The following is a 109,589-nucleotide window of genomic DNA, read 5'->3' as shown; positions in this document are numbered from 1 at the left end:
CCGGCGAGATGAAGCAATAAGAGAACCGCGCCATGATGTCTTTGGCGGTCGACTGGTTGAAATAGGTCGGTATGCGTCGTTGCATGTGAAGCACGACCGAGCGCAGATCGTCCATGCCGTGGGTCTGGTCGGCATGCTCGTGGGTCAGGAAGACAGCATCGATGTGATCGACATTGGTGGAGATCAACTGCTCGCGCAGGTCGGGCGAGGTGTCGACCACGATCCGCGTGGTGCCGTGATTGGAGGTTTCTTCGACCAGCAGCGAGCAGCGGCGACGGCGGTTCTTGGGGTTGTTCGGGTCGCAGGCGCCCCAGCCGAGCGCCGGGCGCGGCACGCCGGCAGAAGAGCCGCAGCCCAGGATCGTCAATGTCAGCGTCATGCGGCTCCCTGGGCTTTCACCTTGGAGAACAGGCGGAAGAAGTTCTCGGTCGTCTGGCGCGAAACCTCATCGAGCGACACGCCGCGTGTTTCCGCCAATACCTTGGCAACCTCCACCACATAGGCCGGCTCATTGCGCTTGCCCCGGAATTTTCCGGGCGCAAGGTACGGCGAGTCCGTTTCGACCAGAATGCGGTCGGCGGGCAGCTCGGCCGCAAGCGTGCGCAGGGCCTCCGACTTCTTGAAGGTCAAGATGCCCGTGAAGCCGATGTGGAGGCCAAGCGAAATCGCCTTCATCGCCAGCTCGCGCCCGCCGGTGTAACAATGCAGCACGGCGCGAAACGATCCCTTGGCCGCCTCTTCCTCGAGAATGCGCGCGCAATCTTCATCCGCTTCGCGAGTATGGATTACGAGCGGCAAGCCTGTCGCGCGTGCGGCTGCGATATGCGCGCGAAAACCCCTCGCCTGCGCTTCCGGTGAGCCGTTGTCGTAGAAGTAATCGAGGCCGGCTTCGCCGAGCGCGACGACCTTGGGATGGTTCGTGAGCGCGATCAGCTCGTCCGGCGAAATGCCGTCTTCCTCGTCGGCGTTGTGCGGATGGGTGCCGACGGAGCAATAGACGTTGTCATAGCGGGCGACGATGGCGAGAAGCTGGTCGAGCTTCCGCACCCGCGTCGAGATCGTGACCATTCGGCCGACCCCGGCCGCGGCCGCGCGAGACACGATCCCGTCGAGATCATCCGAAAAGTCCGGAAAATCCAGATGGCAGTGGCTATCGACCAGCATCGTCAGGACGCCTCAGGCCGCCGGCTCGATGTAGCGCGGGAAGGCCGGTGTCGGCGCAGGCAAGGTCGTGCCCGGCGCAATCCGCTTTTGCCCGCCGAGCGCTGCAAAATTGCGCTCGCCCTCGGGGATGCCGAGGCTGTCAAGCAGCTTCGCGGATGCCGCGGGCATTGCGGGCTGGGCCAGGATCGCGATCTGGCGCACGACTTCGGCGGTGACGTAGAGCACCGTCTTCTGCCGGACGGGATCGGTCTTGGCGAGCGCCCAGGGCGCCTCACCCGCAAAATAGCGATTCGCCTCGGCGACCACGGCCCAAACGGCGTTCAGCCATTGATGGATCTGCTGGCTCGCCATGGCCTCGCGCGCAAGGGTAACCATGCCGTCGGCCTGGGCCAGGATCGCCTTGTCGTTGTCGCTGAACTCGCCGGGCTCCGGCAGCACGCCGGAAAACTGCTTTGCGATCATCGACAGCGAGCGCTGCGCGAGATTGCCGAGATCGTTGGCAAGGTCGGCGTTGATGCGCGCGACGATGGCTTCGTGGTTGTAGTTACCGTCCTGTCCGAACGGCACCTCGCGCAGGAAGAAATAGCGCATCTGGTCGACGCCGTACTGTTCCGCGAGATTGAAGGGATCGACGACGTTGCCGACCGACTTCGACATCTTCTCGCCCCTGTTGAACAGGAAGCCGTGCGCATAGACCCGCTTCGGCAACGGAATGCCGGCGGACATCAGGAACGCCGGCCAGTACACCGCGTGGAAGCGGATGATGTCCTTGCCGATGATATGCACGTCGGCCGGCCAGTAACGCCAATTGCCGTTGCCCTCATCGGGGAAGCCGACACCGGTGATGTAGTTGGTGAGCGCGTCGACCCACACATACATCACGTGCTCTTCGTCGCCGGGCACCTTGACGCCCCAATCGAAGGTGGTGCGCGAGATCGAGAGGTCGCGCAGACCGCCCTTGACGAAGCTCACCACCTCGTTCTTGCGGGAGTCAGGTCCGATGAAATCGGGATGCTCCGCGTACAGCTTGAGCAGCCTGTCCGCATACGCCGAAAGGCGGAAAAAGTAGCTCTTCTCCTCGACCCACTCGACCGGCGTGCCCTGCGGTCCGAGCCGTACGCCGTCGTCGTTGAGACGCGTTTCGTCCTCGGCGTAATAGGCCTCGTCGCGCACCGAGTACCAGCCGGCATAGGTGTCGCTGTAGATGTCGCCGTTCGCCTCCATGCGCCGCCAGATCTCCTGGCTGGAGCGATGGTGCTGTTCCTCCGTGGTGCGGATGAAACGGTCGAACGACACGTTGAGCCGCTCGTCCATCTCCTTGAAGCGGCCGGCATTGCGGGCGGCGAGCGCCGAGGCCGTCATCCCTTCGTTCTGCGCGGTCTGGACCATCTTGAGGCCGTGCTCGTCGGTACCGGTGAGGAAGAACACGTCCTTGCCGTCGAGGCGCGCAAAGCGCGCCAGCACGTCGGTCGCGATCGCCTCATAGGCGTGGCCGATATGCGGATGGCCGTTGGGATAGGCGATCGCGGTCGTGATGTAGAACGCATTGCCGCGCGCAGGCGCCGCCTTGGGAACCGCGTCTTGCGGAGCGGCGACCACTTTCTTCACAGGCGCGCGGGGTGCCTTCGGCTTCGCAGGCGTTGGAACCGGAGCAGGCGCAGGTGCAACCTGGGGCGCACTCACCCTCGCCTTCTTGGCAACCGCCTTGGCTGGCTGCTTGGCTTGCTTGGCCGTTTTCTTGCCAGCCGCTTTCCTCTTGGCAGCTTTCTTGGCAACGACCCGCTTCTTTGCTGCAGTCTTGCTGGCCTTGCGCGCCGTCTTGGTGACGCGCGCCTTGGTCTTCTTCGCCTTGCTGGCGGCGGGCTTTTTGGCTTTTTTCGCAGCCGTGCGCGCGCGGGCCTTCGCAGCCTTCTTGGTCGTCTTCTTGGCTGACGCCTTGCCGCTCTTGCGTTCGACAGTCTTCTTAGCTCGCGTGGCCACCACGAATTCCTTCACAGTTCGAAAATTTGGAAACCAAAGCTCTGGATTCTCGTTCTGATGCGTTTTCTTGACGCGAACCGGTGTCCACTTCGCTGGAAAACGCTCTAGCGCGTTGCGTCCGCAAGCCAGCCGAACACCGAGAAAACCAAGGGCTTTCGCTCCAGATTGTAGGTTTCAGTGTCGCGCGCGGCGCGGACGATCTTTTCCCATACCTCCGCCAGCCGTGCAAGGCGCGGCAGGTTCTGGTTGGCGCTCGCCTCATCGGCATGCAGGCGCTCGGCGATCCAGCGATCGATGCCGTCGATGAAGGCCGCGAGCGCCACCCGGTCGCTGATCGGCAGCGAATCTCCGAGCGTATGCAGCTCGCGCGGATCGACCTGCGGCAGCTTTGCGAGCATCGCCGCGGTACGTTGCTGCAGTTTCAGCGCATCGCCGCCGAGCAGCGTCAATGCGCGTGCGACGCTGCCCTCGGCCGAGTCGGCCGCCTCGCGCAAGGCCGGATCGCCGGCATCGAGATCGGCTGCACCAGCGGCGGCCCGGATCACGTCGTCGGTCGAGAGCGGCCGCAGCCGCAGCTTGCGGCAGCGCGACTGGATCGTCGCCAGCACGCGGGCCGGCGCGTGGCTGACCAGCAGGAACAGCGATCGCTGCGGCGGCTCCTCCAAAATCTTCAGAAGCGCGTTCGCCGCGTTCGGATTGAGCTCGTCGACCGTGTCGACGATGCAGACGCGCCAGCCTTCGGCCGCCGCCGTTGAACCGAAGAACGAAATCGTCTCGCGCGTTTCATCGACCGTGATCACCGTGCGCATCACGCCGCGGTCGTTGGCGGTGCGCTCCAGCGTCAGCAGTCCGCCATGCGAGCTGGCGGCAACCTGGCGCGCGACGGCGTCGTTGGGGTCGACTTCCAGGCTGTCGGCGCGTTGCACCGACGGTGCGCGCGGCTCGCCGTGGGCGAGCACGAAGCGCGCCACGCGATAGGCCAGCGTCGCCTTGCCGATGCCTTGCGGCCCGCCGATCAGCCAAGCATGCGGAATGCGTCCGCTGCGATAGGCATCGAGCAGCGCCGTCTCGGCCTCGCGATGACCAAACAGCCGAAAGGTCTCGCGCGGATGCGGAATGGCGGTCTCGCTTTCGCTCTTGCGCTGGCTCATGCGGGCGCTGCCGAATTTGTCCTGGCGAGGAGGCGGTCGCGCAGCGCGGCCCACACGCGGCCCGCGACCGTATCGGGGTCGGCGTTGGCGTCGATCAGCACGCAACGTTCGGGCTCGTCCGCCGCAATCTTGCGATAGGCCTCGCGCAGATTGCGGTGGAACTGAAAATTCTCGCCCTCGAACCGGTCGGGCGTTGCAGCGCCGCGGCGGGTCGCGGCGCGCTGCAGGCCGATCTCCACCGGCAGGTCCAGGATGATGGTGAGGTCCGGCTTGAGATCGCCGATCGTCACCCGCTGCATGGCATTGATGATCCCCGCCGGCACGCTGCCAAGGCTGCCCTGATAGGCGCGCGTCGAATCCGAGAAGCGGTCGCACAGGACCCAGATGCCCTGGCTGAGCGCCGGCTGGATCACGGTGCGGACATGATCGTCGCGCGCAGCCGCAAACAGCAGCGTCTCGGCGTCGGGCCCGAGCAGCTTGCCCATGCCCGACAGCACCAGATGCCGCATGATCTCGGCGCCCGGCGAGCCGCCCGGCTCGCGCGTGACGATGGTCCTGAGCTTGGTCGCATTGAGCCGGTCGGCGAGCTTCTTGATCTGGGTCGACTTGCCCGACCCCTCGCCGCCTTCAAAGGTGATGAATCGTCCGCGTCCGGACGGCGGCTTCACGGCAATCTCACTCATGGTCAGAGCTTCTCGGCGCCCGCGCGGAACATACCGATCACGAGCTCGCTCGCCCCGTCGATCGCCCGGCGCATGGTTGAGCCGGTGCCGACGGCTTCACCGGCGTACACCGGCGTCTCAACCGCGATATTGCCGCTGCGCCAGACCCGGACGACGCCGACCCTTTGCCCCGCCTCGATCGGCGCCCGCACCGGCCCGCTATAGACGATGCGCGCAATCAGCTTGTCGCTGCCGTTCTTGTGCACCATGACCTTGACCGGCGTCTTGGCCACAAGTTTCACGGAGCGGCTTTCGCCGCCGAACACCTTCGCGTACCCGACCTGCTGGTCGACCGCGATCAGGGTACGGGTCTCGAAATTGCGAAAACCCCATTCCAGCATCTTCTTGGCCTCGGTGGCGCGATCCTCGGCGTCTTCCAGGCCGTTGACGACGACGATCAGCCGCGTGCCGTTCTGCACGGCCGAGCCGGCCATGCCGTAGCCGCCTTCCTTGGTGTAGCCGGTCTTGAGGCCATCGGCGCCTTCGAGCCCGTTAAGCAGCGGATTGCGATTCGGCTGCCGGATCTTGTTCCAGGTGAACTCCTTCTCCCCGAACAATTTGTAGAAGTCCGGATAGGTCAGGATGATGTGGCGCGCGAGCATGCCGATCTCGCGCACCGTCATCTTGTTGGCGGGGTCAGGCAGCCCGTTCGAATTGCCGAAGGTGGATTTCGTCAGGCCCAGTTCGCGGGCCCGCTTGGTCATGAAGTCGGTGGCAAAAATACGCTCATTGCCGGCCATCGCCTCGGCGAGCGCGATGCAAGCGTCGTTGCCGCTCTGGATGATCGCGCCATGCAGGAGATCGTCCACCGACACCTTGCTGTTGATGGCGGCAAACATGGTCGAGCCGCCGGAGGGCGCACCACCCCTGCGCCAGGCGTTCTCGCTGATCCGGTACTCGTCCGTGAGCTTGATGTCGCCCTTCTTGATGGCGTTGAAGACGACCTCGGCGGTCATCATCTTCATCATGCTGGAGGGCGCCCGCAGCTCGTCGGCGTTCTTCTCGAACAGCACGCTGCCGCTCGTGGCCTCGATCAGGATCGCGTTCGGGGCGTCGCCGTCAAAACCGGCGTCTTCCTTCTTGACCCCGCCCTGCACGCTCTGATTGGCGGCGTAGAGCATGCCGCTCCAGCCGAGGCTCGCCGTGACGGCGGCTGCGATGAGCCCGCGCGCGAGCCACCGGGCGGCCTCTCCCGGTTGGAGGATTTGAAGAGCGCGAAATGCCATGGCGTAGCCCTGAGAGCGGCGTTCTAACAGTTGGAACCGGGGCAAACAACACACGGAACGGCGTCGTCACCGGGAGATTGCGCGGCCCGGCCCGGGTGCCTATCGTGACACCTCACGAAATCAGACCAAACCCCTGAAACAAGGCGGAAAAGCGATGTCCCCCTCGCGCATGATCACGGCCAACGGGATCGATCTGTTCGTCCGTGAGGAAGGCCAGGGACCGCTCGTGGTGCTCTGCCACGGCTGGCCGGAACTGTCCTACTCCTGGCGCCACCAGATTCCCGCGATCGCGGCGGCGGGTTTTCATGTCGTTGCGCCCGATATGCGGGGCTTCGGCCAGAGCTCGGCGCCATCAGACGTCTCGGCCTATTCCATCTTCGACACCGTCGGCGACGTCGTCGGCCTGGTGCAGGCGCTCGGCGAAACCAAGGCCATGGTCGTCGGCCATGACTGGGGCGCGCCGGTGGCCTGGCATGCCGCGCTGTTCCGGCCGGACATGTTCACGGCCGTGGCCGGCCTCAGTGTTCCGCCGCCGCTCCGCGGACGCGGCAAGCCCCTCGACCTCTTGCGCCAGAACGGCATCACCAATTTCTACTGGCAGTATTTTCAGACGCCGGGCGCGGCCGAAGCCGAGTTCGAGCGCGACGTCGCTCGTACCATGCGTATCGTGCTCGGCGGGCGCGGCCTTGCCGATCCGAACGGCGCCATGTTCGTGCAAGAGGGAAAAGGATTCCTCGGCCATGCAACCGGCACCGAGCCGCTGCCGGCCTGGCTGCCCGAGGCGGATCTTGCGTACTTCACCGAGAGCTACCGCAAGTCCGGCTTTCGCGGCGGCCTGAACTGGTACCGCAATCTCGATCGCAACTGGGAGCTGACCGCGCCCTGGCAGGACGCCCAGATCCGCCAGCCGTCGCTGTTCATCGCAGGTTCGAAGGATGCCGTCGTTACGGGCCTGATCGGATCGAAGCTCGTCAACAAGCTCGAGCTTGTGCTGCCCAACCTCACGCGCAAGCTGATTATCGAGGGCGCCGGCCATTGGGTCCAGCAGGAGCGGCCCGACGAGGTCAACGCCGCCCTGGTGATGTTCCTGAAAGAGGCGTCGGCTCAGTAGAGCCCGCGGCCGCTCAGGATGCCGGCGGCCTCCGTCGCCCCGCTGGAGACATAGGCGGATGACGGACCGCTGTCGGCCGTGTAGCGGCCGTCCTGATCGTAGGATACCGCGCGCGCATTCTGGAGCGCCCGTCCCCGGCGGCTCGAGGCCGACATTTCCGAGGTCGCGTTGATCGATGCAACGTCGGCGGTCGTGTTGCCGAGGTTATAGGGACGGCCCTCCGGCACGGGAACCTCACCCCGGATCGTCCCGCGCGAGGACGTGAGCTCCGGAACGAACGGTTTTGCCGAGGCGACGCGGACCATTGAGGGCGTCGGCGCGGGAACGCCGGTGCGCAGGGTCGCCATCAACTGGCGGTCATCGGACCCCTCCAGCGGCGCGCGGCCGACATATTCGACCCGGACTTTAGCGACGCCATTGCCTTTGAATTCAAGCAGTTCAGCGGCCTTGTTCGAGACGTCGATGAGGCGGTTGCCGTGGTACGGGCCGCGGTCATTGACACGGACGACCAGCGACTTGCCGTTCGAGAGGTTGGTGACCCGGGCGTAGGACGGCATCGGCAGGGTCGGATGCGCCGCGGTCAGCGACGTCATGTCGAAGACCTCGCCATTGGCGGTCAGGCGGCCGTGAAAATCGTCGCCGTACCAGGAGGCCATGCCCTCGGCGCGGTAGTTGGCATCCTCCTCCGGGACATAGGTCTTGCCGGCCACCACATAGGGCTTGCCGACGCGATAGGTGCCGCCGCCTTTCGGCACGGGGTCGCCCCAGGCCACCACCCGCGGGCTCGACGACACCCCGTATTTCGGATCGACGCGGCTCGCGAACTTGCCCGACGAGGCGCAATTGGCGAGCGCGAGACAGGCTGCGGCCATCGCCACGCCACGCGCGGCCCGCACCACCGAATCTGATCGTCGGATCCCCATTCGCCCCAAATACCATTCCACCGGACGTGTGCCCAATTCGAAGGCCCTCTGCCGGCAATTGCCCGATGCGGCCCACCACCGCCCGGAAAGGCGACGATAACGCAACCCGAACACGGCGGAAATGGGGAGCGCGGCGTGATCGCGCCGAGATGGTAAACCAGACCTTCGCAGCCTCCTCGTTGATCTACGGAGGCACCGGCGCTTGCAGCCGCGATTGCTGTCCCGGTCTCGCACAAGCTGTTGCCCCAAAACATCACTCCCCCCCGATTGTCAGCGAAGCCACTGGAATCCTTTTGACTGTGCAAGGCTGCCCGCGTTTTCTCGCACGTGCAGGGGCGCAACGCGGTTTGCGAAAGTATTGGGATGATCGAGACGGTTTCAGCATTGATGGGCCTGGTAAGCGCGGGGATCTTCCTGGCTCATGCCTTTGAAGGATACCGCACGAGAGCCTGAAGCCCTCGCGCGGGACGACACGCATCACCTCTTTCAACTGAGCGCGTTCGGAAAGCTTTAATCGATCCGATCGAGCATCGAAGACGAGAGCGGCAGGTGTTCCTATGCGCAATCATGACCTGGTGTCCGACGGCTTTCTCGTATTGACCGCAAGCGGCCTGGTGCTGCTTTGCTCCAGCCTGATGGCTCTGGCGTTCGCCTGAACGCCCCTTTTCCGACTCTCAAATTCGGCTGTTGCGTTGCAACGCAAGTCGTGTGGGCCAAGTCATCTGGGCAGTGTCCGCCCGTCTCCCATTTAGTTGATTGAATGTCCCGCCCTCGTGCCTCGACCTAATGGAAGAGGCATTCACCAATGAGGGTGACGCACATGCTCGCCGAAAAGTTCTTCCTGGTCCTGGAAGCGCTGATCAAGGGCCGCACCTATCCCGACGGAAGTCCGCGCGTGGTCTCGACCTCGCCCCACGTCCCGGTGAAGCTGCCGACCGAGAAATAGCGCTCACCGCACGCCCAGCAGCGAACGGCGAAAACCGCTGCTTTTGGCTTCGTTCAGGCAGACGAAGCTGCCGTCGAACCCTTGGGCGTAGAGCTTCTGGCCCTTCCGGTAATAGACGCCCTTCCTGAAATCCAGCCACACCACCTTGTCGCCGGGACAATAACGTTGCGCCTGGTCCTCGTAGCGAAACGGCGTCAGCGGCAGCGCCGCGAGATCGCCGAGGCCGAGGCCGAGCAGCAGGGCCGTCGCGCCCGCAAGCCGAAAAGTCCGCAACATCGCCCCCTCACCGCTGCCTGCATCCGCCGGCGAAGCCTTTGCCCGCCGGGATGGCAGTATGCCGCGCAACCCGCGCGACGCCAACGCGAGGCGGTGTCTTCCGTCAGCCATCTTGTCGGGGTAGATGGGTGCCCGGTCAAATTGAAGAGTGGATCTCGCCCGCATGTCGGCTGAGCACGAAACGACGAGCCCGTCCCGCCTTCCCCGCCCCCCGCGGATGCGCGCGCTGCCGATGATCATCTTCGGCTCGCGCTGGCTTCAGCTTCCGCTCTATCTCGGCCTGATCGTCGCGCAATGCGTCTACATCGCGCTTTTCATCAAGGAGCTCTGGCACCTCTCCTGGCACGCGCTCGATTTCAGCGAGCAGCAGATCATGATGAGCGTGCTGGCGCTCATCGACGTCGTGATGATCTCCAACCTGCTCGTGATGGTGATCGTCGGCGGCTACGAGACATTCGTCTCCCGCCTCGACCTGCAAGGCCATCCCGATGAGCCGGAATGGCTCGGCCACGTCAATGCGAGCGTGCTCAAGATCAAGCTCGCGATGGCGATCATCGGCATCTCCTCCATCGCGTTGCTGCGCACCTTCATCGAGGCCGGCAATCTCGGCTCGGGCCGCGCCGGCTATACCGAGCAGGGCGTGATGTGGCAGGTTCTGATCCACCTCACCTTCATCGTCTCGGCGATCGGCATCGCCTGTGTCGACCGGCTGAGCGACCGCGAAGCGCGCAACCACGCAGACTGAGCCGGGCCGCGCCCCTACCTGTCCGCCTCGAGCTGTTGCAGGGCCTGGTGCTGAAACTCCTGCAGCTTCCGCGCAACCTCCTCGGTGGACACGTCCTTGCCGGCGAGGTCGGCGGCTACCTTGCGCACGATGTCGTCGCTGGTCCGGCTCTCCAGATTGGTCGTCACCAGCTGGGTCGCGTAGGTCGCCGCGGCACCTCCGCCGAGCCCGAGTTGGGCGGCGGCCCACATCCCGAGCAGCTTGGTCGACCGTGCCATGACCTTGAACATCAGCTCTTCGTCATGAGCGAATTTGGCTTCAAATCCCTGCTCGCGCTTGTCGAATGTCGTCATCGGTCGAGCTCCCTTCCAAAGGGATGATGGCTGCCAGACGTGCCGAAATCCTAACCGGAGCCGCCCTGTCGCGAAAGGCTCCCTTGCTCCAGGGCCGTCGGCTCGAACCGAAGCTTATCATTCGCCAAGACGAATCGCGCCTGCTTTGTGCGTTCCTCGTGAGACCGCGCATGGAGCCGCCAAAACTGTCGTTGAGGTTGTCGTTGAGGCTGTCGCTGAGGCTGTTCTGGGGCGACGGCGGGCTGTGAGCCGGCTCTGACGGACCGGGCCCCGTCAAAACATCGAAAACAACCCCATGCAAAGTAGCGGGTGACGGCCGGCAGGATGGCTTGCGCCTTTTCCGAATTTATCTTGACGCGTCGGGCAAATCGGGGGCATAATGCCATTATCGCAACTGGCATCGGGAGCGTCGCCGGTGCGGTCGCCGCATGGCTTGCCGCGAAGCATCACAGCGATCCGAGAAACTGCCAGACCAGCAGCAGAACCACGATCACCAGGACGGTGTAGACGATCATTCGGCCGGTCCGCTTCATAGGCTTGGCTCCATGACGGCTGCGACCGCTGGGCGATCGAGGCGAATTCCATCACGCGTGCGCTCTCGGATATCGAGCCGCGCTTCGTCCGCTCCGCCTGCGGCAAGCGTGGCGTCGACGTGCGGCCGGACTAGTCCGGCTATGGAATATCGATGAAGCTCACCGCCGAACGTTCGCCGGGGTTACCTGGCTAATGGTCACCTAATCCAGTATTGCCGGCAGTCTGCCAACTCAACTTTTTTGCGGGTCGGCTCCGTTCCGCGCGCGGCCGAGTTGGTCAAGCCACCTTTCAAGTTCGTTCTTTTCGGCAAAAATCCTCGCGGCGAGAGCTTTGTCGATCTCCGTATGGAGAGCCCACAACTCTTCGATGGACATCGCCTCAAAACGATCTCGGTCCATGACTCTCGCGACCACCCGGACGCCTAAAACGGTCTCGGCATTGGGTGGACCGGTGCCGAGACCGCAAGGTTCGCTTGGACGCTAGGGCTCTGGCGCCAAGCCTTCTCAGCATATGCATTATTTGACACCGCTTCCATTTAATTTATTTAATTAGGTTAATTTGGCAAACGAGCCAAAATCGAACCAAAATCCCTATTTTCCCTGCACGCGCACGACAGGGCCATTCTCCAATGCATCGAAGGAAGCCCGCCATTCCCGGCGGGCTCAAGTGCAGGGAGGAAGCGCCATGAGAGACGCATCCGAAATTTACGGCGATTCCGGCCGATGCCGTGTACCGCGATCGACACAGTGGATGACAAAACCAAAATTATGCGCACCAAATGAGTGGGGGCTGGGGGCGGCCTTTCGACGAGCCGATCGACGCCAGCGGGCACAAGCTCGTCACACTGCGCGACGCGGGCGAGTATATCGCGGCGCTACCGAAGGCCGTTCACGACCGGCCCGAGTGGCAAGCGGCGATGGAAGCATTGATCTTGGTGGTCGAGCTCGGCGGCCCGACGATGTTCGCGCGGATCGGCATCATGCGAGCCTTGAACCACGGCAAGTCGCCGCCAAATGCTGAACCACGACGTAAGAAAGCCAAAGCGTATTGGGTGATCCGATGACGGTCTTTGTCTACATCAACACGAGCAAACAGGTCGGGGATGCGGACCACATCAAGGTGTTCGCAAATGTGGACGCTGCTGAAAGATGGTTTGAGGAGAACGATCCTGAAGGCGTCGCCTTCGAATATGACGTGATCGAAGAATGACGAAAGGAAGGCCCGCCAGCGTGAACAGGCGGACCCTGTTTTTACCGCCTCAGCTGGCGGGCGTGGTTCCCTCTGGTGCTGGTTAGGACCTTTAGGGCACGGCAAGCGTTGACGCGATAGCACCGGGGCAGGACCCGCGAACCCCGGAGTTCGGATCATGAGCACGATCCCTGCGGACCTCGAAAGAAAGTTCGAACAACGGTGGGCCGCCAGATTGGCGCAGCCCATTCCACCGGCTCCATTTGCGCGCCCCGCCTGTCCAAGGTGCAAGGCCCAGATGATGCTCGTCAGCATCGAGCCAAAGAGCCCAGGCGTGGACTTGCACATGTTTCGATGCGCTGTCTGCAATCACGCGCTTACGACGTTCGCAACGCATGAAGATCCAGTGCATTCCAAGGCCCTTGGCCGCTGGCTTCAAGGCGACTTGCACCCAACGAAGTAACGCCGGCTGCAAGTCGTGACAGAAGGCGAGATGCCGCAGCTGCCGGGAGGTTTCAGGGTCGAGCTCGACAAGGACGGTTGGCGGCACTGACTCGCGCGAAGCGGCGATGGCCTCCGTGAATCTGCCGCTCTAGCTGATCTTCACTAATCCGCAGGCCGGGTATGGCATGACCATGTCCGATGACTGGACCAAGCGAGCAACGAACATCCTTCGAGAACTTCATGCTGCCGAGACGGAGCTAATCGGCAAAGGAGTCATCCTGACCGACGGTAAGGCGGGGACGGTTGATCACGTCTTCCTTGACGAGGTGCACGGGCTCCGGATCTCGATTGGTGGCCACGACGGCAAGTGGCCGATTTCGACTGTGAAGCTTCTAGACTCCGGTTTCACCAGATAGCGCAGGCAGTGTCAGGCCACGGCAACGTGCGGCCTTTCGATGATCCGATCGAAGTGCCGGCGCAAGCTCGTCACTTTGCGCGATGCCGGCCACGTCACAGCAGTGCTGCCAAAGCGCGAGCACGACGCACCTGAATGGCAAGCAGTGAAGGAAGGCGGGCCGACGATGTTCGCAAGGATCGGCATCATGCGAGCGCTCACCGCGGCAGGCCCAATCCAGATGATCTAGCGCCGCGTCGGAAGTCTGTGAAAAAATACAAGGTAGCCTGATACGAGGCGAAAGCGTTCCAGGAACTCGGCGGCTTATTTTCCAGGAACGGGCTCGGAGAACCAAATGTTGTTGTGGCATGGAGGATATTGCCATGCTTGTGTTTTGGTTACCGATCATAATCTTCGAGGCGATGCTGGAGCTGGATAAGAGCCGCACGACCGATGCAAGAGTGCGCTCGAGTATGATGTGATAGGCCCGCCAGTCTGCGTTTTCCGAATCGGCGATCCGCGATCTTTTCCCCCGTTTTGCTTGCGGAGGGCTGATATGCTTGGCCGTCTCTGACGAGAAGGCCGTCGACATCACCAGTCAAATTCCATACCAGTTTTATGGGCGGAAGCCCGCACGGTGAAGGGTTCCCGGCGCCCCATCCCCTCGCGGGGGCGCTTTGGGGGGCGCTGTTGCTCCAGCTCGGGCGGCACACTCCTTGCTAATCGAGCCCAAAGGTTCTGTTCCGTGCGTGGAGTCGTACAGCGATGAAACAGAAAGTTCGGGTTCCAAAACGCCGAAAGCCTAGTTTGGCACACGCGGCGTCCGATCTGGTGACACTGCTTGAAGCGATCGAGGATCTTGAGGAACTGCGAGAGAGGGTCCGGCTCGCCGAGGCCGGCCGGGTCCTACACTAAGGCGGATTCGATCAGCGCTCGACGACCCGCGAATTATAGTGTCAGGTAACGTAGGTGGGCCTTACATCTTTTTTTTCGCTCTAAGCGGCGCGATCGTTGCCACCTACGCGCGTCAGGCGAAGAACCGCGACCTTGAGGCGCCGGATTCCGAGTTTTCGGGACGGTCGCTAAAGAAAGAGAGCTCGACGGTCTCTTGCCGTTCCGCTTGCGGGGGATCATTCTAAGGCTGGGTTGATCGAAGCGGCTCTCGCGCCACCAGCGCCCTAGCGACCAGAGCCAATAGTGCCAGTGCCCGACGGGGCCAGCGCCGACAGTGCCTGCGTCCTAGCGGCCAGAGAAAGCGAGCATCGACCTCCGCGCCCCACGCCGCGCAAGCGCTGGCGTGGCGGTGGGGGCGCGGTTGGGGCAACGCCCAATGCGCAGGAGGTTGCCATGCGCCTTAATTCCTACCGGGACGAAAGTCGCTCCAGACACTTCGACTTGATCGGCCACAACTGGTCAATTGACCTGATCACCGCAACGGCTGCTGGCATCCTAGTGGTGGGCTTCGCCGGCGCCATCGCAGCCCTGCTGGTTTGATAAGGCCCTTGGTCTGTGCTCCTGGGCACGTGGACGCACGGATTTCAGCCGCTGGCCTGTTGGTGACCTCGCACTTGCACGAAATGTCTGCGTCGCATCAAGAGCGGCGATACGTTCGATAATCGGACGCTATCGTGGTGTCCATCTGCCAGCTGCCGACCTGACCGATTGCGAAGTGCCCTGCCCCTTCGCATCGGACGTAGTCTCAAGTTTAGGCAGATTTACTCGTAGATCGTCACCGTAGCTACTCACGCGAGCACCGTAGTTTTCGGCCAGCTCACGCAGCGCGCCGGCCTTGCCCGGCACCCCTGCTCTGCTCCGCCGGAGCCGCTCTAGTCCCTCCTCGATCACTCGGAGGCCCTCCCCGCGCGGGCGATCTCAATACGAGCCGGCATGTTGTCCCGGCCTGCGCAAGGCAGCGTCGAACGGGTTGATCTTCGCCGCCAGCGCCTCGGCCTCGCGCCGGAGCACCTGGACCACAGTCGGCAAACGCTCGGCATTCAGCCGCTCGACGGTGGTGCCGATGCTGATCGCGGCGAGCGGCCGCCGGTCGCGGTCAAGGATCGCAACGGCAACACCGGCCATGCCCGGCAGGAGCCCCGTCCCGCGCGCGGCGCAGCCGCTTTCCCGCACGCGTTCGATTTCGTTGCGGAAGAACACTTCGTCAAACGGGCCAAAATTGAGGAGACGCGGCAGGTTGAAGCGGATCACCTCCTCGCGTTCCGCTTCCGGCAGGTAGGCGAGGATTGCCATGCTGCCCTGCCCGACCCCGAGGATCACCTTGCCCCCGATATCGCCCGTGAAGGAGCGGATCGGCACCGGTCCCTCACAGCGATCGAGACAGACCGCATCATATCCGCTGCGCACCAGCAGGAAGACCGTGTCGCCTAACGAAGCCGACAGCCGCAATAGCGCAGGACGGCAAACCTCGCGCAGATTGCCAGGATTCCCGGCGCGGGCGGCGAGCGAAAAGAACTCGATGCCGAGCCGATAATACTTGTTGCGCGCATCCTGCTCCACGAGACCTTCATCGATCAGCATGCGGAACAACCTGTGCGCCGAAGCCGGGGTCACGCCGGCCGTCGCAGCCGCATTCGTAAGCCGCATCCCCTCGCCGCCGCTCGCAGCCAGCGCGCGCAGCAAGGCCACGGCGCGCGGCAGGCTCCCAGAAGGTCCTTCGCTGGAAACATCATCCATCAGATGAAAATACTCCCCAGCACGATGGCGCTCTCATTACACATAGCGGAAAAACGGCGCGAGGTGTTTGCGTATATTGGAATATGGCATTGACACAACGCGGAGCAAAGACCTGAATAGCAAGTCACGTCCTCGCTCCGGCAGTCCAGCCCCATGCGCGAACAGGTCTTGCGTGTCGAAGATCTCCGAGTCGAATTTCGCATTCGTGCGGAATGGTACCCGGCCGTCGACGGCATCTCCTTCGCGCTCGATCGCAACGAGACGCTCGCTCTGGTCGGCGAATCCGGCTGCGGAAAATCGGTCACCGCGCTCTCCATCATGGGTCTCGTGCCAGAACCGCAAGGTCGCGTGTCGGCGGGCCGTATCGTCCTCGACGGAACCGATCTGCGAACGATCGATGAGACGAAGTTCGAAGCTCTGCGCGGCGACCGCATGACGATGATCTTCCAGGAACCGATGACGAGCCTGAACCCGGTGATGAGCATTGGGACGCAGGTTGCCGAGGCGTTGCGCGTCCATCGCGGGATGTCGCGAGGGGATGCGGAGGCGAAGGCGCTCGCCGTTCTCGAAGAGGTGAAGATTCCGTCCGCCAAGCACCGCTTCCACGATTATCCGCATCAATTCTCAGGCGGCATGCGCCAGCGCGTGATGATCGCGATGGCTCTCGCGTGCGAACCGACGCTGCTGCTCGCCGACGAGCCGACCACCGCGCTCGATGTGACCATCCAGGCGCAGGTGCTCGGGCTGCTGGCTGACCTGAAGGGTCGGCACGGCATGGCCATGCTGTTCATCACGCATAATCTCGGCGTCGTCGCCCAGATCGCCGATCGCGTCGCGGTGATGTATGCGGGCCAGATTGTCGAGGAAGCGCCCGTGCACGAGATTTTCACGCGGCCCGCGCACCCCTATACGCGCGCGCTGTTCTCGGCGATTCCGCGCATGGACCGCGCAGAGCAGATGCTCGCCGCCATTCTGGGCCGCGTGCCCCCGCTTACCGACATGCCCAAGGGGTGCCGCTTCGCGCCGCGCTGCCCCTTGCGCCGCGAAGGGTGCGAGGCACCGCAGGTTCTGGCGGCCGCTGCCCCGCAGCATCTCGCCCGCTGTCATATCGCAACCAACACGTTCGCCAAGGAGCTTGCCCGTGCTTGAAGCATCTGGCCGGGTCGTGATGGTCTCCGGTGCGTCGCGCGGCATCGGCCGCGCCGTGGTGGAGCGCCTGTTGGCTGGCGGCTATCGCGTCTCCGCTGGCGTGCGCGATTCCCGTGGACTGGTCGAATCCGACGGGCTGATGCTGCAGCGTTACGATGCGGAGTCCTTGCCTTCGGCGGAAGCATGGATAGCGGCGACGATCGACCGTTTCGGCCGGCTCGACGGCCTCATCAACGCTGCCGCAATCAATCCGGAAGCCGATCTGACCGATCCCGACGAGACGGCGCTCGACGCCATGATGCTGATCAACGTCAAGGCGCCGATGCGGCTCATTCGACTTGCGCTGCCACACCTTGCCAAGAACGGCGAAGGACGCGTGATCAACGTCGCCTCGATGTCGGGCAAGCGCGTCCGCAATCCCAATGCCGGTTATGCAATGAGCAAGTTTGCGCTCATCGCGCTGACCCACGCGGTGCGGCAATATGGGTGGGACCACGGCATCCGCGCGACCGCGATCTGCCCGAGCTTCGTCGCGACCGACATGACCGCACATGTCACCAAATGGCCGCGCGAAAAGATGAGCGATCCGCGTGACATCGCCGAACTGATCGCGACCGTCCTGCGGCTGCCCAACACCGCAACCATCGCCGAGCTGCTGGTCAATTGCCGGCTGGAGGACATGCTATGAGATTGCAACGCCTGGCGGAGACGGGCCGGCCCGCCGTGTCATTCATGCTCGACGGTGCGCCCGTGGCCGCGCTCGAAGGCGACAGCCTGCTTACGGCCATTCTGGCCCAGAACGGCGGTTATTTGCGCGCGAGCGAGTTCGGCGACGGGCCGCGAGCCGGTTTCTGCCTGATGGGGGCATGCCAGGATTGCTGGGTGAACGTCGAGGGGGGCGGCCGCGTCCGCGCCTGCACCACCCCGATCGAAGAGGGCATGCGCGTGTCGCGCGGGATGGTGCGGCCATGAGCATCGTCATCGTCGGCGCAGGTCCGGCCGGCACCCGCGCAGCCGAGATTCTCGTCGGCGCGGGCCTGCGCCCAATCGTGATCGACGAAGCGCCGGAGAACGGCGGACGCATCTATCAACGCCAGCCAAACGGATTCCACCGTACCGCGCGCACCCTTTACGGCTTCGAGGCCAACAAGGCGCGCGCCATCCACGACAGCTTCGACCGGCTGCGCACGTCGATCGACTTCCAACCGCGAACGCTCGCGTGGAACTTGCGGCCGGGCGTGCTCGACACGATCTGCGACGGCAAGGCGCGGGCCGTGCCCTTCGCGCAGACGATCCTTTGCACAGGCGCGATGGATCGGGTGATCCCGCTGCCGGGCTGGACACTGCCCGGGGTCTTCACGCTCGGTGGATCCCAGATCTCACTGAAGGCGCAGGGCTGCGCCATCGGTGCGCGCGTCGCCTTTCTCGGGACCGGCCCCCTGCTCTATCTCGTGGCGTATCAATATGCCCGCGCCGGCGCCCAAGTTGCGGCCGTGCTCGACACGACACCCTTCGCCACCAAGGCAGCCCAAGCGTTCGGACTGATGCGCGGCGGCGCAACTTTCGCCAAGGGCCTCTATTACATCGGCTGGCTGCGCACGCACGGCATTCCCATCTTCGAAGGCGTGACGCCGCTCGCGATCGGAGGCGACGGCCAGGTCGAATCTCTGAGCTGGCGTCATGCGCGCGGCAATACGCACCAGGTGGCAGTCGATGCCGTCGCACTCGGCTTTGGGCTGAAGCCGGAGGCGCAGCTCGCCGACCTCGCCGGTGTGCCGTTCGACTTCGATCCCGTGCAGCACAATTGGGTGCCGCGCATGGATCCGAGCGGACAAACATCCGTCGACGGCGTGTTCCTTGCCGGCGACGGCAGCGGCATTCGGGGTGCCGACCTGGCCGAGGCAGCTGGTGCGCGTGCCGCCTGGTCCGTGCTGGCAGCGCGCGGCCTGGCGGTTGACGCCCGCGCCGTGGCGAGCCTCGATACAACGCTGGCAGCCGGCGCCGCCTTCCGCGCCGCGTTGGAGCGCGCATTTCCATTTCCGGCAAAGCTCGCCGCCGCCATGGCAGACGATACGATCCTTTGCCGCTGCGAAGCAATCACAGCGGGCGAATTGCGCGCGGCCGCGAATGAGGCTCTTGCGACACTTCCGCCACCGGAGGTCAATCGCGCCAAGGCGCTCACGCGGATCGGCATGGGGCGCTGCCAGGGTCGCGTCTGCGGCGCAGCCGCAGCCGAGATACTGGCATCGACATTGTCCTGCCCGGTCGAGCAGGTCGGCCGCCTGCGCGGACAGCCACCGGTGAAGCCGATCCCCATTCTTCCCGCGGAGGCCGCATGAGCACGATCGCGACCGACGTCCTGATCGTGGGGGGCGGTGGTGCAGGCTGCTCCACGGCCCTGCATCTCGCAAAGCGCCGCGCACGATGCATCCTGCTCGAGCGCGGCCAGATCGGTGGACAAGCCAGCGGCGTCAACTACGGCGGCGTGCGCCAGCAGGGCCGGCATCCGGCGGAACTGCCCCTCGCCCGACGCTCCCGCGACATCTGGGCCAGGCTGCCGCAGCTCATCGGCACCGACTGCGAATTCGAGGTGACCGGACACCTGAAGCTGGCGCGCGACCAGGCTGAGGAAGCCGACCTTATCGCCTATCTCGACGTCGCCAAGGCCAACGGACTTCCGTTGATCATGATTGGCGGCAACGCCATCCATCAGCAATATCCCTGGCTCGGCCCTGACGTCGTGGCCGGCTCGTTCGCGCCCGACGATGGCGCCGCGAACCCGCGCCTGTTGAGCCCCGCTCTGGCGCGCGCCGCGCGCGATGCCGGCGCCGATATCCGCGAGTTCACGCCGGTCGGCAAGCTCGCCCATGACGGCACTCATTTCATCGTGACATCGGGCGAGCACGAATTTCGCGCCCGATATCTCGTCAACACGGCCGGCTATTGGGGCGGCGCAGTTGCCAAGGCCTTCGGTGAGCCGGTTCCGGTGTCACCGCTCAATCCCAACATGCTCGTGACCGAACCCTTGCCCTACTTCATCAAGCCCAATCTGGGCGTCGTCGGCGGTGACGTCTATCTGCGTCAGATCCGCCGCGGCAACGTGATATTTGGCGGCGGCCGCGGGGAATCCGATCCGGAGATTCCGCGTTCGCGGCCATTGCCGGCACCAAGCTATGCAGTCATGGCGAAGGCACTCCAGCTCGTGCCGCAGCTTGCAGGCGTGCAGGTGATCCGCAGTTGGACCGGCATCGACGGCGAAATGCCAGACGACATTCCTGTCATCGGGCCGAGTCGCACGACGCCCGGCCTGCTTCATGCATTCGGATTCTCCGGCCATGGCTTCCAGCTCGGCCCGGCCATCGGCGCCATCATGAGCGAGCTCGTGCTCGACGGACGGACGGACGTCCCGCTCGAGCCGTTCCGGATCGATCGTTTTGCAGTGCATCAATCATTCAACAAGCAGGGACAGAGACATGACGCTTCGCATCACGCTTAGTGCGGCACTTGCCGCCGCCGCCCTCCTTGCGATACCCGCTTCGGCAGCGCCAAAGACCGATCTGAGGGTCGGCATGGCCGCCCAGGATGTCGGCCAGCTCGATCCTCATCGCGCGGTCAGCACGATCGACCGCACCGTGGTGGCCTGGATCTACAATGGCCTCGTGCGCTTCAAACCGGGGACGATGGATCCCAAGCAGATCGAGCCGGATCTCGCGGAAAAATGGGAATCGAGTTCCGACAAGCTCGACTGGACTTTCCATCTCCGTCACGGCGTCAAGTTTCACGGCGACTTTGGCGAGCTGACCGCCGACGACGTCGTCTTCAGCCTGAAGAGGGCGAGCGACGCCAAGACGTCAGCCTTCTCCGCCGATTTCGCCGCGTTCAAGACCATCGAGGCAACGGATCCCTACACGGTCCACATCGTCCTGGCCCGGCAAGTGCCGAGCCTGCTCGGGCTGGTCACCAACTATTCCGGTGGCTACATCGTCAGCCGCAAGGCAGTCGAGAAATACGGCGCGGACTTCACGCGCAACCCCGTCGGCACGGGGCCTTTCGCGTTTGTCTCCGACACCCCGAACCAGTCGCTCGAGCTTGCAGCCTTCGACGGCTATTTCAGGGGCAAGCCAAAGCTCGAACACGTGAGCTATCGCTACATTCCCTCCGATTCCTCACGCGACCTCGCCTTCCAGAACGGTGAAATCGATCTCATCTACGGCAAGCAGGACCAGGCGTGGATCAACCGCATCCGCGCCTTGCCGAACTCGGTCGTCGACGTGTTCGAGCCCGGCGAGCTCGCCAATCTCAATCTCAACATCACGGCCAAGCCGCTCGACGACCTCCGTGTGCGGCAGGCGATCGCCTATGCCGTCAACCGGCCCGAGCTCGTGAAGTGGCAGGGCGCCGACACCGCGCGTCCCGGCCAGAGCGTGATTCCGGCCGGCTATCTCGGTTCCTCCGGGGATGTCGGTCTCGTCAATACGGACATCGCCAAGGCCAAGGCACTGCTCAAGGATGCCGGCTATCCCGACGGCGTGACGATCAAGATCATCCACACGCAGTTGCCGCAGATGCTGGGCAGCATGCAGGTCGTGCAGGCGCAGCTGCGCAAGGCCGGCATCACTCTCGACATCCAGGTCGTCGATCACGCCACCTTCCATCAGCAGATTCGCAAGGATCTGAGCCCGATCGTCTATTATGCGGCAGCGCGCTTTCCCGTGGCGGATATCTACCTGACCCAGTTCTTCCATTCGGCCAGCATCGTCGGAAAGCCGACGGCGGTCACCAATTTCAGCCACTGCGACGTGGCGGACAAGGAGATCGACGCCGCCAAGACCGAGACCGATACCGAGAAGCAGGTCGGACTCTGGGTCGAGGCCCAGAAGAAGATCGTCGCGGCCGTCTGCGCCGTTCCGCTGGGCGAAGCCTTGCAGATCTGGGCGCACCGCACCGACCTCGACTACGGCTACGAGCTGAAGGCGTCGCTGTCGCTCGGTCCGCTCCTGACCGAAGCCACGCATTTCAAATGAGGCAGGCACGACCTAACCACGGGATCGCCCGGTGATCGGCTTCATCATCCGAAGACTGCTGGCGTCGATACCGACCCTGCTCGCGGTATTGACGCTCGTCTTCCTGCTGGTGCGCGTGGTTCCGGGCGATCCCGCGATCGCTATCCTGGGCGATCGCGCAACGCCCGAAACGCTTGCTGCCCTGCGCGCCGAGCTCGGTCTCGATCGCTGGATCGGCGCGCAATATCTCGAGTTCCTCGGTCATGCCTTGCGCGGCGACCTCGGCACCAGCATGGTCACCCATCGGGCGGTCTGGACGGAAATTTCCGAAGCCTTGCCGCACACCATCGTGTTGACCCTGGCAGCCATGGTGATCGGCTGTCTGATCGGAATTCCCGCCGGGGTGTGGGCGGCTCTGCATCGGAACGGTGCGATCGACGTGCTGACGCGCCTTCTGTCGTTGCTCGGGCTGTCCTTCCCCGTCTTTGTTTCCGGCATTTTTCTCCTGATCGTCTTCGCGTTGCAGCTGCACCTTTTCCCGGTGATCGGCAATCCACGCCCCGGCGACTGGATCGACGGCCTGCACAAGCTCGTCCTACCCGCGATAACCCTTGGCATCGTGATGGCGGCTTATGTCGTTCGCGTCACGCGCAGCTCAATGCTTCAGGTCCTCGGCGAGGATTACATCCGCACCGCGCGCGCGAAAGGCGTTCCACGACGCAGCATCATCTGGCGCCATGGCTTGTCCAACGCCCTGATCCCCGTGGTCACCGTGGTAGGCCTCTATGTCGGCATCCTCATCGGCAATTCGGTGCTCACCGAAATCGTATTCAACCGTCCCGGCCTTGGCAAAGTGATCGTCAGCGCGCTGACCCAGCGCGACTACACCATGCTGCAGGGCATGATGGTGATCTATTGTTTCCTGATCGTCGTCGTGAACCTGATCACCGACATCAGCTATGGCCTCATCGATCCGAGGGTTAAGCAATGACCGATGTGGCTGTTTCCGCACCACCTTCGCCACGGCGTGCAATGATCGGCCGGCTCTTGAGCGATCCTACGACAGTCGCCGGCGTCGTGCTCTGCTCGATCGTCCTGGCCGGCGCGCTGCTGGCGCCATGGCTCTCCCCTCACGATCCCCTCGAACAGAACATACTCGATCGCCTGGCGGGACCGGGGTCCGACTATCTGCTCGGCACCGACCAATTCGGGCGTGACGTGCTGTCACGGCTGCTTTGGGGCGCGCGGGTATCTCTGCTGGTATCCTTTCTTTCCATCGCCAGTGCCGTCGTTATCGGTGGGGCGATCGGTATGATCAGCGGCTATATCGGCGGCCGCTTCGATCTCGTGACCATGCAGGTGATGGACGTCCTGCTGTCGTTTCCCAGCCTGATCCTGGGCATGATCATGGTGGCACTGCTCGGTTCGAGTATCACAAATCTCGTCATTGCCATTGCGCTCACGGCGATAGCCCCGTTTGCGCGCATCGCGCGCGCACCGGTCCTGGTGCTCAAGGAGCGTGCGTTCATCGAGGCCGGCCGCGCGCTCGGCTTCTCGCATCTGCGCATACTGCTCGTGCATGTCCTGCCCAACATCGTCACCGACCTCCTGGTCATGGGCACGCTCTGGATGGCGACCGCGGTCCGCACCGAGGCCTCCCTTTCCTTCATCGGGCTCGGCGTCAAGCCGCCGACGCCGACCTGGGGCGGCATGATGCGGGATGGATTTGAGAACATCCTCGATTCGGCATGGCTGTGCATCTGGCCGGGCCTGGCCATTCTTGTCCTGGTTTTGGGACTGAACCTCGTCGGTGATGGCCTTTGTGACGTCACCGATCCCAAGGCGACCCAATGACCGCGTCCGAATTGCTTGAGGTCTGCGACCTCGCCAAGCATTTCACGGTGACCAAAGGCTTCACTCGCCCGGTCACGACGACAGTCCGCGCCGTCGACGGCGTCAGCTTCGCAGTCGCGCGCGGCGAGGCGTTCGGGCTGGTCGGCGAATCCGGCTGTGGCAAATCCACCGCGGCGCGCGCCGTCCTGCGTCTGATTCCGCCGGATGCCGGCCTCGTGCGCTTCGCTGGCATCGACGTGACCGACGCACACGGATCCGCGCTGCAGCGGCTGCGTCGTCGCATGCAGATCGTTTTCCAGGACCCCTATTCGTCGCTCAATCCGCGGCGCACGATCGGCCAGGCCTTGACAGAGCCGCTTGCCGTGCATGGTCTTGCCCGCGGCCGGGCCGCGCGCGACCGCGCAATCGCGTTGCTGGAGGAAGTCGGCCTGCCGCCGTCCGCCTATGACCGCCACCCGCATGAATTTTCCGGCGGGCAGCGTCAACGTGTCGGAATCGCCCGTGCACTATCTGTCGAACCCGAGCTCATCGTTGCCGACGAGCCGGTTTCCGCGCTCGACGTTTCCGTGCAGGCACAGGTGCTGTTGCTGCTGAAGGATCTGCAGGCGCGGCGCGGCCTGACATTCGTGTTCGTCAGCCACGACCTCGGTGTTGTCAGGTGGTTCTGCTCGCGCGTCGCGGTCATGTATCTCGGACGCATCGTCGAGAGCGGCCCGGTGGCACGCGTTTTCGGCGCACCGCGCCATCCCTATACACGTATGCTGCGTGATGCCTCGCCCATTCCCGACCCGGCGATACGAGGTCAGATGCCACGCATCCTCGGTGAAATCCCTTCAGCCGCCAATCCGCCCGCAGGATGCCACTTTCACCCCCGTTGCCCCCGCGCATCCGATTTGTGCCGCACTGTGTATCCGGAATGGCGGGCTGATGGTGACGGTGGTGTCGCCTGTCACCAGCCAGAGAACTGATTGGTCGTGGTCACCGCTAACGCACGTTCATCCTCCAACACCGAGACATCGCATGGGCTCGCTCCGTGGTCCGCGGCGATGCAAGATCGTAGCTTGTCACCGTAGTTGCTGGAAGTGATCGCTCCCCAAACTCAGATAGCTATAGAGTTTTCAATATCATAACGTGACTGGTTCGGAGGAGCGGATAGGCTGGCGGAAGGGGTGGGATTCGAACCCACGGTACCCTTGCGGGCACGCCGGTTTTCAAGACCGGTGCCTTAAACCACTCGGCCACCCTTCCGTTTCTGGAATTTCAGTCGCTTAACGCAGGCGGCGTGAGAAGGCAACGCGAAGTTAACTGTCAAAGGCCTGTGGCCGTTCGTCCGGAGCTTTGTCAGGCCCGCGTCAGGTTGCCGACTTACGCTTGCCCTGCCCTTGCCTCGCGCAATTCCTGAATCGGCGGCGCCTCCCAGGGAGCCGCTGGTGACGAGGCCCGGTTGGATTTGCCTCCGTTCCGGGCCTCGTCTTTAGCTCAACTCAGTAGCCGCAGCTAGCGCAGCGCGGCGCGACCGGCTGGTAATAGGAATAGCCCGGCGAGACCATCTCGACGCGCTGGCGCGTGGCGTATTGCGGCGGGATGCGCTCGTATTGCACGCCCTCGGGCGCGACCATCACGGTCTGCGGCACCATCACGGTGCGGTACTGCGCCGGCGTGCGATGCGCGACCACCGAGCCGGGCGACACCATGACGGTCTCGTCGACGGTGCGGTACTGCGGCGGCACGTATTGCTGCTGGTAGCAGGTCACGCACGGCGCCGGCTGGTAGCAGTTGTAGCAAGCGGACGCCGCAGACGTCATGGAGAGCGCGGCGAGCGCCGTGGTGAAAGCAATCGCGATCGTACGAGACATGTTGGTGGTGCCCCAGTTGCCTGAAATGATTTTTTGGATCCGAAGGTCGGCCGGGCGCAGTATACGTCGCAAAATCCGAACGCGCGGAAGTTCGTTGCGGCATCCTTAACGCGAGCGCACAATCTCGTTCGGCGCGCAAGAACTCGTTGACCATGCAGCAAACAAAAGGCCGCCTCTTCGGCGGCCCTTTGAAGTCTGTTGCCTCAGATGAAAAGACTACGTCGAGTATCCAGCCCCGGGGATAAAAACACCTACCGATCCAAACCTGCTACCCGGCCTGATCATGCTACGCCGCGCTGGCAAATGTTTCTATCGCAAAATGCGGTTCCACCGCCGGAACCGCAGATGTTCCGGTAAACCGAATCAGGCATCCCCAGCAGCTCAGTTCGTCCGCCGCTTCACCTCTCGCACCGCGCCGCGCGCGGCGCTGGTGGTGAGTGCGGCATAGGCCTGCAGCGCGGTCGAGACGTTGCGCGTGCGGTTGGTCGGCTGCCAGGCGGCATCGCCCTTCGCCTCTTCCGCCGCGCGGCGTTTTGCCAGCTCTTCGTCCGACACTTCGAGGCTGATGCTGCGGTTCGGGATGTCGATCGCGATGCGATCGCCGGTCCGCACGAGACCGATATTGCCGCCTTCGGCCGCTTCCGGAGACAGGTGTCCGATCGACAGGCCCGACGAGCCGCCGGAGAAGCGGCCGTCGGTAACGAGCGCGCAAGCTTTGCCGAGGCCCATCGATTTCAGATAGCTGGTCGGATAGAGCATCTCCTGCATGCCGGGGCCTCCTCGCGGGCCTTCATAGATGATGACGACGATTTCGCCGGCTATGACCTTGCCGCCCAAGATGCCCTCGACGGCGGCGTCCTGGCTTTCGAACACGCGCGCGGGACCTGCGAACTTCAGGATCGAGGCGTCGACGCCGGCGGTCTTCACGATGCAGCCGTCCTGCGCGAGGTTGCCGTAGAGCACGGCAAGTCCGCCGTCCTTGCTGAAGGCGTGGTCGAGATCGCGCACCACGCCCTTCTCGCGATCAAGATCGAGCTCGTCGTAGCGGCGCTCCTGGCTGAAGGCGACCTGGGTCGGAATGCCGCCGGGCGACGCACGATAGAAGGTGCGCACGGCCTCGCTCCTGGAGCGCTTGACGTCCCAGCGCTCCAGCGCGTCCTTCATCGTCGGTGCGTGCACGGTCGAGACCTTCGTGTCGATCAGGCCGGCGCGATCGAGCTCGCCCAAAATGCCCATGATGCCGCCGGCGCGGTGCACGTCCTCGACATGGACGTCGGCAACCGACGGCGCGACCTTGCAGAGCACGGGCACGCGGCGCGACAGGCGGTCGATGTCGCGCATGGTGAACGCGACCTGCCCCTCATGGGCCGCCGCAAGCAGATGCAGCACCGTGTTGGTCGAGCCGCCCATCGCGATATCCAGCGTCATCGCGTTCTCGAACGCCGTGAAGTTCGCGATGTTGCGCGGCAGCACCGAGGCGTCGTCCTGCTCGTAGTAGCGCCGCACGATGTCGACGATGGTGTGACCGGCCTCGACGAACAGACGCTTGCGATCGGCATGCGTCGCCACGACCGAGCCATTGCCGGGCAGCGCGAGGCCCAGCGCCTCCGTGAGGCAGTTCATCGAATTGGCCGTGAACATGCCCGAGCACGAGCCGCAGGTCGGGCACGCCGAACGCTCGATCACCTTGACGTCCTCGTCGCTTACCTTGGAGTCGGCGGCGGCGACCATCGCGTCGATCAGGTCGACCGCGTGGGTCTTGCCGTGCAGCTTGACCTTGCCGGCTTCCATCGGCCCGCCCGAGACGAACACGGCGGGGATGTTGAGCCGCAGCGCCGCCATCAGCATGCCGGGGGTGATCTTGTCGCAATTGGAGATGCAGACCAGGCCGTCGGCACAATGGGCGTTGGCCATGTATTCGACGCTGTCGGCGATCAGCTCGCGCGACGGCAGGCTGTAGAGCATGCCGTCATGGCCCATGGCGATGCCGTCATCGACCGCGATGGTGTTGAACTCCTTGGCCACGCCGCCGGCCTGCTCGATCTCGCGGGCCACGAGCTGGCCGAGGTCCTTCAGGTGGACATGGCCGGGGACGAACTGGGTGAAGGAGTTGACCACCGCGATGATCGGCTTGCCAAAGTCCCCGTCCTTCATGCCCGTCGCGCGCCAGAGGCCGCGCGCGCCCGCCATGTTGCGGCCGTGGGTGGTGGTGCGGGAGCGATAGGCTGGCATGTTTCCGTCCTTGTGCTTGAAGGGGCGGGGTTATTTCCGCCGCAAACCTTTCTGGCCGGATACCGCAGGGGTCCCGCCAGCGCAACGGGAACTTGGCCGAAATGGGTCAAACGGACGCATTCGCAGGGGTCCCCTGCTCCCGGCGCGGGCTCAAGCGCGATGATCAATTACAGCGTTGGATCAAGCCGAACGCACAGTCCGCTCGAGAGGCCCTCACGACCCGGCGCGGATCCGGCGTGACTAGACGCAGTTCAACGGCATCGTCGCGCACACGCGTCGTTCAAAACGTTCCTGTCCGTAGTGTCGCGGATAGAATTCCTATCAGACTTCACGTACCACCCGCGCGTCGATCGGCGGCGCTTCAAGGCATCACCTTCTGATCGCGCACCATGGGCTCGGGGGATCTCATGGGGCTGGGAATAGTGGGCTGGGGCAATATGGGGCGGGGGTAGAAGTCGCGAGGTCCGGACTCCTAGGCACTCCGGACCTCGCACTTTTCTAGACGCAAGCGACATCGCGCCGCCGGCTGGCTGAGCCGCGCGGCGCGATGTCTTTTGGAGACCGCGATTGGCTTGATACCGTCGCCTGCACCTGGGAAACGCAGACCTAACGCTTCGGCTTGGGCAGTACCATTCGGCCCCGCGAGGCAATATCGCCCCATCTGGCGGACCAAACGACCTCCGAGGCGGGGGATCGCTCCGCTCGCTCGCCCCGCGTTCCCTGCAGCGCGAACAAGGCTCCTTGAGGATCGACGCAGCGTGCTATCCAGCAGCCATCAGGCAATTCGATTGGCCCCTGGAGGACGCGCCCCCCTCCGGCATTCACCTGCCCCGTGGCCACGCCGATGTCATCGACATTGATGTAGTACAGCCAACACGGCTGCGTCACGCTTGGCAGCTTGGTGAGCATGCCGCCGATCGTCTGCCCGCCGACCGAAAACAATTGATACAAGTCCGCTGGACCGGTCTCGGCAGAAGCCTCCCGCCAGCCAAACAGCCTGCCGTAGAAATCGAAGATATCTCTCCGGTTCGACGCCAGCAGTTCGTGCCAGCCCACGCGCCCCGGCCCGTCCAGGCCAATCGGCTTTCGATCCCGATGTGCCGGTACCGTGACAAGCGCGAAGGTCGCTCCTTGGGGATCGGCCACGACCGCAATCCGGCCAATATTGCTGTCAGTCGGCGGCACAAGGACAGCCCCTCCGAGGCGCTTGATCTGCGCCGCTGCCGCTTCGATGTCATCGACGGCGACGTAGCCGACCCATCTCGGGGTGGCCCCCAATTGCAACGCCTCTTCCGGCAGCTCCATGAATCCGCCGATCGGCGTATCGCCGGCCGACACCTCAGTATAGGCCAGCGACGAAGTCGACGTATCCTTCGCGCCCCAGCCAACAACCCTGAGATAGAAGTCGCGTGCCGCGGCAACGTTCGTCGTCAGGAGCTCGTACCAGGCAAACCGTCCGAGCTGATCGGCCACGATCATGCCTCCAACCGACGACGATTGCGGCACTGCACGGAGCGACATTCTTCGCCGTGCGCGCCATGGTGGCGAGCCGTCGAAGCGATCTGCGAGGGTCTGACGCCGAATCCGTTCATGAACATGAATTCAATCTGAACGAGAAATCGCCTTTTGGAGTGCAGGCGAATCTTGCCTGCGTGAACTCCCCGGCGTAGGATTTATTTATCCGGGGCGAAGCGTTCGGAGGATGCGACCATGCCGCATATGAAGCAAGCTTCCAAGAAAAAGCGAGTAGCTAAGGCCGCCGTACCGGCATTGGGAGCGGCTGGTTTGACTTTTTCGCTGGCCGGAACTGCGTCGGCAGCGGCTGTCCCGACGAGCGACGTTCAGCAGAGAACGAACTTTTCTCCTGGACAGGCGATCACACTCGACGAAGAAGAAATCGCCGACGTCAGCCTCGCCACCTTCCATCTCTTTGACAAGGAAGCCGTGGGCGACCGCGTGCAGGTCGCTTGGCGCGGATGCGGCGGTTGTCGCGGATGCAGAGGTTGTCGGGCCTGCCGGGGCTGCCGATGTGGCGTCGGTTGCCGATGCGCGGGCTGTGCTGTGGTGGGATGCGCCGTCGTCTCATGCGCAGGTTGCTGCGCATCATGGGGCCGCTGCCGCTGGTGCTAGGCCACGCTTTCTGATCGTGTTTCGACGACACCGAGATGAGGTTGGCCGGGTGCGAGATCGACCCGGCCAATTTCTCGTTATCGTTTCCAAGGTGGCAAGCAACAGGGCCCGCGCGCTGACCTGATGACAACGAATCGCAAGACCCGCGTTGCGCGGCAGGCCAGCAAGGACATTCTGCGATTTGCACCGAACTTCACTGCCTATGTCCTGCCTCCCGGTGCAGTCTGCCTCTATTCCGAGAACCGCAAGTTCTTCCTGCACGGCGAGCTCTACTGTGCGCTGGCCACCGCGATCGGGCAGCATGGCAGGGCCAGGCAAGAGATCGTTCGCCAACTTTCGAAGCGCTTCCCGGCCGACAAGATCGATGAAGCGATCAAGCGGCTGCTCGATCGCCGATATGTCGTTGCGCGAGCGTCGCAGGCATTTGATGACGCCGTCGCCGGATACTGGGCGAGCCTCGGCCTGTCGCCGGAACTCGCGGAACAGAATCTTCGCAATTGCCCCGTGCGCATCGTGTCGATCGATGTGAAAGGCGCGAGGGAATTGACCGCGGCGCTGAGCAGACTCGGCGTTCAAATCGCCAAGCGCTCACCGAAGCTCACGATCACACTGGTGAACGATTATCTCGATCGGCGGCTGGCCGAGATGAACGAGGAGCACGTGGCCGACAAGACGCCATGGCTGCTGGTGCAACCGTCCGGTGTATTCCCGCTGGTGGGGCCTGTGTTCGGATCTGGCGAGACGGCCTGCTGGACCTGCCTGTTCGACCGCATGATACGCAATCGGGAGATCAGGGGGTTTCTTGACCGGGTACCGGCGCGTGCGGTCGCCGTATCCCCACTGGTCAACGAGAGCGTCGGACGGACCGCAATCCATTTCGCAGCCATCGAGATCGCCAAGGCAATCGCCTCGGGCTTTCGCACCGATTTGCGCGATCACATCGCAAGCTTCGACCTGACCGGCGCCGCCATCGCCAAGCACTACGTCGCGCGTCGGCCGCAATGTCCCAGCTGCGGCAGCAAGAAGCTCACCAATCCACGCAGGGCCCCGACGCCGGTCGAGATTGCCGAAGGCAAGAAGCTCGTCATGACCAGTGGCGGATATCGCACCGTGACGTCTCGGGCGACGGTGTCGCGCTTCCGCAAGCATGTCAGTCCGCTGACCGGCGTGGTGACGCGACTCGAGCGGATCGAGGCCGATCTGCCGATGAACACCAATTACTTCGCTCAACACAATTTTTCGGCGCCGGCCCACAGCATCGACCAGCTCAGGTCGGGTTTGAGCGGCGGCAGTTTCGGCAAGGGCTCGACCGCCGAACAGGGCGAGGCGAGCGCGCTGATGGAGTCGATTGAACGCTATTCCGGCATTTTCCAGGGCGATGAGATCAGGACGACGCGGCGCTTCGCCGATTTCGCGCCCGGCGATGCCCTTCTCCCAAATGACGTCCAGTTCTTCAGCGAAAATCAGTTCAAGACCAGGTTTCTCCAGCAGCCGGATGATTCACATCCGGTTCCTGAGCCGTTCGATCCCGCGGCCAGGACCGAGTGGTCCCCGGTCTGGTCATTGCGCGACAAGCGCTTCAAGTATCTTCCGACCGGCCTGCTCTACTTTTTCTATGGCGGCTTCCATACCGATTCCAACGGCTGCGCGGCCGGCAACACCCGTGATGAAGCCATCGTTCAAGGCTTCCTCGAACTGGTCGAACGCGATTCCTATGCGATCTGGTGGTACAACCGCCTGCACCGCGCCGAACTCGACCTCAACCAGTTCGACGATTCCTATGTCCGGGATATGCAGACCCAGTTCGCCGATGCCGGACGCCGGCTCTGGGTGCTCGACATCACGAGCGATCTCGGCATTCCCACCTACGTCGCGATCATGCACTGGATGCAGAACGGCCACGAGAATATCGAGTTCGGATCCGGCGCGCATTTCGATCGACGCATTGCACTGCTGCGCTCCCTCACCGAACTGACGCAGTTCATGGCCGTCGGAATGATGGACGGCGCGAGCGGTGAGAAGGCGTCGCTTGACGGTGTCAAGCCGCTGCGGCTGGAGGAATACCCGTTCCTCGTCCCGAGCGACAAGCCGATCATTCCCCCCGCGCCAGGGATCACGCTTCACGGCAACACGCGCGACCAGGTCAATGCGTGCGTCGAGATTGCAACGCAAGCCGGCTACGATTTCCTCGTGCTCGACCAGACGCGACCCGACGTCGAGGTCCCCGTCGTCAGGGTGCTCGTTCCCGGCCTGCGGCACTTCTATCGACGCTTCGCGCCGGGCAGGCTTTACGATGTACCAGTGAAGCTCGGCTTGTTGGATCGCCCACGGCTGGAAAGCGAACTCACTCCGTTCCTTCCACACACCTGACGGCAGGTCTTTCGTGCGCGCGCCCCGGAAAAAGCCAACCAAGACAATCGTGCCAGTCCTTGCCGTCAGGCTGAACGGCTTTTTTTCCCTTCAAATCCAGGCGGATGGAGGCATTGCTGCCGCGGTGGACGACTATTCGGTCAACCTTGGGTATTACAGCGCGGTCGCGATGGACCGGGCGCAAGATCTGACCACCGGCTTGCAGCTTGCGTTCCTTGCCGGCAAGAGCACTGTGGCCAGGGAAGTCGACGTCCTCGTACGCCGGCTGGCGCGACACGGGCTTCTTGAATATCGCCTCTTCTCCCCGCGCGGCGCGCAGGACCTCGTGGTCATCGAGCCCCAGATCCCGGAGTACTGGCCGCAACGCGCAAGGCTTGGCAACGCCGATACCGTGGTGTTGTCGCGCTTTGCCTATCTGCGCCGACGCGGCAACGACATGGTGCTGGAATCGCCGCGTGCCGGCGCGCTGTTCCGGATCTGCGATCCCGCCATCGCCGCCACCCTCGCCGAGCTGTCGCGCCCGCAGAAGATCAGCGGGCTACGCCGTCACACGGGCCGCTTCAACCTCGAATTGCTCGAGCTGCTCCTGGATAGCCAGATCCTGTTCAAGCTCGATGCCAAGATGGGCGATGGCCTGCGGGTGAACGAAGGCGACGGCAATCTGGTGCTCTGGGATTTCCACGATCTGGTATTTCACACCCGGAGCACGGAAGGCCGGCAAGCCAATCCGCTTGGCGGTGCCTTCGCCTACGCGGACGTTGTTTCACCGCTGCCTGCGGTGCGTCCGTCCTGGTCGGGCAAGAAGATCGACCTGGAGACATTCTCCACCCGGGAGCCGACCTCCGCATTCGCAAAGCTGCTGCACGAACGCCACTCAACCCGCGATTTCGACGACGAGCATCCGATTACACTCGCCGAACTTGCACGGTTTCTCGACATGACGGCCCGCGTCCTGTCGCAATGGACGAGCGGCGGGGATTTTGGCGCCGGTCCGGAACTCGCTTACAGCACGAGGCCCTATCCGGCGGCGGGCAGTGCCTACGAGCTGGAATTGTACCTGACGGTTGCGAACTGCGAGGGGCTTGCGCAGGGGCTCTACCACTACGACGCAGGCGGTCACGCACTGGTCGCAATCGGCGATGCTTCCGCCCAGCACCTCCAGGCACTTTCGGCGGCGGCTCAGTTTGCGATGGACGCAGCCGGCCCGGCGCAGGTCCTGATCACGATCGCCGCGCGCTTTGGCAGGATCTCCTGGAAATACAGCGCCATCGCCTATTCGCTGATCCTGAAGGACGTCGGCACGTTGATCCAGACATTCTACCTGGCAGCGACCGATATGGGCCTTGGCGGCTGCGCGATCGGCAGCATCAACATCGATCTGTTTGCGAAGATGACGGGGATCGAATTCCATGTCGAAGGCCCGGTCGGTCAATTCGCGCTCGGGCGCGGCAGGAAAGCGGAAGCTCCAGGTTAGAGCGTCCCCGTCGCGCGGCTACATCGGATCCTTCAACGTCAGCTTCGCCGTGAACGTCACGCTGGTCTTGCCGACCAGCGCCATGCCGTCGACTTCGGCACCGCCGGCCGAATAGTCGCCGGAGAACCCGCAGGTCACCTCCCTGCCCCCGAATGCCAGGGACTTGCCGACCGCTTCGGTGTGCTGGTTGACCGTCATCTCGCCGCGCCACTTGCCGTTCCTGAAGGTGTAGTGGCCGGTGTAGTAGAAAAAGCTGTCGCCGCCCATGATCCGGCCGTCGGACAGCACGACCACGCCTTTGGCCTGGCCGCGCTTGCCCTCGCGCATCTCGATCTCGAAGATGTAGAGGCCGTTGACGACCTTGTTCTTGTCGTCCGCGTCCGGCCCGTCCCCGGCCGACATCAGCCCGTCTCCCTCAACAGGTTCGCTCGCTCATTTCGGCACGTTGCGCTCGAGGTCCTCGAGCCAGGCGACCGCGCTCGCATCCGACGGCGCGCGCCAATCGCCGCGCGGCGACAGCGAACCGCCCGACGAAACTTTCGGACCGTTCGGCATCGCCGAGCGCTTGAACTGGCTGAAAGCGAAGAAGCGGCGCAAAAACACCTCGAGCCAGTGGCGGATATCGGCGAGCGCATAGGCGCGGCGTCGGTCGTTCGGGAACGCCGGCGGCCACTCGCCGCCTGCAACGTCGCGCCAGGCATGCAGCGCCATGAAGGCGATCTTGGACGGACGCATCCCGTAGCGCAGCGTGTAGAACAGGTTGAAGTCCTGGAGCTCGTAGGGCCCGATCGCGGCCTCCGTGCTCTGCGGCTTCTCGCCGGGCTTGGCCGGAACGAGCTCAGGCGAAATCTCGGCGACCAGAATCGATCCCAGCGTCCGGTTGACGTCGTCGCCGAACTGTTTCGATGCGATCACCCAGCGGATCAGGTGCTGGATCAGCGTTTTTGGCACGCCGGCATTGACGTTGTAGTGCGCCATCTGGTCGCCGACGCCATAGGTGCACCAGCCGAGCGCGAGCTCCGACAGGTCGCCGGTGCCGATCACGATGCCGCCGTGATGATTGGCCAGGCGGAACAAATAGTCGGTGCGCAGGCCCGCCTGCACGTTCTCGAAGGTGATGTCGTAGACCGCCTCGCCCTTGCCGAAGGGATGGCCGATGTCCTTGAGCATCTGCGTGGCGGTGGTGCGGATGTCGAGCTCCTGCGAGGTCGTCTCGAGCGACTTCATCAGGGCCAGCGCATAGGTCTTGCTCTCGCTGCCGGTGGCAAAGCCCGGCATCGTGTAAGCGAGGATGTTGCTGCGCGGCAGACCGAGCAGATCGACCGCCTTGGCAGCGACGATCAAGGCGTGGGTGGAGTCTAGCCCGCCCGACACGCCGATCACGACGCGCTTCACGCCGGTTGCGCGCATGCGCTGCACGAGGCCGGCGACCTGGATGTTGTAGGCCTCGTAGCAGTCCTGCTCCAACAGGTGCTCATCGCTCGGCACGAAGGGAAAGCGCTCGACCTTGCGCAAGAATCCGATGTCGGCGAGCGGCGGCTTTAGCGCAAAAGTCACCTTGCGGAACATCGGTTCGCGCTGCCGGCGATTGTCGTCGAACGTGCCCATCAAGGCGCGCTCCTGCCGCAACAAATCGAGATCGATATCGGCGAGCGTCATCTGCCCGCCCTGCCGGAAACGCTCGCCCTCGGCCAAGAGCGCGCCGTTCTCGTAGATCGAGGTCTGGCCGTCCCAGGCGAGGTCGGTCGTGGACTCGCCCGCGCCCGCGGCCGCATAGACGTAGGCCGCCAGGCACCGCGCCGACGTCGACTGGCAGAGCAGCGCACGCGAGCGGGCGCGGCCGATCGTGATCGGGCTTCCCGACAGGTTGATCAGCACGGTCGCACCGGCCAGCGCGAGCTCGGAGGCCGGCGTCACCGGGATCCACATATCCTCGCAGATCTCGACGCCGATCGTGAGACCGGCGACGTCCTCGGCCTCGAACAGCAGGTCCGTTCCGAACGGCGCGTGGAGCGCGCCGATCGCGATCGTCTCGCTGACGATTCCGGCGCCAGAGGCAAAGTGGCGCCCCTCGTAGAATTCGCGATAGCTCGGCAAATAGGTCTTGGGCACGACGCCGAGAATGCGGCCACGATGGATCGCGACGGCGCAATTGTAGATGCGGGCGCCGAAGCGCAGCGGCGCACCGACGATCAGCACTGTCATCAATGCGCTCGACGCCTCGACGATCGTGGCGAGCCCCCGCTCCACGGCATCGAGCAGCGGATCCTGCTTGACGAGATCTTCGATCGCGTAGCCCGACAGGCACAGTTCGGGGAAGACGGCGACCGCCACCGACTGATCGTGGCAGGCACTGGCCGCGGTCAGCACGGCCTGCGCATTGGCCGAGGGATCGGCCACGTGCGAGGTCGTCACGCAGGCCGCCACGCGCGCAAATCCATGACGGTAGATCGAGTGGAAGCTCATCAAACCCAGGGCCTTTTATTCGACTGATAGGACCGACTTCGGCCGGTTCCCGTTGCGACCCATTCTTAGCCGATTGATGTGGGTCAATGCACCCTATTCGCCGTCATGCATAATGAATTTGCTAAACATCCTCCCTACTCTGTTCTGGCCGCCGCGACCGAAATGTCCGGCGGCCTCTTTTTCGGTGGAGAGTCGATCGTTGGCGAGTATTTGCCCCTACCGCGTGCGTTCGGCCCGCAGTGTTTCGAATAGGGCCACGATCTCCTCCACCTGATGGCTGGCAAGTCGGGGATTGGGCATGTTCCGGTTCGGCCCGATAAAGCGATGGCCTGACGTCAGGAGCTGCCTGAGCGCATCAGTGGAGAACGACGGGCTCCTTGCCAGATCGGGGAAACTTGGCGCCGGAAAGCGCGAGTCCGGCTGATCGTTCGGCCTGTCGGACACCAGGTGGCAATTGCCGCAGATCGAATGCGCGAGCCCGCGCGCCTCCGCGATCTGGTCGACGAAGAGCTGATCGGTGAAGGGCGACGAGGTTGGCACCTGGAGGGTGATGAAGCCGCGCCCTTCGGCGCGGTGGCAGGCATTGCAGGCGTTGGTCAGCTCGCCATAGGCCTTTGTGAATCTCGGGACGTCCCGGGCATCAATGGCGCTGCGCAATGCCTGCACGGCGCTCCGATCGACGCCCGCGGCCGGCGACGTCGTACGCTGCAGCCCGGCTTCGATCTGGTCGAGCTCGTAAGCTGCAAGCGGCCAGTTGCTGAGACGCCCGGCGGACCACAATTTGATGTGCTGGAACTGCATGGCGACCATCAGGTCCGACAGTGCCTTGCCGTCGCGCGGCTCGGCCTGTCCCGCCGCCCGCGACAGCGAAACGATGACCAGCGCTAATGCGATGAGAAGCACTCGCAGTCTCATGGCGCCTCCGCACGCAGTCTACGGCGGCGGATGGCCCCAAGGACTTGACGCTGATCAAGAGCGACCGCGCGAAGCCAATGATTGCTCAGGCCCTACGCGCCAGCACGCCCGGCAGCTCGGCTTGCAGCCATTCCGCGATCCGCGGCCACGCATGGGCGTGCGTCTTCGCGCCCATGAACAGGCCGAGATGATCGCTCGGCTCGGAGGCCGCGGCGATCAAGGCCGGCGGCGTGCCGACGAGGTGGGCGGTCGCCAGCGCCTGGACCGCCGGCACCACCTCGTCGTCGAGGCCCGCCAGCAGGAAGACCGGCGCTTTCACGTCCTTCAAATCGACCTTTCGGCCGAGCGCCGTGAATTCGCCGGCTGCGATCCGGTTCTCGCGAAAGATCCAGTTCACGATCTGGAGATAGTAGGTGCCGGGCAGGTTCAACGTCTCTGCGTTCCACTGGTCGAAGCGCGCCAGCAGTTCCGGCCCGCCCGTGTCCGACAAGCTCCGTTGCAACGCTACCTCGATGTCATGCGGGCTCAACCTGCGCGACCAGAATTGCAGCATCTCCTCGCCGCTGACATTGCCACCGCCGCGCGCCACGAGCTGGTCGTACACGGCTTCCGGCGCGTTGCGCGCGAGCCGCGACAACGATGAGTCGATCGAGAGGTCAACGGGGGCGCCGGCCAGCACCAGCCGGCGCACCTTCGCTGGAAAGCGCGCCGCATAGAGCAGCGACAGCCAGCCGCCCTGGCAGAGGCCGACGAGATCGACGGGCGCGCCGATCTCGTCGATCGCGACGTTGAGATCGCCGAGATAGCTGTCGATCGAGAGATAGCGCATCTCGGGCGAAGCGGAGCGCCAGTCCGCGAGATAGACGCGATCGACGCCGGCGCCCTGCAGCGACTGCACGACGCTGTGTCCGGGCGCGAAATCGGCGATCACGGCCCGGTGCAGCGCATAGGGCGCGCAAATCAGGGCGGGCTGGCCGGATCGGCGCGTCGAACAATCGCGCAGGCGCATCGTCGGCAATTCCAGCGCGACGGTGTTGGCCGTGGTCCAGGCGAGCGTCGATTCGCCCGGCTCCGGGGCGCCGCGATCGAACCACGACAGCCAGGACTCCATCGCCAGCCTGGCCGCCTCGAACGGCCACGAGAGCGGATCGTTGGAGCGGCCCGATCCCGTCGGCGGCGTCGGATTGTCGGTCTGTCCTGCCAAACCTTGCCTCAATCGTTCACAACAGTGCTTCAAAGCCGACCACGGCAATGCCGAGCGCCTTGAAGCTCTTGTGGGTCGCCGCGATAGAGCCGTCGAGGTCGATGCCGCGGCAGGCATCCTCGACAACGACAACCTCGAGTCCGGCCTTGCGGGCGTCCTCAGCCGAATAGCGGACGCAAAAATCGAGCGCGAGGCCGGCAACGAATACCGTCTTCAACTCGCGCTCGTGCAGATATCCGAGCAGCCCCGTCGGCGTCTTGCGGTCGTTCTCATAGAACGCGGAATAGGAATCGATGCCGCGGCGAAATCCCTTGCGCACCACCAGGCTCGGCCCGACGATGTCGAGGTCGCGATGGAATTCGGCCCCGGCCGATCCCTGCACGCAATGCGTTGGCCACAGCACCTGGGTGCCATAGTCCAGCTCGACCGTCTCGAACGGCCGCCTCGCGGCGTGGTTGGCGGCAAAGGACACGTGATCGCGGGGGTGCCAGTCCTGCGTCAGCACCACATTGGCAAATCGCTGCGCGATGCGGTTGATGGCGGGCACGACCTTCTCGCCGCCAGGGACGGCCAGGGCGCCGCCGGTGCAAAAGTCGTTCTGGACGTCGATCGCGAGCAGGACGTCGCGGCCGGAAATCTTCATCCTTGACCCTCAATCCTCGTCTTTTTCCTTGGCCCTCTCTGGCAAAGCCTGACGACCTGCAATGTCGATCTTCCCGTGCCACTTCGCAACCGCCTCCCCGGCAAGACTGGCCGACCCGCCCCGCATGCGTCCTTGTGCTGCATCAATAGGCAACTGAGCGGACGGCCGCGACCGGCCCGCGCAACGGTTCGGCCCCATCGGCGTTGTCGCTGCGGTCGGCGGATTCCCAAGGCATCCCGCCGATGCTATGCGGACTGGATTGCGGTGACGCACACAAGGGGTTCCGTGCAGGCATGAGTGACAGCAGGACGAGAGGTTGCGCCTTGCTCGCCGACATAGGCGGCACCAACGCGCGTTTCGCGATGGTCGAGGACGGCGTCGTCGGACCCGTCACCTATGTGAAGGTCGCGGATTTTCCGACCGTCAAGGATGCGGTCGCGGACGTGCTCTCCCGGAGCGTTCTGTCCGCGCCGGTCAAAACGGCTGTTCTCGCGGTCGCCGGACCGGTCGAGAACAATCGCTGCGTCATGACCAACAGCCCCTGGATCATCGACGGCGCCGAGCTCCAGCCGGCCTTTGCCTTCGACACGGTCCATGTCCTCAACGATTTCGAGGTGCTGGCCTGGTCGCTGCCGGCCTTGCAGCCGGCCGACCTGCTTCCGCTCGGCGGCAAGGCCGGCGTGTCAGGGGCGCCGATGCTGGTGCTTGGCCCGGGAACGGGCTTTGGCGCCTCGTGCCTCGTCGAGCGCAACGGCGCCCGCATCGCCGTGATCACCGAGGCCGGTCACGCCACCCTGCCCCCGGAAACGGAGCGCGAGGAGCAGGTGGTCGATCGCATGCGGAAGCGCCTTGGCTTCGTCTGCATCGAACGGGGAGCACTGTCGGGCGCCGGCTTGCAGAACCTGTACGAGGCGCTTGCGGAGGTCGAAGGCATTCCCGCGCCGAAACGCGACGCCGCCGGCATCACGACCGCGGCGCTCGACGGGAGCTGCAAGCTCAGCCACGCCGCGCTCGAGATGTTCTGCGGCCTGCTCGGGTCCGTCGCCGGCAATCTGGCCCTGACCTTTTGCGCCCGCGGCGGCGTCTATATCGCCGGCGGTATCGTGCCGCGCTTTCCAAAATTCCTCGCTGCCTCGGACTTTCGCAAGCGATTCGAAGCCAAGGGAAGTTTTGAGGGCTACCTTCGCAACATCCCGACCAGCCTGGTCGTGAAGCCCGATGCGAGCTTTGAGGGCCTGAAAGCTTTTTCCGATCATCACACGGCGTAAGCGACCGGTTGCTGCGACACCGCGCGGCCGCGCAATTCACAACTCATTGCCGCGACCGCATCCCCAAACGTGAGTTCCATCTTGCCTACCGCCACGGGTTGAGGAAGAATTCTTCCGTCGTGGCGTTGCGTGCGGGGGCGTTGCATGCGTAAACCAGATATCGGATTTGACTATCATCGTTATCACCAGCTCCTGACCGAAGCTGACGATGACGACAAGCGCATGGCCTTGATCGAGCTCCTGATCGCCGAAAAGGCCAAGGATCGGCTGGCCGCGCAGCGGGCCTCCGACCGTGCCGCAATGACGGCCCAGACCATCGCCAAGGTGCTCGGCACGACGCGCAATTGACGAGCCTCGATCTCGCTGATGGTGCCGCGGTCCGCCCGCGAGTCTCCGCAGCGATTGCGATTCCGTTAAGGCTCTCTGGCAAGCTCGCGTCAAACTTTTTGCTCTAGGAGTTCCCTCACCTGATGCAATTCAGGGGCAACAAAGGGGGGTACTGACATGAGCATGATTTCTCTGGCCGCGATGCCGGCCGCCGCTGAATCTCGTAGCATTGACCAGTCGTTCAAGACGCTGCTGCTGTTCTGCTGCGTCGGCCTGGTTGCGTCCTTCGGCGTGATGGCCGCGGGCGTCGATCTGAGCGCCTTCATCGGCTAAGACGCCGTAACTTATCCATCGAATGGCCGCCCCTCGGGCGGCCATTCGTGTTTGTGGTTCAGCCCGCAAACAGGGTTACTGGTTGCTGAAAGCCTTTCAGCAAATGCTCGCGGCCGCTCCCCCCGACCATGTCGCCGGTACGGTCCTTCACCGCCTGCGTCACCATGATCTCGCCGGATCCGGCCGCGGCCTGCGCGCGCGCCGCGCGGTTCACCACCGTTCCGACCGCGGTCAGATCGCGATGGGTGTTGCCGAACTCGCCAAAATTGGTTTCTCCGCTGTCAACGCCGATCCCGATGCCGAGCTCGTGGCCGCCGGCACCGATGGCGCGGGCAAGCTCCTCGCGCCGGCGGCTGAAGCGCGCCTGGATGTCACGGGCGGCGAGCAGCGCCTGCACCGCATGATCGGAATGCTTCACCGGAAAATTGAAGATCGCAAACACGGCATCGCCGATCGTCTTGTTCAGGAGACCGTCATAGCGCCAGATCGCCGCTGCGCAGTCATCATAGAAGGCATCGAGCAGCGACGTCAGTTCCGCCTGTGCAAGCGTCTGGGTCAACGCCGTGTAGCCGCGCAAATCCGCAAACACGATGGTCGCGTCGATGGTGACGGCGCGGGCCTTCATCACCCGTGAAAACGCCATCTCGCAGATGGTGCAGGTGTTCGGGTTCATCCGGCTCGGTCTGATACCGAACAGGCGGAACGGCGCCGACAACGGCCCGCGCAAGGGGATCGGCACACTCAGGTTCTGCCAACAACCCAGGCAGATGGTGGCGGGCTCCGAAGTCATGGGCAGGCGCCTTGGCTAATCCAATCCCGACATCGGCAAGCTAGCACTATCGGTGTCGGCGGCGCAGGAAATTCGTCCGCGCCGGGGAGTCAGCGCCCGCCCTGCCCGTCGATGAAAGCGAGGCCGATCCGGTTCTTCTGGATCCAGATCACCCGGCAGTCGTGAACGGACGAATCCTTCGCCAGGACCAGCCGGAAGCGTTGCGGGACGAAGGCGGGATTGTCGACGTCGATAGCGGCTCCTGCCGGCGAGATGTTGCGAACCACGCAGCTCATCACCGAGCCGCCGGATGACACATAGGCCAGCTCTTCGATTTCGACGCGCGGGTACTTTCGCTTGTCGTCCATCCGCCTTTTGCCTCGTTCCCTTGAACGATAGTCAGAATGCCTAAACGAATTGCACACGCCCGGCGTTGCACCGGGTCAATCCATTGTGCGATGCGGCGCGCCTTGCACTGCAACGACGGGCAAGCTCACCACGCGTAGCGGACGACGCCCTTGCCGGCATAGGAGCGCGTGACGATCCGATTGAAGCACCTCAGCAAACGCGTGCTGCTGGCGCTTGGCGAGCTCATCGATGCGAAGACGTATCCGCTCATCCGCGGGTCGGCTGTCGCCCGGATGCTGCGTGTAGAATCACCACGGGTTCCCGACAAGGTCGCAAGTCGGCCATAAGTCAGGCGCGATCCGGTCCGCTTTTCTTCAACTTCGCGTGACGAATTGGGCGGGCCGCGCCGCTGCGGCAGGATAGCCGGGCGCCGAGCCTTCCACCTACCCCAGGGCAAGGTGGCCCGGCTATTCGCGGCGCGGCTCGCCGATGCCAATGCGCCGGACCGATTCAGCCGGACGAGTCGCGCGGGACGCGCGCGATCGTCCGATTCGCCTTGTCCGCTAAAGCATGATCCGGAAAAGTGCGCAGCGGTTTTCCCGCGCGACAAACGCGGAACGCGTTTGCGCGGAGATCATGCTCAAACAAAGAACTAAAGCGCGATGACGATTCAACCTAAAGCCATCGCGCTTTAGTCGAGCCCGCGCTCGTGGCTGAGCCGCACCATCTCCTGGATGAAGACCTGCTTCTGCTTGTCGTCCAGGCTCGAAAACAGCGGCTCGGCGGCGTCGGCGACGTTGCGCTGATCGGCGGCGCGGTCGATCAGGAACTGCGCCTCGTTGCGCATCTGCTCGATGATGTCGTCGGGCGGATCGCGCTTGGCGCGCGCCACCCGCAGGTTGAGCCGCTCTGCACCATTATGGCCGAGGTAGTGCATGGCGCTGGAGAAGCCGTACCAGTGCTTCTCCTGGTCGGGCGTGAGGTTCAGCTCGGTCTTGATACGCTCGATATAGGCGTCGCTGTTGGCAACGAGTTGCTCGGCCGTGACCTGGGGCGCGCCGTTCTGGGTCAGCACGGTGACGTCCTTGTCCTTGCCGCCCTTGGCAGCCTTGCTGGAGTCCTTGGCGCCCTTCCCGGACTTGTCCTTGGTGCCGTCCTTGGCGCTCTTGGAATCCCCGCTCTTGGAATCCCCGCTCTTGGCGTCCGCGTTCTTGCCGCCCTTGCTCGCGTCCTTGGCATCCTTGCTGGCGTCCTTGCCCGCCGGCGCCTGGTTGTTGTTGCCGACCCCCAGCACACCGGTGAACACACCGACCACGCCGCCGATGGCACCGCCGAGCACGCCGCCGACGGGGCCGGCCGCCTTGTTGCCGGCCGCCGCGCCGTCCTGCACGCCCTTGACCAGGCCTTGCGCGTTGGCAACGGCGGCGGCGCCCAACAATAGCGCCACCATTGACCCGAGCGCGAACCATCGTCGCAGGCGAAGCGGCGAGCGCTGCGTCGGGTTGATCATTCTCGTCTCCATCTTCGATCTGCTTGGTCTGATTGGATTGTCTGCTGGCAGGAGTCTGCCTGGTTGGAACTCTAGCGTTGCCGCCGCGCCCAGGTCTAGGCGCGTGTCCAGGCACGCGCGAACCTGTCCACGCCTGAAAAGCGTTTCAGGCGAAGCGGTTATGAAGGCTTATTCGAAACTGCGGCGTAATTGCGTAGGGATCGTCGGCCCGGCTGTCGCACCCACCGTGTGCGTCGCAAAAGGATGTGCTTCGGTTCACCGCTGCTGAATCGCTGCACACAACGTTAGTTCTAGATGCGCGCGTTTTGGATTTCTCGACAGACGCAATCAATTCTGCTCTGATCGCGCTACCAATTCTCCGCGCCTCACGTGACCGGCTGCGCGAGGCGATGGCACGAAAAAGCAAGAACCGGCACGAAAAACAAGAACCAGGGAACGGTACCAAAGAAGAGCAAACAATAAACAACCAGAGCGAGGAAACGAGATGTCACGCAAGAAACTGACGCGACGACAATTTGTTGCCGCAACTGCGATGTCCTCCGCGGCGCTGATCACCGCGCCCTATGTGCGCGGCGCCTATGCCGCCGGCAAGCTCTCGATCGGCTTCTGGGACCATTGGGTACCCGACGCCAACAAGACCTCCACCGATCTCGTCAACGAATGGGCAGCGAAGGAGAAGGTCGAGGTTTCCATCGACTACATCACCAGCAACAACAAGAAGATCGAGTTGACCGTCGCGGCCGAAGCGCAGGCGAAGTCCGGTCACGATATTCTTCAGATGTACACCTGGTGGCCGCACGCCTACTCCGAACAGCTCGAGCCGGTGAACGACGTCGTGGAGCCGGCGATCAAGCAGAACGGTGAAGTGAACGGCACCGTGAAATATCTCGGACAGGCTGCGGGAAAATGGCTTGCAGTACCCGCTACCCCAGGGAGCCAGATCAAGGGGCCCTGCACGCGCATCGATCTGATGAAGAAATACGCGGGCATCGACGTCCAGGAAATGTACCCTGCGGGCGCGCCGCCGAAGGCCGACAATTGGACGATGGAGACATTCCTGAAGGCCGCGGAAGCCTGCCAGAAGGGCGGCTTTCCCTTCGGCATCGGCCTCGGCGAAACCACCGACAGCGTCGACACGGCGGGCGCGATCTTCCAGTCGTTCGGCGCCGAACTCGTCAACGCCAAGGGCGAGCCCACAGTGAAGACCGATCAGGTCCGTCAGGCACTCGAATATTACAAGAAGCTGATCGCCTTCCTGCCACCGGACGCGCCATCCTGGGACGACGCCTCGAATAACAAATGGCTGATCTCCGGCCGCGGCGCCCTCATCATGAATCCGCCGAGCGCCTGGGCGGTGGCCAAGCGCGACGCACCGCAGGTCGCCGAGCAATGCTGGACGCACGGCTTTCCGGCCGGCCCGAAAGGCCGCTTTGCGCCCTATCTACCGTACTATTGGGGCCTCTGGAACTTCTCCAAGAACAAGGAAGCGGCCAAGAGCCTGCTCACCCATTTGTCGCAGGCGTCGTCGATCGAGAAGTTCGTCTCTGCCAGCGGCGGCTACGACCTGCCCGCCTATGCGAACATGACGACGTTGAAGACGTGGGCCGAGGTAGAGCCGCCGAAAGGAACGCTCTATCACTATCCCAACCCCTACAATCATCAGACGCTGTCGATTGCGGCCTCTCCTGCACCGCCAAAGATCGCCCAGCAGATCTACGCACAGGCGATCCTGACCAAGATGGCGCTCCGCTTTGCGCAGGGAGAGAAGATGGAGACCACGCTCGCCTGGGCCGAGGGCGAGTGCGAAGGCTTCATGCGAACCTGAACCGGGATGTGTCACGGCGGTTCACGCCTCCGGCGTGAGCCGCCAGGACAATCCGCCGTTCGATGTATGATCCGATGAGCCGACCGAGCGGCCGGCTTCGCGAACAGACATTCTGCAAGGAAGGTTCGGTCATGGCTGAGGTCGTCGTTCAGCATAGTCGCGCCGCTCGCACAACGAGGGCACGCAAAGGCGGGAGCCTGCACAATGCGTTGAGGCGAAAATCGACCGTGGCGTTTTTCCTGACGCTGCCGCTGATCCTGCTGATCGCGTTGCTCGTGCTCTACCCTGCCCTTTACTCGGTTCACCTGTCGACGCTGAACAAGTCGATGCAGAAGTTCGTCGGCTTCGGCAATTTCACCTTCCTGTTCAAGCGCGAAACGTTCTGGATGGTGGTGAAGCAATCCTGCATCTTCGCGATAACGGCCGTCATCTTCAAAGCGCTGATCGGCTTCATCGTCGCGCACTTCGTTCACAACATTCCCGCCAAGGGGCAGCGCAAATGGCGCGGCATGCTGCTGGTGCCCTGGGTCATCCCGCCGGCAATGAGCACGCTGGCCTGGCTCTGGCTGTTCGACCCCTCCTACAGTGCGTTCAACTACACGCTCTCCTTCTTCGGCATCGGTCCCATTCCCTGGCTTGGCGACGCCGCCTGGGCGCGCTTCTCCGTCATTCTCGTCAATGTCTGGTATGGCGCGCCGTTCTTCATGATCATGTACCTGGCGGCGCTGAAATCGGTGCCCGATCAGCTCTACGAGGCGGCCGCGATCGACGGCGCCAATTGGTGGCAGCGCATCTGGTACGTGACGCTGCCGATGATGCGCAACATCATTGCGATCACGACGCTGTTCTCGCTGATCGTCACCTTCGCCAATTTCGACATCGTGCGCATCCTGACCTCGGGTGGCCCGCTCGACCAGACCCAGATCTTTGCAACCTACGCATTCCGGGTCGGCATCGAGAGCAGCGACATTCCGCTCGGCGCCAGCGTCTCGCTATTCATGGTCCCAATCCTCGCCGTCGCGGCCATCTTCATCCTGCGCGACGTCTCCAAACGCGGGAATGAAGCCTGATGAGCACGGTCGCAATCGACAAGGCTGGCCCCCGGCGCAACGTCAAATACGGCAGCATGAGCCGAGACCGCGCGTGGGCGCTGCGCTGGTCCTATTTCTTCCTGGTGCTGTTTGCGATCTTTTCGCTGACGCCGCCGCTCTACATGCTGATCACCTCGCTGAAGACTAGCGCGGAAATCTCGGCGGCCACCAACCCGTGGTGGGTTTTCCATCCGACGCTAGCAAACTACGTCGAGTTGCTGACATCCAACCAATTCCTCCGTTTCTTCTGGAATTCGGCCATGGTGTCGATCGTGGTGGTGATCGTCACCATGGTGATCAGCATCCCTGCTGCATTTGCGCTGGCGCGGATGAAGTTCTGGGGCTCGGCGACGCTGGCGACCGGCGTCTTCCTGACCTACCTGGTCCCGGACAGCCTGCTGTTCATCCCGCTCTTCAAGGTGTTCGCGACCGTTCAGGAGTGGACGGGGATCCCGCTTCTCAACAGATGGTATGTGCTGCTGTTCATCTATCCGACGCTGACGGTTCCGTTCTGCACCTGGATCATGATCGGCTACTTTGCCTCGATCCCCAAGGAGCTGGACGAGGCCGCCATCATCGACGGCGCGTCCTGGCTCCAGACGCTGACGCGGATTTTCATTCCGGTCGCCCTGCCGGGGCTTATCGCCGCGACCATCTTCGCTTTCACCGTGTCCTGGGCGCAGTTCCTCTATCCCCTGGTGTTCACGACATCAGTGGACCAGTTCGTTCTCCCCGTGGGGATCACCACCACCCTGATCAAGGGCGACGTCTTCAACTGGGGACAGATCATGAGCGGCGCCCTGCTCGGCGCAGCACCACCGCTGATTATCTACGCCTTCCTGATGGACTATTACATTGCCGGCCTGACCGCCGGCGCGACAAAGGGTTGATTCTCATGGCTGACGTTGCGTTACGGAAGGTGGTCAAGCGCTACGACGACGTCGAGGCGGTGCGCGGCATCGACCTCGATATCGCCGACCATGAGTTCATCGTGCTGGTCGGCCCGTCCGGCTGCGGCAAGTCGACGACGCTGCGCATGATCGCAGGGCTCGAGGACATCAGCGACGGCGATATCCTGATCGGCGGCGACGTCGTCAACGACGTGCCGCCCAAGGATCGCGACATCGCGATGGTGTTCCAGAACTACGCGCTCTACCCGCACATGACGGTCGCCGAGAACATGTCGTTCGGCCTCAGGCTGAAGCACTATCCGAAGGCTGAGATCAAGGCGCGGGTGACGGAGGCCGCGCGCCTGCTCGACATCACCGACCTGATCGACCGCAAGCCGAAGCAGCTCTCCGGCGGCCAGCGCCAGCGCGTGGCGATGGGCCGCGCCATCGTGCGCAACCCAAAAGTCTTCCTGTTCGACGAGCCGCTGTCCAATCTCGACGCAAAGCTGCGCGTGCAGATGCGGATCGAGATCAAGAAGGTGCACCAGAAGGTGCGCACCACGACGGTCTACGTCACCCACGACCAGGTCGAGGCGATGACGCTGGCGGACCGCGTCGTGGTCATGAACAAGGGCTGCATCGAGCAGATCGGCACGCCCAACGAGCTCTACCACAAGCCGGCGACGCGCTTCGTCGCGGGCTTCATCGGCTCACCGGCGATGAATTTCATCCCGTGCCGGCTCGAGGACACCGGCGGCAAGCTCAATCTGCGCCTGACCGACCGCATCTCGTTTGCGCTGCCGCCCTCGCGCGCGGCCCGCTACAACGCGCTCGCCCGCACCGACAGACTGCTGCTCGGAATCCGGCCCGAGCACATCACCGAGTCGCACGCGCATCTAGAGCCCGGCGTCGAGACATTCGACACCATGCTCGATGTCACCGAGCCGATGGGCATGGAGACGCTGGTCTACTTTGGGCTCGACGGGGCGCCCGTCTGCGGCCGGGTCAATCCCAATGCCGGCGCCAGGGACGGAGCACCCATGCGTTTGGCGATGGACCTCAACAATATGCACCTGCTAAACGAGGCGACCGGCATCGTGTTGTAGAGGCCGGACAAGACACTTCGATCAGGCAGGGGATTATGGCAACCAACAAGAAGAAGATTTTCGTCACGCAGACTTTGTCGCGAGGCGCACGCGCCCTTCTCACCCAGCGGGATGATATCGAGCTCGTCGAATTCCCCAATCTGATCTCGACGCCTGATTTCCAGACCATGCTGAGGGAGCACGCGCCCGTCCATGGTGTGGCCCTCGGGGCCACCAGGTTCGGCGAGCCCGAGCTCGAGGCATCCAGGGACATGAAGGTGGTGACGCGGATCGGCGTCGGCTACGACGCGGTCGACGTTACGGCCCTGTCCCGCCGCAAGGTGCCGCTGCTGGTTGCGGGCACCGCGAACTCGCCCTCAGTGGCCGAGCAGGCGCTGTTCATGATGCTCACCCTCGCCAAGCGCGCGCAGGAGATGCATGCCTGCGTCACCGACGGCAAATGGGCCGACCGGCTCGGCATGCTGCCCTTCGACCTCTACGGCAAGACCGTGCTGATCATCGGCTTCGGCCGCATCGGCTCGCGCACGGCCAAGCGCTGCCTGGCGATGGAAATGAACGTGCTGGTGTTCGATCCCTACAAGAGCGCGGATGACATCAGGGCGGCCGGCTGCGAGGTGGTCAGCGACCTCGACGCAGCGCTGCCCCGCGCCGATTTCGTCACCCTCCACTGCCCGAAGACGCCGGAGACGGTCGGCCTGTTCAATGCCGCGCGGATCGGGTCGATGAAGCCGACCGCCTATCTCGTCAACACCGCACGCGGCGGCATCGTCGACGAGAAGGCGCTGCACGCAGCGCTGGTGTCCGGCAAGATCGCCGGCGCCGGCCTCGACGTGTTCGAGCAGGAGCCGCCGCCGGTCGGGCACGCCCTGTTCGCGCTGCCCAACGTGATCACCGCGCCGCATGTCGCCGGCGTCACCGTCGAGGCCGTCGATCGCATGAGCGAGCAGACCGCGCGCAATATCCTGAGCGTGCTCGACGGCGATCCGATCCGGGTCAACGTGATCAATCAGGACGTGCTGGGCTGATGCCGCGCCGGAGGTCGCGGGCGCCCATCCGCCCGCCGCCTCGGTAAGGACAGGAACCGTCCCATTTTGGTGCAAATCGGGCCCAAACTCAGCCTTAATCCAAAGCGCGTAATGTAGGGAACCGCGGCGGCAGTGGGACAGATTTGCCGGCCGCGGGCCTCGCGGAGGATGGACCCTTGTCAAATATCGACCCGACCGATCACACGCTGGCGACGATCGCCAGCATTCTCGAACGCCCGGAGCCCGCTCGCGACGCCGAGGAACCTGCGATCGACGTGCAGGCCATTTTGGCCGAACCGGTGCCACCGCCGCTGCCCTCATTCGACGAGCCGGAGCAGTCATTCGACGAACCGCCTCTGGTCGACGACGAGCAGATCCTGGTCGACGAGCAGCCGCTGGTGCCCGAGCAGGCCGATGCCGACGGCTACAGCAAGGTCGGCCCCGGTCCGATGGCGGCGCTGCGCTTCAAATGGAGTGTGCAGCGCGGTGACGACGGCCAGTATTACGTGCACGAGACCATCGGCGACTACTCCACCCCGGTCGTCAGTGGCCCCATGACAAGCGAAGCCGCCGTCAGGCTGGTCGACGAGCGCGAGGCCGAGGCGCAGCACCGCTTCGAGGTCTTGCGCAACGAGATCGCCGGCCGCACCGGGCTTGCGCAGTTCGTGCAGAGGGGCGAGGCCTAGAGCGCGCATGGCGCTTTAGGCTCTAATTCTTGAGCATGATCTCCGCGCAAACGCGTTCCGCGTTTGTCGCGAGGGAAAACCGCGTCACACTTTTCCGGATCATGCTCTAGCGCCTGCCCAGAAAGTCCCGCTTCACGAGGTCGACGCCGGCGTGCCGCAGGATGTCGTAGGCCGTCGTGACGTGAAAGAAGAATTGCGGGACGCTGAAGGTCAGCAGCAGCGACCGCCCGGTGAAGGGCAGCTCGACCCCGCTCTTCAAGCGGAACGCGACGTCCTTGTCGGCGGCCGCGTCGATCTCCGCGCGCGGCAAGCCTTCGATGAAGGCGATTGCAGCCGCGATGCGCGATTTCAGCTCGGCCAGATCAGGCTTCGAATCGGAAAAGGCGAGCGGTTCGCGCCCGGCCAGCAAGGCTGAGCCGACCACCGCGTGGCGCATGGCCTCGCCGACCTGCTGCGCCAGATCGTACATGTTCGGATAGAGCCGCATCCCGAGCAGCACGGCCGGATCGATCTTGCGTGCCTCGGCGTAGGCTCCGGCCTGGTCGAGCAGCCCGGACAGATTGTGCAGGAACGGCACGAACAGCCCGGCCGACGCCTCGTGGAGCGATATCGTCAAATCTCCAATTCCTTCTCGCCTGCGGCGGACAACTGGTCTAAATCCGCATCGCGAGAGCAAGATGACAGTTCAGACAGGGGTGGAAAAGAGATGATCGTTCGAAAATTGGTTGGCCTGGCTGCCGCCCTGTTGGTGAGTTTTGCGGCCCACGCGCAGCAGGCGGCCCCCGCTTCCCGCCTCGACGACATCATGAAGCGCGGCACGCTGCGCGTCGGCATGACCGGCGACTACAAGCCGTTCACCTATCTCGACAAGGCGACCCAGACCTTCGCCGGCTTCGACGTCGACATGGCGGAAGCGCTCGGCAAGGCGCTCGGCGTCAAGGTCGAATACGTCCCGACCGCCTGGCCGAAGCTGATGAAGGATTTTGAGGCCGATCAGTTCGACATCGCCATGGGCGGCGTCTCCATCACCTTCGACCGCCAGAAGAAAGGCCTGTTCTCCACGCCGATCATGCGCGAGGGCAAGACGCCGATCGCGCGCTGCGCCGACGTCGGCAAGTACCAGACGCTCGCCGACATCGACAAGAAGGGCACGCGCGTCATCGTCAATCCCGGCGGCACCAACGAGCGCTTCGCCCGCGCCAACATCAAGGACGCCGAGATCAACGTCTTCCCCGACAACACCGTGATCTTCGACGAGATCGCCAAGGGCAATGCCGACCTGATGATGACGGACGCCTCGGAGACCCGCTTCCAGCAGAAACAGCATCCGGGCGTGCTCTGCGCGGTGCATCCGGATAAGCCGTTCGACTTTTCGGAGAAAGCCTATTGGCTGCAGCGCGATGTCGCGTTGAAAGCCTTCGTCGACCAGTGGCTCCATGTCTCGATGGAGGACGGCAGTTTCAAGAAGATCTACAGCGCCTGGTTCGACTAGGCCCAGGTTCAAACTAAAGCGCGATGAGATTTGTCATCGCGCTTTTGGTTTCTTGTTTGAGCATGATCCCCGCGCAAACGCGTTCCGCGCTTGTTGGGTCCGGATCAGGCTTTAGACCACGCCTGGAACAGGAAACGCCCGGCACATCTGGACGCACTCCGACCTGAGGCGCGCGACGACCGCATCGTCTCCGTTCGCTTGCAGAGCCGCCGCGATGAACTCGCCGATACGACGCATTTCGGGCTCTCCCATGCCACGCGTGGTCGCCGCCGGTGTCCCGAGGCGAATACCGCTCGGCCTGAGCGGCGGGCGCGGATCGTCCGGAATAATCTGCTTGTTCGTGGTGATCGCGATGGCATCGAGCACGTCCTCGGCTGCGCGCCCGTCCAGTCCGACGGATGCTGCCGTATCGACGACCATCATGTGATTGTCTGTCCCGCCCGTGACCAGCTTCATGCCGCGCTCCATCAGCGCGCCCGCAAGAACCTGCGCGTTGCGCAAAACCTGCCGCGCGTAAACCTGGAACTCCGCCGTAGCCGCCTTCTTGAGCGTCACGGCAATCCCCGCCACGACATTCATGTGGGGGCCGCCCTGCAAGCCGGGAAAGACGGACGCATCGATCCGACCGGCATGTTCCTTCCGGCACAGGATGATCCCGCCACGGGGACCGCGCAGTGTCTTGTGGGATGTCGTCGTCATGACGTCGAAGCCGGCATCAAGCGGGTTGCGCATGGCATCAGCGGCGACCAGTCCGCCATAGTGGCTCACGTCAGCCATCGTGAGCGCGCCGACTTCGTCGGCAATACTCTTGAACGCCGCATAGTCCAGGTCGCGCGGATAGGAGCTGTAGCCGCACAACACCATCTTCGGACGCGCTTGCTGCGCAATCGCGCGCAATTCGTCGAAATCTATCACGCCGCCGTTTGACGAGGCCGTCTTGTAGCGAACGAAGTTGAACAGACGCCCCATGTGGGACACCGGCGCGCCGTGAGTGAGGTGGCCACCATGGGACAGGTCCATGGCGAGAATGGTGTCGCCGGGATTCAACAGGCCGAGATAGACAGCTTGATTCATCGGCGATCCCGATAGAGGCTGAACGTTGGCGTGCCCGGCACGAAACAGCGAGCAGGCGCGCTGGCGTGCGAGGTTCTCGATTTCGTCCGTGAACAGCTGGCCGCCGTAGTACCGGCGTCCCGGATATCCCTCGGAGTATTTATTGGTGAAGACCGACCCGAGCAGCTCAAGCACCTCCGGGTAGGTGTAATTCTCTGACGGGATCAGTTCGACGCCGTCCTGTTGACGGCGCTCTTCGCCTACAAGGGCTGCGGCGATCTCTTGATCGTTGATGGTCAGTTCGTTGCGAAACGACGGCATGCTCGGGCTCCTCAACACGCTGTTTTTCCAGCAGATGGGTTGCCCAGGCGATCGGCGTCGAAACCTTCGCGCTTCACCGTGGTCGTTTCCACGTTAGTTCGCCAGTCGCGCGACAGGACGAATGAGCACGGAGGCTCTTCGCAAAGCAAGATTTAGCCGACCTGCGGACCACCCGCAACTACCAGTTGGTGCTGCCCCTTGCGAAATCTCGTCGAGCGCTTCCTCAACAAATCAAACAATGTCGTCGCATCGCTACGCGCTCCGACAAGCTCTCGCCCCTGGTCCTGCGCGACATCGCCATGCGTTGGACGAGTGTTGGACGAGCGGTCAAACTCTGGACCGACTTGCATGGCATTGAACCAGGAGCGACTGGAGGACGACTCATAACTTGAAAGTGATCTAGATCACGCTACGCGACGGGGCCGAAGCGTAAGCGTCGATGCGGGACTACCTCAGGAGACGGAAATGAAGAAGCTGTTGGCGTTGGCCGCATTTCTTTTGGCGAGCACGGCCGCACAGGCGCAATACACCATCGAATATGGCGGCCACACCATCCGCATCGACCCCGACCGCGGCACCGTGTCGATCCCCGGCGTCTATGACAATACCGGGCGCGACAAGGCCAAGAAGGCCAAAAACGACGCAAAGAACGACGTAAAGAACGACACCAAATCCGACCCGAGCGCGCAGAAGCAGCAGCCGCCGCAGCAGGCCAGGACCGAGCCGCAGCAGCCCGCCAGCCCGGCCCCCGCCCCAGTCGCAGCGCCGCCCGCGGCCGAACAGGCTGCCACCCCTGCCGTCGCGCCACCGCCGGCTCCGCCCGCCCCGCCAGCTCCACCGCCGACCACGACGGCGAACAATGCGCCGGCCGAAACCGCCGTCCTGCCGCCGCTTCCTCCGCTCCCGGCCGCCGCTCCGGCCGAGCAGCCGGCTGCACCCGCAGTGACACCGCCGCCGGCCCCGACGGTCGCGGCTGCTCCGCCCGCACCCGCGGCCCCGCCGCCCGCGCCGGCACCGGCCCCCGTTCAGGCGGCCGCCGCGCCTGCGCCCGTTGCAGCCCCCGCCCCGACCCGCGACCTCAACTCGCCGCTGGGCATCTGGCTGACCGAGGAGAAGGAAGGCAAGGTCCGCATCGAGCAGTGCGGCAACAATCTCTGCGGCTATTCGGTCGACGCCAAGTCGAACCTGAATGGCGAGCAGGTGCTGATCAACATGAAGCCGACCAAGGACCAGAAATGGACCGGCCGCATCCTCGATCCCAACTCCGGCTCGACCTATGATTCGACGATCGCGATGCGCGGCACGGACCGGTTGCGCGTGCAGGGCTGCGCCTTCGGCGGCATGTTCTGCGGCGGCCAGACCTGGACGCGCGTGAACTGAGACAGTCGCAAGGTACCGACCTCCGCGAAAAGGAGCCCGGCATCACCTGATGCCGGGCTCCTTCGTCTAGGGCCTGCCGTCAGCGCGAGATGTAGCCTGTTGCAAGCGGCTTGAAGCGATAGATCAGATACGGTGTCTTGTTCTCCGCCTTGCCGCCATGGAACATGGCTGCGGCCGAGACCTGGGACGCCGACACGTACATGTAGCCGTCGGGCGACGCCGTGATCCCATCGGGCCAAACCATATCAGGGTCGCTGAGATAGGTGCGGTACTTGCGGTCCGCGCCGACAATGCCGATTGACTTTGTCTCGACGGCGGTGAGGTAGAGATTGCCGGCATAGTCGATCGACAGGCCACCATTGTTCGGCTTGTCCGAGTAGCGTTCGACCTTGCCGCTCAGCTCCTCCGGGCTGAGCTTCTCATCGTTCAGATCGGTGGCCTTGATGCGGTACACCGACCGGCCGCTGAGGGGCGCGAAGTAGACCCATTCGGACCTGACATCCATCGTGATGCCGTCGCAGCCAACCTTGATGATCGAAGGCTTGCCATCCTTGCCGGGCACCGTCAGATCGTTGCCATCGACGGTGATCAGCACATTTTCCGGAACGGTTGACCGATCGCCATCCAGCACGCGCCGCGCGACGCCGCTGTCCATGTCGATGACGATGATCGCCGCATGAGACCCGTCGCCGCCGGGTCCGATGTTTTCGTCGGCGATGTAGAATTTCCGGTTCTTCTGATCGATCACGATGTCCTGCGGTTGCGATCCCTTCACGGTGATCGGTTCCGGCATGTAGTAGATGCGCTCAAGCTTGTTCGTGCGCGTATTCCAGCCGACGAGTTTTGGCGTGATCTGGGTCCGGAAGCCCATGTCGATGATCCACACGACGCCGCTCTCATCGGAGCGCAGGCCCAGCACATTGTCGAGATACTGGTCGGTCCCCTTTCGCGGCGTATTCCACTGGGCATTTGGAAACGGCTCGAACGTCGTCGGCGACGTCAGCCGGGCCACGCGAATGTCCGGGCTGTAGAATGGATGATGGCTGAAGATCAGCTGGTTGTCCGGCGTGAATGCGATGTTGCCGACGGACTGGGGCAGCTTGGCGAAGACCTCCGCCTGGACGTTTCCGTTCTCGGCGTGGGCGGCTCCTGCCAGCACGACCGCTGCGGCCAAACTGGCCAATCGAATCCCTTGTCTCACGTTGCTCGCTCCTTGTTTTCCTCAATAGGATTTTCATGCGCGCCCTGCCGGTCTGCGCCGGCTAATGGCTCGCTGCACTCCTGCAAAGGTTTGGCATCTGCGGCCGATATCGGCCTTTGCGAGCGGCACGTTGCGCGCTAATTTGGATGCTGACAATTACGCACAGTTTCGTCTCCTGGTATCACGGAGTGAACTATGAAGAAGCTCGCGGGCAACACCTATGATTGTGCGGCCGGATGTCCGGTGGAGGCGACGCTCGACCTGATCGACGGCAAATGGAAGGCCGTTATCCTCTATCACCTCCTCGACGACACCGTTCGCTTCAACGAGCTCAAGCGCCGCTTGTCGCGCATCACGCAGCGCATGCTGACGCGACAGCTCCGCGAATTGGAGGCTGCCGGCCTCATTCATCGCCGGATCTATGCCGAGGTCCCGCTACGCGTCGAATACTCGCTGACGGCGCTCGGACGCACGCTCGAGCCCGTCGTTCGCATGCTGTGGACGTGGGGCAAGCAATATCTTTCGACGCGAGAGAGCTCTGTCGTACCGCTGGCGGAGCGCCGCCGCTCAGCCTAAAGCATGATCCGGAAAAGTGCACAGCGGTTTTCCCGCGCGACAAACGCGGAACGCGTTTGCGCGGAGATCATGCTCAAACAAAGAGCTAAAGCGCGACGACGATTCAACCTAAAGCCATCGCGCTTTAGACGATGGCCTCGATCACGTGCGCCTGGATCTTTGCGGAGATCTCGCCCTCCCCGTGTCGCGCGGCAATCACCTTGGCCGCGTGAGCGGTGGCAGCCTCCAGCGCATCGGGGCGCCTCGCCTCGATTTCGTTGCGCAGCGGCGTCCCCTGGCAGTAGCTGATCGCGGCAAGCTGCGCGGAGATGGCGCGATTTTGATCGGTCCGTGTTGCAATCGTCACGCCTGAAAACCCTGCATCCAGCACGTCGCGGCGGATTTGGGCGGTGTCGTGATAGCCGTGCGGCGTGCGCGCGAGGAAACGCGGCGGATCGTCCGGGAAGAACTCGGCCATTGCATCCGTGACGTCCGCCGCAATGACGTTGTCCTCGATCCTGTCCCAGACGTTGAAGATGAAACCGCCGCTCGGCTTCAGCACGCGCCGCGCCTCCCGATAGCCTTTGACGCGGTCCGGAAAGAACATCGCGCCGAACTGACAGCACACGACGTCGAATGAGCCATCCGGAAACGGGAGCGACAGCGCGTCGGCCTGGCGCCAGCTCACGCGCGCATCGGAGCCTTGCCGAAGCTTTGCGTGGTCGAGCATCGGCTGATTGAGATCGGTCGCCACGTAAGTCGCATCATCAGGCAGGAGGGCTGCGACGGCGCGCGTGACCACGCCGCTTCCCGCTGCGGTTTCCAGCACAGCCTTCGGCGATCGTGCGGCGACGCGGCGCGCCATGTCGTCGGCATAGCTCTGGAAGATCAGAGGGACCATGTAGCGGTCGTAATTTTCCGGGACCGAGCCGGCGAACACCTTGTCGGATTCAGGCATCCCTTCGACCTCCGCAAAAGCGCTTTGAGACGCGAGCAGCAGGACATGACGGTGAGGCCTTGTCACGTTGCACTGCACAGCATGCCGTCCAGCGTGCGCGATGTCACGCTCGTGGAACCGGCGTGACAGTCCTCACATCAGCGCCCCCTGCACCATGGCAGGTTCCCGCACGTTCAACCCATAGGGGCGAGCCATGAACTACTTTCGCAAGGCAATTTTGATCACGATCCTCGTCACTGCCCTGCCGGTCGTGCCGGCCTCCGCTGCGACCACCAGCTTCGACGGCGCCTGGAATGTCCGGATCGCATCGTCGAGCGAAAGTTGCGGCAACGGCGCGACCGTCTCGATCGGCATCAGCAACGGTCAGGTCGCCTCCAGCGGCGCAGCGATGTCGGCCTCCGGCCGCGTCGCCGATGCGGGCAGCATCAGCGTCACCCTGAGCAGCGGCATCAAGCGCGCCGTCGGTTTTGGCCGCCTCACGGGCACGTCGGGCTCGGGCACCTGGAAAGGCACCCTGTGCTCAGGCACGTGGACGGCGGAAAAACTCTAGGCGTGGCGACGCGCGCCCGACGCACGGTTGGCAAATCGCGACTCACCGATGGTGCGCAGACATCGCAGGGAACGTCGCTCCGACCGGTGCGTTGGAAAACCGAAGCAAATTCATTCAAGCTTGCCACGCGATGGACGGGCCGAGTGAGACTTGCTGGATAAGACCGCGCCGAGCGGGCGCCGAAGCCGCGAACAGGTTTGAACAATGAGGGTCTGCGGAGCTGTGCGGGCCGGTTTGTTCACCGCATTCATTGCAGCGACCTGGCCCGGCGGACAGGTGCAGACATCCCTCGCGCAAACCCGACCATCAGTGTCCTCCAACGAAGTGGCGAAGGTCTCTCCGCGGAAGGAAAGTGCACCTCGGAAGGATGCTGCAAGGTCTGACCCGCACACGACGGGATTTGTAACCGCCTCGGCGCACAGCACGGAGTTCGCCATAGCTCAGGACATTGCGACGACGCTGGCCAGCGGCCAAGAGAGCGGTCCTCACGGCGAGGTCGCATTGCGGGTGCTGCCAATGGTGGGAAATGGCGGCATTCGCAACCTTATCGACATACTCGGCCTGGCAGGTGCCGACATGGCGATCGCTCCCGTCCTGCTGGCTGATCGTCTCCGGGAATCAGGAAGCCTCGGAGATATCGGCAACAAGCTCGTCTACATTACCCCGCTGTTTGTCGAGGAGTTCCATCTCCTCGCACGTGCCGAGATCCAGAGCCTGTCGGATCTTGCGGGAAAGCGGGTTAATTTCGGCGAAGAAGGCAGTGCTGGCGCTGTCCTCGGCCGCGAGGTGCTCAACAATCTGGAGGTGAAGGTCAGCGAGTCTAACCTGGCTCTGGACGCAGCACTGGAGGGAATGCGGAAGGGGCAAATCTCCGCCGCCTTTTTGGTGTCGGGCAAGCCGGTCAGCTTCCTGGCCCGCTACGCGCAAGACGACGGCCTTCACTTTCTGTCCATCCCCTATTCGAAAGCGATGCTGCAGCATGATTATCTGCCATCGGCTCTCCGCCACGAAGACTACCCAGAGATCATCGGAGTTTCTGATACCGTCGACACCATCGCGATCAAATGCGCGCTTTTCGTTTACAACTGGCCGATCCGCAGCGAGCGGTTTCCGCTTCTGGAACTGTTCGTGCAGACACTATTCTCGCGGTTTCCTGAATTTCTCGGTGACGGTCATCACCCCAAGTGGCGAGAGGTGAATCTGGCCGCGCTGCTTCCTGGTTGGCGGCGATTTCAACCTGCGGAACGCTGGCTCCAGCAGCAATCCGGCGGAGAAGCCGCGCTTCGCAGGGCGTTCGGTCGCTTCCTCGAGCAAAAGCCGATCACTAATCCGCCGGACCGCGAACAATTGTTCCAGGACTTTATGCGCTGGCAACAACGGCAGCAGGGCCGATGACCCAGGCACTGGGAGGTCTTGATGCGAAATTCACTGGTGACCGCAGCCTTGGCTGCGTTGCTTGCGTTGACCGCGGACGTGAAGCAGCCTGCCGCTCAGCTTTTTCCGGCCGAACGTCCGGCTCCGCAGGCGCGCGCTCCACCCGGGGTGCAATCAACCGACAACATTGAGAAAACCAAAGCCGTCACTCGCGCAGACGGCAAACCACACAGAAAGCGCCGCGTCATTCGCCCAGCGCCGAACCAGCGAAGGGTTGCCGAGAAAAAGGGCTACGAGCGGGTCAGCGATCTCGTGAACTTCCCTAAGTTCTTTCCTGGCCTGGGCATCCTCTTTGTGAAGCCGGAAACTCTGCCGCTAGGGCCTTTCCTATGCTTCGATCGCGGGGATCGCCTGGTGGCAACCCTGTATATGGTGCCGACAAAGGATATCGACAATCACAAATCATTGGAAGCGTCGGGCTTCGCTGGAAGGGTTGACCACGTCAGCATCTACTTCAACCCGGGTCACCCCGGAGTGGATTTGCCGCACTACCACGTCATGATCTGGCACGTGAGCAAGAGTGAGGAAACGCGCGTCGCGAAATGACGCGCATCACCCTGAGCAACAGCAATCCCCCGGATCGCCGCCGCGGGCGGCGCCGGCACATCAGGACGCACCGCACTTGACGATGCTTCGATGGCCAAGCGCGCTGCGTTGCATCCGCGGCGCGAGAGTTAGCCGACCGGCGCGGAATATTCCGCGTCAGTCACCGGCTCCAGCCAGGTCGAATAGACGCCATCGAGCGCTTCCTGCATGGCGATGTGGCACATGCTGTTATCAGGCGTGGCGCCATGCCAATGCACTTCGCCCGGCGGAATCCAGACGGTGTCGCCGGGACGGATTTCCCTGATCGGACCGCCCTTGGCCTGGACGCGGCCGACGCCCGAGATCACGTACAGCGTCTGCCCCAGCGGATGATGATGCCAGTTGGTGCGGGCGCCGGGCTCGAACGTCACGCGCGAGCAGTTCAGCCGCGCCGGTGCCGGCGCCATGATCACGGGATCCTGCAACACGGTGCCCGTAAAATTTTCCTTGGGCGCGCGGCGGGTCGGCCGCGTGCCTGCGACTGTGATCTCCATGGGGTCCTCGCTTCCTGTTACTTCTTGCTTGCCGCGTAGCGCGCCTTGGTTTCGGCGTTCATGGGATAGAGCCCCGGCAACACCGCGCCGTTGTTCACCTCGTTGACGATCCACCCTTCCATCCGCTCCTGCTCGACGCCCTCGGCGAGCACGTGGTCGAGCATCGCTTGCGGGATCAGCACGCAGCCGTCCTGGTCCGCCACCACGATGTCGTTCGGAAACACCGCAACGCCGCCGCAGCCAATCGGCTCGCCCCAGCCGACGAAGGTCAGGCCCGCGACCGACGGCGGCGCCGCATAGCCGTCGCACCACACCGGAAGGTTGGTGCCGAGCACGCCCTCGACGTCGCGCACGGCGCCGTCGGTGACGAGCGCGGTGACGCCGCGCTTGACCATGCGCGCGCAGAGAATGTCGCCGAAAATGCCGGCGTCGGTGATGCCCATGGCATCGACCACAGCAATGCAGCCCTCGGGCATCGCCTCGATCGCGGTCCGGGTCGAGATCGGCGCCGACCAGGATTCCGGCGTCGCCAGATCCTCGCGCGCCGGCACGAAGCGCAGCGTGAAGGCCGGCCCGACCAGGCGCGGCAGCCCCGGCTTCAGCGGGCGCGCGCCGCGCATCCAGACGTTACGCAGGCCTTTCTTGAGCAGGACCGTGGTGATGGTGGCGGTGGTGATGCCAGCCAGGGTTTTACGGGCTTCGGGGGACAGCGACATGGCAGGCAACAAGCTCCGGAATAGGCGGTTGAGAGAGCGCGCATCTTGCGAGCCGCGCGCTTGCCGTCAAGGGCCAAAACTGAGGTGCTGCAAGGCAGTTATGCGACGCGATAACAAGGCCTTATCGTCCCGCCTTGGATTAATTTATTGGACTTGCGAACGCATTTACGCGAAGCAAAGGGAGTTCGCGTGGAACAAGGGACTCGCCCCTGAAACTCTGCGACGCTGATTTCGAGAGGCCGATTTCGACAGGTCATGGCCGAAACGTTTTCACCGCCCCGCCTTCTGCCGAGTGGCGACAGCGCCATCACGGTCGAGTACAGCCGCAGCATCGACGACGATGCCAACCAGTCGGTTCTGGCACTGGACCGCGCGCTCACGGACGCCGCCATCGACGGCGTCACCGAGTCCGTTCCGACCTATCGCTCCCTGCTCGTGCACTACGATCCCGGCATGATCGGCTACGAGGCGCTGGGCGAAAAGCTGCTCGAACTCGCAAGCCAGCCGGCACCGCCGACCGCGAAAACGCGGCGCTGGCGCGTTCCCGTGGCCTATGGCGGGGAGCACGGCATCGATCTCGAGGACGTAGCGAAAGCGCTCAACACTACGCCCGACGACATCGTGGCCCGCCATGTCGCCGGCGACTACCGGGTGGCCATGATCGGCTTCACCCCCGGCTGGTCCTATCTCAGTGGTCTGCACAAATCCCTCCAGATGTCGCGCCGGCAGAACCCACGGCTCCTGACGCCGGCCGGGACGATCGCGATCGGCGGCATCCAGACCGGCATCCAGTGCCTCGCCGGCCCCAGCGGGTGGCACCTCCTGGGCCGCACGGCGGTGCGCACCTATCAGCTCCACCGGAATCCGATCTTCCTGACCGAACCCGGTGATCGCGTGACGTTTTTCGCCGTCGACCACAAGACCTTTGCGGAGCAGGATCGCGCCGCCGAGGCCGGCGAGATCATCGCCGAGCAGGTCGTCTCATGAGCCGGCTGATCGTCGCCAGTATCGGGCCCGCAAGCTCCGTCCAGGACGGCGGCCGGCCGGGCTCGCAGCGTTACGGGCTGACGCCGAGCGGCGCGATGGACCGGCTGGCGCTGGCGGCGGCCAATTGCCTCGTCGGCAACGAGTTGTTCGCCGCCGGCATCGAGATCGGCCCGTTCGGCGCCTCCTTCACCGCGCGTGACGGCGCCGTGCGCGTCGCGATATCAGGCGCGCCGCGCAACGCCGACGTGGCCGGACGGCCGGTCGCACTCGAAAGCTCGGTGACGCTGAAGGACGGCGAGACCCTGACGCTCGGCTTCGCGCGCGGCGGCGCCTTCAGCTATCTCGCGATCGAAGGCGCCATCAAGGGCGAGGCCGTGTTCGGCAGCCTCGCGGTGAACGCCCGCGCAGGCCTCGGCAGCCCCTACCCGCGCCCGCTCCAGGCCGGCGACGAATTTTCCGTCGACGCCGCGAGCGGCGCGCCGGAGCGGCGTATCGAACTGCCGAAGGCCGTGAGCGGGCCGATCCGCGTCGTGCTGGGCCCGCAGGACGACGAGTTCGACGACGTCAACAAGGCGCTGTTCCTCAACAGCGACTGGAAGATCTCGGCGACGTCGGATCGGATGGGCTACCGGCTCGAAGGCCCCGCCATCAAGCATCTGCACGGCCACAACATCGTTTCCGACGGCACCGTGAACGGCAGCATCCAGGTGCCCGGCAATGGCGCCCCGATCGTGCTGATGATGGATCGCGGCACGTCCGGCGGCTATCCGAAGATCGCGACCGTCATCACGTCCGATCTCGGCCGCTTCGCGCAGACCTCGGCCGGGACGTCCTTCCGCTTCAAGGCCATCAGCATGGCCGAAGCGCAGGACGAGGCGCGGAAATTTGCAAAGCTGTTGCAGGGCCTGCCGGACCGGGTGCGATCGAGCGACACCGTCGAGCTCAACATCGAAGCCCTGCAGGATGCTAATGTCGCGGGACATGCAGTCAACGCCGTCGACGCCGCGACATGGCACGGCCACGCGGAGCCTTAGGTTATCCCGGCCCAACGACCAGAGGACAGCACCATGAAGACGATCGACCTCAATTGCGACCTCGGCGAAGGATTTGGCGCCTGGCAGATGGGCAATGACGAGGCGATGCTGGAGCTGGCGACGTCGGTCAACGTCGCCTGCGGTTTTCATGCCGGCGACCCCGACATCATGCGCCGGACGGTGGAGCTCGCGAAGGCGCGCGGCGTCGCGATCGGCGCCCACCCCGGCTATCGCGACCTGCACGGGTTTGGCCGTCACCCGATCGTGGGCCTGAAAGCCTCGGAGATCGAGAACCTCGTCGCCTATCAGATCGGCGCACTGCAGGCGATCGCGACCGCGGCCGGCCACAAGGTCACGCATGTGAAGGCGCATGGCGCGCTGTCCAACGTCGCCTGCGAGGACGACATGACGGCGAAAGCGATCGCCGCCGGCATCAGGGCGGTCGACCCCAGCCTGATCTTCGTGGTGCTCGCCAACTCAAAGCTGGTGAAGGCCGGCGAGGACGCCAATCTGCCGATGGTGCACGAGGTCTTTGCCGACCGCGCCTATGAGGACGACGGCAATCTGGTCTCGCGCAAGAAGCCCGGCGCCGTCTTGCACGACGCCAAGGCCATCGCCGACCGCGTGGTGCGCATGGTGCAGGACGGCGCCGTGGTCTCGGTGACCGGCAAGGTCATCAAGATGCGCACCGACACGGTCTGCATCCACGGCGATACGCCCGGCGCCGTCGAGATCGCGCGCAACTTGCGCGACGCGCTAAAGGCGAGCGGCATCCAGGTCGCGCCGTTCAAGCGCGCTGCCTGAGCACCGATGACGAGCGAGCGCGTTGCAGCGGCCGGGCAGATCAAGCTCGTCTTGTTCGACATGGATAACGTGCTCTGCCTCTACGACCGAATGGCACGGGCGGCGTATCTCGCGCGGCTCGCAGGTACAACAACGGACCGCGTGTACGAGGCGATCTGGGGAAGCGGGTTCGAATTCCTGGGCGACCGTGGTGCGCTCGATGACGCCGACTATCTGCGCGGCTTTTGCGAGCTTCTCGGCTATCCACTGACGCTTCAGGAGTGGCTACAGGCCCGGCGTCATTCCATGACTCCCGATACGGCGATCCTGGAGATCGTCGGCGATCTCAAGAGATCGGTCGACGTTGCCGTCCTGACCAACAACATCACACTGGTCGCCAATCATATCGACGTTCTGTTCCCGGAGTTGCGCCCGCTATTCGGCTGGAAGATCTTTGCAGCCGCCCAGTTCAAGGTCGCGAAGCCCGACCCCGATTGCTATCGCCTCTGCCTCCAGGCATTGCAGGTCCCACCGGCCGACGTCCTGTTTGTCGACGACCATCCGGCGAATGTCGCCGGCGCGCGCGAAGCGGGCCTGTTCGCGCATCACCACACGACGGCGGAGGCGCTCAGGCAGGCTCTCGTCCAACACGGGATCGCCTAGGCCTGGACGCGGCGGGCCTTTCGCCAAGCCAAAATTCCTGAACTTTTGCCGGGACATGGGCCGGAGGCACAGGCCTGCCTTGCATTGCCGCGCCCCCAGCCCTGCCCACAGGTCTTGTTGACTTGTCCGACTTATTTGTACAATAGTACAACGAACATGGTACAGAAGCCCACCAGGACGGAAACGCGCAAACCCAACATGCGGGAGGCCATTCTGGCTGCCGCGGAGGAGCTGTTTTCCGTCAATGGCTTCAACGCCGTCTCGGTGCGCGACGTCGCCCAGGCTGCCGGCGCCAATCCGGGCAGCGTCACCTATCATTTTGCCACCAAGGACGGGCTGCTGCTGGAAATCTACCAGCGCCATTGCGGCCCGATGAACCAGCGCCGGTCCGAACTGCTGGCAGCGGCGAGCCGCATCCGCGATCCCCAGGACCGGCTCGAGGCGATCGTCCGCGCCTATGTGCTGCCCGCCTTTTCGTCCGGCAGCGACCTTGCCGGCGGCGGCGCGCGGTTCACGCGGCTGCGCGCAATCATGTCGGCCGAAAGCAACGACGTCGCCCGCCGCATCATCGCCCAGACCTTTGACGACACCAGCCACGCCTTGATCGACGCGATCTGCGCGTGCCTGCCGAACATCCCGCGTACCGAGATCGTGTGGCGCAGCCATTTCCTGCTCGGCGCGCTCTACTACACGCTGGTGACGCCCGATCGTGTGTCGCGCCTGTCGCGCGGCGAAGCCAATGGCGCGGACGCGGAGGACGCGATCGAGCAATTGGTGCAGTCCACCGTGGCCTCGCTGCAGGCGCCCGCACTCGACCGACCCGCGGCGACGCGACCACGGTCTGCGCCGGCAACCAAGGCGCCGGCCGATGCCGGGCCCGCGCCGCGCTGATCGAGGTCGGCAGAGGTCCATACGTTCTTGAGCCGGGAAGACAACAATGAACAGGCGCGATTGCTTGGCAAGCATCCGGTCCGCCGCTGCTGCTGAAGGAGAGGTCACGTGATCATCGACGTCCACGGCCATTACACGACCGCACCCAAGGCCCTCGAAGAGTGGCGCAACCGCCAGATCGCCGGCATCAAGGACCCCTCGGCCAAGCCGAAGCCGAGCGAGCTGAAGATCTCTGACGACGAGCTGCGCGACTCCATCATCAACAACCAGCTCAAGCTGATGAAGGAGCGCGGCAGCGACCTCACCATCTTCTCGCCGCGCGCGAGCTTCATGGCGCACCATATCGGCGACTTCGAGGTATCCTCGACCTGGGCCGCGATCTGCAACGAGCTGTGTTTCCGCGTCTCAAAACTCTTCCCCGACAATTTCATCGGCGCAGCCATGCTGCCGCAGTCGCCCGGCGTCGATCCAAAAACCTGCATTCCCGAGCTCGAGAAGTGCATCAAGGACTATGGGTTCGTCGGCATCAACCTCAATCCGGACCCCTCCGGTGGACACTGGACCTCGCCGCCGCTGTCGGACCGGCACTGGTATCCGATCTATGAAAAGATGGTCGAGCTCGACATCCCCGCGATGATCCACGTCTCGACGAGCTGCAACGCCTGCTTCCACACCACAGGCTCGCACTATCTCAACGCCGATACCACTGCGTTCATGCAGTGCCTGACCTCGGACCTGTTCAAGGATTTTCCGACGCTGCGCTTCCTGATTCCGCATGGCGGCGGCGCGGTGCCCTATCATTGGGGCCGCTTCCGCGGGCTGGCGCAGGAGATGAAGAAGCCGCTGCTGAAGGATCACCTCCTCAACAACATCTTCTTCGACACCTGCGTCTATCACCAGCCCGGCATCGACCTGCTCACCAAGGTGATCCCGGTCGAGAACGTGCTGTTCGCGAGCGAAATGATCGGCGCGGTGCGCGGCATCGATCCGGAGACCGGCTTCTACTACGACGACACCAAGCGCTACATCGAAGGCGCCACGACGCTCTCCGCAGAGGATCGCTACAAGATCTATGAAGGCAACGCCCGGCGCGTGTTCCCGCGCCTCGATGCCGCGCTGAAGGCCAACGGAAAGTAACGAGGGAAGGTAAGATGAGCGCTCAGATGAATGATCTCGGAATTGTCCGGCGCAACATCGCGCGGGCCGACAAGGCCGCCGTCGACAAGCTCTCGCGTTTCGGCGTAGCGACCATCCACGAGGCGATGGGCCGTGTCGGGCTGATGCAGCCCTATATGCGGCCGATCTATCCGGGCGCGCAGATCTGCGGCACCGCCGTCACCGTGCTGCTGCAGCCCGGCGACAACTGGATGCTGCATGTCGCCGCCGAGCAGATCCAGCCCGGCGACGTCGTGGTCGCGGCCTGCACGGTCGAGAACACCGACGGCTTCTTCGGCGATCTGCTGGCGACCTCCTTCCGTGCCCGCGGCGCAAAGGGCCTGATCATCGACGGCGGCGTCCGTGACGTCATGGATCTGACCGAGATGAAATTCCCGGTGTTTTCGCGCGCGATCAGCGCACGCGGCACTGTGAAGGCGACGCTCGGCTCGGTGAACATCCCGGTGATCTGCGCCGGCGCCCGCGTCAATCCTGGCGACGTGATCGTTGCCGACATGGACGGCATCGTCGTGGTTCCCGCCGCCGTCGCCCAGCAGGCTGCGGATGCGGCCGAGGCGCGCGAGAACAACGAGGCCGACAAGCGCGAAAAACTAGCGAGCGGCGTGCTTGGGCTCGATATGTACAAGATGCGCGAGCCGCTGGCGAAAGCCGGACTGAAATATATCGACTGAGGGCTGACAATGGCCACACGCGTAACCGGCATTTCGTCGATGGCGACACGCCAGATCCTGGCGGAGCTGACCGGCGCCTATGAGAAGAAGACGGGACATTCGGTTGCGATCGAATCCGTCGGCGGCGTCGATGCGGCCAAGCGCGTGCGCGCCGGCGAGGCCTTCGATGTCGTGGTGCTCGCCGACGACGCAATGAAGCAGCTCGAGGCCGATGGCTTCCTCAAGGCGGGCAGCCGCGTCGGTTTCGCCAGATCCGCCATGGCGGTTGCGATCCGCGCGAAGGCCGAGCGTCCAGACCTCTCGAGCGAAGCCTCGCTCAAGACCGCGGTGCTGGCGGCGCGCTCGATCGGCTACTCGACCGGGCCGAGCGGCAACCACCTCCTCAATCTGCTGAAGAAGTGGAACATCGACCAGGCGATTGCGGAGCGGCTGGTGAAGGCGCCGCCCGGCATCCCCGTCGGCACGCTGGTGGCGCGCGGCGAGGCCGAGCTCGGTTTTCAGCAATTGAGCGAGTTTTTGGACGTGCCGGGAATCGAGATCGCAGGTCCCCTGCCCGCCGAGGTTCAATCCGTGACGCTGTTTGCGTGCGCGGTCTGTGCGAAGGCCGCGAATGAAGCCGGCGCGCGCGATCTGATCAACTATCTGGCGTCAGCCGAGGCGGATGCGCCCAAGCGACGCCAGGGCATGGAGCCGGCGTGAGCCAGCTTTGGGCTGAACGAAACACGAGAAGGGAGCGTTGATGTCGAAACCTGTGACCGGGCCGTTCGAGAAAACCCCGGGTTGGCTGGACTGGTACACCGGGCCCTCGAAGCCACGCTTCAAGGTGCCGGCAGGCGCGGTCGATGCGCACTGCCACGTGTTCGGTCCCGGCGACGAATACCCCTACGCGCCCGAGCGCAAATATACGCCTTGCGATGCCTCGCGGCAGCAGCTCTACGCACTGCGCGATCATCTCGGCTTTGCCCGCAACGTCGTCGTGCAGGCGACCTGCCACGGCGCCGACAACCGCGCCATGGTGGATGCGCTCGTGCATTCCGGCGGCAAGGCGCGCGGGGTTGCGACGGTCAAGCGCAACGTCACCGATGCCGAGCTCCAGGCCATGCATGCGGCCGGCGTCCGCGGAGTCCGCTTCAACTTCGTCAAGCGCCTCGTCGACTTCACGCCGAAGGACGAGCTGAACGAGATCGCCGCGCGGATCGGCAAGCTCGGCTGGCATGTCGTGATCTATTTCGAGGCCGTGGACCTGCCCGAGCTCTGGGACTTCTTCACGACCCTGCCGACGACGGTAGTCGTGGACCACATGGGACGGCCCGACGTGTCCAAGCCGATCGACGGTCCCGAATTCGAGCTGTTCCTGAAGTTCATGCGGGAACATTCCAACGTGTGGTCGAAGGTGAGCTGCCCGGAGCGGCTGTCGGTCGCAGGTCCGCCCGCCCTCAACGGCGAGCAGAATCCTTATAAAGACGTCATCCCGTTCGCCCGCCGTGTCGTCGAGACCTTCCCCGACCGCGTGCTCTGGGGTACCGATTGGCCGCATCCCAATCTGAAGGGCCATATGCCGGACGACGGCCTTCTGGTCGATTTCATCCCGCATATCGCCGTCACGCCCGAGCTGCAGCAGAAGCTCCTGGTCGACAATCCGATGCGGCTGTATTGGCCAGACGAATCCTGAAAGAGGAGATCATCCGATGTCACTCGACAAACCCTACAAGGACATTCCCGGCACGACCATCTTCGACGCCGACATGTCGCGCCAAGGCTATCACCTCAATCAGTTCTGCATGTCGCTGATGAAGGCGGAGAACCGCACCCGCTTCAAGGCGAACGAGCGCGCCTATCTCGACGAATGGCCGATGACCGAGGAGCAGAAGCAGGCCGTGCTCGACCGCGACCTCAACCGCTGCATCGCGCTCGGCGGCAACATCTACTTCCTTGCCAAGATCGGCGCGACCGACGGTAAGAGCTTTCAGCAGATGGCCGGCAGCATGACCGGCATGACCGAAGACCAGTACCGCGAGATGATGGTGAAGGGCGGCCGATCCATCGAGGGTAACCGCTACACCGGGGAGAAGAAGTAATGGCCCACATCAGCGCAAGCGTCTACACATCGCACATTCCCGCGGTGGGGGCGGCGATCGACCTCGGCAAGACCGGCGAGCCGTACTGGCAGCCGGTGTTCAAGGGCTACGACTTCTCCAAGCAGTGGATGAAGGACAAGAAGCCCGACGTGATCTTCCTGGTCTATAACGACCACGCGACCGCGTTCAGCCTGGACCTGATCCCGACCTTCGCGATCGGCACGGCGGCCGAATATCAGCCGGCCGACGAAGGCTGGGGACCGCGGCCCGTGCCGAAGGTGATCGGCCATCCGCAGCTCGCCGCGCACATCGCGCAGTCGGTGATCCAGGACGATTTCGACCTCACCATCGTCAACAAGATGGACGTCGACCACGGCATGACCGTGCCGCTCAGCCTGATGTGCGGCCAGGTGCAGGCCTGGCCCTGCCCGATCGTCCCGTTCGCCGTCAATGTCGTGCAGTATCCGGTCCCCTCGGGACGGCGCTGCTACATGCTCGGCAAGGCGATCCGCAAGGCGATCGAGACCTATGAGGAACCCCTCAACGTGCATATCTGGGGCACCGGCGGCATGAGCCACCAGCTCCAGGGCCCGCGCGCCGGTCTCATCAACCGCGAATGGGACAACGCCTTCCTCGACCAGCTCATCAACGACCCCGACGCGCTGTCGAAGAAGCCCCATCTCGATTATGTCCGCGAAGCCGGCTCCGAAGGCATCGAGCTCGTGATGTGGCTGATCGCGCGCGGCGCCATGAGCGATGCCAAGCCGACGGTCGCTCACCGCTTCTATCACGTGCCGGCGAGCAACACGGCCGTGGGCCATCTGATCCTGGAGAACAACTGACATGGCCAACAAGACGATCAAGGTGGCGCTGGCCGGCGCCGGTGCGTTCGGCATCAAGCACCTCGACGGCATCAAGAACATCGATGGCGTCGAGGTGGTGTCTCTGGTCGGCCGCAGGCTCGAGCCGACCAAGGAAATCGCCGACAAATACGGCATCAAGCACGTCTCGACCGAGCTCGCCGACAGCCTGGCGCTGAAGGAGGTCGATGCCGTCATCCTCTGCACGCCGACCCAGATGCATGCGGCGCAGGCGATCGACTGCCTGAAGGCCGGCAAGCACGTGCAGGTCGAGATCCCGCTCGCGGATTCGTTGGCCGATGCGCAAGCGGTCGTGGACCTGCAGAAGAAGACCGGGCTGGTCGCGATGGCCGGCCACACCCGCCGCTTCAACCCGAGCCATCAATGGGTACGCAAGAAGATCGAGGCGGGCGAGTTCAACATCCAGCAGATGGACGTGCAGACCTACTTCTTCCGCCGCACCAACATGAACGCGCTGGGACAGCCGCGGAGCTGGACCGACCATCTGCTCTGGCACCACGCCGCCCACACCGTCGACCTGTTTGCCTACCAGGCGCGCTCGCCGATCGTGAAGGCCAATGCCGTGCAGGGGCCGATCCATCCCGCGCTCGGCATCGCCATGGACATGTCGATCCAGCTCAAGGCGGCCAACGGCGCGATCTGCACGCTCAGCCTGTCCTTCAACAATGACGGACCGCTCGGCACCTTCTTCCGCTACATCGGCGATACCGGCACCTACATTGCCCGCTACGACGACCTCGTGAACGGCAAGGAAGAGAAGATCGACGTCTCCAAGGTCGACGTCTCCATGAACGGAATCGAGCTGCAGGACCGCGAATTCTTCGCCGCGATCCGCGAAGGGCGCGAGCCGAACTCGAGCGTCGCGCAAGTGCTGCCCTGCTACCAGGTGCTGCACGACCTCGACCGGCAGTTGGCCGCCGGCTAGACCGCTTTCAACGCCTGCGACTGTTTGAGGCCCGGATAAGCGAGAACCGCTTCTCCGGGCCTTGTCGCGAGCGCAGGCGCGACCACGATCTCGAGCTGCTGGCGCAGCCAGCGGTGCATCGGATCGGCCTGGTGGCGGAGATGCCAGACCATGAACATCGGCATCGCCGGACACTCGAAGGGCACCGGCGCGACCGCAAAATCGCGCAGCATATGCGCACGCAACAGGCCCGGCAGCGTCGCGATCATGGCGCTGCCGCGCAAAAACGGTCCGATCCCGGAGAAGCCCTGAACCTGGGCGACAAAACGCCGCCGCACGCCGCGCTCGGCCAGGACGTCGTCGATATCGAGCGGACGGAGATGCTCGTGCAGCACGGTGACATGATCGGCGACAAGATACTCCTCGATCGTGGCCGGCGCATTGCGCGCACTGGCGTCGTAGAACACGCGATAGCTATCCTCGAACAGCCGCTTCTGCAGCACGTCGGAGGCATCGGGCGGGCGCGGCGTGATGACGAGCTGACAATGCTCGCCGCGCAGCAGCTCCGCCGTCGGTGCGCCTGACGGAATGACCCGCAGCGTCAGACCGGGCGCCTGCGCCCTGACGTAGCGCAGGAAGGAGGGCAGCAGCAGGTCGCGCTGCAGGTCGTTGGCGGCGATCGTCACCAGCGCGGAGAGCTTTGCAGGATCGAACTCGACCGCGCTGGAAAAACGGCGGAGCTCGTCGAGCAGCATCCGCGCGTGCGCCGCAAGCGCCTGGGCGCGCGCGGTCGGCACGATCCCCCTGCCCGACTTCACGAACAGGGGATCGCCGACGATCGCGCGCAGCTTGTCGAGCAGATGGCTGACGGCGGACTGGGTGACGCCGAGCCGGTGCGCGGCATGCGTGACCGAGCCTTCCTCGATCACAGCCAGCAGCAGCCGCAACAGGTGGCCGTCGAGGTCCAAATGATCGAATTGGCTCATGAATGCGATCGGCTTCCCGGCGTTTATCTTGGCGCGCCCTGCTGGATATTGCCTCCCTCGGCTGGCGCCGGACTTGATCTGGAACAAATCGCGCCGGTCCAACCATTTAGGGAGAAACGCCATGCCCAACGGCAAATCGCGGCAGCCGGTGCCGGGTACCACCATCTTCGACGGCGAGCAGGCCCGCAAAGGCTATGCGCTGAACAAGATGTGCTACTCGTTCAACGACGCCGCCAACCGTAAGGCCTTCGTCGCCGACGAAGACGCCTATTGCGCCAAATTCGGCCTCAACGCGCAGCAGCGCGAGGCGATCCGCAGCCGCAACGTGCTGCAGCTCATCGAGGCCGGCGGCAACGCCTACTACCTCGCAAAATTTGCCGGCATTTTCGGCCTCGACATGCAGGACATCGGGGCGCAGCAGACCGGCATGACCAAGGATCAGTTCAAGGCAAAACTCCAGGCGGCAGCGAGGTAATCATGGCCAAGATCGTCGGTGCAATCACGACCTCGCATGTTCCCTCCATCGGCGGCGCGATCGCCAAGGGCCTGCAGCAGGATCCCTACTGGAAACCCTTCTTCGACGGCTTCCCGCCGGTGCGCGACTGGCTGGCCAGGGTGAAGCCCGATGTCGTCGTGCTCGTCTACAACGATCACGGCCTCAACTTCTTCCTCGACAAGATGCCGACCTTTGCGATCGGCGCCGCGTCCGAGTACCGCAACGCTGACGAAGGCTGGGGCATCCCGACCACGCAGCCGTTCCGGGGCGATCCGGAATTGTCGTGGCACCTCATCGAGCAGCTCGTCGCCGAAGAATTCGATATCGTGAGCTGCCAGGAGATGACGGTCGACCACGCCTTCACGCTGCCGATGGCGCTGTGCTGGCCCGACCAGAAATGGCCGGTGCGCACCGTCCCCGTCGTCGTCAACACCGTGCAGGCGCCGCTGCCGTCGGCTGCGCGCTGCTACAAGCTCGGCAAGGCCCTGGCGCGCGCGATCGCGTCCTGGCCGAAGGACGAGCGCGTCGTGGTGATGGGTACGGGCGGGCTGTCGCACCAGCTCGACGGCGAGCGCGCAGGCTTCATCAACAAGGAGTTCGACCTTCAGTTCATGGAGAGCATGGTCTCGAACCCCGCATGGGCGACCAAATACTCGACCGTCGAGCTGGTCGAGCTCTCGGGCACGCAAGGCGTCGAATTGCTGAATTGGGTGGTGGCGCGCGGCATGCTGCCGGAGAAGGTGCGCAAGCAGCATTCCAATTACCACATCCCGATTTCGAACACGGCGACCGGAATGATGCTGCTCGAGCCTGCGACGTGAACCGCTGCAGGAAAGCTAAAGCATGATGAGATTGAGTTGAACGGGCCGCATCCGCATTTCACCTCTCCCTTGGGAGAGGTGAAACCGGGCTCGCGGCACGCCGATCGAACCTAAAGCCAACTTTCTTCAGAACGGACGCACGGACAAGGTGCCGAATATGATCGCGGCAATCACAGCGAAGGCGCTGTAGAACGCCACGAGATGGAGGTTCGCTCCGGTCCGCCGGGAGAGCGAACGCGCATAAAGATGCAGTCTGGCTTCCGCCGATAGTTCGCGCATAGTCGATCTCCAACGCCCCATCGACGGCATATGAAGGATCAAGTGCGCTCGTAGGCAAGACAGCCGCAGAAATAGCGATGGGGGCGCTGTCCAGAACTCCCATCGCAGCGGAAAGTTTCCTCGAAATTCCCGGTTCCGGGAATTTTGTTCGTTCAACTTGGAACCGACTGGAACCGATTCCAGGGCTCGAATCCAAGGCTAAAGCCTCAGTAGACGTCCGCCTGGAACCTGCCGGTCTTCTTGAGATCGGCCACGAAGGCGACCGCCTCGTCGGTCGACCGCGCCCCGAACTGGGCGACGATATCGACCATGGCGCGCTCGACGTCCTTGGCCATGCGCTTGGCATCGCCGCAGATGTAGACGTGTGCACCCTCGGCGAGCCAGGTCCAGAGCTCGCGGCCGAGTTCGCGCATGCGGTCCTGCACGTAGAATTTCTTTTCGCCGTCGCGCGACCAGGCCAGCGACAGACGGGTCAGCATACCCGACGTCTTCAGGGCGTTGAGCTCCTCGCGGTAGAAGAAATCGCAATCGCTGCGCTGGTGGCCGAAGAACAGCCAGTTCTTGCCGGGCGCGCCCGTCGCCTTGCGGTCAAGCAGGAAAGCGCGGAATGGCGCGATGCCGGTGCCCGGTCCGATCATGATGACCGGAATCTTCGGATCTTTCGGCAGGCCGAACCCATGGGCCTTCTGCACATAGACCTTCAGCTTCTCGCCTTCCGCGATGCGCTCGCCAAGGAAGGTCGAGGCCACGCCGAGGCGCTGACGCTTGCCGATGACGTAGCGCACGGAATCGACCGTGAGCGACAGCTTGCCCGGCGTCGCATTGTGTGAGGACGAGATCGAGTAGAGCCTGGGCTGGAGCGGCTCCAGCGCTTCGACGAAGGCTTCCGGGTGCGGGCGGATGCCGTAGAATTTTTGCAGCGCCGCCATAACGTCAAGCGTTGCGGCATCGCCATCGGGATCCTCGCCCTGCGCCAGCGCCCGCGCCTTCTCGCGCTGCGCGCCGCCGGTGATGAAGGAGATCAGCTCGAACAGCTTGTCGGGTGCCGGTGACAACGAGACGTCCTCGGTGAGCGCCTCGCGCAGCGTCTTGCCGTTGACCTTGGTGGTGTGGGAGGCCCCTAACAGCGCGATGATCTGATCGACCAGGCCGAGGTCGTTGCGCGCGAACACGCCGAAGCTATCGCCGACGACATAGTCGAGCCCGCTCTCGGAGAGATCGAACTCGATGTGATAGGTCTCCTTCTCCGACCCCTGCTTGTTCAGCAGCCGACGCGACAGGAACGTGGCATCCGCCGGGGTTTCGCGGGCGCGGCCCGGTTCGGTCTTCACGGCAGGCGCGGCAACTGCTGCGGGCACTGCTGCACCTGCGGCGGGCTTGGCCGCGGGCGCCTTGTCCAGCTCCTCATAGAGCTGCTTCAGCATGCGTGCCGTTTCCTTGCCGCCGGGCGCACAGAGATTGAGCCGCGCCTCGCTCTTGTTGGCGATGGCGTCGGAATAGTCGGCGCAGTTGTAGCCGCATTGGCCGCAATCCTGCTGCGCCATCGCCGCCATCATGCGGCGGCGGAGCGGCCGGCCCTCGGCGAGCTTCATGCGGTCGGCCATCACCATCGCCGGATCGTGCCAGGGCGCCTCCCCGTCATCGCCATCGCCGACTTCGGCGAGCATCGCGCCGTTCTGGGCCGGCGACAGCGGCGTCGAGCCGTCGAGGCCGAGCATGCCGACGAGAAATCCGTTCAGCCAGAGACGCTGGCCCTCGCTGAAGGGAGCGTTGGCCGGGATGATCTCGATCTTCGGGGGGAGGCTCATCTGGGTCATGCTGTGACTTCCGCTTCAGCGAGTTTGCGCAGGGCTTCGCCTTCGTGGCGACGGGAGAACGCGAGGAAGGACTCTTCGGGAGAGGCACGATGCGCGAGATAGGCCTTCAAGAGCTTCTCGACGAATTGCGGTGCGTCCTCGGCCTTCAGGTCGCGATAGACCTCCTGGCCGATATTGGCGTCCGGACCGAAGCCGCCGCCGGTGAAGAGGTGATAGCCCTCGACCGTGTCTTCCTCGGTCGCACCAGGCACCTTGGCTGCGATCAGGCCGATGTCGGAAATGTAGTGCTGGGCGCAGGAGTGATGGCAGCCGGTCAGGTGGATGTTGAGTGGGGTGTCGACCGTCATCCGCGCATCGACCCAGTCGCCGATCGCGGCCGCATGGCGCTTGGTGTCGGAGGCTGCGAACTTGCAGCCGGCATTGCCGGTGCAGGCGATCAGCCCGGCGCGGATGTTCGAGGCCTGCGTGGCAAGCCCGAGCTTCTCGATCGCAGCCGTCACCAGCGCCACGTTCTCGTCACGCACGCCGGAGATCAAGAGGTTCTGCCAGACGGTCAGGCGGATGTCGCCGTCGCCGAGGTCCTGCGCGATTTTCGCAACGCCGCGCATCTGCTCGCAGGTGAGCTTGCCGAGCGGCAGCGAGACGCCGATCCAGTTCAGGCCGGCCTGCTTCTGCTTGTGCGCGCCGATATGGGCGAGACGGTCGGACGCCGGCCGCGGCGCGAGCGCCTCTGCGGGCACGCGGGCGAACGGCTTTCCGAGCCGCTGCTCGACCAGCTTGAGAAACTCCTCGTGCCCCATGGCATCGAGCACGTATTTCAGCCGCGCCTTGTTGCGGTTGGTGCGATCGCCGTGCTCGATGAAGACGCGCACGATGGCGTCCGCGACCGCCGTGGCATCCTCGGGCCGAACGACGATGCCGGAATACTTTGCAAAATCCTTGTGGCCGGTGATGCCGCCGAGGCCGAGGCGGAACCAGACGCCGGGCTCGACGCCAAAACCCTCCTTCACCTCGAATGCGGTGAAGGCAATGTCATTGGTCTCCTCGAGGGCCGCGATCTTGCCGGCGCCGTCGAAGGCAACGTTGAACTTGCGCGGCAGGCCGTAGAGCGAGCGGTCGTTGAGGATGTGATAGTGCCACTCGCGCGCGCAGGGTCGCGTGTCGATGAGCTCCTGCGGATCGATGCCGGCGGTTGGCGTACCCGTGACGTTGCGGATGTTGTCGGCGCCGGAGCCGCGCGAGCACAGGCCGATGTCCTGCACGCCTTCGATCAGTGCCACGGCGTTCTTCGGCTCGATCTCGCGGATCTGGAAGTTGGCGCGCGTCGTGACATGGGTGTAGCCGCCGCCGCAGGTTTCCGCGATGTCGGCGAGGCCCGACAACTGCCAGTGCTTCAAGATGCCGTTGGGGATGCGCAGGCGCGCCATATAGGAGGTCTGCGCCGGCGCCACCCAGAAGATGCCGTAATAGCGCCAGCGGAAATTGTCGGCCGGCGACGGCGCGGCGTTGGTGCGCGCCTGATCCTTCAGCCGCTCATAGGCGTCGAACGGATGCAGCTCGCGCTTGAACTTCTCCTGGTCGACGAGCTTCTTGCCTGACGCCGTGACCTTGTCCTGCGCCTTGAGATGGATGGCGTCAGGGCCCGTCGGCTCCGACGATCCAGCGGCAGGTCCGCCGGCGGCAAAGGCGCGGCCGACACGGCCCACCTGCATACCGGACATGAACCCTTCGAGATAGCGCTTCTGCTCGTCGGAGAAGTCGGCCGCGGGACTGGCTTCCATCTTCATGATCAGCACCCCCGCACGAGGCTGGAGCTCGCCGCCCGCCGGCGCGTGCGGTCCGCCAGGCGGTCCGTCGAAGCCGCAACATGGGAGGGGTTTTGGTAATCCATTTCGAAGCTCCAGCTACCGCGCGCGGCGGCGACAACAGGTGAACGGACGTCGATCGTCGGAAGCCCGCAAAAATGGGTCCGATGCGATCCGATCAGCCTCGTTGCTGCGGAAAATCCATCATGGATGTGGCCGCCGGCGTCCGCGCCAGCCTGCCTTGTCCTTCCCTATTCAAGGAGTGTGCCAACGCAGCATAAACGGATAAGCCGTTTGCAATCAGTGCGTTATACTTGTGTGCAGTGCATGAAGTGGATCAAAATTCATGCCGCTTAGGGCAGCAATGGCCCAAAGATTGAGCTTCGAATCGGATTGCTTAGATTTTGATCAGACACATGAGAGGCCTACGGGCCCCGGCGCGCCACCGCGAACGAGGCCAGATACCCCACGACGTCGGCGGGATTGAAGACCGGGCCAGAAAAGGCGCTGAAGGCGCCGCCGGCCGCCTGCCCGGTTTGGCTCGGCCGCCCCACCGCCGCGTCATAGAGATCGGGCCGGAAAACGCCCATGGCGGTCTTGAGGGCCTCGGGACTCAAGGCCGTCTGCCCCCAGCGGACCATTTGCGCATAGAGCCAGGCAGCCTGCACGGGATCGGGGCAGCCCGCCTCTTCGCGCCCGACCAGGAGGTAGCGCCCGCTTTCGCGCATGGTGCCGTCGGGCGAGATCTTGAGCCGGCCGCCCAGGGTCCGCTGAATCACCTCGGCATCGACGCCGATCCGTTCGGGTTGCGCCAGGATGCGCGCGACCTCGGCCCGGTTCTCCGGCTGCTCGATGAATTCCGCGGCCTTCACCGCGGCGCGGACCAGTGCCGCGACGGTCTGCGGATTCTTGTCTGCCCAGACTTGGCGCACCGCCAGCACCTTCTCGGCCGCACGAACCAGGATGTCGGAGACAAAATGCAGGATGTGGCCGATGCCGAGATCGACGGCAACGGAGTTCCAGGGCGCGCCGACGCAGAAGGCATCGACATGGCCGCTGGCGAGGCTGTCGACCATGTAGGGCGGCGGCAGCACGACCAGACGCACGTCCTCGTCGGGATCGACGCCGGCGGCCGCCATCCAGAACCGCAGCTGATAATTGTGGGTCGAGAACGGGAAGGTCATGCCGAAGGTCAGGGCGTCGGCGCCCTCCTTCTTCCGCTTCGCGACGACGCGGGCCAGCGCCTTGGCGGTGGCCATCGGATCGAACCGGTCGCCGCCGTCGATCTCCGCCATCAAGGCCGCATGGAGCGCCGGCGATACCGTGATCGCGTTGCCGTTGATGCCGAGATTGAAGGGGGCTGCGATCGGCACCTTGACGTGGCCGAGCCCGAGCGAGGACGCAATCGCGACCGGCGCCAACAGATGGGCGGCATCGAACAGGCCGATATTGAGCTTGTCGCGCACGTTCGACCAGGAGACCTCGCGCACCAGCGTGACGTCGAGCCCCTCGGCGCTCGCAAATCCCTTGTCGACGGCCACGATCAGGGCGGCGGCGTCCACCAGCGGGATGAACCCTATGCGCAACGGGGTCGTCATTTCAGCATCTCCGAGGCGGTGATGATCGACTGCGCGATCTCGCCGATTTTCTTCTTCTCGCGCATCGCCGTGGAGCGCAGCAGCACATAGGCCTCGTCCTCGTTGAGGCCCTTCATCTTCATCAAAATACCCTTGGCGCGCTCGATCACCTTGCGGTCCTCGAGCTGCGACTTGGTTCGCTCCAGTTCCTCCTGGAGTTTTGCGAAGGCGTTGAACCGGGACACGCAGAGGTCGAGGATCGGCTTGATCCGCTCCTTTTTCAGGCCATCGACGATATAGGCGGAAACCCCCGCCTCCACGGAGGCCTGGATCGAGGCGGAATCGCTCTGGTCGACGAACATCGCGATCGGGCGGCGCACGGCGCGGCTGACCTGGAACATCGCTTCAAGCACGTCGCGGCTGGGGTTTTCGAGGTCGATCAGGATGATGTCGGGGTCGACAGAGTAAATGCGCGCCAAAAGGCTCTGCATCTCGCGGATGTGCACGACCTGGGTGAAGCCGGCTTCGCGCAGCCCCTCCTCAAGGATTGCAGCCCGGATCGGGCTTTCGTCGACAATCACGATTTTAGGCGACTGTTCGGCGCTCATCGCTCACTCACCACCCCCACGGAGTGCATCCATAGCACGCCGGAACGCCATGCAAAGGGTTGTAATTGGCGGCAATTAGGACTAGCTCCAGCCGGTCAATCAGGCAGATTTGGATATGAATCAGGCGGCTGCGCCCAAGGTCAGCTTCGTTTCGCTCGGGTGTCCCAAGGCATTGGTCGATTCCGAGCGCATCATCACACGGCTGCGCGCCGAAGGCTACGAGCTTGCCCGCAAGCACGACGGGGCCGACATCGTCATCGTTAACACCTGCGGCTTCCTGGACAGCGCCAAGCAGGAATCGCTCTCGGCGATCGGCGAGGCCATGGCCGAGAACGGCAAGGTGATCGTCACCGGCTGCATGGGCGCCGAGCCCGAGCAGATCGAGCAGGCCTATCCCGGCGTGCTCTCGATCACCGGCCCGCAGCAATATGAGTCGGTGCTGGACGCCGTGCACCGCGCGCTGCCGCCGGCGCACAATCCGCATCTCGACCTGGTGCCGCCGCAGGGCATCAAGCTGACGCCGCGCCACTACGCCTATCTGAAAATCTCCGAGGGCTGCAACAACCGCTGCAGCTTCTGCATCATCCCAAAACTGCGCGGCGACCTGGTGTCGCGGCCGGCCAACGACGTCCTGCGCGAGGCCGAGCGCCTGGTCGGCGCCGGCGTCAAGGAGCTGCTGGTCATCTCGCAGGACACCTCGGCCTACGGCGTCGACGTGAAATATGCCGAGAGCCCGTGGAAGGACCGCCAGGTCCGCGCAAAATTCCTCGATCTGGCGAAGGAGCTCGGCGAGTTCGGCGCCTGGGTCCGCCTGCAATATGTCTACCCCTACCCGCATGTCGACGAGGTCATCGCGCTCATGACCGAGGGCAAGGTGCTGCCCTATCTCGACATCCCGTTCCAGCATGCGAGCCCCGAGGTGTTGAAGGCCATGAAGCGGCCGGCGGCGCAGGACAAGACGCTGGCGCGCATCAAGCGCTGGCGCGAGGAGTGCCCGGACCTGGCGCTGCGCTCGACCTTCATCGTCGGCTTCCCCGGCGAGACCGATTCAGATTTCGCCTATCTGCTCGACTGGCTTGATGAGGCCGAGATCGATCGCCTCGGCTGCTTCAAATACGAGCCGGTCGCGGGCGCCACGTCGAATGCGCTTCCCGGCGCCGTGCCCGATGAGGTGAAGGAGGAGCGCTACAACGCGCTGATGGCGCGGCAGCAGAAGATCTCTGCGCGCCGGCTCAAGCGCAAGGTCGGCACCCGCCAGCAGATCATCATCGACGAGGTCGGCCCGACGGTCGCAAAAGGCCGCTCCAAGGCCGATGCGCCGGAGATCGACGGCGCAGTCTATCTGTCGAGCCGGCGCCCCTTGCGGGTCGGCGAAATCGTCACCGCAAAGATAGAACGCGCCGACGCCTACGACCTGCACGGCAGCGTCGCGGGATTCTGAGTTTTCATCCAGCTTCTGCCGCCGCCAGCCACGCCGGCACCCATTGCTCCGGTCGCGGCGCGCGGGCGAGATCGGCCTGCGCTTCGGCGAGCTCCGCCGGCGCCTCGCCGATCATGGGACGGGTGTCGTAGTCGAAGCGCGGCACGACGCGGCCATCGGCGTAGAGCCCGAACGCCATCGAGTACCACAGCCCGAGATGCGGCCGGGCACGCCGCATGTCGTCGCGGAGTTCGCGCAGCAGCGGCTCGATCTTTCCGGCCTCCTCGACCGGCTGCCGGCCGCGGCGAAGCACGCGCGCCTGAAACTGGCTGCCGACGATCGCGATCTCGAAATGCGTCTTGTCCCAGGGGTTCTTGCCCTTCGGCAGGTGCGCCGCCAGCCGCCAGCCGAGCTCGGCCATCATTGGATGGTTCGACCAGTAATCTTCGCGGTCGCGACACCATTTCTCCATCCAGTGGCGAAAGTCCGGCGGCTCGGCCGCGCTCTGCGTCAGGGATTCGAGATCGTCCGTGCCGAGGCGGATCTTCAGCCAGTCCGCCAATTCGTCGGTCGCATCGTCTGCGTCCTCATGCGGCAGGAAATCGCTCCAATTGTCTTCGAACTTCTGCAAGGCGATCTTGGCGAGCAGGCCCGCGACCGAGGGCGCGAGAATGTCGTACTGCCCTTCCGAGCCCAGCACCACGACCGGCGCATCTGACTGATCGGGGCCGGCACCGTACCAGGCGCCGACTTCGGACCCTTCGGGCAAGCGCATGAACAGCGCGAACTTGTCGCGCAGCGGGCTGCCGTCGACGATCGGCGCGCCGTCGGCAAATTGTCCCATGAGGCTGTAGCAGCCGACGCTGCCCCAGGGCCGCCCCTCGAGCCAGCCGGCAAAACCGAGCAGCAGCGGCGGCACCTCGGTACCCGGCGGAAACGCCCTGCGAATGCTCTCGATATCAATGTGATAGGGTTGATCGGACACTAGCGCCCCTGCCGAAAATTGTCTCCTGTCTTGGTCGCTCAGCGGCCCTGCCCGGTTCGAACCGATCCGCGTCTTAAAGTTACAAACACGCGAGCCCGACAATGGTTCGGCGCGAGGTTGGCGATGCAAATTGATCTCAGGGTGGGCGGACGGCTGAACGTCCTCGCAATCATGGTTGGACTGCTCGCCTCCCCGGTTTTCAGCACCGCCCCGATGGCACAGACGTCGCTCTCCCAGGCGCGCGACTGGTGCTTCGCCAGGAGCGGGGTGACCGAGGACCAGCGCATCGCCGGCTGCACGGCCGTACTTCAGTCGAACCCGTCACGGAGCACCACCCAGCTTGCCCTCAACAATCGCGGCGAAGCCTTGCGGCGCAAGGGCAATCCCGAGCGCGCGATCGATGACCTCAACCGCGCGTTGGACCTCAATCCGAAGGACGCATCAGCCTGGTTCAACCGCGGCATTGCCTATGACGATCTCGGCGATCGCGACCATGCCATCGCCGACTACGACCGCGCCATCCGGCTCGATCCCGGCGATGCGCAGTACTTCAACAACCGCGGCAATTCCTACGCCGGCAAGAACGACTATGAGCGCGCGATGGCCGACTACACCCAGGCCATCAGGCTCGATCCGAAATTCGCGCTCGCCTACTACAACCGCGGCACGGCCTATCGGGAGCACGACGAGCCGGATCGCGCGCTCGCCGATTTCGATATGTCGATCAAGCTCGATCCGACCTATGCGGCGGCCTATGGCAACCGCGCGCGGGTCTTTCGCGACAAGGGTGATCGCACGCGCGCCTTCGCCGATTTCGCAAAATCGATCGCGCTCAATCCGAACAACGATCGCGACACCTACGCGCGGGCTAACATGTATCTTTACGAGCACGACTACGTCCGCGCGCTGGAGGATTACGATCGCTCGATCAAGGCCAATGCCAGCTACGCCGCCGTCTTCAACGAACGCTGCATGACGCGCGCGATCCTCGGCCAGCTCGACGGGGCGCTTGCCGATTGCGAGCAGTCGCTGAAGATGCGGCCGAGCGATCCCTACACGCTCGACAGCCGCGCGCTGTGCCACCTCAAGCTCGGCCAACTCGATGCCGCGCTCAGCGATTACGACGCCGCGCTCGCGGCCCAGCCAAAACTTGAAAGCGCCCTCTACGGCCGCGGGCTCGTCAAGCGGAAGAAGGGCGATGCAGCCGGCGCGGAGAGCGATATCGCCGCCGCCAAGGCGATCAAGGCCGACATCGCCGACGAGTTCGCGCATTACGGCATTCAGTAATGCGCTACCGCGTGCGCACCGCACGCAATGTGACACTATAATGCAGTCACGCATCGTTCACGGACTCGGCCTATGGCTGCCGCGCCGTCAACGAGCGAGGATTGATGATGAGCCTGCTGTCGAACATGCTGCGCGCCCAGCGCTGGGACGATTACCGCTATTACCACCAGAGCAACGTGAACCAGACGCTGCATCTGATCAGCGCCGTCATCTTCCTGATCTGCTACGCGCTGCTGTTCAGCGATCCCGCACTCGCGGGGCTCGTCGGTTGGCTCGCGATGCTGACGCGGCAGACCGGGCATTTCTTCTTCGAGCCGAACGGCTACGACGCCGTCAACGAAGTCACCAACGCCTACAAGGAAGCGGTGAAGGTCGGCTACAACCAGACCCGCAAGATCATCCTCCTGATCGTCTGGGGCCTCGCGCCGCTGGCGCTGTTCGCCTTCCCGACGTTGTTCGGCGCTTTCGATCCGCCGGCCGACCGGCTCGATTTCATTCGCCATGTCGGCGCGCTCTGGCTCGCCATCGGCATCGGCGGCGGCCTCTTCCGCATGCTCCAGCTCTTCGTTGTCAGGGGCGTCTCGACCGGGCTGGTGTGGGCTTTCAAGGTGCTGACCGATCCGTTCCACAACATCGCCCTGTACTGGAAATCGCCGCTGAAGCTCCTGCGCGGCGAATGGATCGACCACTCGATCGCCGATGCCGACTGGGGTGAGGACGAGGCCGAGGAAGCAGCGCATCTGACGTAAGCCGTCACCGCCGGCGCGAGAACGGCTTGACAAGCCCTGCCCTTCGGCTGTATGGCCGCGCCCCATGATGTTCACTCGGACCCACCGCCGCGCAGCTTTCCGTCGTCGCACCCGCGACGATGATGGGTTGCGCCATGTCCGACGCCAGCGCTGATCAGCTAATTCAGCCCAGGTTTTCGAGAAGGCCGCACCCGCAAAGTGCGGCCTTCTCGCTTTTCGCGCGCCTTTTTCACCCGCCCCCACGAGGAGTCTGACATGACCAACGCTACCCATCCGTATGATGCGCTGATGGACATCACCGCCCGGCCCAAGGCCGTGTTCGTCCGCGGCGCGGGCTCCTACCTCTGGGACGACAGCCGCAAGCGCTATCTCGACTTCGTGCAGGGCTGGGCGGTGAACTGCCTCGGCCATTCGCCGCCGGCCGTTGCCGATGCGCTCGCTGCGCAAGCCAGGCGGCTGCTGACGCCGAGCCCCGCCTTCTACAACGGCCCGAGCCTCCAGCTGGCGCAGGCGCTGGTCGAGAAGAGCTGTTTCGACCAGGTGTTCTTTGCCAATTCCGGCGCGGAAGCCAATGAGGGCGCGATCAAGCTCGCGCGCAAATATGGCAGCCTGCACAAGGGTGGCGCGTTCGAGATCATCACGTTTGCCGGCGGTTTCCATGGCCGCACGCTCGCGACCATGTCGGCGTCCGGCAAGAAGGCCTTTGAGCCGCTGTTCGAGCCGAAGGTGGCGGGCTTCAAGAAGGCTGTTCTCAACGATATCGCCTCTGTCGAGAGCCTGATCACCGACAACACGGTCGCCGTGATGCTGGAGCCGATCCAGGGCGAGTCCGGTGTGTGGCAGGCAACCGACCAGTTCCTGCAGCAGCTGCGCGCGCTGACCGAGGCGCACGGCCTGCTCCTGATCTTCGACGAGATCCAGACCGGCATGGGTCGGACCGGAAAGCTCTTCCACTACGAGCATGCCGGGATTGCACCCGACATCATGACGCTCGGCAAGGGCATCGGCGGCGGCGTGCCGCTCGCCGCCCTGCTCGCGACCGAGAAGGCCGCCTGCTTCGAGCATGGCGACCAGGGCGGCACGTTCAGTGGCAATCCGATCATGTGCGCGGCGGGGGTTGCCGTGCTTGAGGAAATCGCCAAGCCGGAATTCCTCAGGAATGTCGCCGACACCGGCCTGTTGCTGGAGAGCGAGCTGCAGAAGGTCTCGGCGCGGCACGGGCTCGGCGAAGTGCGCGGCCGCGGCCTGCTGCTCGCGCTCGACCTCAAGCTGCCGATCGCGCAGGCGATCGTGGCCCAGGCGTTCGAGGCCGGCGTGCTACTCAACGCACCGCAGCCCGACGCGCTGCGCTTCATGCCGGCACTCAATGTCACGCGAGCAGAGATCGGCGAGATGGTCGATTGCCTGGACGCGATCTTGACCAAGGCCGGTGCCGCGCGGCTTGTGGCGTAGGCTCCGCACTCCTCCGTCATGGCCGGGCTTGTCCCGGCCATCCACGTCTTGGACACACGGCACGAAGAACGTGGATGCCCGGGACAAGCCCGGGCATGACGACTTCGGTGAGATGAGTCTCTACGGTTTGAGAATCGACGCGCCCGTGGTGTTGCGGCTTTCGAGGTCGATATGCGCCTTGGCCGCGTCCTTCAGCGCGTAGGCGTGGTTGATCGGCACGTGCAGCTTGCCGCTGATGACGGCGGCAAACAGCGTGTCTGCGCCTTCGAGCAGCTCCGAACGCTTGCCGATGTAGTCGTTGAGTTTTGGCCGGGTCGCGAACAGCGAGCCGTGATTGTTGAGCTCGGCAATCGCGAACGGCGGCACCGGGCCCGACGCGTTGCCGAAGGAGACGAACATGCCGCGCGGCTTCAGGCACGACAGCGAACCCGGGAAGGTCGCCTTGCCGACGCCGTCATAGACGACGTCGCAGCCCTCGTTGCGGCTGATCTGTTTGACCCGCGCCACGAAATCTTCGTCGTTGTACAGAATCACATGATCGCAGCCGTTGGCTTCCGCCAGGTCCGCCTTGGCGCGCGACCCGACGGTGCCGATCACATGGGCGCCCAGCGCACGCGCCCATTGGCAGGCGAGCAATCCGATGCCGCCGGCGGCCGCGTGAATCAGCACGCGGTGATGCGGCTCGACCCTGAACGTCTTGTGCAGGAGATACCAGACCGTCAGGCCCTTGAGCATCAGCACGGCGCCCTGCTCGTAGGTGATGTGGTCGGGCAGTTTGACCAGCTTCTCCCAGGGAAGGTTGCGCTCGCCGGTATAGGCGCCGAGATTGTAGTAATAGGCGACGCGGTCGCCGGGGTGAAAATGCGTCACGCCGGGCCCGACCGCGACGACCTCGCCGGCGGCCTCGTTGCCGGCGATGAAGGGCAGCCCCGGCGCCTTGTAGAGGCCGGTGCGGAAATAGACGTCGATGAAGTTCAACCCAACCGCATGCTGGCGGATTCGGACCTCACCGGGGCCAGGCTCGGGCACGTCGACGCTCTCATAGACGAGGGCCTCCGGACCCCCGACCTTGTGCACGCGGACGGCTTTGGTCATCACCTGACCTCCTCGTTCGTCCTGCCCTCGCTCTTATTGCCCACAAACGAAAGCCATCGCGCCTTGCTTGTCAACTCGACGTACCCTGGAACGCGCGGAGCCGGCTATTTGGCCAGCTTCCTCCGGTTACGCTTCGCCGGAAACGTTGAAGACCTCGACCGCCGCCGAGAACGCCATCGCGAAGTAGATATAGCCGCGCGGAATGTGAAACTTGAATCCATCGGCAACCAGCACGACGCCGATCAGCACCAGAAATGCCCGCGCCAGCAGCCGAGCGCGATCTCGTGCGAGGTCAGGGTCAACAGCGCGGCCGAGGCTTCCGGGCTGGTCAGGAGGTGGATCATACCAAGGATCTTGCAAGCCTGATCGCGGCGTCACTGCCGACGACGTACGCCGCGATTGCACAGAGCGCGATCTTCACGGCCATCCCGACCTGGAAGTCCATCTTCAGCGTGTAGAGCGCGAGCACGCCCCAGACGACGATCAGCGACATCGTCAGCCAGCGCAGCCGTACCACCCGCACCGGGTGCAGCACGTGGAACGGCACGAAGGTCAGCACCACGAGTGCTGCGATCAGCAGCGTCGACACCAATGGCGGCCAGTGCAGCAGGAACAGGTAGAACGCAGCGGCGTTCCACAGCGCAGGGAAGCCGCGAAAATGGTTGTCGTCGGCCTTCATGCGCAAATCGGCGAAATAGAGTGCGCTGGTGACGACGATGGCCACGCCCAAAATGGGAGCTGCGACCGGCAGCAGCAGGCCGCTGGCGACGATCGCATAGGCCGGCACGAACACATAGGTGACGAAATCGACCACGAGGTCGAGCACGTCGCCCGACCAGTTCGGCTGCACCGTCTTGACGTTCAGCCGGCGCGCGATGGGCCCGTCGATCGCATCGATGATCAGCGCGACGCCCAGCCATTGAAACATCGCGGCCCAGTGCTCGCGCACCGCCTCCAGCATCGCAAGCAGCGCAATGGCGCCGCCGAATGCGGTGAAGACGTGCACCGAAAAGGCCGCGGCGCGGATTGCGGGCTTCGGTTTGAGGGAATCCTGCTGGCTATCCATGGCTCGCGCAGTGCTATCAGAACGAGACCGATTTGCACATAAGCGGTTGCGGCGTTCGGCCGCGCAATTTCCCTTAAATTCTTGCAGAACGAGCGGGCTTGAAATTGCCGTGGAGCATGTCAATTGTGCGGTCATGGCAGACGTATCGACACTTTATGACACGGCCGTGATCGGCGGCGGTCCTGCGGGCGTGGCGGCGGCGATCGCGCTGGCACAGGTCGGCGCGCGCACCGCGCTCGTTGCGCGCCGCCTGCCCTATGCCGACAACCGCACGACGGCGCTGCTGGGCGGCTCGGTCGAATTTCTGGACGGGCTCGGCGTCTGGTCCCACTGCAGGGACAAGGCGGCCGCACTGGAGGCCATGCGGCTCGTCGACGACACCGGCCGCCTGATCCGCGCGCCGGAGGTGCGGTTCTCCTGCCACGAGATCGGGCTCGATGCCTTCGGCTACAATATCGACAACCGCTCGCTGATGCTGGCGCTGGAGCAGCGCGCGGCGGAATTGCCCGGTCTGACGCGCGTCGACGACGAGGCCGAGAGCGTGCTCGCGGAAGCAGACGCTGTCGCGATCCGCACGGCCGCGGGGCAATTCCTCAGCGCGCGGCTCGTGGTCGGCGCCGACGGCCGCCACTCGCTGTGCCGCGAAGCCGTCGGCATCACGGTGGCACGCCGCGAGCTCAAGCAGACGGCGCTGACCTTCAATGTCAGCCATTCGCGACCGCACCGGAATGTGTCGACCGAGTTCCACACGCCGCATGGCCCCTGCGTATTCGTACCCCTGCCCGGCGACCGCTCCAGCATCGTGTGGGTGTCGGCGCCCGCCGAAGCCGAGCGGCTGCGCGCGCTGACCGACGACGAACTCTCCGCGGCGGTCGAAAAACAGTCGCACTCGATCCTCGGCCGCATGACCGTGGAACCGGGGCGCAATTTGTTTCCGCTGGCGATCGAGCGTCCCGATGCTTTCGCGCGCGACCGCATCGCGCTGATCGGCGAAGCCGCCCACGTGGTTCCTCCGATCGGTGCGCAGGGCCTCAATCTCGGTCTGCGGGATGCCGCCGATATTGCGCGCCTCGCCGGCGACGCGATCGCGGCAGCTCAGGATCCCGGCGCGGTCGAGGTGCTCAACCGCTATGACCGGGCGCGGCGGCCCGACATCGTGAGCCGCACCTTCGTGATCGACATGGCCAATCGCTCACTGCTCAACGACTTCCTGCCGCTCCAGCCGGTCCGTGCGGTCGGGATGCACCTGCTCGGCGCGATCGGCCCGCTGCGGCGACTCGCCATGCGCGAGGGGCTCGCGCCGACCTGGCGACGTTAGATCTGGCCGCGCTAGCGTCTTTTACGGAAAGGCCAGCCGCCCGGTCTGGATCAGCCACATCACACTAGTCAGCGTGACCACGGAGGCAAAGGTCCCGAGCAGCACCGCGACGGACGCGGATTCGATCCAGGCGTCGTTCTGGCGCGCAATCACAAACACGTTCAGCGCCGGCGGCAGCGAGGCCATCAGCACGGCGGTCGCAGCCCAGGGCTGCGCGAACGGGCCGAAGGCGAGCATGAGGCCGAGCGCTGCAAGCGGATGGACGAGGAGCTTCACCGCGATCACGCCGGGCACCTCCCATGGCACGCGATCGAACGGCCGCAGCGCCACCGTGACACCCAGCACGAACAGCGCGGTCGGCGCGGCGGCATTTTGCAGGAAGGTGATGGTGCGATCGAGCGCGACCGGCAGCTCGATATGGAGCGCCGCGACAGCCGCGCCAAAGCAGGCCGACATGATCAGCGGGTTGAGCACGATCTGCTTCAGCACGACCCCGAAGGCGTGCACGATCGACGGGTGATCGCGGTCGGAAAGCTCGATCAGGAGCGGCACGATCGTAAACAGGAAGATGCTGTCGCAACAGAAGATCAGCGCGGTGGGCGCCGCCGCCTTCGGTCCAAGCACCGCAAGCGCGAGCCCGGGGCCCATATAGCCGATATTGCCGTAGCCGCCGGAGAGCCCGGCCAGCGTCGCCTCGCGCAGCGGCAGCCGGCCAAGAACCTTCCCGACGACGAGCGCGATGGTAAACGCGGCGACCGTCGACAGCGTCGTCGCGACCAGGAACGGCGGGTTGTTCAGCTCGGCGAACGGCGTCTTCGACATGATCGCAAAGAGCAGCGCCGGCAACGACACGTAGAGCAGGAAGAAGTTCATCCAGGCCAGCCCCGATTCCGGCAGGGACTTGGCTTTGCCACAGGCGAACCCGACGAAGATCAAGCCGAAATAAGGCAGCGCCAGATTGAGGATATCGACCATTTATGAAGTGGTTTCTGAGGTAATCGGGGCTATCCGCCCGCCCTTCGCAGGTTAATTCCAAGCAAGGCCACTAGCATCGGCCACAATCCTGGTCTATCGACGAAGCATGATTAAAGCGCGGACCGCCAAATTCCAGATCGGACAGGTCGTGCGCCACCGGATCTTCTCGTTCCGGGGCGTGATCTTCGACATCGATCCGGAATTCAACAACACCGAGGAATGGTGGCTATCGATCCCTGAGGAGGTGCGCCCTCACAAGGATCAGCCGTTCTACCATTTGCTGGCGGAAAACGCGGAGTCCGAATACGTCGCCTACGTCTCCGAGCAAAACCTGCTGCCCGACGATTCCGGCGAGCCGATCCGCCATTCGCAGGTCGCCGAGATCTTCGTCAAGGACAAGGCCGGCGGCTACCGCCCGCGCAATCCGTCGCTGAACTAGAGCGTTTTCGCGCGAAGTGGATACCGGCTCGCGTCAAGAAAACGCGTCAAAACCAAAATCTTCCGCCGGGATCCCGCGGAAAGAAAAAGGCGCCCGGTCGGGCGCCTTTTTGGTGTCTGTTCGGCAGAATTATTTCTGCCCGGTCGGCGCCGCGCCAGGAGCACCACCGCCCTGCTCCAGCTTCTTGCGCGCTTCTTCAGCCTTCTTCTGAAGCTCTTCCTGGAGCTTCTTCTGGTTTTCCTCGAACACCTTCGGATCGGTCGGCGGACCGTCATAGGCCTTCTGGAATTCGCCGGCCAGCGGCAGCGGCAGCGTCAGCGGCGCGCCATTGGCGTTGATCGCCTGAACGACGAGGTTCTGGCCCTTCTTCATGTTGGCGATGAGTTCGGGGGTCGCCTCATAGTCCGACATGCAGCCGTTGGCGAAGCAGATCACATAGGGGCTCTGCAACGGCGCGTTGTTGTCGACGATGATCCGGGTGCCGTGCACGAGCTGCATGCCGAGCGGAAGCGTCACGCGCAGGATCTTCTTGGGCTCGCCTTCCGGCTCGATGATGACGGCGGCGATGACCGGCTGGCCGGATTCGATGCGGCCATCCTTGCCGGTGAAGCAGACCTGCTTGGCGTTGGCGTCCTGGCCCTTGAGACAGAACTTGGTCCAGGGCGCGTAGATGAGCTGCACCTGCTGGTCGCCAGCGGGCGCACCGGCGGCGGCGGGCGGCTGTCCGGCGGCGGCCGGGGGCTGCTGACCCTGGGCCTGCGGCGCGGGCGCCTTGGGGGCGGCCTTCGGAGCAGCCTTCGGCGCGGGAGCCGGAGCCGCCTTCGGCGCGCCCGGGGCCGGCGCAGGCGTCTGGGCTTCGGCGGCAACGGGAACGGCCAACGCGGTGGCTGCCAACAGGGCGAGAACTCGCCCGCGCGGCCGAACCGACGCGGCCAAAATACGGAAATTCATTGCGGAAAACCCTTTCTGAACGGGAAGTGCCCGAACCGCTCTGGAGCGCCGAACCCAAGCCGCCTTGGCGCGGCTGTCTCCCCGTCAATTGAGGCGGTTAAGTGACGGGTCAGGAACTCCTGTGCGATTGCCCGCCTTCTTAACGTGGCGGACGAAAAGATCAATGCCGACAAGCGTCTTTGACACCGACGCGGATGCGCTTCGGCCTGGCCCATTATGCTAGGATTTGCGCCGTGGCCGGCTCTTCCGAATCAATCTCAATGCCGATGTTCATGTTTGCGCGCGTGAGCGCCCGCCTCATTGTCGGCACGGCGTTCGCCGTCAGCATGATAGCGGCCGGTCCCGCGGCCGCAGAAGAGCGCTACGCCATCGCCATGCATGGCAAGCCGGCCCTGCCGGCCGACTTCACCCACATGCCCTATGCCAATCCCGATGCGCCGAAGGGCGGCAAGGTGGTCTGGGGCATCCTCGGCACGTTCGACAGCCTCAATCCGCTGATCGTCAAGGGATTGGCGGTGCAGCAGATGCGGAACTATGTCGTCGAGAGCCTGCTCGCGCGCGGCAATGACGAGGCCTTCACGCTCTATGGCCTGCTGGCCAAGACGGTCGAGACCGACGACGCCAGGAGTTACGTGACGTTCCATCTCGACCCGCGGGCGCGCTTCTCTGACGGCAAGCCGGTGCTCGCCGACGACGTCCTGTTCTCCTGGGAATTGCTGCGCGACCATGGCCGGCCCAACCACCGGCAATACTACGCCAAGGTCGTCAAGGCCGAGGCGCGCGATCCCCTCACCGTCCGCTTCGATCTCGACGGTGCCAACGATCGCGAGTTGCCGCTGATCCTGGGGCTGATGCCGGTGCTGCCGCGGCACGCGGTCGACGTCACGACCTTCGAGGAGACGACGATGACCGGCCCGATCGGCTCGGGCCCTTATCGCGTCACCGCGGTGAAGCCCGGCACCAGCGTGACGCTGACCCGCAATCCCGACTATTGGGGCCGCGACCTGCCGGTCAATCGCGGCCTGTACAATTTCGACGAGGTCAGGCTCGACTACTACCGCGAAGCCAACGGCCAGTTCGAAGCCTTCAAGCGCGGCCTCTACGATTTCCGCGTCGAACACGAGCCGCTGCGCTGGCACGACGGCTATGACTTTCCCGCCGCCAAGACCGGCGAGCTGATCCGCGACACCATCAAGCCCGGCGTACCCTGGCCCTCGGAATTCCTGGTATTCAACACGCGGCGTCCGATCTTTGCCGACATCCGCGTGCGGCAGGCGCTGACGCTGCTGTTCGACTTCGAGCTCGTCAACCGCAACTACTTCTTCGGGCTCTACGCACGCACGCCCAGCTTCTACGCGGGCTCCGAGCTGTCGGCCTATGGCCGTCCCGCCGACGCCAGCGAGCGCGAGCTGCTCAAGCCGTATCTCGCCCATATCCCGCCGGACATTCTCGACGGCAGCTACCGCCTGCCGGTGACCGACGGCTCCGGGCGCGATCGCACCACGCTGCGCGCAGCGATCCAGCTCCTGTCGCAGGCCGGCTACGATCTCGACGGCACCGTGCTGCGCAACCGCGCGACCAAGGCGCCCTTCACCTTCGAAATTTTGGTGACGACGCGCGACCAGGAGCGCATCGCGCTGGCCTTCGCGCGCGATCTCAAGCGCGCCGGCATCGAGCCGACAGTCCGGGCGGTCGATCCGGTGCAATTCGACCAGCGCCGGCTCGGCTACGAGTTCGACATGATCCAGAACCGCTGGGACCAGTCGCTCTCGCCGGGCAACGAGCAGTCCTTCTATTGGGGAAGTGCGGCCGCCGACAATCCGGGCACGCGGAACTACATGGGCGCAAAGGATCCCGCGATCGACGCCATGATCGCGGCCCTGCTCGATGCCCGCCAGCATACGGCCTTCGTGTCGGCGGTGCGCGCGCTCGATCGCGCCCTGATGTCGGGCTTCTACGGTATCCCGCTGTTTAACGTATCGGAGCAATGGATCGCGCGCTGGAATCGGATAGAACGACCCAAGGCCACTGCTCTGTCCGGCTACCTGCCGGAGACGTGGTGGCACAGGGTGGACGCTCAAGGACCGCAACAAGCGAAGTGACGCCGTGAACCAGCCAGCCGTATCGCCGACGCTCGACACGCTGTTCCAGCGCACGCTGGCCCGGCAACCGCACGCGCCGGCGCTGCTCGATCCCATCAACAAGATGCGCGTGACCGGGCATATCCCGCGGCGGCTGACCTATGCGGAGGCCGATCGCGCCATCGAGGCGCTGTCGGCGCATTTCGTCGAATCGGGGCTGCCGGCCAATTCGGTCATCGCGGTTCAACTGCCTGCTACCATCGAATTCGTGCTGACGGTGCTGGCCGCCCATCGCGCCGGCCTCGTGGTTGCCGTGCTGCCCCTGCTCTGGCGGCACGCCGAGCTGGCGGCGGCGCTTAACCGCACCGCGGCCCGCGCCGTCGTCACCATGAGCAAGGTCGACGGCGTCATCTATTCCGATCTCGCCATGCACGCGGCGGCAGAGGCCTTCTCGATCCGTCACGTCTTCGGCTTCGGCAGCGAGTTGCCGGAAGGCATGGCCTCGCTCGACGACGTGTTGGCGCGCCCGCCGGGCACCACGCGCAGCGTGATCCAGGACGGTCGCAAGGCGGCGATCATCTCGTTCGACGTCACGGCGGAAGGGTTTCGCCCGGTGCCGCGGCCGCATTTCAGCGTGATCGCGGGCGGGCTCGCGATTTCGCTCGAGGCCGACATTCCGCAGGGCGCAACTGTGATGGCGGCGTTCGCGCCGATGTCGTTTGCCGGCCTCGCCGCCTCGCTCGCGGTGTGGCTCCTGTCCGGCGGCACGCTGGCGCTGCATCATCCCTTCGACAACGAGGTGCTGGAACAGCAGGTCAACGAACAGGGCTGCGAGGTGCTGATCGCGCCGGCTCAACTCATGCTGCGGCTCGGGGCTGATCTGGCAGCGCGGATGCCCGGCCTGCGCAACGTCGTCGGCCTGTGGCGCGCGCCGGAGCAGGTCGCCGCCAGCGACGCCTGGACCTCGCCGCACGCCCCGCTCACCGACGTCTATCTGTTCGGCGAGGCCGGCCTGTTCGGCGTGCGCCGCGGCGAAGACGGCGTGCCGGTACCGGTCATGCCGGGCCTGCGCGGCGCGGTCCGGGAGCAATCCGGCTCCTCGATCGCCGGCGAGATCTTGCTGACGCCGAAGAACACGCTCGGGCTGCGCGGACCGATGGTGCCGATCGCGGCCTATGCCCCGCCCCAGCCGGCCGACGACACGCTGATGGCCCAGCCGGCGCGCGACTATGTCGACACCGGCTTTGCCGCGCGGATCGACCGCCCGAGCGGGGCGATCTGCATCACGGCGCCGCCGTCCGGGATCATGGCTGTCGGCGGCTACCGCTTCCTGTCCAACGACCTCCAGGAATGGGCGCGCCGGCTCGGCCAGGGGGCGCTGCTGACGGCGCTACCGGATCGCCTGAGCGGCCACCGACTGGCGGGACGGGCCCACGACAACGCCCGCGCCCGCGAAGCGCTCAGCGAACTGGGCCTTAACCCTCTGATGGTTGAAGCGTTCAGGGACAGAACGGTGGGATAGCTGACCGAAACGGGGTGAAAAGCGAGCGATTTCAGAAAGTTCGCGGTACCATGCAGTGCTTCCCGGCAGTCGAGATTAACCCCCGTTTTCCCTTGCTATCCCAGCTTTTCCCCGCCTAAATCTTCCGTAGATCGAACAGGGGACTGGGGCGATGGCGCGGGCGAAGCTCACGAAGAAACTCATTGATGCCGAAATCGCGCGGGTGGATGCCGAGCGCGCCAAGCGTGAAGCCGCCGGGGACCGCCGCCAAGTCGAGAGCCTGATTTGGGACACGGCGACCCCTAACTTTGGCATCCGCATCATGGGTGCCGGCGCCAACAGCTTCGTTATCCAGTACAAGGCCGCTGGCAAGACGAAGCGCCACGCCATCGGCCGGTTCGGCAACCTGACCTTAGAGCAAGCCCGGACCGACGCCGCGGACCTGTTCGCCGCCATTCGAGACGGAGGCGACCCCTCAGCTGCGCGCAAGCACGAACAGCGGTCCCCGACGATGGCGGAGCTTGCCGACGACTTCCTGAACTTCGTCGGGGCGGAGAGCGAAGCGGTAGCGACCACGCCGGACCGGGAAAGCGAATGGTCGCGGAAGCCTAAAACCTTAGTCGCGGACGGCTACCGGGTGAAGGTCATCAAGCGCAGCACCGTCGCCGCTGTGAAGGTGCTGCACATCACCCGGCAAGACGTGACCAGCGCTACCTACCCGGGCGTGCAGCGGGACAAGAGCAGGCCGCCCACGGTTCGCGCGTTCGATCGCCGCGCGCTGTCGTTCATCACCCGCATGTTGGCGTGGGCGGTCGAGAGCAAGCTACGCGATGACAACCCCTGCGAAGGGCTGGCGGGGCAGCGCGAAGACCGCAAACGGCGCTGGCGTCTTGATGCCACCGGCTACAGGACCGTGGGCGGAGTGCTGTTTGCTCGCGTTCCGGAGCCCGGCAGCGGTCACAACGGCGGGCCCACGCTTGACGACCCGTACGATTGGCGCAATCCATGGCAGGCCGTCCTAGCGATCAAGGCCATGATGCTGACCGGCTGCCGGCGGGACGAAGTTGCGACACTGCGGCGCGGTCACGTCGATTTCGTGGGCTCGCGGCTAGTCCTGTCCGATACGAAGCGGCTGGAATTGGCGGACGTGCGCGACGGAGAGCAGGACATCCGCTTTATCGGGACGGCCGCGCTTGACGTGTTCTGCGAAGCGCTCCGCCTTGGCGATGCTGACCGCGCCCTAACGAGCCCCGACGATTTCGTTTTCCCGTCCGACCGGAAGAACAGCCGCGGTCACTACACCGGGGGTGCAATCGGGCGATGGGCAAAGCGTGCATTGGCCGAGCGCAAGCCGGCGGGCTGGACCGTGCACGGGCTGCGGCACTGCTACGCGAGCGTGTGCGATGATTTGGAGTTCTCGGAAGTCACCAAGGCTATGTTGATCGGGCATTCGAAGGGCAGCCAAACACAAGACTACATCCACAAGACGGAGGAGCAGTTGCGCGCGGCCGCGAACAAGGTTGCAGGGCAAATCGCTGCATGGCTCGCGGAAGGCGTCGCGGCGGTCACGGAGCCGATGCGACAGGCTGCCGAGTAGCGCTGCCGGTTTCTTTTTTGACGGAGCCGGCGCCGTCGAGCGAAGCAGTTTCGTGAATTGGCTGACAGAGAACCACAGCAACTAAAACTGCGCGTCGCGGAGGCTCTACGCAGACGAGGTTAGAATGTTGACGCTTCGCCCTTGCCGCATCGGCGGTCAGACAGCCCCTGACGACTACAGCATCCTTGACGACGGCGAACTGATCGGCCGCATCCGCAAGGCAACGGAGCGCGTGCGGGCGGCGTGGGTGTGGTCGGTCACGGCGCCGACGAAGCCGGGGGCGCCGTACGGATCAGCGGCCGATTTCGAAGAGGCTAAGCGGGCTTTCCGCTCCGCATGGGAAGTGTTCAAGATTGACGCGCGTTGATAGCGCGCGCCAAGTGCCCCCCTAGTCAACGCTTGTGCGTTTTGCCTTCTGCCGATCAGCATAGCCAGCGTATGCCCGGAGTACCAACAGGCGCTGAGGGGTATCTCGATCGATGGTCACAGCATCTTCTTCATGTTGCCCCGACGCCTGCCTTCTCAATTTCCTCGACCCGCTGCTCCAGTGCGAAATGGTCTCGCTAAGGCGACTATCCCAGAACCTGGGTAAGCCATGCCCGCTCTGTCCTAATCACCGCCGCCTCCAATGAGGTGGTATTTCATTATAAACCTTACGCGCATTCTCGCAGTCCTTGGCGTGGTCACCGGTATTCTGCAACGCGTCTCGCACCAGTGACTTCGTCCTTTCGGTGCCAAGGATGATCAAGTTATATATGATTCCTTCCGCCAGAATATCATTGTCGTCGGGGATGGCTTCGTCGCAGAGTTTGATACGAAGTGCTATCCAACCTGCGAGGTTTTCGATCGTGGGCTTTGGGCGAGGTGGTGGTGGGTAATGGAAATCATCACGCGCCTCCGCTACGGTTGGCAGAAGCAGGGCGACGACAAGTGATAATGCTGGGAGCTTCATGTCAAACTCCTTGCGCTCGAAAATACTCGGTACTCTCCAGTTCAATATAGACAAAAAAAGGGGGCCAAAGCCCCCTCCTTCATGCCAATGTCAGAACAGGTCCCGGCAATCTACCATCTTTACAGAAAGCTCAGCGGGGCTACAGTTGACTCCGCTCCTAGTGACGACCCCGACAGGTTACCTTGTGAGAGCCGTCACCGCCGAGGAGCCAAGGAACGGGGGCCGGTCTGCTGGAAACTCGCCGGCCCTCGCTCCATTAGATGCCCGCGAACAGCGAACACCCACGAGCATTAGAGGTGCTTCGTCAGTGCTGCGCAAGGTGGCGCGGCCCCGTTCGATCACGGGTTCACGCACCCCGTTGACGCATAACACGAGGACGTGACTGGATCAGCGGTGCGCGAGCCGAGGGCTAGAATAGCCGCGCACCGGTCCTACCATGGCCAAACCCGGCTGACCCGGCGTCCTGCCTCCTGGCCGCCAGCCCTATCGCTAGAGCTACTGCTATTCGCCCGCCTTCCTTTCGCTTGCATCAGCTTCAAGGCATGCTGAGAACATGGAGCGGTAGGCCAGTTCTCTTGCATTTGCCGGCACATCGATAACGGTGCAACTAGACCATCGTATGCAATATCCCTCGACAAGGCGCCGTTGCGCTATCTTGTCTTCTACTGACATGACGCCTTTCGCTGTGGCCCTCAGGACCAATTCCGCATCGGCCTTCAGGTACTCGGCCGTTGCTGCCCCTGCGCAGGCTATGCTGTCGCTCGACTGTGGCTTGGCATCGCCTGCAATCGCACTAGCCGGTGAGATCGCGAGTAACATGATGATTGCTCTTGCGTGACGCATTGCCCCTGCCCCTTCGCTTGTTTGCGGTAGTCGCAGCCCCCTATCCACGAGCGCCATAGTCCCCGTCGTACGTTCATCGTCGTTCCTGATTAAAAAGGCCCCCCGGCCAACCTGCGGCTTCGCTCCAGTCTTCCTCGCTCAGACCGTCCAAAGCAAATTTATATCGAGGGACTTGCACGATGAAAGTTTCGCGTAGAAGGGCTGCTGCTCCGGGGTGGTGATGATCGTGTAGCCGTGTGTCATCGCGATTGAAGCGGCGAAATAGTCGGTTGCCCAGTTGGAGTCTGTAAGAGAGAAACCTGAGTTGAGAGACTCGGCCGCCTTGGCAGCGCCAGCGTTGTATCTCTTGTTCATTGAAATCTTCTTGCTGACCGACCCGGCAATTCCGTCAGCCTCATCTTCGTATGCGTCCGCGAACTCGTCCCACACGCAGGTCGGCACGGCGATAGCGCCCTTCAGTAGCATGTCTAGGCACAGCGCTTTGAGGCTATTCGATTTGGTCGTTACAACTTCCCGCAGCCCGCGTGCATCAATGATGAAAGGGGTGATCTCGCCCGGGTCATTCATCCCCGAGCTCCAAAGTCGAAATGTCCGCATCTGAGAGACCGGACACGAAATCGAAATAAGCGCGCTGATATTTCGGCTTGAGCCCGCTTACTCTGTAGATGTCAAAATCGTTTAGCGAACCGGCGCTCAGTCGGTCGTTGAAAAATTCTGCGAAGTGAAAGCCGTACTTAGCCAGTTTTACTTTTTCTTGTGGCGGCGGCCCCAAGGGAGGGCCTCGATCCTTCACGTAGTCAGGATTGTCTCCGCCAACGGCAGCAAGCCAGGCCGAATAGCTGCCGCTGGCCGTTAGCCCCATCCTCTCCAGTCGTAGCGCCGTTGCTTGCTGACTGATCTTAAGCTTTCGAGCGATTCGCGCGATGTCATCACGATCAGGATTGCGCGGCACGGGCGCGTTTCCGAGCAATTGCGCAATGTCATCTGAGGGAACAAGGAACTCGCTCGCAAAATTGTTGCAGAACTTCTCGGTCGCGTTGTGGCTGACGAACGGGTCGGAGATTCCAGTCTCGCCGAGCAGGGCATGCCCGAGTTCGTGAATCAACGTGAAGAGGCGACGCGCCCGATTCTGTTTCTTGCTGTTAACAACAATGACAGGTGCTGTTTTTGAGGACAGGCAGAAGCCGCTGCCATCGCCCTCGGGAAAGCTGTCTTGTAAAACGAATATCCCGGCACGTTCCAGTCTTTGGCGGCAGATGTTGTAAAAAGTCCGCGCGTCCCGCGCTTCGATTTGCGATTGAAGGCTGATACCAAACCACTTGCGGATTGCCGATGCTTGCGCCTTAACCGAACCAGAGCGAAGCAACGATGGTAGCTCGCGCTTGGGATGGTGTTGAAGTTGCTCTGCCCGCGCCTGAATGGTCCGCGCCCTCTGAATGCATTCCAGCGTCTGTCGTTCCTTGGCGCTCAGTCTTGGCGCCGTCGAGCGGAAGTCCGGAATGCGATCGTCAAGATCGGGCGCTTCTTCGAGGTAGAAGGTGAATACCGGGACCGCAAGTTCATGCGCTATATCGCGCAGCAAGCCGTGCCGAGGTTCTTCCGCATGAAGCTCACGGTCCAGTTCTTCCTTTTCAATCCCAAGCCGCTTCGATAGGCTTGAATTGGAGAGCGACCGTGCAAGCATCACCGTCGGCAGAACGCTTTTGTTATATGTCATCTGTTGGGGAATTCGTTGGTCTAGGGGCTTCGATGAAGTATGGCGACTTTTCCAGTCTCGTGCAACTTGGAGTTGGCCTTCACGCTGGCACCGCCCTGCTCCAACTTTACGGGGAGTTCGGGCTTCAGCCCGTCGAGCGAGCAATCGCAAGGCTCAAGTATGCTCTTTCCGATCAAGATGCAGCGATGGACAACTTGGGGAGACTCAGCCAACTCGAAGCCGAGCTTTCGATATTCAAAATTCAGCTCTTCAACGAGTACAAAAAATATATGAAGGGCAATCTCGTCATCGCCGGCATCCTAACTGCATGTCTAGTGTACATAGCGTTCTATAACGACGACGCGATCAGCACGGGTTGGGCGTTGTTACTTGCCGTACTTTCGTGCATACCGGCTCCCATCACCCTTGCCGTGCTGTGGGTTGACGCAGCGCGGCAGATTGCACCATTGCGCAACAAAGTGTCTCGTCTCGAAGACGTAATATACGGACCGGGCAAGACGTAGGGAAGTGTCCGCGCACGACCCGACATAGAGCACAGGTCTAAGACTTTCGGATAATCGTTGGGGAGATATGCGCTGTATAGAAAGGCCAAGGCCCAACATCGCCCCGCCAACTCACTAGCCATGGCGGTGGACGTGGCGGACAGCAAGAGCAATATAAATGCTCGCGAATGCTTCATCCCGCCGCCGCTCTCATCGCGGATTTCGAAGTGGCGAAGAACGCGATCACGAGTCCGATAAGAGCCGCGACGGCAGCACGGCTTACAACCCCCTCTTTTGAGTGGTCATACCCTTGCTCAGCATACGCAAGGGTAAAATCGGAAACGACAGACAGCCCGGCCGAAACCAACGCACCGAACACCACCGAGCGAACGCGGCTTCCACCATTGGCTTTGACGCGCCTTGCGACCAGCACCGTAGCGGTAACGCTAAGAACAAAACCGATGAACGGGAAAATGGCCGCCAGCATATCCGCCCCTCAAATCAACCTTGACTTGCTTAGAACATAATGGGAACATCTTGCCCGGTCAACATGAGCAGCCCCAAGCCCCAAACGCCTGCACCGAATCTTCTATCGGACGCGGCCAGCTTAGACGCGGCTGCCGATCAGGCAATCGCAGCATGCGGCGGTGACGCACGCGAAGCCGTGAAGGCGCTGTTGATTGCGAACGAGTTTTTAGAGCGCGAGATGGAAGAGCGAGTTTCGCGCGGGTACATTCGCGGCGTGAAGCACGGAAGGTTCAATACGTATTCGGGCTAAGCCATCATCGGGGCGAATCTCGCACACGGGCCGGATTGGTTAGGAGCGCTTAGGCTCCGGCCCGGCGCTGTCGGTTAGTGCGTCAGCAAGGTCGTCTTCAAAGCTGTGCAGCAACGTCACCATGTCGGCGCCGAAACGAGCTATCGCAGCGGTCGAGGCTTCGTTGCCGGCGAAGCGGTCGCGAAGAGAACTCATATTCAGATTGAACCCGGCCTTAAGCAATTCGGTTGCTGCGCCGGCCTTCTCACGTGTGTTCGGCGCCTCAGAACTTCGTTCTTTTCAGTTTGTAGAGCCACACCCCCAGCGCAACGCACCCGGCGCCTAGCAGCACGGTCACGACTGCGGTCCTTCCGCTTGGACGGCGCGGCAGATCGCATCCGCCGCTACGCATTGCCGCAGCGCCTCCACGAGATGCGCCTTCGTCGCGAAGATGCCGGCGAGCGCGGCGGGTACGTCCACCGGGTCAACGTCCAGCGCGGACGCAGCGTCGCTGGCGGCCCGCTCTGCAAGTTGCACGGTCGTGTGCAACGCGTCGCAAACCAGCCACGCGGCCTCTATCCCGGCAAAGATGGCGTTGGACGCGGGCCGCAGTGGTATCACTTTCTTGTCGTCAGTCATTGCCGCCCCCGTCACCGTTAACAAACGCCACCGTGTCTCCGCAGCGCTTCGCAAGCTCTGCAAGCCCGACCTCCCCGCGGACCGCGGTGGCACGTCTCAGCGCTTCGAACTTCGCAGCGCGGTTACGCAGCAGGCGGCGGCGCACCATCGCAAACTTAATCGCGCTTACTCGCTTGTGTTCTTTCCTGTGGACCGCCAGCGCAAGCCACTGCTTAATCTGTTCGTCACTGGCTGCCATCAGATGCGGGTCGGGTTGCTTGCTCATTGCATGGTACCCCACACGAGCACGGCCACGGTGACGACCGACAACAGCGCGACGGACGCCACCCGCCAACGGTCCGACAGGTCAATTTCCGGACGACGGTTCAAATCGATTGCGGCGCTGGCGAACGCGCGTCGCATTCGAGCGTTGCCGTTGCGGAAGCTCAGTTCCTCCACTACCGCGCCTTGAAGTTTGCGCAGTTCGAAGGTCGACATTGTCGATAGGGTCGAAAGGTCGCTCACGCGCATTTCCATCCTGATAAAATCTATGATTGAATTGAAAGGCGCGGCTCCGGAGAAGTTTGCCGGTCCACCCGAAGCCGCGCCCCTTCGTCAGCGACCGTGCTGGGAGCCGCCGCGAAACTTGACGGTGTGGACCGCGTCCATAATCGCGATGAAGACCACGACGGGGGCGAGTGTGACCGCGGTGCCGGGATGGCCCGCTTTGGCGATTGAGCACACGGCCACGGCGTTGAAGCAAAACATGGCTGCGGTCATCAGGAGCTTTTGCATTGCCGGGTACCCTTCAGGCTGCGGTTTCGCGAATGATGCTGATTTCGGTTCGGGCCCCCCACACGGCCGTACGCATCCCGCGGTCGGGCTTGCTCAAGGTCACTTCCACCTTGCCGGACGGTGTCCGAACGCCGCGGCTCACGCCCACGACGGTGTCACGCGTTGCCGGCAGGAAGTCGCCTTGCCGAAGGTGCTGCGCTTGGACGCGCTCGCGGCATTCCTTGCGCGGTGTCGGGGCGGGTTCGTTGCTGGGGTCTTTCGGGAACATGCGCGGCTCCTAGCCGAAGTGACACGAATTCGTGTGATCGGTGTGAGTGACAACACGGTCACGGACGCCGTGGCGAAGCTCTTGGGCGCGGTCGCAGAGCGCCGCCCACTTCGCGCCGGCACCGTCCTTGTTCGTTTCGAAACGGGCGCGCTTGCTGAGAATGATGACGTACCGGCGGTCACCTTCGCTTCGCTCCACAATCATGGCGTCCATCGCCTGCACGGCATCGCGACGGAGGCCGGAGAAGCTGAACGTTCCGTCCGACAGCTCCACCGCGGCGGCGGCGTACCGGTAGCCAAGGCGCTGCATGGCGGCGATGTCGGCGGCAGTGGTGCGCTCTGCGGTGGTCATGTCGGCGGCTCCGTGCTGGCGACGTTTAGTGGCGCCACTTTTAGGCTCGGGCCGGAACGGACGTCAAGATAGTGGCGCCACTTGTTATGCAGGACAGCTATGCAGAAGTGGCACCACTACCCCGGGATTTACGGTTGTGTCCGGGTGTGCTAGTGGCGCCACTAGGAGACGTTTATAATGGTTGATGACAGGAAGCGCCGCGGTCCGCGGTACGCCGTGACGCTGCCAACGAAGACGGCGGCAGCCGTGGAGAGGCGCGCGGCGAAGCATGGTCGGGCTGCGGCAGCGGAAATCGCGGCAATCGTTATCGAGAAGATGGGGACCGGCGACGCGCCCCCGACGATGGGCCGCCCGCGCAAAGAGGCTGACGACGAATAGCCCCGCTTCGGCGTATAGCCGCCGCGTTACGCGGCTTGACGTATCAGCCGCCCGCCCCGCCGCTGCAACCTTGCGAAAATCCCGAAACCTCGATAGGGTTCTCCGCCCGCAAGTGCTTCGCGCAACTACGGGCTACAAAGGCCACGCAATCCCGGACGAACGGATGCGCGGCCTTTTCACTTCAGCTCTCCCCGCGCCATGGCATCAACTCCGGCGGATGGAAACGCGGACGGCCCTGAACCCATTCGCCGCGCAAGCGATATTAAGGCGCAAGAGATGGCATTCTTCAAAGCACTTTTCCACCGACCCCTGACGTACAATGAGCTGCTAAAAAACGCCGACAACATAATTACATCGCCGCCGCTGCCCGCCGATTGGAAGCGCCTTGCGGCGGGTTTGGTCGGCAGGAACGGGACCAGCTTGCTCGATTATTGGCGGGACTACTGCAAATCGCAGCTTAAGATGCTCGCAGATGAAGCAACGTGGCAAATGCAAAAGTCACGCCTCCTGAAGCTCATCATGATGGAACGTACATGGCGCGCTGCGTACGTCGTCTCGCAGGGCGCTAAGCACGTCGCATCATGGTCTTTCATGTGCAAAGACGCAGATTGGGCGAAGGACGCGAACGAGAAGAATTTGCAGTTGCTGCTAACGCAGCGTTGGCTAATGGCGGTTCTCTCCGACGGTTGCCTGATTGCTGTCGGCATGAAGTCCTACGGTCTGGACAAAGCGAAAGATACCGAACTGGAACTGCACTACGCGTTGCACAAGGAGGTCAAATCCCTCGACGTTGGCGTGATGGAAGCGATGCACGTCGCTGTCGACGAGTACAGGGATGACGACGCGCACCTGATAGCGGCATTCAAAGACGATCATCTGGCTCCGCTGATCCGAGAGCAGTACACACTGCTCGCGCAGCTAGAGGATGACGTCGCGAACGGCACGGTCGATATCGCGTGGTTCAGTTCCCAGCTAAACGCGGTCAAGCAGAAGCAAGCCGAACTAGCGGCGCTTGTCTCGCCCGACCGAACAACCGCTTGAATGGTTTGGCGGCCAACCGTTGCACATCCGCTGTCTTCGTCGTCGTCGTGGGTCACCAATCACATGACCGCTGACACGTTGAAGGACTTCGAAGAGATGAAAGAGAAGGCGAATGCTAAGTCTGATCCCCATCGATCTGCTTTCACCGTCCTTCCGTAACTAGTTGTGTAGATTGTCAGCCTACTTGGCACTGGCGAGGGACACAGCCGCTAAGTGCTGCTACTACCGGGGTTTGATGCGAGGCTCCCAGCCTAATGAAAACATCACAGCGTTCGCCGCTGAAAATGCTGGCAAACACTGAAGGAGAAGTGGGTCTCATGTTCGGACTGAAACGCAAAGTAAAGATGTGGAGTGAGACATTCGTGGCGGGTGTCACTAACACCGGGAACGTCACGGCCACAGTGGGCAACAAACTGGTGCTTAACTGGCACGGGACACCTACTCAACGGGATGGTGTCTTACAGCTGTTCCCCGGTATCCGGGACAGGATGATGCCAGGCTTAGAGCTGGGGGGCTTCGCCGACACCGTTATCGCCAGCATTCACGATGATGGCATGTCATCGGACGACCATGGGTCCAACATCCAGACTATGGCTATGCTGTGGAGGGTGTTCACAAACCCACTCGACGACGGCTGTACCTATGGAGATTTGGTCGGCCACGCAAACATGCACGCCGCCTTTGAACTGCACGAGCAGCCTAACGATCAATTCAAGATCACATGGAAGATTAGCGTGATGAGGGGTAAAAATGTTTGAAGGAGTTCCCGTTTCCCGCCTCGTGGACACGCGTCACGAGTTGACGGCTCTGATCAAGCAAAATCTTTATGGCCGGGGCTCAAAGAGTGAAGGGCAAGCGGCTTTGATCGCTCGCAATAGTTTAGACAATTCTATTTTCGGCATGACGGACGATATGCTGGTGAAGGGCACATCAGCTAATCTTGCCCCCCTCAAACGGGCGATAATTCTGGAAACATTTGCAGAATTGATGGAGATTTTGGACGACTACTCTAGCCGATTTGGTCAGGGCGGAAACGCAGTAAAGCAAGGAATGTTAGCTATCCTCTCCGATCCAGACGTGTTCGGTCGATACAGTGCAGAACAGCAGACCAAGATTAAAGCAATAGCTGCTGGGTCTTCTCTGTTCGCGAAGCGGAGGTTCGATCAACTTTATCTTTCCATTCGAAAAGAAGCGGGAAGGTATATCTGACCCGAACGGGTTGAGCCTCCGGCTAACACCATCAACACCAAGACTACAAAGGGCGGGGCCATGGGGCCTCGCCTTTTGCTTTTCACGCTACGGCACAATGCCCAGAAGAACAGCTCCACTGGCTCCTAGCCGAAGTGACGCGAATTCGTGTGTCGCGGCCCTTCTCACTTCAACGCTCCGCCCGTGCCATGGCAGCCAACTCCAGCGGGATGGGAACGCCCGCCTCGATCAAGCGCTCAATGGTCATCTGCGCGGCTCGCGGGCTTAGAGGTCTTGGTGCTGCCGGTGCAAGCTCGCGCTGCCGCTCCACCACCACAGCCGGAGGCCCGTCCCCGGTCCATCGCACGTCGCCACGCTCAACGGCAGCCCGCAGCGCGTCGGCGTGACATTGTGCGGGCGACGCGGGCTTCGGCGCTGGCAACGAAACCAGCGCGGGCGCGTAGCTCGAAGCGAAAAGGCCGCGCCGCTCAACAAACTCCGCAGTGATCAGCATTGCGGAAATCCGGGACAGCTTCGCATGAAGCCGTTGCAACGAGCCGATGTCGTCCTCGCCGTCGCCGAACGGGCTTTCCAATCGCACGACAAGCCGGCGGGCTGCCGTGTGCATCATGCGCCATTCCGAATGCATGCCCGCCACGGGCCCTAGCGCCTCCGTCAGCGCATCGGCGGCTAGCAACTGAAGCGTCTGCGCATCCTCGCTAGAGCCCGCGAGCGCGCGGATGCTGCGAACGTAGCGCGCGTGACAAAATGTCGGCTCATGTTCCCACGCAGGCATGCACGCGAAGACTTCAAGCACGAATTCCGGGACCGGTGGTAGCGGCTTCGGCCCGGCGGTGTCGCTGCCCTGCGATTGCAGTAACGCGAGGGCGTTGCGATCGTGCGCGCGGTCTTCCGCAACCGCCCTTTTGCGTTGATCCAACATCCGCTCACGCTCCGCCGCCGCGCCCTCGCGGCGCTGAAGGTCCACCAAGTCGGCGTCCGAGCGGTCGGCAGCGTGGTTGAACTGTGCCGACGTCAGCGGCCGGCGTGGCGGGAGTGGTGCCCGATCGGCGGCGCGCTCGCGACGATACTGGCTGAACTTGGCGGCAGTTTCGGCGAGCGCGGTCATGGGCTTCCTTCAAATCACGACGCCCCAATTTCTCCCGGCCCGCTTGTTAAATCAACATCTCTGCTTTGCGCGGTACCACGCGAAAAGCCTTGTTTTATAGGGTCTGCGCGCTCTTTGTATACGGTGCATACTTGACGGGCTCGTGGTTCCGGACATACGGTGGCCGTCCCCCGAACCACCACAGGAGCAGCGTTCATGAGGTTTCTTGTCACCTTGCCGAGCGGACGCGAAGTCATGCTGTCTTCCGTCGATCGCCTGCCGCCCGGCTGCGCGGTCGTTGATCTCTGGACCAATGCCGGAGATGCGGCAGACGCTTCAGAGGAAGACGCTGCAGATTGAGTTGATCCAATCCGGCACGCGTGCCCTCAACGCGTCCAAGTCGAGTGCCGGCGTGATGTCCGCCAGACCGTACGTCAAGGCCTCCTGAGAAATCAGCGAGGCTTTGATTTTTGCCTGCGAATGCTCGCCCCCGCAAAGCCGCTGGGTGACGCTGACGAAATCCTTCAGGCTCATATTCTCGACGAAACCGAGCTTGCGGGCACGCGGCGCGACGACGCAGCGGACCTGATCCACAGCCCCCTTGCGAGCGTTGCGAACCGGCTTGCAGACCACGCCCGCGCTTTGGATCAACGCCAGCACCATGTCGGGCGGCGGCTCCATAAAGCGAGCTGGATCGGTCATCGCGGCAACGCCGAACTTCCAAGCAAAATCCGCGGAGGCTCCGGATGTCGCGGCGGCAAACCACGCATTTGCGAAGTTCAGTTGGTGCGTCATTGGCGTATTGAAGTGATCTACCCGCAGACCGTAGCGAGCGAAGACGTCCGCCGACGTAACGAGCCTGGTAGCGAGCGCTGCGTTGAGGGCCTCCGCCGCGAACGGGCTGCCGACGTCAGCCCCGCTGCCGGCGAAGAACAGCGCAACCCGCTCCTCCGGTGACAGGTCCCGCGGCACGATGATCTTCGGTGCGGGAGCCTGCGATGCCGCGGCGTTGGCTAGTAGCAGCGCAGCGATACCGGTCCGCAAGGGGTCGTTGGCCGGCAGCGCTTTCGCGGCGTCCATCGCGAGACGAAGCGCCTTGGTCGTGGCTGATCTTGCCGTGTTGGTCGCTAGACCCGCGAAGTCGATAGCGTCGGTTTGCAACATCTTCACTTCTCAGGCCTTCGGTTCTTTTTTGTACGGCCCGCGCTTGGCGCCGAGCTTCACACCCGGAGTAGCTGCGATACCGCGGTCAACCACGCGGGCGATTGCGTCGCGGTCCAGCACTTGGCGGTACTTCTCAATCGCAAGGTCAAAACGCGTCTGCACCGCTTCGTACCTGTCGCTCACGATCCACTCGCGGCCCTCACGATTGCGGAAGGCGACGCGTCCCTTTTTGGCGTAGCGGATTTGCGCGATGCCGGCGAGCGCCAACACGTTGTTGACTTGCAATTCGGCGTGCAGTTGGGCGATCTCGTTTGCGGGCGGAGCTTCCCAAGGCAGGACAATGCTTTTCATGTCGGTGCTCACTGGACGACCACCCACGAAGCAAGAGCGACGGGACGGGGTACAAGTTTTCCGTCGTCCCACGGCAGGCGCCCAGCCGCTACGTTCGCCTCTGCGGCGGGCGTCGTGGTGCCCACGGCCGGCGGGGTGAAGGTGGGTGACTGAGCCGGAGCCTTGAAGCTGGCGGGCTGTTCGAACCCGGTTGACGCGATCGGGGTTACCCACGCCACACCGATGAAGAACACGCCTCCGTGACCGTCCTTGATCGCATGGCCCTTTTCGCAGAATTGCTTCAGCGCGTCGGCAGCGTTGGCGAACTTCCTTCCGATGGCCTCGATAACGTCGCGCTCGAATGCAAACCGCGTCGGCGCGCGGCTGCCGGTCGCTTCAAGGCGCATGCGGACCGGTCCTGTGAACATGTCGTTACGCTCGCCCAAGGCCCCCGTAGCTTCCCGCAAGATGCCGCTGGCAACGATGCATTCCATCATGCCTTCCAAGCGCGTCTTGGCGTTGGCGATGCCGTAGACGCCACGGTGCTTGCCCTGAATGCGCTTCTTATCGTGCAGGCGATTTAGGTACTTCGTCACGACACTACTCGCGTCAAGTCCCGTCTGCGCTGCGATGTCGGCTGCCTGCATCTCGCAGTTCATAGCGACCAAGATACCGAACACACGCTCGATCTGTGTTTGTTTGCAGCCCTCGCCTTCCGTACCTACTGGCGTCCAAGCAGTTTCGTTTTGATCGCGTTCCCAATCCATCCTGATATGTCCGATGCCGCGAGCCGTTCCGCGTACCTTCATTTGGTACGGGTTCTCCGGCTCGATTTCCAAAATTACGTAGCCGTCAGTTCCGCCCAAGATGCCTTGTGAACCTGAAATCTTGCGCGTGAGGCTGCCGCTGTCGTCTTTGTTCGTGTGGTGCAGAATGATGATGGTGATGCCGCGCGACTTTGCGTAGGCAGTGAGCACCTGAAGCGCTTTCTTCTCGATTTTGTAGTCGGTCTTTCCGCGCTGACCGGCCTCGATGTCGCCAAGCGCTTCGTTCATCGTGTCCATCACGACAACGCCGCCATGCAGTTCGGGGTTTTCTTCAAGCACGTCGTCCAGATGTTCCAGCAGTCCGCCTTTGAAGTCGGCGCCCAACTGCGGCACGCCGTCATCGTAGTATTGCTGAAA

General features: G+C 63.6%; 118 protein-coding genes, 1 tRNA gene, 1 pseudogene and 1 riboswitch (2 of these 121 only partly in view). Of the genes and pseudogenes, 64 read left to right on the top strand and 56 right to left on the bottom strand.

Annotation, left to right across the window (positions count from 1 at the left end):
• The 6 genes from JQ632_RS02485 to JQ632_RS02460 form a co-directional block, all read right to left on the bottom strand.
• Positions 1-379, bottom strand: partial view of an MBL fold metallo-hydrolase gene (locus JQ632_RS02485; RefSeq protein WP_212400684.1) — the start only. It extends 422 nt beyond the left edge of the window; only the first 379 of its 801 coding nucleotides appear in the window; its start codon is at positions 377-379; its stop codon lies off the left edge, out of view.
• Positions 376-1,164, bottom strand: coding sequence for a TatD family hydrolase (locus JQ632_RS02480; RefSeq protein WP_212400683.1), 789 nt, complete (start codon positions 1,162-1,164; stop codon positions 376-378). The genes JQ632_RS02485 and JQ632_RS02480 overlap by 4 nt, the downstream gene beginning before the upstream one ends.
• 12 nt (positions 1,165-1,176) lie before the next feature.
• Positions 1,177-3,144: a methionine--tRNA ligase gene (gene metG / locus JQ632_RS02475; protein WP_212400682.1), complete on the bottom strand. Its 1,968-nt coding sequence runs from the start codon at positions 3,142-3,144 to the stop codon at positions 1,177-1,179.
• A gap of 104 nt (positions 3,145-3,248) precedes the next feature.
• Positions 3,249-4,295 carry a DNA polymerase III subunit delta' gene (locus tag JQ632_RS02470; RefSeq protein WP_212400681.1) on the bottom strand — a complete coding sequence of 349 codons (1,047 nt, stop codon included), beginning with the start codon at positions 4,293-4,295 and terminating at the stop codon, positions 3,249-3,251.
• A complete protein-coding gene (gene tmk, locus JQ632_RS02465; protein WP_212400680.1) occupies positions 4,292-4,978 on the bottom strand; it encodes a dTMP kinase in 687 nt (228 codons plus the stop codon). The genes JQ632_RS02470 and tmk overlap by 4 nt, the downstream gene beginning before the upstream one ends.
• 2 nt (positions 4,979-4,980) lie before the next feature.
• Positions 4,981-6,138 carry a D-alanyl-D-alanine carboxypeptidase family protein gene (locus tag JQ632_RS02460; RefSeq protein ID WP_212400792.1) on the bottom strand — a complete coding sequence of 386 codons (1,158 nt, stop codon included), beginning with the start codon at positions 6,136-6,138 and terminating at the stop codon, positions 4,981-4,983.
• Positions 6,139-6,397: 259 nt separating this feature from the next.
• Here JQ632_RS02460 and JQ632_RS02455 point away from each other — a divergent pair, with 259 nt between their 5' ends.
• Positions 6,398-7,354 carry an alpha/beta fold hydrolase gene (locus tag JQ632_RS02455; protein ID WP_212400679.1) on the top strand — a complete coding sequence of 319 codons (957 nt, stop codon included), beginning with the start codon at positions 6,398-6,400 and terminating at the stop codon, positions 7,352-7,354.
• Here JQ632_RS02455 and JQ632_RS02450 read toward each other — a convergent pair.
• Positions 7,348-8,277 carry a septal ring lytic transglycosylase RlpA family protein gene (locus JQ632_RS02450; protein ID WP_212400678.1) on the bottom strand — a complete coding sequence of 310 codons (930 nt, stop codon included), beginning with the start codon at positions 8,275-8,277 and terminating at the stop codon, positions 7,348-7,350. The two genes, JQ632_RS02455 and JQ632_RS02450, sit on opposite strands and share 7 nt — an antisense overlap.
• A gap of 805 nt (positions 8,278-9,082) precedes the next feature.
• On the opposite strand from JQ632_RS02450, the gene JQ632_RS02445 reads away from it, so the two are divergent.
• Positions 9,083-9,223 carry a hypothetical protein gene (locus JQ632_RS02445; RefSeq protein WP_212400677.1) on the top strand — a complete coding sequence of 47 codons (141 nt, stop codon included), beginning with the start codon at positions 9,083-9,085 and terminating at the stop codon, positions 9,221-9,223.
• 3 nt (positions 9,224-9,226) lie between these two features.
• On the opposite strand, the gene JQ632_RS02440 is transcribed toward JQ632_RS02445, so the two are convergent.
• On the bottom strand, positions 9,227-9,499 hold the full coding sequence (locus JQ632_RS02440; protein WP_212400676.1) for a hypothetical protein: 273 nt from the start codon (positions 9,497-9,499) through the stop codon (positions 9,227-9,229).
• 163 nt (positions 9,500-9,662) lie between these two features.
• Between JQ632_RS02440 and JQ632_RS02435 the strand changes: the two genes are divergently transcribed.
• The gene (locus JQ632_RS02435; protein ID WP_212400675.1) at positions 9,663-10,244 is read left to right on the top strand and encodes a TIGR00645 family protein; all 582 of its coding nucleotides are present in this window, start codon (positions 9,663-9,665) and stop codon (positions 10,242-10,244) included.
• A gap of 14 nt (positions 10,245-10,258) precedes the next feature.
• Here the strand turns inward: JQ632_RS02435 and JQ632_RS02430 are convergent, their stop codons facing one another.
• Positions 10,259-10,576: a DUF1476 domain-containing protein gene (locus tag JQ632_RS02430; protein ID WP_212400674.1), complete on the bottom strand. Its 318-nt coding sequence runs from the start codon at positions 10,574-10,576 to the stop codon at positions 10,259-10,261.
• Between the two features lie 273 nt (positions 10,577-10,849).
• Positions 10,850-11,164 carry a hypothetical protein gene (locus JQ632_RS02425; RefSeq protein WP_212400673.1) on the bottom strand — a complete coding sequence of 105 codons (315 nt, stop codon included), beginning with the start codon at positions 11,162-11,164 and terminating at the stop codon, positions 10,850-10,852.
• 724 nt (positions 11,165-11,888) lie between these two features.
• On the opposite strand from JQ632_RS02425, the gene JQ632_RS02420 reads away from it, so the two are divergent.
• From JQ632_RS02420 to JQ632_RS02400, 5 genes are all read left to right on the top strand, one after another.
• On the top strand, positions 11,889-12,173 hold the full coding sequence (locus JQ632_RS02420) for a hypothetical protein (protein WP_212400672.1): 285 nt from the start codon (positions 11,889-11,891) through the stop codon (positions 12,171-12,173).
• Positions 12,170-12,319 (top strand): hypothetical protein, encoded by a 150-nt coding sequence (locus tag JQ632_RS02415; RefSeq protein ID WP_212400671.1) that lies wholly within the window; start codon positions 12,170-12,172, stop codon positions 12,317-12,319. Before JQ632_RS02420 ends, JQ632_RS02415 begins: the two co-directional genes overlap by 4 nt.
• Before the next feature lie 608 nt (positions 12,320-12,927).
• On the top strand, positions 12,928-13,158 hold the full coding sequence (locus JQ632_RS02410) for a PRC-barrel domain containing protein (protein ID WP_212400670.1): 231 nt from the start codon (positions 12,928-12,930) through the stop codon (positions 13,156-13,158).
• Between the two features lie 39 nt (positions 13,159-13,197).
• Positions 13,198-13,386, top strand: a complete 189-nt coding sequence (locus tag JQ632_RS02405) for a hypothetical protein (RefSeq protein WP_312015552.1) — start codon at positions 13,198-13,200, stop codon at positions 13,384-13,386.
• 1,097 nt (positions 13,387-14,483) lie between these two features.
• Positions 14,484-14,630 carry a hypothetical protein gene (locus JQ632_RS02400; protein ID WP_212400669.1) on the top strand — a complete coding sequence of 49 codons (147 nt, stop codon included), beginning with the start codon at positions 14,484-14,486 and terminating at the stop codon, positions 14,628-14,630.
• A 378-nt stretch (positions 14,631-15,008) separates the two neighbouring features.
• Here the strand turns inward: JQ632_RS02400 and JQ632_RS02395 are convergent, their stop codons facing one another.
• Complete coding sequence (locus JQ632_RS02395) at positions 15,009-15,827, bottom strand: IclR family transcriptional regulator (RefSeq protein ID WP_212400668.1); 819 nt, start codon at positions 15,825-15,827, stop codon at positions 15,009-15,011.
• Between the two features lie 153 nt (positions 15,828-15,980).
• On the opposite strand from JQ632_RS02395, the gene JQ632_RS02390 reads away from it, so the two are divergent.
• Genes JQ632_RS02390 through JQ632_RS02350 form a run of 9 tightly spaced genes read left to right on the top strand, consistent with a single transcriptional unit; the run spans position 15,981 to position 24,801 of the window.
• Complete coding sequence (locus JQ632_RS02390) at positions 15,981-16,976, top strand: ABC transporter ATP-binding protein (RefSeq protein WP_212400667.1); 996 nt, start codon at positions 15,981-15,983, stop codon at positions 16,974-16,976.
• Positions 16,969-17,664 carry an SDR family NAD(P)-dependent oxidoreductase gene (locus tag JQ632_RS02385; protein ID WP_212400666.1) on the top strand — a complete coding sequence of 232 codons (696 nt, stop codon included), beginning with the start codon at positions 16,969-16,971 and terminating at the stop codon, positions 17,662-17,664. Before JQ632_RS02390 ends, JQ632_RS02385 begins: the two co-directional genes overlap by 8 nt.
• Positions 17,661-17,948 carry a (2Fe-2S)-binding protein gene (locus JQ632_RS02380; RefSeq protein ID WP_212400665.1) on the top strand — a complete coding sequence of 96 codons (288 nt, stop codon included), beginning with the start codon at positions 17,661-17,663 and terminating at the stop codon, positions 17,946-17,948. The genes JQ632_RS02385 and JQ632_RS02380 overlap by 4 nt, the downstream gene beginning before the upstream one ends.
• Positions 17,945-19,315 (top strand): NAD(P)/FAD-dependent oxidoreductase, encoded by a 1,371-nt coding sequence (locus JQ632_RS02375; RefSeq protein ID WP_212400664.1) that lies wholly within the window; start codon positions 17,945-17,947, stop codon positions 19,313-19,315. Before JQ632_RS02380 ends, JQ632_RS02375 begins: the two co-directional genes overlap by 4 nt.
• Complete coding sequence (locus tag JQ632_RS02370; RefSeq protein WP_212400663.1) at positions 19,312-20,472, top strand: FAD-binding oxidoreductase; 1,161 nt, start codon at positions 19,312-19,314, stop codon at positions 20,470-20,472. Before JQ632_RS02375 ends, JQ632_RS02370 begins: the two co-directional genes overlap by 4 nt.
• Complete coding sequence (locus JQ632_RS02365) at positions 20,450-22,000, top strand: ABC transporter substrate-binding protein (RefSeq protein ID WP_212400662.1); 1,551 nt, start codon at positions 20,450-20,452, stop codon at positions 21,998-22,000. Before JQ632_RS02370 ends, JQ632_RS02365 begins: the two co-directional genes overlap by 23 nt.
• A gap of 31 nt (positions 22,001-22,031) precedes the next feature.
• Positions 22,032-22,970 carry an ABC transporter permease gene (locus JQ632_RS02360; RefSeq protein WP_212400661.1) on the top strand — a complete coding sequence of 313 codons (939 nt, stop codon included), beginning with the start codon at positions 22,032-22,034 and terminating at the stop codon, positions 22,968-22,970.
• Positions 22,967-23,833: an ABC transporter permease gene (locus JQ632_RS02355; RefSeq protein WP_212400660.1), complete on the top strand. Its 867-nt coding sequence runs from the start codon at positions 22,967-22,969 to the stop codon at positions 23,831-23,833. Before JQ632_RS02360 ends, JQ632_RS02355 begins: the two co-directional genes overlap by 4 nt.
• Entirely contained in the window at positions 23,830-24,801 is a 972-nt protein-coding gene (locus tag JQ632_RS02350; protein WP_212400659.1) for an ABC transporter ATP-binding protein, read from the top strand. The genes JQ632_RS02355 and JQ632_RS02350 overlap by 4 nt, the downstream gene beginning before the upstream one ends.
• Positions 24,802-24,991: 190 nt before the next feature.
• Here JQ632_RS02350 and JQ632_RS02345 read toward each other — a convergent pair.
• The 4 genes from JQ632_RS02345 to JQ632_RS02330 all read right to left on the bottom strand — a co-directional run bounded on the left by JQ632_RS02345 (position 24,992) and on the right by JQ632_RS02330 (position 29,400).
• Positions 24,992-25,081 (bottom strand) — tRNA-Ser (locus JQ632_RS02345).
• A 236-nt stretch (positions 25,082-25,317) separates the two neighbouring features.
• Complete coding sequence (locus JQ632_RS02340) at positions 25,318-25,638, bottom strand: hypothetical protein (protein WP_212400791.1); 321 nt, start codon at positions 25,636-25,638, stop codon at positions 25,318-25,320.
• 432 nt (positions 25,639-26,070) lie between these two features.
• Positions 26,071-27,921: a dihydroxy-acid dehydratase gene (gene ilvD / locus JQ632_RS02335; RefSeq protein WP_212400658.1), complete on the bottom strand. Its 1,851-nt coding sequence runs from the start codon at positions 27,919-27,921 to the stop codon at positions 26,071-26,073.
• A 606-nt stretch (positions 27,922-28,527) separates the two neighbouring features.
• A complete protein-coding gene (locus JQ632_RS02330; RefSeq protein ID WP_249151245.1) occupies positions 28,528-29,400 on the bottom strand; it encodes a VOC family protein in 873 nt (290 codons plus the stop codon).
• Positions 29,401-30,174: 774 nt separating this feature from the next.
• On the opposite strand from JQ632_RS02330, the gene JQ632_RS02325 reads away from it, so the two are divergent.
• Positions 30,175-32,421: a TOMM precursor leader peptide-binding protein gene (locus tag JQ632_RS02325; RefSeq protein WP_212400656.1), complete on the top strand. Its 2,247-nt coding sequence runs from the start codon at positions 30,175-30,177 to the stop codon at positions 32,419-32,421.
• A 49-nt stretch (positions 32,422-32,470) separates the two neighbouring features.
• Complete coding sequence (locus JQ632_RS02320) at positions 32,471-33,895, top strand: SagB family peptide dehydrogenase (protein ID WP_409363464.1); 1,425 nt, start codon at positions 32,471-32,473, stop codon at positions 33,893-33,895.
• Positions 33,896-33,913: 18 nt separating this feature from the next.
• On the opposite strand, the gene JQ632_RS02315 is transcribed toward JQ632_RS02320, so the two are convergent.
• The 5 genes from JQ632_RS02315 to pncA form a co-directional block, all read right to left on the bottom strand.
• Positions 33,914-34,297, bottom strand: coding sequence for a GrlR family regulatory protein (locus tag JQ632_RS02315; RefSeq protein WP_212400655.1), 384 nt, complete (start codon positions 34,295-34,297; stop codon positions 33,914-33,916).
• 30 nt (positions 34,298-34,327) lie between these two features.
• Positions 34,328-36,361: an NAD(+) synthase gene (locus JQ632_RS02310; protein WP_212400654.1), complete on the bottom strand. Its 2,034-nt coding sequence runs from the start codon at positions 36,359-36,361 to the stop codon at positions 34,328-34,330.
• Positions 36,362-36,577: 216 nt separating this feature from the next.
• Positions 36,578-37,276, bottom strand: a complete 699-nt coding sequence (locus tag JQ632_RS02305; protein WP_212400653.1) for a hypothetical protein — start codon at positions 37,274-37,276, stop codon at positions 36,578-36,580.
• Positions 37,277-37,361: 85 nt separating this feature from the next.
• On the bottom strand, positions 37,362-38,387 hold the full coding sequence (locus JQ632_RS02300; RefSeq protein ID WP_249151278.1) for an alpha/beta fold hydrolase: 1,026 nt from the start codon (positions 38,385-38,387) through the stop codon (positions 37,362-37,364).
• Between the two features lie 109 nt (positions 38,388-38,496).
• Positions 38,497-39,123, bottom strand: a complete 627-nt coding sequence (gene pncA, locus JQ632_RS02295) for a bifunctional nicotinamidase/pyrazinamidase (protein WP_212400652.1) — start codon at positions 39,121-39,123, stop codon at positions 38,497-38,499.
• A 293-nt stretch (positions 39,124-39,416) separates the two neighbouring features.
• Here pncA and glk point away from each other — a divergent pair, with 293 nt between their 5' ends.
• The 3 genes from glk to JQ632_RS02280 all read left to right on the top strand — a co-directional run bounded on the left by glk (position 39,417) and on the right by JQ632_RS02280 (position 41,051).
• The gene (gene glk / locus JQ632_RS02290) at positions 39,417-40,391 is read left to right on the top strand and encodes a glucokinase (protein WP_212400651.1); all 975 of its coding nucleotides are present in this window, start codon (positions 39,417-39,419) and stop codon (positions 40,389-40,391) included.
• Between the two features lie 144 nt (positions 40,392-40,535).
• The gene (locus JQ632_RS02285) at positions 40,536-40,739 is read left to right on the top strand and encodes a hypothetical protein (protein ID WP_212400650.1); all 204 of its coding nucleotides are present in this window, start codon (positions 40,536-40,538) and stop codon (positions 40,737-40,739) included.
• Between the two features lie 156 nt (positions 40,740-40,895).
• On the top strand, positions 40,896-41,051 hold the full coding sequence (locus JQ632_RS02280; protein WP_212400649.1) for a hypothetical protein: 156 nt from the start codon (positions 40,896-40,898) through the stop codon (positions 41,049-41,051).
• 58 nt (positions 41,052-41,109) lie between these two features.
• Here JQ632_RS02280 and JQ632_RS02275 read toward each other — a convergent pair whose 3' ends face one another.
• The 3 genes from JQ632_RS02275 to JQ632_RS02265 form a co-directional block, all read right to left on the bottom strand.
• On the bottom strand, positions 41,110-41,841 hold the full coding sequence (locus JQ632_RS02275; RefSeq protein WP_212400648.1) for an adenylate/guanylate cyclase domain-containing protein: 732 nt from the start codon (positions 41,839-41,841) through the stop codon (positions 41,110-41,112).
• A gap of 89 nt (positions 41,842-41,930) precedes the next feature.
• A complete protein-coding gene (locus JQ632_RS02270) occupies positions 41,931-42,188 on the bottom strand; it encodes a PilZ domain-containing protein (RefSeq protein ID WP_212400647.1) in 258 nt (85 codons plus the stop codon).
• Positions 42,189-42,859: 671 nt separating this feature from the next.
• Entirely contained in the window at positions 42,860-43,678 is an 819-nt protein-coding gene (locus JQ632_RS02265; protein WP_212400646.1) for a Spy/CpxP family protein refolding chaperone, read from the bottom strand.
• A 484-nt stretch (positions 43,679-44,162) separates the two neighbouring features.
• Between JQ632_RS02265 and JQ632_RS02260 the strand changes: the two genes are divergently transcribed.
• The 6 genes from JQ632_RS02260 (at position 44,163) to JQ632_RS02235 (ending at position 50,301) form a co-directional block, all read left to right on the top strand.
• Positions 44,163-45,503 (top strand): ABC transporter substrate-binding protein, encoded by a 1,341-nt coding sequence (locus JQ632_RS02260; RefSeq protein WP_212400645.1) that lies wholly within the window; start codon positions 44,163-44,165, stop codon positions 45,501-45,503.
• 131 nt (positions 45,504-45,634) lie between these two features.
• Entirely contained in the window at positions 45,635-46,573 is a 939-nt protein-coding gene (locus tag JQ632_RS02255) for a carbohydrate ABC transporter permease (protein WP_212400644.1), read from the top strand.
• Positions 46,573-47,484, top strand: coding sequence for a carbohydrate ABC transporter permease (locus JQ632_RS02250; protein WP_212400643.1), 912 nt, complete (start codon positions 46,573-46,575; stop codon positions 47,482-47,484). The genes JQ632_RS02255 and JQ632_RS02250 overlap by 1 nt, the downstream gene beginning before the upstream one ends.
• A 5-nt stretch (positions 47,485-47,489) precedes the next feature.
• Positions 47,490-48,590, top strand: coding sequence for an ABC transporter ATP-binding protein (locus JQ632_RS02245; RefSeq protein ID WP_212400642.1), 1,101 nt, complete (start codon positions 47,490-47,492; stop codon positions 48,588-48,590).
• 35 nt (positions 48,591-48,625) lie between these two features.
• Positions 48,626-49,615: a hydroxyacid dehydrogenase gene (locus tag JQ632_RS02240; RefSeq protein ID WP_212400641.1), complete on the top strand. Its 990-nt coding sequence runs from the start codon at positions 48,626-48,628 to the stop codon at positions 49,613-49,615.
• Between the two features lie 176 nt (positions 49,616-49,791).
• Positions 49,792-50,301, top strand: coding sequence for a hypothetical protein (locus JQ632_RS02235; protein ID WP_212400640.1), 510 nt, complete (start codon positions 49,792-49,794; stop codon positions 50,299-50,301).
• A gap of 106 nt (positions 50,302-50,407) precedes the next feature.
• Here JQ632_RS02235 and JQ632_RS02230 read toward each other — a convergent pair whose 3' ends face one another.
• Entirely contained in the window at positions 50,408-50,917 is a 510-nt protein-coding gene (locus JQ632_RS02230; protein WP_212400639.1) for a DUF1993 family protein, read from the bottom strand.
• A gap of 90 nt (positions 50,918-51,007) precedes the next feature.
• On the opposite strand from JQ632_RS02230, the gene JQ632_RS02225 reads away from it, so the two are divergent.
• Complete coding sequence (locus tag JQ632_RS02225) at positions 51,008-51,793, top strand: transporter substrate-binding domain-containing protein (RefSeq protein ID WP_212400638.1); 786 nt, start codon at positions 51,008-51,010, stop codon at positions 51,791-51,793.
• A 111-nt stretch (positions 51,794-51,904) separates the two neighbouring features.
• On the opposite strand, the gene glyA is transcribed toward JQ632_RS02225, so the two are convergent.
• On the bottom strand, positions 51,905-53,167 hold the full coding sequence (gene glyA, locus JQ632_RS02220) for a serine hydroxymethyltransferase (protein ID WP_212400637.1): 1,263 nt from the start codon (positions 53,165-53,167) through the stop codon (positions 51,905-51,907).
• Positions 53,168-53,201: 34 nt separating this feature from the next.
• Positions 53,202-53,286: riboswitch (ZMP/ZTP riboswitch) on the bottom strand.
• Between the two features lie 346 nt (positions 53,287-53,632).
• On the opposite strand from glyA, the gene JQ632_RS02215 reads away from it, so the two are divergent.
• Positions 53,633-54,547 carry a DUF2147 domain-containing protein gene (locus JQ632_RS02215; protein WP_212400636.1) on the top strand — a complete coding sequence of 305 codons (915 nt, stop codon included), beginning with the start codon at positions 53,633-53,635 and terminating at the stop codon, positions 54,545-54,547.
• A gap of 79 nt (positions 54,548-54,626) precedes the next feature.
• Here JQ632_RS02215 and JQ632_RS02210 read toward each other — a convergent pair whose 3' ends face one another.
• A complete protein-coding gene (locus JQ632_RS02210; protein ID WP_212400635.1) occupies positions 54,627-55,730 on the bottom strand; it encodes an L-dopachrome tautomerase-related protein in 1,104 nt (367 codons plus the stop codon).
• Between the two features lie 213 nt (positions 55,731-55,943).
• Between JQ632_RS02210 and JQ632_RS02205 the strand changes: the two genes are divergently transcribed.
• Complete coding sequence (locus JQ632_RS02205) at positions 55,944-56,324, top strand: helix-turn-helix domain-containing protein (RefSeq protein WP_212400634.1); 381 nt, start codon at positions 55,944-55,946, stop codon at positions 56,322-56,324.
• A 124-nt stretch (positions 56,325-56,448) separates the two neighbouring features.
• Here the strand turns inward: JQ632_RS02205 and JQ632_RS02200 are convergent, their stop codons facing one another.
• Complete coding sequence (locus JQ632_RS02200; protein WP_212400633.1) at positions 56,449-57,261, bottom strand: class I SAM-dependent methyltransferase; 813 nt, start codon at positions 57,259-57,261, stop codon at positions 56,449-56,451.
• Positions 57,262-57,454: 193 nt separating this feature from the next.
• Between JQ632_RS02200 and JQ632_RS02195 the strand changes: the two genes are divergently transcribed.
• The 3 genes from JQ632_RS02195 (at position 57,455) to JQ632_RS02185 (ending at position 59,791) form a co-directional block, all read left to right on the top strand.
• Entirely contained in the window at positions 57,455-57,811 is a 357-nt protein-coding gene (locus JQ632_RS02195) for a hypothetical protein (RefSeq protein ID WP_212400632.1), read from the top strand.
• A 234-nt stretch (positions 57,812-58,045) separates the two neighbouring features.
• Positions 58,046-59,206, top strand: a complete 1,161-nt coding sequence (locus tag JQ632_RS02190) for a TAXI family TRAP transporter solute-binding subunit (protein WP_249151243.1) — start codon at positions 58,046-58,048, stop codon at positions 59,204-59,206.
• Between the two features lie 21 nt (positions 59,207-59,227).
• Complete coding sequence (locus JQ632_RS02185; protein WP_212400631.1) at positions 59,228-59,791, top strand: hypothetical protein; 564 nt, start codon at positions 59,228-59,230, stop codon at positions 59,789-59,791.
• 128 nt (positions 59,792-59,919) lie between these two features.
• On the opposite strand, the gene JQ632_RS02180 is transcribed toward JQ632_RS02185, so the two are convergent.
• Together JQ632_RS02180 and JQ632_RS02175 are read right to left on the bottom strand one after the other, a co-directional pair.
• Positions 59,920-60,324, bottom strand: a complete 405-nt coding sequence (locus JQ632_RS02180) for a cupin domain-containing protein (RefSeq protein ID WP_212400630.1) — start codon at positions 60,322-60,324, stop codon at positions 59,920-59,922.
• 17 nt (positions 60,325-60,341) lie between these two features.
• On the bottom strand, positions 60,342-61,040 hold the full coding sequence (locus tag JQ632_RS02175) for a ribonuclease activity regulator RraA (RefSeq protein WP_212400629.1): 699 nt from the start codon (positions 61,038-61,040) through the stop codon (positions 60,342-60,344).
• 255 nt (positions 61,041-61,295) lie between these two features.
• On the opposite strand from JQ632_RS02175, the gene pxpB reads away from it, so the two are divergent.
• The 12 genes from pxpB (at position 61,296) to JQ632_RS02115 (ending at position 71,129) form a co-directional block, all read left to right on the top strand.
• Positions 61,296-62,027 carry a 5-oxoprolinase subunit PxpB gene (gene pxpB / locus JQ632_RS02170; protein WP_212400628.1) on the top strand — a complete coding sequence of 244 codons (732 nt, stop codon included), beginning with the start codon at positions 61,296-61,298 and terminating at the stop codon, positions 62,025-62,027.
• Positions 62,024-63,061 (top strand): biotin-dependent carboxyltransferase family protein, encoded by a 1,038-nt coding sequence (locus tag JQ632_RS02165; RefSeq protein ID WP_212400627.1) that lies wholly within the window; start codon positions 62,024-62,026, stop codon positions 63,059-63,061. Before pxpB ends, JQ632_RS02165 begins: the two co-directional genes overlap by 4 nt.
• 33 nt (positions 63,062-63,094) lie before the next feature.
• A complete protein-coding gene (locus JQ632_RS02160) occupies positions 63,095-63,865 on the top strand; it encodes a LamB/YcsF family protein (RefSeq protein WP_212400626.1) in 771 nt (256 codons plus the stop codon).
• A gap of 6 nt (positions 63,866-63,871) precedes the next feature.
• Entirely contained in the window at positions 63,872-64,507 is a 636-nt protein-coding gene (locus JQ632_RS02155; protein ID WP_212400625.1) for an HAD family phosphatase, read from the top strand.
• Between the two features lie 156 nt (positions 64,508-64,663).
• Entirely contained in the window at positions 64,664-65,398 is a 735-nt protein-coding gene (locus JQ632_RS02150; protein ID WP_212400624.1) for a TetR/AcrR family transcriptional regulator, read from the top strand.
• A gap of 108 nt (positions 65,399-65,506) precedes the next feature.
• The gene (locus JQ632_RS02145) at positions 65,507-66,535 is read left to right on the top strand and encodes an amidohydrolase family protein (RefSeq protein ID WP_212400623.1); all 1,029 of its coding nucleotides are present in this window, start codon (positions 65,507-65,509) and stop codon (positions 66,533-66,535) included.
• A 14-nt stretch (positions 66,536-66,549) separates the two neighbouring features.
• Positions 66,550-67,245, top strand: coding sequence for a 4-carboxy-4-hydroxy-2-oxoadipate aldolase/oxaloacetate decarboxylase (gene ligK / locus JQ632_RS02140; RefSeq protein ID WP_212400622.1), 696 nt, complete (start codon positions 66,550-66,552; stop codon positions 67,243-67,245).
• Positions 67,246-67,254: 9 nt separating this feature from the next.
• On the top strand, positions 67,255-67,944 hold the full coding sequence (locus tag JQ632_RS02135; protein WP_212400621.1) for a substrate-binding domain-containing protein: 690 nt from the start codon (positions 67,255-67,257) through the stop codon (positions 67,942-67,944).
• A 40-nt stretch (positions 67,945-67,984) separates the two neighbouring features.
• Entirely contained in the window at positions 67,985-68,917 is a 933-nt protein-coding gene (locus tag JQ632_RS02130) for an amidohydrolase family protein (RefSeq protein ID WP_249151241.1), read from the top strand.
• A gap of 16 nt (positions 68,918-68,933) precedes the next feature.
• On the top strand, positions 68,934-69,323 hold the full coding sequence (gene ligA, locus JQ632_RS02125) for a protocatechuate 4,5-dioxygenase subunit alpha (RefSeq protein WP_212400620.1): 390 nt from the start codon (positions 68,934-68,936) through the stop codon (positions 69,321-69,323).
• On the top strand, positions 69,323-70,165 hold the full coding sequence (locus JQ632_RS02120; protein ID WP_212400619.1) for a class III extradiol dioxygenase subunit beta: 843 nt from the start codon (positions 69,323-69,325) through the stop codon (positions 70,163-70,165). The genes ligA and JQ632_RS02120 overlap by 1 nt, the downstream gene beginning before the upstream one ends.
• A 1-nt stretch (position 70,166) precedes the next feature.
• Entirely contained in the window at positions 70,167-71,129 is a 963-nt protein-coding gene (locus tag JQ632_RS02115; RefSeq protein ID WP_212400618.1) for a Gfo/Idh/MocA family oxidoreductase, read from the top strand.
• On the opposite strand, the gene JQ632_RS02110 is transcribed toward JQ632_RS02115, so the two are convergent.
• Positions 71,126-72,094, bottom strand: coding sequence for a LysR family transcriptional regulator (locus tag JQ632_RS02110; RefSeq protein ID WP_212400617.1), 969 nt, complete (start codon positions 72,092-72,094; stop codon positions 71,126-71,128). The two genes, JQ632_RS02115 and JQ632_RS02110, sit on opposite strands and share 4 nt — an antisense overlap.
• Before the next feature lie 121 nt (positions 72,095-72,215).
• On the opposite strand from JQ632_RS02110, the gene JQ632_RS02105 reads away from it, so the two are divergent.
• Together JQ632_RS02105 and JQ632_RS02100 are read left to right on the top strand one after the other, a co-directional pair.
• Positions 72,216-72,569 carry a protocatechuate 4,5-dioxygenase subunit alpha gene (locus tag JQ632_RS02105; protein ID WP_212400616.1) on the top strand — a complete coding sequence of 118 codons (354 nt, stop codon included), beginning with the start codon at positions 72,216-72,218 and terminating at the stop codon, positions 72,567-72,569.
• Between the two features lie 2 nt (positions 72,570-72,571).
• Complete coding sequence (locus JQ632_RS02100; protein ID WP_212400615.1) at positions 72,572-73,411, top strand: class III extradiol dioxygenase family protein; 840 nt, start codon at positions 72,572-72,574, stop codon at positions 73,409-73,411.
• Positions 73,412-73,537: 126 nt separating this feature from the next.
• Here the strand turns inward: JQ632_RS02100 and JQ632_RS02095 are convergent, their stop codons facing one another.
• The 5 genes from JQ632_RS02095 to JQ632_RS02075 all read right to left on the bottom strand — a co-directional run bounded on the left by JQ632_RS02095 (position 73,538) and on the right by JQ632_RS02075 (position 79,497).
• Entirely contained in the window at positions 73,538-73,690 is a 153-nt protein-coding gene (locus tag JQ632_RS02095; RefSeq protein ID WP_212400614.1) for a hypothetical protein, read from the bottom strand.
• A 206-nt stretch (positions 73,691-73,896) separates the two neighbouring features.
• Positions 73,897-75,507 carry a sulfite reductase subunit alpha gene (locus JQ632_RS02090; RefSeq protein ID WP_212400613.1) on the bottom strand — a complete coding sequence of 537 codons (1,611 nt, stop codon included), beginning with the start codon at positions 75,505-75,507 and terminating at the stop codon, positions 73,897-73,899.
• Positions 75,504-77,294, bottom strand: a complete 1,791-nt coding sequence (locus JQ632_RS02085) for a NirA family protein (RefSeq protein WP_212400612.1) — start codon at positions 77,292-77,294, stop codon at positions 75,504-75,506. Before JQ632_RS02085 ends, JQ632_RS02090 begins: the two co-directional genes overlap by 4 nt.
• Before the next feature lie 443 nt (positions 77,295-77,737).
• A complete protein-coding gene (locus JQ632_RS02080) occupies positions 77,738-78,910 on the bottom strand; it encodes a CmpA/NrtA family ABC transporter substrate-binding protein (RefSeq protein ID WP_212400611.1) in 1,173 nt (390 codons plus the stop codon).
• A complete protein-coding gene (locus JQ632_RS02075; protein WP_212400610.1) occupies positions 78,907-79,497 on the bottom strand; it encodes an ANTAR domain-containing response regulator in 591 nt (196 codons plus the stop codon). The genes JQ632_RS02080 and JQ632_RS02075 overlap by 4 nt, the downstream gene beginning before the upstream one ends.
• 115 nt (positions 79,498-79,612) lie before the next feature.
• Between JQ632_RS02075 and rimO the strand changes: the two genes are divergently transcribed.
• Positions 79,613-80,938, top strand: a complete 1,326-nt coding sequence (gene rimO, locus JQ632_RS02070; RefSeq protein WP_212400609.1) for a 30S ribosomal protein S12 methylthiotransferase RimO — start codon at positions 79,613-79,615, stop codon at positions 80,936-80,938.
• A gap of 4 nt (positions 80,939-80,942) precedes the next feature.
• Here the strand turns inward: rimO and JQ632_RS02065 are convergent, their stop codons facing one another.
• Complete coding sequence (locus JQ632_RS02065) at positions 80,943-81,902, bottom strand: hypothetical protein (RefSeq protein WP_212400608.1); 960 nt, start codon at positions 81,900-81,902, stop codon at positions 80,943-80,945.
• Between the two features lie 123 nt (positions 81,903-82,025).
• Between JQ632_RS02065 and JQ632_RS02060 the strand changes: the two genes are divergently transcribed.
• The 3 genes from JQ632_RS02060 (at position 82,026) to JQ632_RS02050 (ending at position 85,390) form a co-directional block, all read left to right on the top strand.
• On the top strand, positions 82,026-83,189 hold the full coding sequence (locus tag JQ632_RS02060) for a tetratricopeptide repeat protein (protein ID WP_212400607.1): 1,164 nt from the start codon (positions 82,026-82,028) through the stop codon (positions 83,187-83,189).
• 107 nt (positions 83,190-83,296) lie between these two features.
• Positions 83,297-83,938, top strand: a complete 642-nt coding sequence (locus JQ632_RS02055; protein WP_212400786.1) for an Mpo1-like protein — start codon at positions 83,297-83,299, stop codon at positions 83,936-83,938.
• Between the two features lie 255 nt (positions 83,939-84,193).
• Entirely contained in the window at positions 84,194-85,390 is a 1,197-nt protein-coding gene (locus JQ632_RS02050; RefSeq protein WP_212400606.1) for an acetylornithine transaminase, read from the top strand.
• A 120-nt stretch (positions 85,391-85,510) separates the two neighbouring features.
• Here the strand turns inward: JQ632_RS02050 and JQ632_RS02045 are convergent, their stop codons facing one another.
• The 3 genes and pseudogenes from JQ632_RS02045 to pcsA form a co-directional block, all read right to left on the bottom strand.
• Positions 85,511-86,485: a quinone oxidoreductase gene (locus JQ632_RS02045; RefSeq protein ID WP_212400605.1), complete on the bottom strand. Its 975-nt coding sequence runs from the start codon at positions 86,483-86,485 to the stop codon at positions 85,511-85,513.
• A 104-nt stretch (positions 86,486-86,589) separates the two neighbouring features.
• A pseudogene (locus tag JQ632_RS02040) lies at positions 86,590-86,758 on the bottom strand (TerC family protein); the annotation flags it as partial.
• A gap of 67 nt (positions 86,759-86,825) precedes the next feature.
• The gene (pcsA, locus tag JQ632_RS02035) at positions 86,826-87,551 is read right to left on the bottom strand and encodes a phosphatidylcholine synthase (RefSeq protein WP_212400604.1); all 726 of its coding nucleotides are present in this window, start codon (positions 87,549-87,551) and stop codon (positions 86,826-86,828) included.
• 133 nt (positions 87,552-87,684) lie between these two features.
• Between pcsA and JQ632_RS02030 the strand changes: the two genes are divergently transcribed.
• A complete protein-coding gene (locus JQ632_RS02030) occupies positions 87,685-88,869 on the top strand; it encodes a UbiH/UbiF family hydroxylase (RefSeq protein WP_212400603.1) in 1,185 nt (394 codons plus the stop codon).
• A 21-nt stretch (positions 88,870-88,890) separates the two neighbouring features.
• Here JQ632_RS02030 and JQ632_RS02025 read toward each other — a convergent pair whose 3' ends face one another.
• Positions 88,891-89,844 (bottom strand): AEC family transporter, encoded by a 954-nt coding sequence (locus tag JQ632_RS02025; RefSeq protein WP_212400602.1) that lies wholly within the window; start codon positions 89,842-89,844, stop codon positions 88,891-88,893.
• Positions 89,845-89,950: 106 nt separating this feature from the next.
• Between JQ632_RS02025 and hspQ the strand changes: the two genes are divergently transcribed.
• Positions 89,951-90,283 carry a heat shock protein HspQ gene (hspQ, locus tag JQ632_RS02020; RefSeq protein WP_212400601.1) on the top strand — a complete coding sequence of 111 codons (333 nt, stop codon included), beginning with the start codon at positions 89,951-89,953 and terminating at the stop codon, positions 90,281-90,283.
• 129 nt (positions 90,284-90,412) lie between these two features.
• Here hspQ and JQ632_RS02015 read toward each other — a convergent pair whose 3' ends face one another.
• Complete coding sequence (locus tag JQ632_RS02015) at positions 90,413-91,234, bottom strand: invasion associated locus B family protein (RefSeq protein WP_212400600.1); 822 nt, start codon at positions 91,232-91,234, stop codon at positions 90,413-90,415.
• Positions 91,235-91,500: 266 nt separating this feature from the next.
• Between JQ632_RS02015 and JQ632_RS02010 the strand changes: the two genes are divergently transcribed.
• From JQ632_RS02010 to JQ632_RS01995, 4 genes are all read left to right on the top strand, one after another.
• Positions 91,501-93,336 carry an extracellular solute-binding protein gene (locus JQ632_RS02010; RefSeq protein WP_212400785.1) on the top strand — a complete coding sequence of 612 codons (1,836 nt, stop codon included), beginning with the start codon at positions 91,501-91,503 and terminating at the stop codon, positions 93,334-93,336.
• A gap of 4 nt (positions 93,337-93,340) precedes the next feature.
• Positions 93,341-94,837, top strand: coding sequence for a class I adenylate-forming enzyme family protein (locus JQ632_RS02005; RefSeq protein WP_212400599.1), 1,497 nt, complete (start codon positions 93,341-93,343; stop codon positions 94,835-94,837).
• Positions 94,838-94,988: 151 nt separating this feature from the next.
• Positions 94,989-96,413, top strand: coding sequence for an integrase family protein (locus tag JQ632_RS02000; protein WP_212400598.1), 1,425 nt, complete (start codon positions 94,989-94,991; stop codon positions 96,411-96,413).
• A 124-nt stretch (positions 96,414-96,537) separates the two neighbouring features.
• Entirely contained in the window at positions 96,538-96,780 is a 243-nt protein-coding gene (locus tag JQ632_RS01995) for a hypothetical protein (RefSeq protein ID WP_212400597.1), read from the top strand.
• 246 nt (positions 96,781-97,026) lie between these two features.
• Here JQ632_RS01995 and JQ632_RS01990 read toward each other — a convergent pair whose 3' ends face one another.
• The 4 genes from JQ632_RS01990 to JQ632_RS01975 all read right to left on the bottom strand — a co-directional run bounded on the left by JQ632_RS01990 (position 97,027) and on the right by JQ632_RS01975 (position 99,925).
• Positions 97,027-97,365 (bottom strand): hypothetical protein, encoded by a 339-nt coding sequence (locus JQ632_RS01990; protein WP_212400596.1) that lies wholly within the window; start codon positions 97,363-97,365, stop codon positions 97,027-97,029.
• Positions 97,366-97,866: 501 nt separating this feature from the next.
• A complete protein-coding gene (locus tag JQ632_RS01985) occupies positions 97,867-98,184 on the bottom strand; it encodes a hypothetical protein (protein ID WP_212400595.1) in 318 nt (105 codons plus the stop codon).
• A 162-nt stretch (positions 98,185-98,346) separates the two neighbouring features.
• The gene (locus JQ632_RS01980; RefSeq protein WP_212400594.1) at positions 98,347-98,775 is read right to left on the bottom strand and encodes a hypothetical protein; all 429 of its coding nucleotides are present in this window, start codon (positions 98,773-98,775) and stop codon (positions 98,347-98,349) included.
• On the bottom strand, positions 98,768-99,925 hold the full coding sequence (locus JQ632_RS01975) for an ImmA/IrrE family metallo-endopeptidase (protein WP_212400593.1): 1,158 nt from the start codon (positions 99,923-99,925) through the stop codon (positions 98,768-98,770). The genes JQ632_RS01980 and JQ632_RS01975 overlap by 8 nt, the downstream gene beginning before the upstream one ends.
• 32 nt (positions 99,926-99,957) lie before the next feature.
• Between JQ632_RS01975 and JQ632_RS01970 the strand changes: the two genes are divergently transcribed.
• Positions 99,958-100,428, top strand: a complete 471-nt coding sequence (locus tag JQ632_RS01970; protein WP_212400592.1) for a hypothetical protein — start codon at positions 99,958-99,960, stop codon at positions 100,426-100,428.
• 172 nt (positions 100,429-100,600) lie between these two features.
• Here JQ632_RS01970 and JQ632_RS01965 read toward each other — a convergent pair whose 3' ends face one another.
• The 7 genes from JQ632_RS01965 to JQ632_RS01935 form a co-directional block, all read right to left on the bottom strand.
• Positions 100,601-100,894 carry a hypothetical protein gene (locus tag JQ632_RS01965; RefSeq protein ID WP_212400591.1) on the bottom strand — a complete coding sequence of 98 codons (294 nt, stop codon included), beginning with the start codon at positions 100,892-100,894 and terminating at the stop codon, positions 100,601-100,603.
• Between the two features lie 624 nt (positions 100,895-101,518).
• A complete protein-coding gene (locus JQ632_RS01960; RefSeq protein ID WP_212400590.1) occupies positions 101,519-101,803 on the bottom strand; it encodes a hypothetical protein in 285 nt (94 codons plus the stop codon).
• Entirely contained in the window at positions 101,796-102,068 is a 273-nt protein-coding gene (locus tag JQ632_RS01955) for a hypothetical protein (RefSeq protein ID WP_212400589.1), read from the bottom strand. The genes JQ632_RS01960 and JQ632_RS01955 overlap by 8 nt, the downstream gene beginning before the upstream one ends.
• Positions 102,065-102,307, bottom strand: coding sequence for a hypothetical protein (locus JQ632_RS01950; RefSeq protein WP_212400588.1), 243 nt, complete (start codon positions 102,305-102,307; stop codon positions 102,065-102,067). The genes JQ632_RS01955 and JQ632_RS01950 overlap by 4 nt, the downstream gene beginning before the upstream one ends.
• A gap of 90 nt (positions 102,308-102,397) precedes the next feature.
• A complete protein-coding gene (locus tag JQ632_RS01945) occupies positions 102,398-102,562 on the bottom strand; it encodes a hypothetical protein (protein ID WP_212400587.1) in 165 nt (54 codons plus the stop codon).
• A 28-nt stretch (positions 102,563-102,590) separates the two neighbouring features.
• Complete coding sequence (locus JQ632_RS01940) at positions 102,591-102,845, bottom strand: hypothetical protein (RefSeq protein ID WP_212400586.1); 255 nt, start codon at positions 102,843-102,845, stop codon at positions 102,591-102,593.
• Between the two features lie 9 nt (positions 102,846-102,854).
• Positions 102,855-103,196: a hypothetical protein gene (locus JQ632_RS01935; RefSeq protein ID WP_212400585.1), complete on the bottom strand. Its 342-nt coding sequence runs from the start codon at positions 103,194-103,196 to the stop codon at positions 102,855-102,857.
• A gap of 177 nt (positions 103,197-103,373) precedes the next feature.
• On the opposite strand from JQ632_RS01935, the gene JQ632_RS01930 reads away from it, so the two are divergent.
• The 4 genes from JQ632_RS01930 to JQ632_RS01915 all read left to right on the top strand — a co-directional run bounded on the left by JQ632_RS01930 (position 103,374) and on the right by JQ632_RS01915 (position 105,824).
• Entirely contained in the window at positions 103,374-103,574 is a 201-nt protein-coding gene (locus tag JQ632_RS01930; protein ID WP_212400584.1) for a hypothetical protein, read from the top strand.
• A 276-nt stretch (positions 103,575-103,850) separates the two neighbouring features.
• Complete coding sequence (locus JQ632_RS01925) at positions 103,851-104,615, top strand: hypothetical protein (protein ID WP_212400583.1); 765 nt, start codon at positions 103,851-103,853, stop codon at positions 104,613-104,615.
• Positions 104,616-104,869: 254 nt separating this feature from the next.
• Positions 104,870-105,373: a hypothetical protein gene (locus tag JQ632_RS01920; RefSeq protein ID WP_212400582.1), complete on the top strand. Its 504-nt coding sequence runs from the start codon at positions 104,870-104,872 to the stop codon at positions 105,371-105,373.
• Entirely contained in the window at positions 105,366-105,824 is a 459-nt protein-coding gene (locus JQ632_RS01915) for a hypothetical protein (RefSeq protein ID WP_212400581.1), read from the top strand. The genes JQ632_RS01920 and JQ632_RS01915 overlap by 8 nt, the downstream gene beginning before the upstream one ends.
• Before the next feature lie 169 nt (positions 105,825-105,993).
• On the opposite strand, the gene JQ632_RS01910 is transcribed toward JQ632_RS01915, so the two are convergent.
• Positions 105,994-106,932: a hypothetical protein gene (locus tag JQ632_RS01910; RefSeq protein ID WP_212400580.1), complete on the bottom strand. Its 939-nt coding sequence runs from the start codon at positions 106,930-106,932 to the stop codon at positions 105,994-105,996.
• Between the two features lie 195 nt (positions 106,933-107,127).
• Between JQ632_RS01910 and JQ632_RS01905 the strand changes: the two genes are divergently transcribed.
• Positions 107,128-107,271: a hypothetical protein gene (locus tag JQ632_RS01905; RefSeq protein ID WP_212400579.1), complete on the top strand. Its 144-nt coding sequence runs from the start codon at positions 107,128-107,130 to the stop codon at positions 107,269-107,271.
• On the opposite strand, the gene JQ632_RS01900 is transcribed toward JQ632_RS01905, so the two are convergent.
• The 3 genes in view from JQ632_RS01900 to JQ632_RS01890 are tightly spaced (at most 8 nt apart) and all read right to left on the bottom strand, a layout consistent with a single transcriptional unit that may run on beyond the window.
• On the bottom strand, positions 107,248-108,081 hold the full coding sequence (locus JQ632_RS01900) for a hypothetical protein (RefSeq protein ID WP_212400578.1): 834 nt from the start codon (positions 108,079-108,081) through the stop codon (positions 107,248-107,250). The genes JQ632_RS01905 and JQ632_RS01900 overlap by 24 nt on opposite strands.
• Before the next feature lie 3 nt (positions 108,082-108,084).
• Complete coding sequence (locus tag JQ632_RS01895; protein ID WP_212400577.1) at positions 108,085-108,426, bottom strand: hypothetical protein; 342 nt, start codon at positions 108,424-108,426, stop codon at positions 108,085-108,087.
• A gap of 8 nt (positions 108,427-108,434) precedes the next feature.
• A protein-coding gene (locus JQ632_RS01890) for an AAA family ATPase (protein ID WP_212400576.1) crosses the window boundary here: on the bottom strand, positions 108,435-109,589 show its 3' end. It continues 1,824 nt past the right edge of the window; only the last 1,155 of its 2,979 coding nucleotides appear in the window; its start codon lies off the right edge, out of view; it ends in the stop codon at positions 108,435-108,437.

The sequence above is a fragment of the Bradyrhizobium liaoningense genome (genome assembly GCF_018130955.1).
Classification (GTDB): domain Bacteria; phylum Pseudomonadota; class Alphaproteobacteria; order Rhizobiales; family Xanthobacteraceae; genus Bradyrhizobium; species Bradyrhizobium liaoningense_C.
Note: the sequence above shows the minus strand (reverse complement) of the source record. Positions and strands in the feature narration are given on the sequence as shown.

Bases quoted from the DNA above. Each gene is read 5' to 3' on its own strand.
- JQ632_RS02365 (WP_212400662.1), top strand. From the start codon at position 20,450: ATGACGCTTCGCATCACGCTTAGTGCGGCACTTGCCGCCGCCGCCCTC.
- JQ632_RS01920 (WP_212400582.1), top strand. From the start codon at position 104,870: ATGAAAACATCACAGCGTTCGCCGCTGAAAATGCTGGCAAACACTGAA.
- hspQ (WP_212400601.1), top strand. From the start codon at position 89,951: ATGATTAAAGCGCGGACCGCCAAATTCCAGATCGGACAGGTCGTGCGC.
- JQ632_RS02030 (WP_212400603.1), top strand. From the start codon at position 87,685: ATGGCAGACGTATCGACACTTTATGACACGGCCGTGATCGGCGGCGGT.
- JQ632_RS02185 (WP_212400631.1), top strand. From the start codon at position 59,228: ATGCGAAATTCACTGGTGACCGCAGCCTTGGCTGCGTTGCTTGCGTTG.
- JQ632_RS02110 (WP_212400617.1), bottom strand. From the start codon at position 72,094: ATGAGCCAATTCGATCATTTGGACCTCGACGGCCACCTGTTGCGGCTG.
- JQ632_RS02340 (WP_212400791.1), bottom strand. From the start codon at position 25,638: ATGACGTCTGCGGCGTCCGCTTGCTACAACTGCTACCAGCCGGCGCCG.
- JQ632_RS02255 (WP_212400644.1), top strand. From the start codon at position 45,635: ATGGCTGAGGTCGTCGTTCAGCATAGTCGCGCCGCTCGCACAACGAGG.
- JQ632_RS02390 (WP_212400667.1), top strand. From the start codon at position 15,981: ATGCGCGAACAGGTCTTGCGTGTCGAAGATCTCCGAGTCGAATTTCGC.
- JQ632_RS01980 (WP_212400594.1), bottom strand. From the start codon at position 98,775: ATGAATGACCCGGGCGAGATCACCCCTTTCATCATTGATGCACGCGGG.
- JQ632_RS02095 (WP_212400614.1), bottom strand. From the start codon at position 73,690: ATGCGCGAACTATCGGCGGAAGCCAGACTGCATCTTTATGCGCGTTCG.
- JQ632_RS02050 (WP_212400606.1), top strand. From the start codon at position 84,194: ATGACCAACGCTACCCATCCGTATGATGCGCTGATGGACATCACCGCC.
- pxpB (WP_212400628.1), top strand. From the start codon at position 61,296: ATGGCCGAAACGTTTTCACCGCCCCGCCTTCTGCCGAGTGGCGACAGC.
- JQ632_RS02280 (WP_212400649.1), top strand. From the start codon at position 40,896: ATGAGCATGATTTCTCTGGCCGCGATGCCGGCCGCCGCTGAATCTCGT.
- JQ632_RS02315 (WP_212400655.1), bottom strand. From the start codon at position 34,297: ATGTCGGCCGGGGACGGGCCGGACGCGGACGACAAGAACAAGGTCGTC.
- tmk (WP_212400680.1), bottom strand. From the start codon at position 4,978: ATGAGTGAGATTGCCGTGAAGCCGCCGTCCGGACGCGGACGATTCATC.
- JQ632_RS02245 (WP_212400642.1), top strand. From the start codon at position 47,490: ATGGCTGACGTTGCGTTACGGAAGGTGGTCAAGCGCTACGACGACGTC.
- JQ632_RS02090 (WP_212400613.1), bottom strand. From the start codon at position 75,507: ATGACCCAGATGAGCCTCCCCCCGAAGATCGAGATCATCCCGGCCAAC.
- JQ632_RS02420 (WP_212400672.1), top strand. From the start codon at position 11,889: ATGAGTGGGGGCTGGGGGCGGCCTTTCGACGAGCCGATCGACGCCAGC.
- JQ632_RS02130 (WP_249151241.1), top strand. From the start codon at position 67,985: ATGTCGAAACCTGTGACCGGGCCGTTCGAGAAAACCCCGGGTTGGCTG.
- JQ632_RS02025 (WP_212400602.1), bottom strand. From the start codon at position 89,844: ATGGTCGATATCCTCAATCTGGCGCTGCCTTATTTCGGCTTGATCTTC.
- JQ632_RS01930 (WP_212400584.1), top strand. From the start codon at position 103,374: ATGGTTGATGACAGGAAGCGCCGCGGTCCGCGGTACGCCGTGACGCTG.
- JQ632_RS02080 (WP_212400611.1), bottom strand. From the start codon at position 78,910: ATGACGACCCCGTTGCGCATAGGGTTCATCCCGCTGGTGGACGCCGCC.
- JQ632_RS02430 (WP_212400674.1), bottom strand. From the start codon at position 10,576: ATGACGACATTCGACAAGCGCGAGCAGGGATTTGAAGCCAAATTCGCT.
- ligK (WP_212400622.1), top strand. From the start codon at position 66,550: ATGAGCGCTCAGATGAATGATCTCGGAATTGTCCGGCGCAACATCGCG.
- JQ632_RS02215 (WP_212400636.1), top strand. From the start codon at position 53,633: ATGAAGAAGCTGTTGGCGTTGGCCGCATTTCTTTTGGCGAGCACGGCC.
- JQ632_RS02045 (WP_212400605.1), bottom strand. From the start codon at position 86,485: ATGACCAAAGCCGTCCGCGTGCACAAGGTCGGGGGTCCGGAGGCCCTC.
- JQ632_RS02060 (WP_212400607.1), top strand. From the start codon at position 82,026: ATGCAAATTGATCTCAGGGTGGGCGGACGGCTGAACGTCCTCGCAATC.
- JQ632_RS01935 (WP_212400585.1), bottom strand. From the start codon at position 103,196: ATGACCACCGCAGAGCGCACCACTGCCGCCGACATCGCCGCCATGCAG.
- ligA (WP_212400620.1), top strand. From the start codon at position 68,934: ATGTCACTCGACAAACCCTACAAGGACATTCCCGGCACGACCATCTTC.
- JQ632_RS02480 (WP_212400683.1), bottom strand. From the start codon at position 1,164: ATGCTGGTCGATAGCCACTGCCATCTGGATTTTCCGGACTTTTCGGAT.
- JQ632_RS02350 (WP_212400659.1), top strand. From the start codon at position 23,830: ATGACCGCGTCCGAATTGCTTGAGGTCTGCGACCTCGCCAAGCATTTC.
- rimO (WP_212400609.1), top strand. From the start codon at position 79,613: ATGAATCAGGCGGCTGCGCCCAAGGTCAGCTTCGTTTCGCTCGGGTGT.
- JQ632_RS02000 (WP_212400598.1), top strand. From the start codon at position 94,989: ATGGCGCGGGCGAAGCTCACGAAGAAACTCATTGATGCCGAAATCGCG.
- JQ632_RS02460 (WP_212400792.1), bottom strand. From the start codon at position 6,138: ATGCTCTACGCCGCCAATCAGAGCGTGCAGGGCGGGGTCAAGAAGGAA.
- JQ632_RS02155 (WP_212400625.1), top strand. From the start codon at position 63,872: ATGACGAGCGAGCGCGTTGCAGCGGCCGGGCAGATCAAGCTCGTCTTG.
- pcsA (WP_212400604.1), bottom strand. From the start codon at position 87,551: ATGGATAGCCAGCAGGATTCCCTCAAACCGAAGCCCGCAATCCGCGCC.
- JQ632_RS02010 (WP_212400785.1), top strand. From the start codon at position 91,501: ATGTTCATGTTTGCGCGCGTGAGCGCCCGCCTCATTGTCGGCACGGCG.
- JQ632_RS01965 (WP_212400591.1), bottom strand. From the start codon at position 100,894: ATGCTGGCGGCCATTTTCCCGTTCATCGGTTTTGTTCTTAGCGTTACC.
- JQ632_RS02085 (WP_212400612.1), bottom strand. From the start codon at position 77,294: ATGAAGATGGAAGCCAGTCCCGCGGCCGACTTCTCCGACGAGCAGAAG.
- JQ632_RS01915 (WP_212400581.1), top strand. From the start codon at position 105,366: ATGTTTGAAGGAGTTCCCGTTTCCCGCCTCGTGGACACGCGTCACGAG.
- JQ632_RS02120 (WP_212400619.1), top strand. From the start codon at position 69,323: ATGGCCCACATCAGCGCAAGCGTCTACACATCGCACATTCCCGCGGTG.
- JQ632_RS02395 (WP_212400668.1), bottom strand. From the start codon at position 15,827: ATGGATGATGTTTCCAGCGAAGGACCTTCTGGGAGCCTGCCGCGCGCC.
- pncA (WP_212400652.1), bottom strand. From the start codon at position 39,123: ATGAAGATTTCCGGCCGCGACGTCCTGCTCGCGATCGACGTCCAGAAC.
- JQ632_RS02165 (WP_212400627.1), top strand. From the start codon at position 62,024: ATGAGCCGGCTGATCGTCGCCAGTATCGGGCCCGCAAGCTCCGTCCAG.
- JQ632_RS02300 (WP_249151278.1), bottom strand. From the start codon at position 38,387: ATGGAGTCCTGGCTGTCGTGGTTCGATCGCGGCGCCCCGGAGCCGGGC.
- JQ632_RS02265 (WP_212400646.1), bottom strand. From the start codon at position 43,678: ATGATCAACCCGACGCAGCGCTCGCCGCTTCGCCTGCGACGATGGTTC.
- JQ632_RS02270 (WP_212400647.1), bottom strand. From the start codon at position 42,188: ATGGACGACAAGCGAAAGTACCCGCGCGTCGAAATCGAAGAGCTGGCC.
- JQ632_RS02175 (WP_212400629.1), bottom strand. From the start codon at position 61,040: ATGTCGCTGTCCCCCGAAGCCCGTAAAACCCTGGCTGGCATCACCACC.
- JQ632_RS02440 (WP_212400676.1), bottom strand. From the start codon at position 9,499: ATGTTGCGGACTTTTCGGCTTGCGGGCGCGACGGCCCTGCTGCTCGGC.
- JQ632_RS01945 (WP_212400587.1), bottom strand. From the start codon at position 102,562: ATGACCGCAGCCATGTTTTGCTTCAACGCCGTGGCCGTGTGCTCAATC.
- JQ632_RS02415 (WP_212400671.1), top strand. From the start codon at position 12,170: ATGACGGTCTTTGTCTACATCAACACGAGCAAACAGGTCGGGGATGCG.
- JQ632_RS01995 (WP_212400597.1), top strand. From the start codon at position 96,538: ATGTTGACGCTTCGCCCTTGCCGCATCGGCGGTCAGACAGCCCCTGAC.
- JQ632_RS02285 (WP_212400650.1), top strand. From the start codon at position 40,536: ATGCGTAAACCAGATATCGGATTTGACTATCATCGTTATCACCAGCTC.
- ilvD (WP_212400658.1), bottom strand. From the start codon at position 27,921: ATGCCAGCCTATCGCTCCCGCACCACCACCCACGGCCGCAACATGGCG.
- JQ632_RS02195 (WP_212400632.1), top strand. From the start codon at position 57,455: ATGAACTACTTTCGCAAGGCAATTTTGATCACGATCCTCGTCACTGCC.
- JQ632_RS01960 (WP_212400590.1), bottom strand. From the start codon at position 101,803: ATGACTGACGACAAGAAAGTGATACCACTGCGGCCCGCGTCCAACGCC.
- JQ632_RS02435 (WP_212400675.1), top strand. From the start codon at position 9,663: ATGTCGGCTGAGCACGAAACGACGAGCCCGTCCCGCCTTCCCCGCCCC.
- JQ632_RS02150 (WP_212400624.1), top strand. From the start codon at position 64,664: ATGGTACAGAAGCCCACCAGGACGGAAACGCGCAAACCCAACATGCGG.
- JQ632_RS02250 (WP_212400643.1), top strand. From the start codon at position 46,573: ATGAGCACGGTCGCAATCGACAAGGCTGGCCCCCGGCGCAACGTCAAA.
- JQ632_RS02310 (WP_212400654.1), bottom strand. From the start codon at position 36,361: ATGAGCTTCCACTCGATCTACCGTCATGGATTTGCGCGCGTGGCGGCC.
- JQ632_RS01895 (WP_212400577.1), bottom strand. From the start codon at position 108,426: ATGAAAAGCATTGTCCTGCCTTGGGAAGCTCCGCCCGCAAACGAGATC.
- glyA (WP_212400637.1), bottom strand. From the start codon at position 53,167: ATGCCGTCGTTTCGCAACGAACTGACCATCAACGATCAAGAGATCGCC.
- JQ632_RS02450 (WP_212400678.1), bottom strand. From the start codon at position 8,277: ATGGGGATCCGACGATCAGATTCGGTGGTGCGGGCCGCGCGTGGCGTG.
- JQ632_RS02355 (WP_212400660.1), top strand. From the start codon at position 22,967: ATGACCGATGTGGCTGTTTCCGCACCACCTTCGCCACGGCGTGCAATG.
- JQ632_RS01970 (WP_212400592.1), top strand. From the start codon at position 99,958: ATGAAGTATGGCGACTTTTCCAGTCTCGTGCAACTTGGAGTTGGCCTT.
- JQ632_RS02470 (WP_212400681.1), bottom strand. From the start codon at position 4,295: ATGAGCCAGCGCAAGAGCGAAAGCGAGACCGCCATTCCGCATCCGCGC.
- JQ632_RS02100 (WP_212400615.1), top strand. From the start codon at position 72,572: ATGGCCAAGATCGTCGGTGCAATCACGACCTCGCATGTTCCCTCCATC.
- JQ632_RS02445 (WP_212400677.1), top strand. From the start codon at position 9,083: ATGAGGGTGACGCACATGCTCGCCGAAAAGTTCTTCCTGGTCCTGGAA.
- JQ632_RS02330 (WP_249151245.1), bottom strand. From the start codon at position 29,400: ATGATCGTGGCCGATCAGCTCGGACGGTTTGCCTGGTACGAGCTCCTG.
- JQ632_RS01990 (WP_212400596.1), bottom strand. From the start codon at position 97,365: ATGAAGCTCCCAGCATTATCACTTGTCGTCGCCCTGCTTCTGCCAACC.
- JQ632_RS02375 (WP_212400664.1), top strand. From the start codon at position 17,945: ATGAGCATCGTCATCGTCGGCGCAGGTCCGGCCGGCACCCGCGCAGCC.
- JQ632_RS02380 (WP_212400665.1), top strand. From the start codon at position 17,661: ATGAGATTGCAACGCCTGGCGGAGACGGGCCGGCCCGCCGTGTCATTC.
- JQ632_RS01925 (WP_212400583.1), top strand. From the start codon at position 103,851: ATGGCATTCTTCAAAGCACTTTTCCACCGACCCCTGACGTACAATGAG.
- JQ632_RS01940 (WP_212400586.1), bottom strand. From the start codon at position 102,845: ATGTTCCCGAAAGACCCCAGCAACGAACCCGCCCCGACACCGCGCAAG.
- JQ632_RS02135 (WP_212400621.1), top strand. From the start codon at position 67,255: ATGGCCACACGCGTAACCGGCATTTCGTCGATGGCGACACGCCAGATC.
- JQ632_RS02160 (WP_212400626.1), top strand. From the start codon at position 63,095: ATGAAGACGATCGACCTCAATTGCGACCTCGGCGAAGGATTTGGCGCC.
- JQ632_RS02200 (WP_212400633.1), bottom strand. From the start codon at position 57,261: ATGCCTGAATCCGACAAGGTGTTCGCCGGCTCGGTCCCGGAAAATTAC.
- JQ632_RS01975 (WP_212400593.1), bottom strand. From the start codon at position 99,925: ATGACATATAACAAAAGCGTTCTGCCGACGGTGATGCTTGCACGGTCG.
- JQ632_RS01910 (WP_212400580.1), bottom strand. From the start codon at position 106,932: ATGACCGCGCTCGCCGAAACTGCCGCCAAGTTCAGCCAGTATCGTCGC.
- JQ632_RS02225 (WP_212400638.1), top strand. From the start codon at position 51,008: ATGATCGTTCGAAAATTGGTTGGCCTGGCTGCCGCCCTGTTGGTGAGT.
- JQ632_RS02325 (WP_212400656.1), top strand. From the start codon at position 30,175: ATGACAACGAATCGCAAGACCCGCGTTGCGCGGCAGGCCAGCAAGGAC.
- JQ632_RS02205 (WP_212400634.1), top strand. From the start codon at position 55,944: ATGAAGAAGCTCGCGGGCAACACCTATGATTGTGCGGCCGGATGTCCG.
- JQ632_RS02015 (WP_212400600.1), bottom strand. From the start codon at position 91,234: ATGAATTTCCGTATTTTGGCCGCGTCGGTTCGGCCGCGCGGGCGAGTT.
- JQ632_RS01905 (WP_212400579.1), top strand. From the start codon at position 107,128: ATGAGGTTTCTTGTCACCTTGCCGAGCGGACGCGAAGTCATGCTGTCT.
- JQ632_RS02370 (WP_212400663.1), top strand. From the start codon at position 19,312: ATGAGCACGATCGCGACCGACGTCCTGATCGTGGGGGGCGGTGGTGCA.
- JQ632_RS02275 (WP_212400648.1), bottom strand. From the start codon at position 41,841: ATGACTTCGGAGCCCGCCACCATCTGCCTGGGTTGTTGGCAGAACCTG.
- JQ632_RS02405 (WP_312015552.1), top strand. From the start codon at position 13,198: ATGATCCGATCGAAGTGCCGGCGCAAGCTCGTCACTTTGCGCGATGCC.
- JQ632_RS02305 (WP_212400653.1), bottom strand. From the start codon at position 37,276: ATGAGACTGCGAGTGCTTCTCATCGCATTAGCGCTGGTCATCGTTTCG.
- JQ632_RS02260 (WP_212400645.1), top strand. From the start codon at position 44,163: ATGTCACGCAAGAAACTGACGCGACGACAATTTGTTGCCGCAACTGCG.
- JQ632_RS02075 (WP_212400610.1), bottom strand. From the start codon at position 79,497: ATGAGCGCCGAACAGTCGCCTAAAATCGTGATTGTCGACGAAAGCCCG.
- JQ632_RS02455 (WP_212400679.1), top strand. From the start codon at position 6,398: ATGTCCCCCTCGCGCATGATCACGGCCAACGGGATCGATCTGTTCGTC.
- JQ632_RS02410 (WP_212400670.1), top strand. From the start codon at position 12,928: ATGACCATGTCCGATGACTGGACCAAGCGAGCAACGAACATCCTTCGA.
- JQ632_RS02180 (WP_212400630.1), bottom strand. From the start codon at position 60,324: ATGGAGATCACAGTCGCAGGCACGCGGCCGACCCGCCGCGCGCCCAAG.
- JQ632_RS02240 (WP_212400641.1), top strand. From the start codon at position 48,626: ATGGCAACCAACAAGAAGAAGATTTTCGTCACGCAGACTTTGTCGCGA.
- JQ632_RS01985 (WP_212400595.1), bottom strand. From the start codon at position 98,184: ATGTTACTCGCGATCTCACCGGCTAGTGCGATTGCAGGCGATGCCAAG.
- JQ632_RS02115 (WP_212400618.1), top strand. From the start codon at position 70,167: ATGGCCAACAAGACGATCAAGGTGGCGCTGGCCGGCGCCGGTGCGTTC.
- JQ632_RS02055 (WP_212400786.1), top strand. From the start codon at position 83,297: ATGAGCCTGCTGTCGAACATGCTGCGCGCCCAGCGCTGGGACGATTAC.
- glk (WP_212400651.1), top strand. From the start codon at position 39,417: ATGAGTGACAGCAGGACGAGAGGTTGCGCCTTGCTCGCCGACATAGGC.
- JQ632_RS02400 (WP_212400669.1), top strand. From the start codon at position 14,484: ATGCGCCTTAATTCCTACCGGGACGAAAGTCGCTCCAGACACTTCGAC.
- JQ632_RS01955 (WP_212400589.1), bottom strand. From the start codon at position 102,068: ATGAGCAAGCAACCCGACCCGCATCTGATGGCAGCCAGTGACGAACAG.
- JQ632_RS02105 (WP_212400616.1), top strand. From the start codon at position 72,216: ATGCCCAACGGCAAATCGCGGCAGCCGGTGCCGGGTACCACCATCTTC.